The 114,043-nt window shown below is 58.2% G+C and carries 112 protein-coding genes and 3 pseudogenes (2 of these 115 running past the window's edge); 74 read left to right on the top strand and 41 right to left on the bottom strand.

Annotated elements, in window-relative coordinates; genetic code table 11:
• Window positions 1-525, top strand: partial view of a DUF3313 domain-containing protein gene (locus tag CKW16_RS15155; RefSeq protein ID WP_095129074.1) — the 3' portion only. Its footprint begins 153 nt before the window's first position; the window shows 525 of its 678 coding nt (coding positions 154-678); its start codon lies off the left edge, out of view; its stop codon occupies window positions 523-525.
• A 191-nt stretch (window positions 526-716) separates the two neighbouring features.
• Complete coding sequence (locus CKW16_RS15150) at window positions 717-1,175, top strand: glycine zipper 2TM domain-containing protein (RefSeq protein ID WP_095129073.1); 459 nt, start codon at window positions 717-719, stop codon at window positions 1,173-1,175.
• 14 nt (window positions 1,176-1,189) lie between these two features.
• Here the strand turns inward: CKW16_RS15150 and CKW16_RS32310 are convergent, their stop codons facing one another.
• Window positions 1,190-1,393 (bottom strand): hypothetical protein, encoded by a 204-nt coding sequence (locus tag CKW16_RS32310; RefSeq protein WP_176471558.1) that lies wholly within the window; start codon window positions 1,391-1,393, stop codon window positions 1,190-1,192.
• Between the two features lie 22 nt (window positions 1,394-1,415).
• On the bottom strand, window positions 1,416-2,384 hold the full coding sequence (locus tag CKW16_RS15140) for a DMT family transporter (protein WP_095129072.1): 969 nt from the start codon (window positions 2,382-2,384) through the stop codon (window positions 1,416-1,418).
• 150 nt (window positions 2,385-2,534) lie between these two features.
• Here CKW16_RS15140 and CKW16_RS15135 point away from each other — a divergent pair, with 150 nt between their 5' ends.
• Window positions 2,535-3,428 carry a LysR family transcriptional regulator gene (locus CKW16_RS15135; protein WP_176471557.1) on the top strand — a complete coding sequence of 298 codons (894 nt, stop codon included), beginning with the start codon at window positions 2,535-2,537 and terminating at the stop codon, window positions 3,426-3,428.
• Between the two features lie 154 nt (window positions 3,429-3,582).
• Window positions 3,583-4,092 (top strand): YkgB family protein, encoded by a 510-nt coding sequence (locus CKW16_RS15130; protein WP_095129070.1) that lies wholly within the window; start codon window positions 3,583-3,585, stop codon window positions 4,090-4,092.
• 45 nt (window positions 4,093-4,137) lie between these two features.
• Here the strand turns inward: CKW16_RS15130 and CKW16_RS15125 are convergent, their stop codons facing one another.
• Entirely contained in the window at window positions 4,138-4,983 is an 846-nt protein-coding gene (locus CKW16_RS15125; protein WP_095129069.1) for an AraC family transcriptional regulator, read from the bottom strand.
• A gap of 25 nt (window positions 4,984-5,008) precedes the next feature.
• On the bottom strand, window positions 5,009-6,682 hold the full coding sequence (locus CKW16_RS15120; protein ID WP_095129068.1) for a tetratricopeptide repeat protein: 1,674 nt from the start codon (window positions 6,680-6,682) through the stop codon (window positions 5,009-5,011).
• Between the two features lie 237 nt (window positions 6,683-6,919).
• On the opposite strand from CKW16_RS15120, the gene CKW16_RS15115 reads away from it, so the two are divergent.
• The 4 genes from CKW16_RS15115 (at window position 6,920) to CKW16_RS15100 (ending at window position 10,370) form a co-directional block, all read left to right on the top strand.
• Window positions 6,920-7,282, top strand: coding sequence for a hypothetical protein (locus CKW16_RS15115; RefSeq protein ID WP_095129067.1), 363 nt, complete (start codon window positions 6,920-6,922; stop codon window positions 7,280-7,282).
• A 153-nt stretch (window positions 7,283-7,435) separates the two neighbouring features.
• Window positions 7,436-8,008, top strand: a complete 573-nt coding sequence (locus CKW16_RS15110) for a chorismate mutase (RefSeq protein ID WP_095129066.1) — start codon at window positions 7,436-7,438, stop codon at window positions 8,006-8,008.
• Window positions 8,009-8,044: 36 nt separating this feature from the next.
• Window positions 8,045-8,473 carry a nuclear transport factor 2 family protein gene (locus tag CKW16_RS15105; RefSeq protein ID WP_095129065.1) on the top strand — a complete coding sequence of 143 codons (429 nt, stop codon included), beginning with the start codon at window positions 8,045-8,047 and terminating at the stop codon, window positions 8,471-8,473.
• Window positions 8,474-8,654: 181 nt separating this feature from the next.
• On the top strand, window positions 8,655-10,370 hold the full coding sequence (locus CKW16_RS15100; RefSeq protein WP_095129064.1) for an amidase: 1,716 nt from the start codon (window positions 8,655-8,657) through the stop codon (window positions 10,368-10,370).
• Window positions 10,371-10,434: 64 nt separating this feature from the next.
• On the opposite strand, the gene CKW16_RS15095 is transcribed toward CKW16_RS15100, so the two are convergent.
• The 3 genes and pseudogenes from CKW16_RS15095 to CKW16_RS15085 form a co-directional block, all read right to left on the bottom strand.
• Window positions 10,435-11,496: a sterol desaturase family protein gene (locus CKW16_RS15095; RefSeq protein WP_256580485.1), complete on the bottom strand. Its 1,062-nt coding sequence runs from the start codon at window positions 11,494-11,496 to the stop codon at window positions 10,435-10,437.
• Window positions 11,497-11,592: 96 nt separating this feature from the next.
• Complete coding sequence (locus CKW16_RS15090; protein ID WP_095129063.1) at window positions 11,593-11,982, bottom strand: cytochrome c family protein; 390 nt, start codon at window positions 11,980-11,982, stop codon at window positions 11,593-11,595.
• Window positions 11,983-12,068: 86 nt separating this feature from the next.
• A pseudogene (locus CKW16_RS15085) lies at window positions 12,069-12,206 on the bottom strand (GlxA family transcriptional regulator); the annotation flags it as partial.
• A gap of 105 nt (window positions 12,207-12,311) precedes the next feature.
• On the opposite strand from CKW16_RS15085, the gene CKW16_RS15080 reads away from it, so the two are divergent.
• Together CKW16_RS15080 and CKW16_RS15075 are read left to right on the top strand one after the other, a co-directional pair.
• Window positions 12,312-12,881 (top strand): acyl-CoA thioesterase, encoded by a 570-nt coding sequence (locus tag CKW16_RS15080; RefSeq protein WP_095129062.1) that lies wholly within the window; start codon window positions 12,312-12,314, stop codon window positions 12,879-12,881.
• Between the two features lie 66 nt (window positions 12,882-12,947).
• The gene (locus CKW16_RS15075) at window positions 12,948-13,262 is read left to right on the top strand and encodes a hypothetical protein (RefSeq protein ID WP_095129061.1); all 315 of its coding nucleotides are present in this window, start codon (window positions 12,948-12,950) and stop codon (window positions 13,260-13,262) included.
• Here the strand turns inward: CKW16_RS15075 and CKW16_RS15070 are convergent.
• Both CKW16_RS15070 and CKW16_RS15065 read right to left on the bottom strand, forming a co-directional pair.
• The gene (locus tag CKW16_RS15070; RefSeq protein WP_095129060.1) at window positions 13,246-14,520 is read right to left on the bottom strand and encodes a glucarate dehydratase family protein; all 1,275 of its coding nucleotides are present in this window, start codon (window positions 14,518-14,520) and stop codon (window positions 13,246-13,248) included. The genes CKW16_RS15075 and CKW16_RS15070 overlap by 17 nt on opposite strands.
• The gene (locus tag CKW16_RS15065; protein ID WP_095129059.1) at window positions 14,517-15,881 is read right to left on the bottom strand and encodes an MFS transporter; all 1,365 of its coding nucleotides are present in this window, start codon (window positions 15,879-15,881) and stop codon (window positions 14,517-14,519) included. The genes CKW16_RS15070 and CKW16_RS15065 overlap by 4 nt, the downstream gene beginning before the upstream one ends.
• A 106-nt stretch (window positions 15,882-15,987) precedes the next feature.
• On the opposite strand from CKW16_RS15065, the gene CKW16_RS15060 reads away from it, so the two are divergent.
• Window positions 15,988-16,890: a LysR substrate-binding domain-containing protein gene (locus tag CKW16_RS15060; protein ID WP_033060009.1), complete on the top strand. Its 903-nt coding sequence runs from the start codon at window positions 15,988-15,990 to the stop codon at window positions 16,888-16,890.
• Window positions 16,891-17,260: 370 nt separating this feature from the next.
• Window positions 17,261-18,394 (top strand): aminotransferase class V-fold PLP-dependent enzyme, encoded by a 1,134-nt coding sequence (locus CKW16_RS15055; protein ID WP_095129058.1) that lies wholly within the window; start codon window positions 17,261-17,263, stop codon window positions 18,392-18,394.
• A gap of 501 nt (window positions 18,395-18,895) precedes the next feature.
• Here CKW16_RS15055 and CKW16_RS15050 read toward each other — a convergent pair.
• Window positions 18,896-19,987 (bottom strand): DUF3616 domain-containing protein, encoded by a 1,092-nt coding sequence (locus CKW16_RS15050; protein WP_095129057.1) that lies wholly within the window; start codon window positions 19,985-19,987, stop codon window positions 18,896-18,898.
• 348 nt (window positions 19,988-20,335) lie between these two features.
• Between CKW16_RS15050 and CKW16_RS15045 the strand changes: the two genes are divergently transcribed.
• From CKW16_RS15045 to CKW16_RS15030, 4 genes and pseudogenes are all read left to right on the top strand, one after another.
• Window positions 20,336-21,004: a polysaccharide lyase family 7 protein gene (locus tag CKW16_RS15045; protein ID WP_095129056.1), complete on the top strand. Its 669-nt coding sequence runs from the start codon at window positions 20,336-20,338 to the stop codon at window positions 21,002-21,004.
• A gap of 511 nt (window positions 21,005-21,515) precedes the next feature.
• On the top strand, window positions 21,516-24,215 hold the full coding sequence (locus CKW16_RS15040) for a DUF5801 repeats-in-toxin domain-containing protein (protein ID WP_095129055.1): 2,700 nt from the start codon (window positions 21,516-21,518) through the stop codon (window positions 24,213-24,215).
• Between the two features lie 406 nt (window positions 24,216-24,621).
• Window positions 24,622-24,807: pseudogene (locus CKW16_RS32585) on the top strand (universal stress protein UspA); the annotation flags it as partial.
• 434 nt (window positions 24,808-25,241) lie between these two features.
• A complete protein-coding gene (locus tag CKW16_RS15030; RefSeq protein ID WP_256580484.1) occupies window positions 25,242-25,631 on the top strand; it encodes a hypothetical protein in 390 nt (129 codons plus the stop codon).
• A 128-nt stretch (window positions 25,632-25,759) separates the two neighbouring features.
• Here CKW16_RS15030 and yiaY read toward each other — a convergent pair whose 3' ends face one another.
• Window positions 25,760-26,908, bottom strand: a complete 1,149-nt coding sequence (gene yiaY, locus CKW16_RS15025) for an L-threonine dehydrogenase (protein ID WP_095129054.1) — start codon at window positions 26,906-26,908, stop codon at window positions 25,760-25,762.
• 701 nt (window positions 26,909-27,609) lie between these two features.
• Here yiaY and CKW16_RS15020 point away from each other — a divergent pair.
• Window positions 27,610-28,170 (top strand): YSC84-related protein, encoded by a 561-nt coding sequence (locus tag CKW16_RS15020; RefSeq protein WP_095129053.1) that lies wholly within the window; start codon window positions 27,610-27,612, stop codon window positions 28,168-28,170.
• Between the two features lie 274 nt (window positions 28,171-28,444).
• Window positions 28,445-29,740: a cardiolipin synthase gene (gene cls / locus CKW16_RS15015; protein ID WP_256580483.1), complete on the top strand. Its 1,296-nt coding sequence runs from the start codon at window positions 28,445-28,447 to the stop codon at window positions 29,738-29,740.
• Between the two features lie 295 nt (window positions 29,741-30,035).
• Here the strand turns inward: cls and CKW16_RS15010 are convergent, their stop codons facing one another.
• On the bottom strand, window positions 30,036-30,758 hold the full coding sequence (locus CKW16_RS15010; RefSeq protein WP_095129051.1) for a cysteine hydrolase: 723 nt from the start codon (window positions 30,756-30,758) through the stop codon (window positions 30,036-30,038).
• Window positions 30,759-30,910: 152 nt separating this feature from the next.
• On the opposite strand from CKW16_RS15010, the gene CKW16_RS15005 reads away from it, so the two are divergent.
• Window positions 30,911-31,780 (top strand): AraC family transcriptional regulator, encoded by an 870-nt coding sequence (locus tag CKW16_RS15005; protein ID WP_095129050.1) that lies wholly within the window; start codon window positions 30,911-30,913, stop codon window positions 31,778-31,780.
• Between the two features lie 108 nt (window positions 31,781-31,888).
• Window positions 31,889-32,749: an AarF/UbiB family protein gene (locus CKW16_RS15000; protein WP_095129049.1), complete on the top strand. Its 861-nt coding sequence runs from the start codon at window positions 31,889-31,891 to the stop codon at window positions 32,747-32,749.
• A gap of 15 nt (window positions 32,750-32,764) precedes the next feature.
• Here CKW16_RS15000 and CKW16_RS14995 read toward each other — a convergent pair whose 3' ends face one another.
• The 6 genes from CKW16_RS14995 to CKW16_RS14970 all read right to left on the bottom strand — a co-directional run bounded on the left by CKW16_RS14995 (window position 32,765) and on the right by CKW16_RS14970 (window position 40,631).
• Window positions 32,765-33,223 carry an N-acetyltransferase gene (locus CKW16_RS14995; protein WP_095129048.1) on the bottom strand — a complete coding sequence of 153 codons (459 nt, stop codon included), beginning with the start codon at window positions 33,221-33,223 and terminating at the stop codon, window positions 32,765-32,767.
• Between the two features lie 135 nt (window positions 33,224-33,358).
• Window positions 33,359-34,762, bottom strand: coding sequence for a cytosine permease (locus tag CKW16_RS14990; protein WP_095129047.1), 1,404 nt, complete (start codon window positions 34,760-34,762; stop codon window positions 33,359-33,361).
• Between the two features lie 50 nt (window positions 34,763-34,812).
• On the bottom strand, window positions 34,813-35,553 hold the full coding sequence (locus CKW16_RS14985) for a TorF family putative porin (protein WP_095129046.1): 741 nt from the start codon (window positions 35,551-35,553) through the stop codon (window positions 34,813-34,815).
• A 111-nt stretch (window positions 35,554-35,664) separates the two neighbouring features.
• Window positions 35,665-37,407, bottom strand: a complete 1,743-nt coding sequence (locus tag CKW16_RS14980) for an amidohydrolase (protein WP_095129045.1) — start codon at window positions 37,405-37,407, stop codon at window positions 35,665-35,667.
• 18 nt (window positions 37,408-37,425) lie between these two features.
• Window positions 37,426-39,294: an amidohydrolase gene (locus tag CKW16_RS14975; protein WP_095129044.1), complete on the bottom strand. Its 1,869-nt coding sequence runs from the start codon at window positions 39,292-39,294 to the stop codon at window positions 37,426-37,428.
• A 314-nt stretch (window positions 39,295-39,608) separates the two neighbouring features.
• Window positions 39,609-40,631 carry a helix-turn-helix transcriptional regulator gene (locus CKW16_RS14970; RefSeq protein WP_095129043.1) on the bottom strand — a complete coding sequence of 341 codons (1,023 nt, stop codon included), beginning with the start codon at window positions 40,629-40,631 and terminating at the stop codon, window positions 39,609-39,611.
• A gap of 205 nt (window positions 40,632-40,836) precedes the next feature.
• Between CKW16_RS14970 and CKW16_RS14965 the strand changes: the two genes are divergently transcribed.
• Window positions 40,837-41,136: a hypothetical protein gene (locus tag CKW16_RS14965; RefSeq protein ID WP_095129042.1), complete on the top strand. Its 300-nt coding sequence runs from the start codon at window positions 40,837-40,839 to the stop codon at window positions 41,134-41,136.
• Between the two features lie 88 nt (window positions 41,137-41,224).
• Here CKW16_RS14965 and CKW16_RS14960 read toward each other — a convergent pair whose 3' ends face one another.
• Entirely contained in the window at window positions 41,225-41,797 is a 573-nt protein-coding gene (locus CKW16_RS14960; protein WP_095129041.1) for a hypothetical protein, read from the bottom strand.
• A 231-nt stretch (window positions 41,798-42,028) separates the two neighbouring features.
• On the opposite strand from CKW16_RS14960, the gene CKW16_RS14955 reads away from it, so the two are divergent.
• The 10 genes from CKW16_RS14955 (at window position 42,029) to CKW16_RS14910 (ending at window position 49,852) form a co-directional block, all read left to right on the top strand.
• Window positions 42,029-42,376, top strand: coding sequence for a metalloregulator ArsR/SmtB family transcription factor (locus CKW16_RS14955; RefSeq protein WP_095129040.1), 348 nt, complete (start codon window positions 42,029-42,031; stop codon window positions 42,374-42,376).
• A gap of 23 nt (window positions 42,377-42,399) precedes the next feature.
• The gene (locus CKW16_RS14950; RefSeq protein WP_095129039.1) at window positions 42,400-43,683 is read left to right on the top strand and encodes an arsenic transporter; all 1,284 of its coding nucleotides are present in this window, start codon (window positions 42,400-42,402) and stop codon (window positions 43,681-43,683) included.
• 29 nt (window positions 43,684-43,712) lie between these two features.
• Complete coding sequence (locus CKW16_RS14945) at window positions 43,713-44,183, top strand: arsenate reductase ArsC (RefSeq protein ID WP_095129038.1); 471 nt, start codon at window positions 43,713-43,715, stop codon at window positions 44,181-44,183.
• Between the two features lie 11 nt (window positions 44,184-44,194).
• Window positions 44,195-44,887 carry an arsenical resistance protein ArsH gene (arsH, locus tag CKW16_RS14940; protein WP_095129037.1) on the top strand — a complete coding sequence of 231 codons (693 nt, stop codon included), beginning with the start codon at window positions 44,195-44,197 and terminating at the stop codon, window positions 44,885-44,887.
• A gap of 156 nt (window positions 44,888-45,043) precedes the next feature.
• Window positions 45,044-45,211, top strand: coding sequence for a periplasmic nitrate reductase, NapE protein (gene napE / locus CKW16_RS14935; protein WP_033059995.1), 168 nt, complete (start codon window positions 45,044-45,046; stop codon window positions 45,209-45,211).
• 37 nt (window positions 45,212-45,248) lie between these two features.
• A complete protein-coding gene (locus CKW16_RS14930; RefSeq protein WP_033059994.1) occupies window positions 45,249-45,509 on the top strand; it encodes a chaperone NapD in 261 nt (86 codons plus the stop codon).
• Window positions 45,506-48,010 (top strand): nitrate reductase catalytic subunit NapA, encoded by a 2,505-nt coding sequence (napA, locus tag CKW16_RS14925; RefSeq protein WP_095129036.1) that lies wholly within the window; start codon window positions 45,506-45,508, stop codon window positions 48,008-48,010. Before CKW16_RS14930 ends, napA begins: the two co-directional genes overlap by 4 nt.
• Before the next feature lie 11 nt (window positions 48,011-48,021).
• Window positions 48,022-48,507 carry a nitrate reductase cytochrome c-type subunit gene (locus CKW16_RS14920; RefSeq protein WP_095129035.1) on the top strand — a complete coding sequence of 162 codons (486 nt, stop codon included), beginning with the start codon at window positions 48,022-48,024 and terminating at the stop codon, window positions 48,505-48,507.
• 9 nt (window positions 48,508-48,516) lie between these two features.
• On the top strand, window positions 48,517-49,113 hold the full coding sequence (locus CKW16_RS14915; protein WP_033059988.1) for a cytochrome c3 family protein: 597 nt from the start codon (window positions 48,517-48,519) through the stop codon (window positions 49,111-49,113).
• Window positions 49,114-49,177: 64 nt separating this feature from the next.
• Window positions 49,178-49,852, top strand: coding sequence for a bifunctional 2-polyprenyl-6-hydroxyphenol methylase/3-demethylubiquinol 3-O-methyltransferase UbiG (locus tag CKW16_RS14910; protein ID WP_095129034.1), 675 nt, complete (start codon window positions 49,178-49,180; stop codon window positions 49,850-49,852).
• 4 nt (window positions 49,853-49,856) lie between these two features.
• Here the strand turns inward: CKW16_RS14910 and CKW16_RS14905 are convergent, their stop codons facing one another.
• On the bottom strand, window positions 49,857-50,429 hold the full coding sequence (locus tag CKW16_RS14905; RefSeq protein WP_095129033.1) for a DUF4157 domain-containing protein: 573 nt from the start codon (window positions 50,427-50,429) through the stop codon (window positions 49,857-49,859).
• A 96-nt stretch (window positions 50,430-50,525) separates the two neighbouring features.
• Window positions 50,526-50,855: a DHCW motif cupin fold protein gene (locus tag CKW16_RS14900; protein ID WP_056744797.1), complete on the bottom strand. Its 330-nt coding sequence runs from the start codon at window positions 50,853-50,855 to the stop codon at window positions 50,526-50,528.
• Between the two features lie 391 nt (window positions 50,856-51,246).
• On the opposite strand from CKW16_RS14900, the gene CKW16_RS14895 reads away from it, so the two are divergent.
• The 6 genes from CKW16_RS14895 (at window position 51,247) to CKW16_RS32580 (ending at window position 61,535) form a co-directional block, all read left to right on the top strand.
• The gene (locus CKW16_RS14895) at window positions 51,247-52,701 is read left to right on the top strand and encodes a TrkH family potassium uptake protein (RefSeq protein WP_095129032.1); all 1,455 of its coding nucleotides are present in this window, start codon (window positions 51,247-51,249) and stop codon (window positions 52,699-52,701) included.
• A 336-nt stretch (window positions 52,702-53,037) separates the two neighbouring features.
• Window positions 53,038-53,274 carry a hypothetical protein gene (locus tag CKW16_RS14890; RefSeq protein ID WP_095129031.1) on the top strand — a complete coding sequence of 79 codons (237 nt, stop codon included), beginning with the start codon at window positions 53,038-53,040 and terminating at the stop codon, window positions 53,272-53,274.
• A gap of 92 nt (window positions 53,275-53,366) precedes the next feature.
• The gene (locus CKW16_RS14885; protein WP_095129030.1) at window positions 53,367-55,103 is read left to right on the top strand and encodes an EAL domain-containing protein; all 1,737 of its coding nucleotides are present in this window, start codon (window positions 53,367-53,369) and stop codon (window positions 55,101-55,103) included.
• A 42-nt stretch (window positions 55,104-55,145) separates the two neighbouring features.
• On the top strand, window positions 55,146-59,696 hold the full coding sequence (locus CKW16_RS14880; protein ID WP_095129029.1) for a PAS domain S-box protein: 4,551 nt from the start codon (window positions 55,146-55,148) through the stop codon (window positions 59,694-59,696).
• Window positions 59,696-60,643 carry a diguanylate cyclase gene (locus CKW16_RS14875; protein WP_095129028.1) on the top strand — a complete coding sequence of 316 codons (948 nt, stop codon included), beginning with the start codon at window positions 59,696-59,698 and terminating at the stop codon, window positions 60,641-60,643. Before CKW16_RS14880 ends, CKW16_RS14875 begins: the two co-directional genes overlap by 1 nt.
• 493 nt (window positions 60,644-61,136) lie before the next feature.
• Complete coding sequence (locus tag CKW16_RS32580) at window positions 61,137-61,535, top strand: hypothetical protein (RefSeq protein WP_095129100.1); 399 nt, start codon at window positions 61,137-61,139, stop codon at window positions 61,533-61,535.
• A 67-nt stretch (window positions 61,536-61,602) separates the two neighbouring features.
• Here CKW16_RS32580 and CKW16_RS14865 read toward each other — a convergent pair whose 3' ends face one another.
• Both CKW16_RS14865 and CKW16_RS14860 read right to left on the bottom strand, forming a co-directional pair.
• Window positions 61,603-62,349, bottom strand: a complete 747-nt coding sequence (locus tag CKW16_RS14865; RefSeq protein ID WP_095129027.1) for a tetratricopeptide repeat protein — start codon at window positions 62,347-62,349, stop codon at window positions 61,603-61,605.
• Between the two features lie 195 nt (window positions 62,350-62,544).
• Window positions 62,545-63,003, bottom strand: coding sequence for a helix-turn-helix domain-containing protein (locus CKW16_RS14860; RefSeq protein ID WP_095129026.1), 459 nt, complete (start codon window positions 63,001-63,003; stop codon window positions 62,545-62,547).
• 138 nt (window positions 63,004-63,141) lie between these two features.
• Here CKW16_RS14860 and CKW16_RS14855 point away from each other — a divergent pair, with 138 nt between their 5' ends.
• A complete protein-coding gene (locus tag CKW16_RS14855; RefSeq protein ID WP_095129025.1) occupies window positions 63,142-64,425 on the top strand; it encodes an MFS transporter in 1,284 nt (427 codons plus the stop codon).
• Window positions 64,422-65,318, top strand: coding sequence for an EamA family transporter (locus CKW16_RS14850; protein WP_095129024.1), 897 nt, complete (start codon window positions 64,422-64,424; stop codon window positions 65,316-65,318). The genes CKW16_RS14855 and CKW16_RS14850 overlap by 4 nt, the downstream gene beginning before the upstream one ends.
• Before the next feature lie 228 nt (window positions 65,319-65,546).
• Here CKW16_RS14850 and CKW16_RS14845 read toward each other — a convergent pair whose 3' ends face one another.
• On the bottom strand, window positions 65,547-65,972 hold the full coding sequence (locus tag CKW16_RS14845; RefSeq protein ID WP_095129023.1) for an ester cyclase: 426 nt from the start codon (window positions 65,970-65,972) through the stop codon (window positions 65,547-65,549).
• A gap of 239 nt (window positions 65,973-66,211) precedes the next feature.
• On the opposite strand from CKW16_RS14845, the gene CKW16_RS14840 reads away from it, so the two are divergent.
• The gene (locus CKW16_RS14840) at window positions 66,212-67,141 is read left to right on the top strand and encodes a LysR family transcriptional regulator (RefSeq protein WP_095129022.1); all 930 of its coding nucleotides are present in this window, start codon (window positions 66,212-66,214) and stop codon (window positions 67,139-67,141) included.
• A 182-nt stretch (window positions 67,142-67,323) separates the two neighbouring features.
• Here CKW16_RS14840 and CKW16_RS14835 read toward each other — a convergent pair whose 3' ends face one another.
• Entirely contained in the window at window positions 67,324-68,280 is a 957-nt protein-coding gene (locus CKW16_RS14835) for an AraC family transcriptional regulator (protein ID WP_095129021.1), read from the bottom strand.
• 199 nt (window positions 68,281-68,479) lie between these two features.
• On the opposite strand from CKW16_RS14835, the gene CKW16_RS14830 reads away from it, so the two are divergent.
• Window positions 68,480-69,433, top strand: coding sequence for a diiron oxygenase (locus CKW16_RS14830; protein WP_095129020.1), 954 nt, complete (start codon window positions 68,480-68,482; stop codon window positions 69,431-69,433).
• An 81-nt stretch (window positions 69,434-69,514) separates the two neighbouring features.
• A complete protein-coding gene (locus CKW16_RS14825) occupies window positions 69,515-69,937 on the top strand; it encodes an MAPEG family protein (RefSeq protein ID WP_095129099.1) in 423 nt (140 codons plus the stop codon).
• 46 nt (window positions 69,938-69,983) lie between these two features.
• On the opposite strand, the gene CKW16_RS14820 is transcribed toward CKW16_RS14825, so the two are convergent.
• Window positions 69,984-70,679 carry a class I SAM-dependent methyltransferase gene (locus tag CKW16_RS14820; protein WP_305883231.1) on the bottom strand — a complete coding sequence of 232 codons (696 nt, stop codon included), beginning with the start codon at window positions 70,677-70,679 and terminating at the stop codon, window positions 69,984-69,986.
• Between the two features lie 111 nt (window positions 70,680-70,790).
• Between CKW16_RS14820 and CKW16_RS32575 the strand changes: the two are divergent.
• Window positions 70,791-70,913 (top strand): annotated as a pseudogene (locus CKW16_RS32575) (LysR family transcriptional regulator); the annotation flags it as partial.
• Between the two features lie 30 nt (window positions 70,914-70,943).
• Here the strand turns inward: CKW16_RS32575 and CKW16_RS14810 are convergent.
• Both CKW16_RS14810 and ggt read right to left on the bottom strand, forming a co-directional pair.
• Window positions 70,944-71,477: a cysteine hydrolase family protein gene (locus tag CKW16_RS14810; protein ID WP_095129018.1), complete on the bottom strand. Its 534-nt coding sequence runs from the start codon at window positions 71,475-71,477 to the stop codon at window positions 70,944-70,946.
• 68 nt (window positions 71,478-71,545) lie between these two features.
• The gene (gene ggt / locus CKW16_RS14805; protein ID WP_095129017.1) at window positions 71,546-73,273 is read right to left on the bottom strand and encodes a gamma-glutamyltransferase; all 1,728 of its coding nucleotides are present in this window, start codon (window positions 73,271-73,273) and stop codon (window positions 71,546-71,548) included.
• A gap of 135 nt (window positions 73,274-73,408) precedes the next feature.
• Here ggt and CKW16_RS14800 point away from each other — a divergent pair, with 135 nt between their 5' ends.
• The gene (locus tag CKW16_RS14800; RefSeq protein WP_095129016.1) at window positions 73,409-73,924 is read left to right on the top strand and encodes a methylated-DNA--[protein]-cysteine S-methyltransferase; all 516 of its coding nucleotides are present in this window, start codon (window positions 73,409-73,411) and stop codon (window positions 73,922-73,924) included.
• 67 nt (window positions 73,925-73,991) lie between these two features.
• On the opposite strand, the gene CKW16_RS14795 is transcribed toward CKW16_RS14800, so the two are convergent.
• Together CKW16_RS14795 and CKW16_RS14790 are read right to left on the bottom strand one after the other, a co-directional pair.
• Window positions 73,992-74,585 carry an NUDIX domain-containing protein gene (locus CKW16_RS14795; protein WP_095129015.1) on the bottom strand — a complete coding sequence of 198 codons (594 nt, stop codon included), beginning with the start codon at window positions 74,583-74,585 and terminating at the stop codon, window positions 73,992-73,994.
• A 61-nt stretch (window positions 74,586-74,646) separates the two neighbouring features.
• Complete coding sequence (locus CKW16_RS14790) at window positions 74,647-75,084, bottom strand: hemerythrin domain-containing protein (protein ID WP_095129014.1); 438 nt, start codon at window positions 75,082-75,084, stop codon at window positions 74,647-74,649.
• A 150-nt stretch (window positions 75,085-75,234) separates the two neighbouring features.
• On the opposite strand from CKW16_RS14790, the gene CKW16_RS14785 reads away from it, so the two are divergent.
• Window positions 75,235-75,663 (top strand): GNAT family N-acetyltransferase, encoded by a 429-nt coding sequence (locus tag CKW16_RS14785; RefSeq protein ID WP_095129013.1) that lies wholly within the window; start codon window positions 75,235-75,237, stop codon window positions 75,661-75,663.
• A 5-nt stretch (window positions 75,664-75,668) separates the two neighbouring features.
• Here the strand turns inward: CKW16_RS14785 and CKW16_RS14780 are convergent, their stop codons facing one another.
• Complete coding sequence (locus CKW16_RS14780) at window positions 75,669-76,019, bottom strand: hypothetical protein (RefSeq protein ID WP_008154821.1); 351 nt, start codon at window positions 76,017-76,019, stop codon at window positions 75,669-75,671.
• Window positions 76,020-76,179: 160 nt separating this feature from the next.
• Here CKW16_RS14780 and CKW16_RS14770 point away from each other — a divergent pair, with 160 nt between their 5' ends.
• The 9 genes from CKW16_RS14770 (at window position 76,180) to CKW16_RS14730 (ending at window position 81,207) form a co-directional block, all read left to right on the top strand.
• A complete protein-coding gene (locus CKW16_RS14770) occupies window positions 76,180-76,428 on the top strand; it encodes a hypothetical protein (RefSeq protein ID WP_008154823.1) in 249 nt (82 codons plus the stop codon).
• A 20-nt stretch (window positions 76,429-76,448) separates the two neighbouring features.
• The gene (locus CKW16_RS14765; protein ID WP_095129012.1) at window positions 76,449-76,778 is read left to right on the top strand and encodes a DUF6388 family protein; all 330 of its coding nucleotides are present in this window, start codon (window positions 76,449-76,451) and stop codon (window positions 76,776-76,778) included.
• Between the two features lie 35 nt (window positions 76,779-76,813).
• Entirely contained in the window at window positions 76,814-77,518 is a 705-nt protein-coding gene (locus CKW16_RS14760) for a YoaK family protein (RefSeq protein WP_095129011.1), read from the top strand.
• Between the two features lie 211 nt (window positions 77,519-77,729).
• The gene (gene tusD, locus CKW16_RS14755; RefSeq protein WP_008154829.1) at window positions 77,730-78,122 is read left to right on the top strand and encodes a sulfurtransferase complex subunit TusD; all 393 of its coding nucleotides are present in this window, start codon (window positions 77,730-77,732) and stop codon (window positions 78,120-78,122) included.
• Window position 78,123: 1 nt separating this feature from the next.
• Window positions 78,124-78,486 carry a sulfurtransferase complex subunit TusC gene (tusC, locus tag CKW16_RS14750; protein WP_095129010.1) on the top strand — a complete coding sequence of 121 codons (363 nt, stop codon included), beginning with the start codon at window positions 78,124-78,126 and terminating at the stop codon, window positions 78,484-78,486.
• On the top strand, window positions 78,486-78,779 hold the full coding sequence (gene tusB, locus CKW16_RS14745; protein WP_095129009.1) for a sulfurtransferase complex subunit TusB: 294 nt from the start codon (window positions 78,486-78,488) through the stop codon (window positions 78,777-78,779). Before tusC ends, tusB begins: the two co-directional genes overlap by 1 nt.
• The gene (locus CKW16_RS14740; RefSeq protein WP_095129008.1) at window positions 78,776-79,111 is read left to right on the top strand and encodes a TusE/DsrC/DsvC family sulfur relay protein; all 336 of its coding nucleotides are present in this window, start codon (window positions 78,776-78,778) and stop codon (window positions 79,109-79,111) included. The genes tusB and CKW16_RS14740 overlap by 4 nt, the downstream gene beginning before the upstream one ends.
• Entirely contained in the window at window positions 79,108-80,109 is a 1,002-nt protein-coding gene (locus CKW16_RS14735) for a glycosyl transferase family protein (RefSeq protein WP_095129007.1), read from the top strand. Before CKW16_RS14740 ends, CKW16_RS14735 begins: the two co-directional genes overlap by 4 nt.
• Window positions 80,110-80,199: 90 nt before the next feature.
• Window positions 80,200-81,207 carry a glutathione S-transferase family protein gene (locus CKW16_RS14730; protein WP_095129006.1) on the top strand — a complete coding sequence of 336 codons (1,008 nt, stop codon included), beginning with the start codon at window positions 80,200-80,202 and terminating at the stop codon, window positions 81,205-81,207.
• Between the two features lie 128 nt (window positions 81,208-81,335).
• On the opposite strand, the gene cysG is transcribed toward CKW16_RS14730, so the two are convergent.
• The 7 genes from cysG to CKW16_RS31865 all read right to left on the bottom strand — a co-directional run bounded on the left by cysG (window position 81,336) and on the right by CKW16_RS31865 (window position 89,261).
• Complete coding sequence (gene cysG, locus CKW16_RS14725; protein WP_095129005.1) at window positions 81,336-82,730, bottom strand: siroheme synthase CysG; 1,395 nt, start codon at window positions 82,728-82,730, stop codon at window positions 81,336-81,338.
• Complete coding sequence (serS, locus tag CKW16_RS14720) at window positions 82,731-84,011, bottom strand: serine--tRNA ligase (RefSeq protein WP_046049411.1); 1,281 nt, start codon at window positions 84,009-84,011, stop codon at window positions 82,731-82,733.
• 15 nt (window positions 84,012-84,026) lie between these two features.
• Window positions 84,027-84,401 carry a fluoride efflux transporter CrcB gene (gene crcB / locus CKW16_RS14715; RefSeq protein WP_046049410.1) on the bottom strand — a complete coding sequence of 125 codons (375 nt, stop codon included), beginning with the start codon at window positions 84,399-84,401 and terminating at the stop codon, window positions 84,027-84,029.
• Entirely contained in the window at window positions 84,401-85,723 is a 1,323-nt protein-coding gene (locus CKW16_RS14710; RefSeq protein ID WP_095129004.1) for a replication-associated recombination protein A, read from the bottom strand. Before CKW16_RS14710 ends, crcB begins: the two co-directional genes overlap by 1 nt.
• Before the next feature lie 177 nt (window positions 85,724-85,900).
• Window positions 85,901-86,524, bottom strand: coding sequence for an outer membrane lipoprotein chaperone LolA (gene lolA / locus CKW16_RS14705; protein ID WP_008154853.1), 624 nt, complete (start codon window positions 86,522-86,524; stop codon window positions 85,901-85,903).
• 65 nt (window positions 86,525-86,589) lie between these two features.
• Window positions 86,590-88,992 (bottom strand): DNA translocase FtsK, encoded by a 2,403-nt coding sequence (locus CKW16_RS14700; protein WP_095129003.1) that lies wholly within the window; start codon window positions 88,990-88,992, stop codon window positions 86,590-86,592.
• Window positions 88,989-89,261, bottom strand: a complete 273-nt coding sequence (locus tag CKW16_RS31865) for a hypothetical protein (RefSeq protein ID WP_141232737.1) — start codon at window positions 89,259-89,261, stop codon at window positions 88,989-88,991. Before CKW16_RS31865 ends, CKW16_RS14700 begins: the two co-directional genes overlap by 4 nt.
• A gap of 38 nt (window positions 89,262-89,299) precedes the next feature.
• On the opposite strand from CKW16_RS31865, the gene trxB reads away from it, so the two are divergent.
• From trxB to infA, 4 genes are all read left to right on the top strand, one after another.
• Window positions 89,300-90,259, top strand: coding sequence for a thioredoxin-disulfide reductase (gene trxB, locus CKW16_RS14695; protein ID WP_095129002.1), 960 nt, complete (start codon window positions 89,300-89,302; stop codon window positions 90,257-90,259).
• A gap of 65 nt (window positions 90,260-90,324) precedes the next feature.
• Complete coding sequence (aat, locus tag CKW16_RS14690; RefSeq protein ID WP_095129001.1) at window positions 90,325-91,005, top strand: leucyl/phenylalanyl-tRNA--protein transferase; 681 nt, start codon at window positions 90,325-90,327, stop codon at window positions 91,003-91,005.
• Window positions 91,006-91,062: 57 nt separating this feature from the next.
• A complete protein-coding gene (locus CKW16_RS14685; RefSeq protein WP_046049404.1) occupies window positions 91,063-91,770 on the top strand; it encodes an arginyltransferase in 708 nt (235 codons plus the stop codon).
• 111 nt (window positions 91,771-91,881) lie between these two features.
• Window positions 91,882-92,100: a translation initiation factor IF-1 gene (infA, locus tag CKW16_RS14680; protein WP_002553999.1), complete on the top strand. Its 219-nt coding sequence runs from the start codon at window positions 91,882-91,884 to the stop codon at window positions 92,098-92,100.
• 239 nt (window positions 92,101-92,339) lie between these two features.
• On the opposite strand, the gene clpA is transcribed toward infA, so the two are convergent.
• Window positions 92,340-94,610, bottom strand: a complete 2,271-nt coding sequence (gene clpA / locus CKW16_RS14675) for an ATP-dependent Clp protease ATP-binding subunit ClpA (RefSeq protein ID WP_095129000.1) — start codon at window positions 94,608-94,610, stop codon at window positions 92,340-92,342.
• 30 nt (window positions 94,611-94,640) lie between these two features.
• Window positions 94,641-95,003: an ATP-dependent Clp protease adapter ClpS gene (gene clpS / locus CKW16_RS14670; protein WP_027925124.1), complete on the bottom strand. Its 363-nt coding sequence runs from the start codon at window positions 95,001-95,003 to the stop codon at window positions 94,641-94,643.
• 225 nt (window positions 95,004-95,228) lie between these two features.
• Between clpS and CKW16_RS14665 the strand changes: the two genes are divergently transcribed.
• A complete protein-coding gene (locus CKW16_RS14665) occupies window positions 95,229-95,510 on the top strand; it encodes a cold shock domain-containing protein (protein ID WP_095129098.1) in 282 nt (93 codons plus the stop codon).
• Window positions 95,511-95,572: 62 nt separating this feature from the next.
• On the opposite strand, the gene icd is transcribed toward CKW16_RS14665, so the two are convergent.
• On the bottom strand, window positions 95,573-96,829 hold the full coding sequence (gene icd / locus CKW16_RS14660; RefSeq protein WP_010458895.1) for an NADP-dependent isocitrate dehydrogenase: 1,257 nt from the start codon (window positions 96,827-96,829) through the stop codon (window positions 95,573-95,575).
• Between the two features lie 496 nt (window positions 96,830-97,325).
• Here icd and CKW16_RS14650 point away from each other — a divergent pair, with 496 nt between their 5' ends.
• From CKW16_RS14650 to nuoG, 15 genes are all read left to right on the top strand, one after another.
• Window positions 97,326-99,551, top strand: a complete 2,226-nt coding sequence (locus CKW16_RS14650; protein ID WP_095128998.1) for an NADP-dependent isocitrate dehydrogenase — start codon at window positions 97,326-97,328, stop codon at window positions 99,549-99,551.
• Window positions 99,552-99,762: 211 nt separating this feature from the next.
• Complete coding sequence (locus CKW16_RS14640) at window positions 99,763-100,209, top strand: NUDIX hydrolase (protein ID WP_033057055.1); 447 nt, start codon at window positions 99,763-99,765, stop codon at window positions 100,207-100,209.
• Window positions 100,210-100,268: 59 nt separating this feature from the next.
• On the top strand, window positions 100,269-101,414 hold the full coding sequence (mnmA, locus tag CKW16_RS14635; protein ID WP_095128997.1) for a tRNA 2-thiouridine(34) synthase MnmA: 1,146 nt from the start codon (window positions 100,269-100,271) through the stop codon (window positions 101,412-101,414).
• Window positions 101,411-102,034 carry a high frequency lysogenization protein HflD gene (gene hflD, locus CKW16_RS14630; RefSeq protein WP_046047459.1) on the top strand — a complete coding sequence of 208 codons (624 nt, stop codon included), beginning with the start codon at window positions 101,411-101,413 and terminating at the stop codon, window positions 102,032-102,034. Before mnmA ends, hflD begins: the two co-directional genes overlap by 4 nt.
• Window positions 102,035-102,160: 126 nt before the next feature.
• Window positions 102,161-103,531 carry an adenylosuccinate lyase gene (gene purB / locus CKW16_RS14625; RefSeq protein ID WP_027925117.1) on the top strand — a complete coding sequence of 457 codons (1,371 nt, stop codon included), beginning with the start codon at window positions 102,161-102,163 and terminating at the stop codon, window positions 103,529-103,531.
• 86 nt (window positions 103,532-103,617) lie between these two features.
• A complete protein-coding gene (locus tag CKW16_RS14620; protein WP_095128996.1) occupies window positions 103,618-104,787 on the top strand; it encodes a cupin domain-containing protein in 1,170 nt (389 codons plus the stop codon).
• Entirely contained in the window at window positions 104,780-105,205 is a 426-nt protein-coding gene (locus CKW16_RS14615) for a GNAT family N-acetyltransferase (protein ID WP_017339601.1), read from the top strand. Before CKW16_RS14620 ends, CKW16_RS14615 begins: the two co-directional genes overlap by 8 nt.
• Window positions 105,206-105,421: 216 nt before the next feature.
• Window positions 105,422-106,183, top strand: a complete 762-nt coding sequence (locus tag CKW16_RS14610; protein WP_095128995.1) for a secretin N-terminal domain-containing protein — start codon at window positions 105,422-105,424, stop codon at window positions 106,181-106,183.
• Window positions 106,184-106,695: 512 nt separating this feature from the next.
• Entirely contained in the window at window positions 106,696-108,021 is a 1,326-nt protein-coding gene (gene aceA / locus CKW16_RS14605; protein WP_033057066.1) for an isocitrate lyase, read from the top strand.
• Window positions 108,022-108,662: 641 nt separating this feature from the next.
• The gene (locus CKW16_RS14600; RefSeq protein ID WP_008146033.1) at window positions 108,663-109,076 is read left to right on the top strand and encodes an NADH-quinone oxidoreductase subunit A; all 414 of its coding nucleotides are present in this window, start codon (window positions 108,663-108,665) and stop codon (window positions 109,074-109,076) included.
• A gap of 10 nt (window positions 109,077-109,086) precedes the next feature.
• Complete coding sequence (locus CKW16_RS14595) at window positions 109,087-109,761, top strand: NADH-quinone oxidoreductase subunit B family protein (RefSeq protein WP_008146035.1); 675 nt, start codon at window positions 109,087-109,089, stop codon at window positions 109,759-109,761.
• A gap of 72 nt (window positions 109,762-109,833) precedes the next feature.
• On the top strand, window positions 109,834-111,618 hold the full coding sequence (gene nuoC, locus CKW16_RS14590; protein WP_056740437.1) for an NADH-quinone oxidoreductase subunit C/D: 1,785 nt from the start codon (window positions 109,834-109,836) through the stop codon (window positions 111,616-111,618).
• Between the two features lie 2 nt (window positions 111,619-111,620).
• On the top strand, window positions 111,621-112,118 hold the full coding sequence (gene nuoE / locus CKW16_RS14585; protein WP_008146039.1) for an NADH-quinone oxidoreductase subunit NuoE: 498 nt from the start codon (window positions 111,621-111,623) through the stop codon (window positions 112,116-112,118).
• Window positions 112,115-113,470, top strand: coding sequence for an NADH-quinone oxidoreductase subunit NuoF (gene nuoF / locus CKW16_RS14580; protein ID WP_008146041.1), 1,356 nt, complete (start codon window positions 112,115-112,117; stop codon window positions 113,468-113,470). Before nuoE ends, nuoF begins: the two co-directional genes overlap by 4 nt.
• Window positions 113,471-113,606: 136 nt before the next feature.
• Window positions 113,607-114,043, top strand: the 5' portion of a protein-coding gene (gene nuoG / locus CKW16_RS14575) for an NADH-quinone oxidoreductase subunit NuoG (protein ID WP_095128994.1). 2,278 nt of this gene lie beyond the right edge of the window; 437 of the gene's 2,715 nt are visible here — the first part of the coding sequence; it begins with the start codon at window positions 113,607-113,609; its stop codon lies off the right edge, out of view.

Genomic DNA, 114,043 nt, shown 5'->3' with positions numbered 1-114,043 from the left:
GCCATGCGCTGGATCAGCCCGTCATGGAACCCGAATGCGTATGACACGGTAGCCTTCAACAAGCTGGAGCTGTATCCGGCGCCCAAGCCCGACGAGCGGGTCAACCAGCAGACGCTGGACGAATTGCAGGGCTACATGACCAGCAAGGCCAAAGGTGTACTGGGCCAGAAATACCGGGTGGTATCGAATGCGAGCGCAGCGCCGGCCGGGTCAAAACCCCTGATCCTGCGTGCAGCAATCACCGGAGTGAGTGCCTCCAATGAAGGCATGAAGTGGTACGAAGTGGTGCCGATCGCGGCCGTGGTCGGGGCGACGCAGGCCGCCACCGGTCACCGGGACCAGGACACCAACCTGTTCATCGAGGCCGAGTTCATCGACGCAAGAACCAATCAGACCGTGGCCAAAGTGGTGCGCAAGGTATTTGGCAGCCAACTGTCGAACGAGAGCCAGAAGATCACCACGCAAGACTTCAAGGCCGCAATCGACAAATTGAATGCTGATCTCTGGGCGTTTATCCGCAGTTGAGTGCTGTTGCACCCTCGCGCTGGGTGCCTGCGCGACGGTCGATGCGCAGACGCGGTAGTCGTGGGTTACGACCAGATCCAGCCCGTGGTCGCGTATGTGTCCGGACCACTGTGGAGCCGAGACATAAATACGATCCAGGGACGCAAACTCAAATGCATTGCCATCAAATACCAATAATGAGGTGCACAACAATGAAAGCTATTTTGTCCTGGCTGACGCTTACGTTGGCAACTGTACTGATCAGTGCCTGCTCCGCCGTGGGATCAACCGATGGCGGTGCCGGTGAAACCGAAATTCGCTCCGGCAAGATCGAGCAGATATCACTGACACAGATGCAGACCAATCACGACAGTGGCGTAGGCGCCGTACTCGGTGGCCTTGGCGGGCTCGGAATCGGCAGCCTGATCGGCAGCGGCACCGGGCGCGATGTCGCCATGGTAGCTGGCGCACTGGCCGGTGCCGTTGGCGGCAATTATGCAGAGAAGAAAAAGTACGACCAACCTGTCCAGGCACAGCAGATCATCGTGCGGGTCAAAAGTGGCGTACTCGTATCGGTGACCCAGCCTATCAATCCGTCTCTGGGTAAAGGCATGAACGTTTATATCGAGGGCTCAGGTAATGATGCTCGGGTGGTACCGCAAGGCAGTTAAAAGATGAACCGATTTCATTCGAGCAACTGACGACGCCTGGCGCCCGGGGACATGAAAAACCAGTGATAGGCGTCTCCCTGCGCGGCAGCGCGAAGATGGGCAAGGCATTGATTGACGATGTCCGGCATCGACGCGGTTCTTTCGTCAGCAACTTCGCCGAAGGCGGCGGCTTTCTGAAAACCGATGCCAGCCTTGCGCGTCCAGATATCCAACTGCATTCGTTCTCACCACCCAGCATCCTCAAAGAGCCACAACAGCCTTACCGGTATTGCCACGAAACGCACCAATAGCTTTAACGACCCCCACGACAATCAGTGTGATGCCCAACGCTTCAGGCGCTGTGGGCCACCGGTAGTAGAACAGCAGCCCCATGCAGGTAGCGAAGACCATTTCAAGTGACAGCAACTGGCTGGCCAGTGTCATGGGAAGGCGCTGGGACGCGATGGTCCAGGCCCATGCGCCGCCAATCGACGCAACGGCTGCCAGTACAAAAGCGGGAAGGTAAAGGTGGCTGATAGCGCTTTGCCCGAAACCGAGCATGGGAGCGTTGAACACATCCATGGCCGTACCTACCGGGATGAACAGGAGCGTTTGCACGCTGCCTCCAATCATCATCATGGCGGTCCAGACCCAGGCATTCATCCCGGGCCTTTTTATCAGTGCTTTTTGATTGGCCAGCCCAAACCAGACCCACAGTGCGACCGCCGAGAGTGACGCGCCGATCCCGAGCGCCAGGGTGGTGGTTGATTGCCCCTCGAACTGGGCGATGCTCTGGCCGTTGACCAGGAGCAAGCCGAGCACGGCCAGTGCAAAAGGCACTTGAAGGGAGCGCCATGAAATCGTGCCCTGAACATTTCCGCTGATGGCCAGCACGACGGGCACGAGCCCTAAAAAGGCCGGCGCGACGACGGGGCCAGCGTACGTCGCAGCGATGATGACGGCGATGAAATAGCCCACGTAGCCGATGAATCCCAGTCCGGCAGTAACGAGCCAATCGTTAAGGGTCAGATGACGCCAGGCTTTGAAATTGGCCATCAGGATCAGGGCGCCGATCAGCCCGGAAATGATGAACCGGCAGGCGGCAAGGTCAAATATCGAATACTCGCCAATGACCAGAGGGGCGACAAAGTTCATCGACCATGTCAGGGAGGCCAATACCGCGGCGCTGATACCTGTGATGGATAAACGATTGCTGTGTGAGTCTTTCATCACCGACCTCTGTAGAGGAATTCGATTAGGGGTGGGTTCTTGGGATCGAATTCTCGACGGTGACAAAACAAAAGGGAATTCATTGCTTTTGACCAGCACCTGTTCCATAACGGAACAAAAGAAGGGGTGCATATGGACAGGTATAGCGATATGGCGATCTTGATCGCCGTCGTTGATGCGCGTGGTTTTTCGCCCGCCGCCCGCAAGCTCAAGATGACTCACTCGGCGATCAGCAAAAGAGTTCAGCGTCTGGAGGATCGGCTCGGCACGCAGTTACTGTCGCGCACGACGCGGACAATGACACTGACGCAAGCAGGCGAAAGGTATGTGCAACTGGCTCGGCCAATCCTGGAGGACATACAGGCGCTGGAGGCCGCCGTCGTGCATGATTCCGATGCGCCGAGGGGGACGTTGAAGGTGTCTGCGCCCAATGCGCTCGGCCAGTACCATGTGGTGCCTGCCCTGATCGACTTTATGCGGCTCTATCCCGCCATAAAGATCGATTTGACCCTGACCGACGCCCTTATCGATATCAGACATGAGCGCATTGACGTCGCGATACGAAGCGGTGTGCTGTCCGACCCAAGCCTTGTCGCTCATAAACTGAGTGCCAACGAGCGCCTTGTTTGCGCTTCTCCGGCTTATCTCGAAGCCCATGGGGTGCCTGCGGAACCTTGTGAACTCGCTGACCATCCCTGCTTGAAACTCAATTTTGAAAGCCGGTTCAACGACTGGGAGTTTCGGACGTCCACCAGCAGGGCGATTCCGATCGAAGGAGGTTTTACCTGCAACAGCCTGGACGCTATTCGCACGCTGTGCCTGGCGGGCACGGGAATCGCTCGCCTGCCCAAATACATGGTGAACGAGGATGTGCAAGCCGGGCGCCTGATACCGCTGCTGCAGGCGTTTTCAAGTCCAACCACCTCCGCCATTTATGCGCTCAGGGCGGCTGACGATTATGTTCCGGCCAGAACTCGCGTGTTCATCGCCTTTCTCGCAGAGCGCCTCACGGCAGCCTGCCTGAATGAACACCGTTTCTCATAAAAGACCCTGCAGTGAGTCAAGACGATCTGCACTGAACGCAATACGTTCAGAAGCCACGAGCGTGGAATCAAAGGCAACACTGTCTTCACTCCCAACGTAAACCGCGTTGGGCTCCTGAACAGCGTTCGTCACCACACTCTTGGAAGCCTTGATCATGAAAACCTTAAGCATTGAGAACCACAGAACCAACAACGCACATAACAATTCAACGCTCGGGATTAAAACCATGGCGTTCGGAACCTACGGTGCTTACTTTGCGCTCGCCGTCATTTACTTCTGGTTCGGCGGCATGAAGTTCACGCACTACGAGGCACAGGGACTGGTTCCGCTGGTGAGCAACAGCCCTTTCCTGGGGTGGGTTTATGACATTTTCAGCGTCGATACCTTCTCCAGTTTGCTCGGCGTTCTGGAGGTCTCGATCGGTGTTCTGATTGCAGGTCGCCTGCTCTCACCCAAGCTTTCATTGATCGGTGGCGCGTTGTCTGCCGGATTGTTTTTCACCACCTTGAGCTTTATGTTTTCGACGCCCGGCGTGATTGAACCCGGCCTCGGTTTTCCAGCCATTACGGTTGCGCCGGGCCAGTTTCTCCTTAAAGACATCGGGTTGCTTGCCGCTTCTATATTTGTGGCTGGCCACTCTCTGACTGAGTTGGAAAACCGTTAAACCGATGACTCTCCTCCCGGAATGGCCTGAAGCAGTTCGATGCTTTCAGGCCATTGCCCCATCATCCTCTCCTGCCAAATCCTTCATCCAGTCCCGAGGGCTGTAGCCCGTTTTGCGACGAAACGCGCGGGCCAGTGCCGAAGGGCTTTCATAACCGACCTCGGCCGCGATGAGCGTAATCGGGCGCCCTTCACGCAGGCGCTTCTGCGCCAGGCTGATACGCCAACTCAACAGATAATCTGCGGGTGTCTGCCCTATCACGGCCCGAAAATGCACGGCGTAGGCAGCACGCGACATGTTCGATTCGCTCGCAAGCTCTGCAACCGACCAGGCACGATCCGGTGCGTTGTGCATCTGTACCAGCGAGCGCGCCAGCCGCATATCGGCCAGTCCAGCCATCATTCCGGTCCGCAACTGGTGGCGGTCGAGCAGATGCCGAAACAACAAGATGATCAGTAGTTCGAACAAGCGATCCAGCGCTGCCTCCCGGCCACAATGTCCGCCTGCCGCCTCACTGAACATCCATTTCAGTGTATCGGCCAGCAGCGGTAGCTCATCCAGGGACAGCACCAGACAATCGGGTAACGAAGAGGACAACGGGTTATCGACTCCGCCCTCAAACTTCATCGACGCACACAAGAGTTGAGCCCCCTCGGGCTCACCGGCGAACAGTTGATGCCGGCTAGGGCGTGGCAGAAAAATCAGACTGGGCCGGGTGAGCAGCAAGTCCTTGCGACCAGCCCCCTGCAAAGTGACGCTACCTGCCTGCAGCAGGTGAATATGACCGCGCTGGTCAGCGCCATCGTATGACGCCATGCCGCAAAGATTGCCGTTGTAAAACAGGCTTGCGCGCACGCCGAACTGCGACAACAACGTAGACAAGCGATCCATAGGCAATCTCCGGCGCTTTCGAGCATCACTGACAACACCCTGCCCCAACACGGCAAAAACACGAGGCCTTAATCTCCACATCCGCCCGGGCCATGGCCAGATCAAGGCGCGTCTGCGCAGCAGCAGCTTCGGCATCCAGACCCAGTCGTCGCAGGCATTCAACATAGCCGTGCAGGCTCCACACATTGTCCAGATGCCAGGACGCACGGCTGAGGGTGTTGTCCAGTCCCAGATCAGCACGATAGGCCTGCAACGCTTCTTCTACCCTACCCTGCTCCAAAAGCAACGCGCCCAACGCATGCCTGACCGGTTGCATCCAGCCCCATGGTTCGTCGTAAGGCAGGTTGTCGTCCAGAGACAGTGCCTGGCGCAAGTGGGCGAAGGCTTCGTCGTAATTGCCCTTACGGTACTCGATTTCCCCGCGCAGCATGCCTGCGGCAACCGCCAGAATGTCGGTGCATTTATTGTTGAAGAGATAGCGGGTGTCCGGCACTCGGGTCCAGGCTTCGAGGAATAGACGCTGCTCGGCTTCTGCGGCAGCGATATACCCGGTGGCCGCGTGCGCCACGCCTCTGGCGTAATGCAGCATCGCCGTGGTCACGCAGTACAGCGCCTGGTCGTTTGGCAGCGGCGTGGCGAGGATGTCCTGCCATTTGCCGAAGCGAATCTGCACGTGGACCTTCATCGACACGAAGCCTTCCAGCCAGTCGGCCATGGGCGGCTGCTCCACGCGCAACAGTTCTTCCCTGATGGTCGACATCAGCTGATCGGCGGCTTCCAGGGCCGGCTGGTACTGCCCGAGGAACATCGCTGAATAGAGTTTGAAGTGGTAGTTGTGGCATCGATACAAAGTGTAAAAGTTGAGCGGCCCTTCCTGTTCCAGGTATTTGCCGTCAGCCAGGATTGCCCGGCTATTGGTGACCATGGCCCCACGGTAATCACCGCAGAGCACGTCGATGTGCGACGGCATATGGCGCAAATGTCCCGCATCCGGCACCAGGTCACGCAGGACATCGCCGGCGCGCAATGCCCGCTCCGGGTAGGGCGACATTTCCAGGGTGTGGACGTACATGTGCAGTACGCCGGGGTGCGGCGCATCGCCGTGCTGCTCCATCCGCCGTAGCGCCCGTTCCAGTACGTCTACCGTTTCAAGCGTGTCGGCACACGGTGCCGGTTTACCGGTTTTCAGGTCCCACAATTGCCAGGGTGTGCGGTCGATCAGCGCTTCGGCAAACAGCGCAACGACGTCGGGATCTTCGGGAAAGGCTTTGTAGACATCGCGCATGGACGCCGCATAGGCATCGTTCCAGGCGAAGAGTTGGTCGAGGCTGGTGGCCTGATCGGCCTGGTAGCGTTGCTCCAGCGTGCGGATCAGCGCCTGCTCCACCGATGTTGCGCCATCGATATGCGCCAGCGCGGTTTGCGTCGCCCGCCGGGCCTGGGCCACGGCCTCTTTCAACTCCTGTTCGATGAAGGCATCCCAACGCTTGTTGTAGTTGGGGCCCGAAGCGTAAGCGATGCCCCAGTAGGCCATCGCGCAATCACGATCATGTTCGATCGCCTTGTGGAAACAGCGTATGGATTCGTCGTGGTTGTAGCCGTAGCACCATAACAAGCCACGATCGAACCAACGCTGGGCCTGGGACGAGTGGGTCGTCACCGGGCGGCTGTAGGTGCCCAAATCGTAATAGTCGTGCATCGATTTATCCTCTCGACCAGAGCAGGGAACCTCGCAGGAAGTCCTTGCGGACCTGCAAGGCCTCGACAGTTCAAGAGGTCCAGCATACCCCTGCGGTTCTGGCTGAGCGGCAGAGCCGACGACAGGAGGATCATTGCCGGCGTCGATAGTCACCATCAACTCAATGAAGTTCTCATAAAAAATCCGCGGCGTAACATCAGCGCCATACCCAACAACTACACCCCGGAGCACACCATCATGAAACGCCAAATCCTTCTCAGCATCGCTTTCTCGGTTTTTGCAGTTAACGCTTTCGCCGCTACCTCTGCTCACCCGGCTGTCGCTGAAGGCGGCTCGGATCGTCTGATTGAAAGTCGTGTGGCTGAAGGTGGTTCGGATCGCCTGATCGAAAACCGCGTCGCTGAAGGTGGTTCGGACCGTCTGATCGAAAACCGCGTTGCCGAAGGTGGTTCCGACCGTCTGATCGAAAACCGCGTCGCTGAAGGTGGTTCGGATCGTCTGATCGAAAACCGCGTTGCTGAAGGTGGTTCCGACCGTCTGATCGAAAACCGCGTTGCTGAAGGTGGTTCCGACCGTCTGATCGAAAACCGCGCTGCATAAATGAATGGCTTTACCGAAGCACTCAACGAAAAGCCCGGCCTGACAAGCCGGGCTTTTTCGTGCACAAAATAAATCGATCCCTGCTTAATGCCTCCGCCGCACCTGTGATACATAACACCTGATTGTGAGTCCCGTACCCAATGAGGTTTGCCCATGCTCCACTCCCCACGCTTACCGCAACTGCTGACCTGCGCCGTCCTCGGTTTACTCGCCTGCAGCGCGCAGGCCGGTGCGCCCTCCCCGGCACCCGATAGCTTGCAACCGCTGCTGGTAACGTTGAACGAGCGCCTGAGCATTGCTGATCTTGTGGCGCTGACCAAGTGGGACAGTGGCAAACCGATCCAGGACAGTGCCCGGGAAGCACAAGTCATCGCCAACGCCAGGAAACTGGCCGTTGAGCGCAAACTGGACCCGGACGAAATAGCCGATTTGATCGCCGCACAGATTGAAGCCAACAAGCTGGTGCAGTACGGGCTGGTGGCCCAGTGGCGAGCGGCAGGCAAGGCGCCTGACACGCCGCGGCCAGACCTCGCCAATCAAATCCGGCCACAGCTCGATGAGCTGCAAAACCGCCTGTTGCAGCAATACGCCGCCTTCGCGCCCTACCGCAAAGACCCGCAATGCGCGGACTGGCTAGCCAAAGAACGATCCAGCCTGATCAAGGACGGTCTGCATGGTCAGGCACTGATACGCGCCACCGGGGAACTGTGCGTCGCTGATCGATGACAGGGTAACCAAACAACAAAAATACAGGAGTTGAAAATGTCTGAACTGAAACTGCATCCCAAAGCCGCAGAATCCCTGAACCACTGGCACGACATGATCAGCAAGAGAGACTTGAGCGCCTTGCCCGGTTTGTTGGACCCACAGGCGATATTCCGCTCCCCGATGGCTCACACGCCTTACCCGGGTGCAGCCGTGGTATCGATGATTCTCAACACGGTCATCGAGGTATTTGAGGACTTTGTCTACCACCGGGAACTGTCGACCGCAGACGGGTTGAGCGTCGTCCTGGAGTTCAGCGCCAACGTCGGCGGGAAAGCGTTAAAGGGCATCGACATGATCCGGTTCAATGAACAAGGAAAAATCGTCGAGTTTGAGGTGATGGTCCGTCCCTTGAGTGGCCTGCAAGCCTTGGGCGAGCAAATGGGACAACGCCTTGGCGCTTACCTGGCGGCCAGCAAAGCCTGAAGACGTTGCATCGCCTTGGGCGATGCCTCTGCTCCCGGCTTGGTGTTAAATAGAGCGCGTAAAGCAGCGCAACGAGAACACCGATGAATACCCATTTTGAGATTAGTGATGTCCCTGAGCCCAACATTCAGCGCGATGGCAACATTCATTGCGTCGCCCATCAGCAGACGGTGGTAACAGCATGATCGAGGTCACCGAGGTTTCCATTGCCGAACTGCGTGCTGCGCTCGAGTCAGGTCGAACCACTGCGGTTGAGCTGGTTCAGGCCTATCTCGCCAGGATTGATGCCTACGACGGTCCCGACACGCCCACCGCCCTCAACGCGGTGGTGGTTCGAAACCCCGAGGCGCTGAACGAGGCGCAGGCGTCCGATGCTCGTCGGGCCAAGGGCGAGACGCTGGGTCTGCTCGATGGCATTCCCTATACGGCCAAGGACAGTTATCTGGTGAAAGGGCTCACTGCCGCCTCCGGCAGTCCCGCCTTCGCGAACCTGATTGCTTATCGCGATGCGTTCACGATCGAACGGCTTCGCGCTGCTGGTGCGATTTGCCTGGGCAAAACCAATATGCCGCCGATGGCAAACGGCGGCATGCAGCGCGGGGTCTACGGCCGCGCGGAGAGCCCGTACAACGCTGACTATCTCACCGCTCCCTTCGCCTCGGGCTCATCGAACGGCGCCGGTACCGCAACTGCCGCCAGTTTCGCGGCATTCGGCCTCGCGGAAGAAACCTGGTCGAGCGGACGCGGCCCTGCATCGAACAATGGTCTGTGCGCCTATACGCCTTCGCGCGGGGTGATTTCGGTGCGCGGCAACTGGCCGTTGACGCCGACGATGGACGTTGTCGTGCCGTTTGCCAGAACCATGGCCGACCTCCTTGAGGTCCTTGACGTGGTGGTGGCGGAAGATCCCGACACCCGTGGCGATCTGTGGCGGATGCAACCCTGGGTGCCGATTCCGAGTGTCGCTTCGGTGCGTCCCGCTTCCTATGCCGAGTTGGCCGTGAAGTCCGATGCACTGGCAGGAAAGCGCTTCGGCGTGCCGCGCATGTACATCAACGCGGATCCCGAAGCGGGCACGAGCGATGCGCCTGGCATCGGTGGTCCGACGGGGCAGCGAATCATCACCCGTCCTTCTGTGATCGGGCTCTGGGAAGAGGCTCGCAAGGCACTAGAAGCTGCCGGTGCGGAAGTGATCGAAGTCGATTTCCCGCTGGTCTCCAATTGCGAGGGTGATCGCCCGGGTGCACCGACGGTGTTTACGCGAGGCCTGGTGTCCAAAGAGTTCCTGCATCATGAGTTGTGGGACCTGTCGGCCTGGGCGTTCGATGATTTTCTGCGGGCCAATGGCGACCCCAAGTTGAACCGCCTGGCCGATGTCGACGGACCGCTGATTTTCCCGCACGACCCGGGCACGCTCCCCAACCGGGAGGACGACCTGGCCGCAGGCATGGACGAGTACGTGAAGATGGCCGAGCGCGGCATCACACCGTGGGACCAGATCACCACCGTTCCTGACGGACTGCGCGGACTTGAACAGACGCGTCGAATCGATCTTGAGGACTGGATGGATCGGCTGGGGCTCGATGCGGTGCTGTTCCCGACGGTGGCCGACGTGGGTCCGGCGAATGCCGATGTCGATCCGAAGTCTGCGGATATCGCGTGGAGCAACGGCGTCTGGGTCGCCAACGGCAACCTCGCCATCCGGCACCTGGGCGTCCCCACGGTCACGGTACCGATGGGCGTCATGCCGGACATCGGCATGCCCGTCGGGCTGACATTCGCTGGTCGTGCCTATGACGATTCGACGCTGCTGCGCCTGGCTTCGGCGTTCGAGTCGATCGGAACAAAACGATTGATCCCGCCTCGCACCCCACCCTTGCCGGTTGGCCAACAATAGAAAGGGCGGGATTGGGGCGTTATACGCTCCAATCCCGTCCACTGGTTGAACGTCAACCCGGTATTCAGCGCCAACGTCGGCGCAAGAGTGTCGACGAGCGTTTTTCGGCGAAACGCGACGGCCATTCCATGGCACGCCTGGCGGGGAACTTGCGGGCGATGTCCACAAAGGGCGTGACGATCAGGCTATAGAGCGTCAGGTAACGGTCGTGATCCTGTTTGCCGGTGCCGAACTGAATGGGCTCGGGCGTCGAGTGTGTGACGTAGAGCGTACCGAACATCCAGTCCCAGAGTGACAGGTTGGTACCGAAATTCTTGTTGAAGTGTCGGGGCGCGTCACTGTGGTGAATCTGGTGCTGCGCCGGGCTGTTCAGCACATGCTCGACCACGGGCCCGAAAGACAGCCAGACATGGCTGTGACGCAGGTTGGCCGCCAAGGCATTGAGGATCAGGACCATGTAGGTCACGCCGAACAAGCTGTACCGGCTGATCTCCCCGCCACAGGCGTACCAGAAGACACCGGCAAAAGCGCCGAGGAAGACGGTGTCAGTCAGTTTTTCGACCATTTTTTCCACAAAGTGAATCCGGCTTGCCGTCGCCGGCACTAGGACGGGCGCGGAATGATGGACTTTGTGGAACGCCCACAGATACCGGGAATGAAAGGCGCGATGGCCCCAGTAATGGATGAAGTCTTGCACCAGAAACACGCCCAGCCCGTAGAGCAAGGATAGTAAGAGGTTCTCCCCCACCTGCACGCGTGCGCCCCAAAGATTGTTGAAAAACGAGATGTAGTCGCCGGAGCGCAGGACGTACGGGTCGACCAGGCCAACAATGGGCAGCACCAGCGCGACCTTCAGGATGGCCCGCACGAAGTAGTACCGGTAATCCAGCAACGCCGAGGGATGAAAATGAACCCGGTGTCCGCCGATGAACTGCCAGAAAGAACGTGCGTCGGTCAGCCCGCGATATTTTCTGAAGCGGTACAGGCTGTAGGCGATGCTGTAGGACACGCAGAGAAACACGATGCTGAAGCGGCCGTTCAGATCGAAAATGCCAAGAAACTGATCCGTGACAGGCTCGATCACCCACTTGATCAGGTAGTCATACAGAAACGCGAGTACATCCATGAACGGCTGCCCCTCCGTCAAAAAGGGGGAATTGTAAATCAGATCAGAACCACCGGGTGTTCCGCACTAGCGAATGCCCTCGAAAGTCGCAAAGTCCTACTGCGGCTGAAACGTCTGAAGGTACGCCAACAGGTTGTCGATCTTTTCCGGGTCGCTGAGCCCCCAGAAAATCATGCGGGTGCCGGGCACCACTTCTTTTGGATCTTCGAGGTACGCGGTCAGCGTTTCGCGGGTCCAGACAATGCCGGCGGATTTCATCGCATCGGAATACTGGTAATCCGTGGTGCTGCCCGAAGGGCGTCCAAAAATGCCATTGAGCTGCGGCCCGAATGAACCGCGCGCCGACTCCCCGACCTGATGGCAGCCGCCGCATATCCGCTTGAACAGTGTCGCACCCGCTTCAGCATCGCCGGCCGCGTGTGCTTGCGCGCCGAGTAATCCGGCATTGAGCACCAAGGCCAAGGTGAGTACGGCGGTTTTCTGCATGTTCTGCTCCCAATCATTTGTGGCTTGGCGCAAGTGAATCAACTCGCACCCGGATGAAACTTCTTCCTGTACGCCGCTGGCAGCAAACCCTCAAGCAAGGCGATGACCACGTCAAAAGGCGCACCGGCCGTGTCGGCGAACAGGTTGGCGGCGCTGAGCACTTCCACGGCCATCGTGGCGCTGGCGGCGGAACATTGATCCGCCAGTAAAAGCGTGACGTGCATAAATGATCCTATTGCGCTTTTCGCATGAAAAAAGTCATTTGCGCACCTACCTTATCCGATCCTTCCTCCCTAAAGTGCACGCGTCATTCAATCATCGGCGTACTTATGAATCTCTGGTTCCGACTTTTCCTCATGCTGTTTCGTCGTCCATGGCGCAAGCCCGTTGACGCCTTGGCCACCACCATCGTCCACATGCGCGTTTGGCCGCTTGATCTCGACCTCAACCGGCACGTTACCAATGGCCGGTATTTCACCCTGGCCGATATCGGACGCATGGACTATGTGCTGCGCAGCGGCGCATTCCGGGTGGCGCTGCGTAATAAGGCCGTGCCTATCGTCGGGGACACCTGGGGCAAGTTTCGTCGTGAGCTGAAACTGTTCGAAGCGTTCGAGATTCACACTAGGATGCTCGGCTGGGACAACAAGTGGAGCTTTATGGAGCACCGCTTCGTGAGCAAGGGACGCGTGGTCGGTGTCGTGGTGATGCGGGGTCTGTTCCGCTCTGCCAAAGGCACGGTTCCACCTGGCGAGTACGCCCGGGAGCTGGGCTTGGCTGAACACTCGCCGCCGATGCCGGAGTGGCTGACAGACTGGTCGCAAAGCTGCAATGACATGAGCCGTGAGCTTCGAGAGGAAGAAGGTCAGCCTGCACGGCGCCCGCAGACCGTCGAATAAATTCGACGTGCCCGCTATCCTGTGCCCCCCGAATCTACGCCTGCCACGATTTCACCGGAGACATCAGTGCCGCCCCTGACCGCCCGCGAGGTTTACCAGCAATTGCGCGACGCCGCGCTGGAAGTTCGGCTTTTAAAGCGCCTCGACGAACAACCCGAGCCGGGCCAGGTACAAGTCGATATCGAGGGCTGGCGCCTGACCCTCGCCTTCGACGGCAATCACCTGCGCCACTGCCAACGTTGCCAAAGCCCGGACGGTCGCGAGGGCGTGCTCGACAGTTGGCAACGTTACGGCACCGATCCGGTCAGTTTGCTCAGCGCCTGGGAGCTAGCGCAGATCGAGCGCCTGAGCACAGCTCACGTGATCAAAAACGCGGTTTGACCGCCTTCCACTCCGGCTTGTAACGCTGCATCTGTTTCACGTCATCGCGCTGACGAATGCCGCAAGTCAGGTACTGGTCGTGCAGCTTGCCCAGTTGATCGTGATCCAGCTCCAGGCCCAACCCGGGCGCACGGGTGATTTTCACGCAGCCATCGACGATGGGTATTTTGCCGCCCTTGATCACTTCTTCATCCGGTTCCTGCCACGGGTAATGCGTGTCGCAGGCGTAATCCAGATTGGGCACCGCGGCGGCGACATGGGCCATCGCCATCAGGCTGATGCCCAAGTGCGAATTGGAATGCATCGACACGCCAAGGCCAAAGGTGTCACACATTTTCGCCAGCGCCTGGGTGTCGCGCAGGCCGCCCCAGTAATGGTGGTCGGCGAGGACGATCTGCACGCTGTTCAACGCGACGCTGCGGCGAAACTCATCGAAGTCGGTAACCACCATATTGGTCGCCAGCGGCAGGCCGGTGCGCTTGTGCAGTTCGGACATGCCGTCGAGGCCCGGTGTCGGGTCTTCGTAATATTGCAGGTCATCGCCCAGCAGTTCGGCCATGCGAATCGAAGTTTCCAGCGACCAGTTGCCGTTCGGGTCGATGCGCAACGGGTAACCGGGGAAAGCCTTTTTCAGCGCCTTGATGCACGACACTTCGTGCTCTGGCGGCAGCGTGCCGGCCTTGAGCTTGATGCTCTTGAAACCGTTGGCCTCGATCATGCGTCGCGCCTGGGCGACGATCTGTTCTTCGCTCAGGGCTTCGCCCCAACTGTCGGGTTTGTAGGGTGAGTCGACATGCTGGGCGTACTTGAAGAACAGGTAGGCACTGAACGGAATCTCGTCGCGAATCGCCCCGCCCAGCAAGTCCACCAATGGCACGTTCAACGAGTGTGCCTGCAAATCCAGGAATGCCACTTCGAACGCCGAATACGCATTGCTCACCGCTTTGCTGGCATGGGAGCCCGGCGCCAGTTCCGCACCGGCAATGCTCGCGGGTTTGTTCGCCGCCACCGTGGCCTGCACGATGCGGCGCAGTTGATTGAGGTTGAACGGGTCGAGGCCGATCAACTGGTCTTGCAGTTGCTGCTGGATCAGCAGCGCCGGGGCATCGCCGTAGCTTTCACCCAGGCCAATGTAGCCGTTGTCGCTTTCAATCTCGATGATCGAGCGCAGCGCAAAGGGTTCGTGGATACCACTGGCGTTGAGCAGCGGCGGATCACGGAAGGCGATTGGGGTGACGGTGACTCGTTTGATTTTCAAGAGGCTGCTCCCTTTGAACCTGAACTCAAGGCTTGATGACTGATGGATTTTTCAGGAGTTGTGACGTCGCAACGCGGTGCCGTGCGGGCGAAAAAGATCACCACGGCCGCGACCAGTGACGTGGCCGCCAAACCGTAGAGGCCGCCTTCGATGGAGCCGGTTTTTTGCTCCAGGAAACCGAACGCCGTCGGGGCGACGAAACCGCCGAGGTTGCCGATGGAGTTGATCAAGGCAATCACCGCGGCGGCGATGCGAGCGTCCAGATAGCCTTGCGGAATCGGCCAGAACAATGCCGAGGCGGCCTTGAAACCAATGGCGGCAAAACAGATGGCGACGAAGGCAAAGATCGGCCCGCCGGTGGTGGACATGAACATGCCGAACGCGGCGATTACCAGGGTCAAGGCCACCCAGGCTTGCTGGTGTTTCCATTTGCTCGCCATGGCGGCGAAGCCATACATCGCGATGATCGAAATGATCCACGGAATCGAGTTGAACAGGCCCACCTGGAAGTCGCCGAGGTTGCCCATTTTCTTGATCATGCTTGGCAGCCAGAACGTGGCGCCGTAGATGGTCAGGGCGATGGAAAAGTAGATGAAGCAGAACAGTGCGATCTGCTTGTCGGCCAGTAGCTTGAACATCGACGGCTTGACTGTCTGTGTGGCTTCGCGGGCCTGTTGTTCCAGCGCGATGGCGTCAACCAGTGCGTCCTTTTCTTCGGCGCTCAGCCATTTCGCCTCGCGCGGATGGGATTGCAGCCAGAACCACACGAACCCACAGAGCACGATCGAGGCAAAGCCTTCGATCAAGAACATCCACTGCCAGCCATGCAGGCTGAAACCGCTGACATTCAGCAGTGCGCCAGAGACAGGACCGGAGATCACCGAGGCAATGGCCGAACCGCTGAGGAAAATCGCCATGGCTTTGCCGCGTTCAGTCGACGGCAGCCATTGGGTGAAGTAATAAATGATGCCGGGAAAGAAGCCTGCTTCGGCTGCACCGAGGACAAAACGCAGCACATAGAAGCTGGTTTCGCCGCGTACAAACGCCATGGCCATCGCCGCCGCGCCCCAGGTGAACATGATGCGCGTCAGCCAGGCGCGAGCACCGTAGCGTTGCAGCAGCATGTTGGAGGGGACTTCGAAGATCGCGTAACCGATGAAGAACAACCCGGCGCCCAGGCCGTAGGCTGCTGCGCCAATGCCAAGGTCGGTTTCCATGTGGCTGCGCACGAAGCCGATGTTGACCCGGTCGATGTAGTTGACGATGAACATCACCACGAACAGCGGCAGCACATGGCGCTTCACCTTGGCCGCTGCGCGGGCGAGCACATTCGGGTCCGGCGGACTCTGGAGGGTATTCAAGGGGCGACTCCCGATCATTGTTTTTTTAGGGACAGGCCGATGATGGACGCAGGTATTGATCCCGTCTAATCTAACTTGGCATTCGATTGATACCTGGATTAGATCAATGTTCGAACTGACTCAACTGCGCTGTTTCACCACGGTGGCGACCGAACTGAATTTCCGCCGTGCCGCCGAACGGTTGAACATGACTCAACCGCCCCTCAGTCGACAGATTCAACTGCTGGAACATCACCTGGGCGTCGAGCTGTTCACCCGCACCACCCGCAGCGTCGCCCTGACCGCCGCCGGCCGCGCCTTCTTCATCGAAGCGCAGAACCTGCTGGAGCGCGCCCAACAAGCCGCCGTCACCGCCCGCCGTTTTGCCGAGGGCGACATCGGCTCGGTCAACATCAGTTTCGTCGGCAGCGCGGTGTATGAATTCCTGCCCAAGGTCATCGCTGAAGCACGGCTCAAACAGCCGCATGTGAAAATCGACCTGACGGAGATGAACACCTACCAGCAACATGAAGCCCTGCGCGCCCGTCGTATCGATCTGGGCATCGTTCGAGCGCCGTTGCTGGAGCCGGGATACGCCACCGAATGCCTGGTGCGCGAGCCGTTTGTATTGGCGGTGCCGAGCCGTCATCGGCTGGCGAGCGCAGAAACCGTCTCGGTCAAAGACCTCGATGCGCAACCGTTCCTGATGTACTCCCACGCCGCTTACCCGCCGTTCAACGAACTGCTGACCGGCATGCTCCGCTCTGCCCGCGTCGCCCCGGAATACGTGCAATGGCTCGGTTCATCGTTGACCATCCTTGCGTTGGTCAACGCCGGCATGGGCCTGGCCCTGGTGCCTCGCTGCGCCACCAGCGTGGTGTTCAAGAACGTGGTGTTTCGCGATATCGATCTGGGCGAAGGTGTGCAGAGCGAGCTGCATTTGATCTGGCGCGAGAACAATGACAACCCGGCGTTTGCAATGTTGCTGGAAGGCATTCGGAGGGCTGTGCGGGAGGGATGGGGCGTTTGAGTTTGGCGTTGCCTGGCGTTTCTTTAGGGTCATCGACCACGTTGGTCAGTAGCGGCCCTTCGTGGCCTACAACTATCGGCCATAAGCAGTCAGTGGACAGACTAGGTGTAACCGGATTGCCGCGTTGCGCCATCGTTGTCGACCAACCGGACTGGGGGCAGTTGCACCATTTTACTCGTGCATAGGTAATTACCTGCTTTTTACCGTTGCATTTCTTGTGCGCAATCTGCGCAGTTAGAGCCAGTTGCCGCCCACAGGTGATGCCAGCCGCTCGACAGAAGTCGCAATTCAATCCCGAGCAATCTTGTCATTTGCCAAGGCTTAGGGCAGGGTCGATACCACTGACATCTCTGCCAAAGGAGTCACCCCCATGTCAAAGCTATATCCCAGTATCGATCCTGAGGGGCTGGTCGAGTACTCAGTGGTCTACACCGACCGCTCGCTCAATCACATGTCGCAGTCATTTCAAGCCGTGATGAAGAACATTTCCAGGACCCTGAAACAGGTCTACAACGCCCAGGCTGTTGCGGTGGTCCCGGGCAGCGGCACATTCGGCATGGAAGCGGTGGCGCGACAGTTTGCCACCGACCAGCAATGCCTGGTGATACGCAACGGCTGGTTCAGTTATCGCTGGAGCCAGATCCTTGAGATGGGCAACATCCCGGCGGCCACCACGGTGCTGAAAGCCCGACCGGTCGACACTGGTCGCCAGGCTGCCTACGCCCCACCCCCTCTGGACGAAGTGCTGGCAGCCATTCAGGCGCAGAAGCCGCAGATTGTCTTCGCCCCCCACGTTGAAACCTCATCAGGGATTATCCTGCCCAACGACTACCTGCGGGCCGTCGGCGACGCCGTGCATGCGGTGGGTGGCCTGTTCGTGCTGGACTGCATCGCCTCAGGGACGCTTTGGGTTGATATGCAGAAATGCGCAGTCGACCTGCTGATCAGCGCACCGCAGAAAGGCTGGAGCGCCTCCCCTTGCTGCGCCCTGGTGATGCTCAGTTCTTTGGCCCTCGAGCGCATCGAGCAGACGCATAGCAGCAGCTTCGCCTGCGACCTGAAAAAGTGGCTTCAGATCATGCAGGCCTACGAACAGGGCGGACATGCCTACCATGCGACCATGCCCAGCGATTCCCTCGCGCGGTTTAACGAAGTGATGAAAGAGACGCAAGCCTACGGTTTCGACAAGGTCCGCGGGGAACAACAGGCTCTGGGCGATCGGGTGCGCGCAATGTTGACCGGCAAAGGCATCAAAAGCGTGGCCGCAGCCGGTTTTCAGGCCCCTGGCGTAGTGGTGAGCTACACCGATGATGCCGACATCAAGAGCGGCAAGAAATTTGCCGACCACGGCCTACAGATCGCCGCCGGAGTACCGTTGCAATGCGACGAGCCGGCCGATTTCCAGACCTTCCGCATCGGTCTGTTCGGACTCGAAAAGCTGCACAATATCGAGCGCACGGTCAGCACCCTCGAGCAGGCACTGGACGAGGTGATGGTTAACTAAGCCCTCATCGTGCCCGCAGCAGATACCGAACTTGTGAATTCCAGGAAGGCATCCTGCCTTGGGCACTGCCGGCCCATGGCGCTGATCTTCGACGAATATGACGCTGGTCGTCGGGACGTCATTTTAGAACCACAAGGGAAAGCTCGTGCACGCGTCTTACTGACACGTGCGCCCTTCAGCGCTATCAAAAAAGGGTTTCAACGAAGCCTTTCACGGGGCGTGATGATTGGCGGCTGTTTGACTTGGAACGACCCAAAGCTGACTGTGGCGACAGGCAGAAATCGGCTGTGGATTCAACCGGTCGACGCAACACAACTAAATTCTGTGTAAGCAGAAGGAGTGTTGCAGATGAAGCAGAGACCTCGGATCTATTACACCGAAAGCCATTTCACCGCGATGAAGACCGACTCAAACTGCAGGGCCAGTGCTGCAAGTCCGAGGGTGGCGACCAGCAGCCCAGGCAAACTGATCTACAGACCGCGTTGACGTCGAGGTGCGTGGCTAATTCAGGATGAACAGGTCCCCTTCCACATCCGTATCGCCGTGTTTACGACTCTGCGCCGCAGAGTCGTAGAGGATCAGCAGGACCTCCCCAAGCTGCTCGCCCGATTCGAACAAACACATGCCCTCAGCGTGATCATTGCCTTGCCCAAAAGGCACCTCCAGCACCTTCTCCAATTGATCCGTAAAGACCACGCTTTCCTCGTCGGACGCGAAACCGCCGCGCCAGCGGAAGACCGTTACCGGACCATCCTGGTCCATGGTGGGACCCGCCAGGATCAGCAGATCGTCACCGCTAGTGCACAGGTCACGCAAGCCCAGACCATTTAGCGCGAAGAAGTGCTTGCGATAGCGGCGCCCATCCGGACCGATCTTCTTAAGCACCAGCGTGTCAGTCGAGGCGTCGTTCAGCTCAGGTTCTATCTCCAGCAACACCGCCCAGCCGCGAAGGACCGGTCCACGTAGCCCTAGCAGAAGACGCGAGCCAATCACCACCAACCCTTCGATATCGAAGCCGTTGTCTTTACCCGGGATACTCAGGAAGTCGCGTAGTTGAGGATCTTCAGCAATGGCCGTGGTCAGGTCGTTACTGACCTCGTTGCCATGTAGCTGCGCCGCCGTACGTCCATCGGCGTCCACCTTCCTGGCGAGTGCATAGCCGTCGTTCTGCCGGACCACAGGTATGCGGGCCAGCAGAAAGCGATTGCCCTGCGCCTCTACCGTCGATAGGCGCTTGATATTCTTCTGTGCAGGAGTGCCGGCCTCGGCCTTCTTTCGCTTCAGGCTATGGGAGCCCACCAACCAGAGGTAACCACTGTCATGGGTATAGGCCAACCCCTCGATATCGATCTCGGCGTCTTGCTTCGGTAGGGGCAGATCCAAATACTCCAGGAGCTGAAACGATTGGTGCTCATCGCACGTTACGACGTCGCCGGGCGTAGCATCCTGGATTTGCAGGCGTTCCAGGCTCGTGGTTTCGTCGTTCGCCACCCAGAGTGTGTCGTCAATCTGCTGAGCGACCGAAAGGCCATTGCGCAACGACGCAAACGCCGGATCAAAGCTCAACAGCGCAAAATTGCTTCGGTGACTCATGAGCGGTCTCCTGTCTTTATGGCGCGGCGCGCCGGTTATTCAGTACCGGCTTCTGAGCGTGTTCTTCGTCCAGTGCCTGCACTCATCCTAGCCGACCCGTCCACCGCTGATGGCTTAGGTCCCTTCGCTGCTGCTAAGCAATCCGGATTAGTTCCATCAACTCCCAAAATAGCCGACTAACGGTGACCCCCGTAGGCACAAAGCCTGCACTAACCACCTCGACGAACATTTGACGTCAATCTATCGCCATACGGGTTTTCTAATCAGCAGACCCAATTGACACAGCTCAATAGCGTCGGTTCGAGCGCAACTGTGGCCGCAACATTCCCCGCATACAGGATTATTGACATGATCGACCTCGCCACCTGGAATTTAAGCATCCCTGAAGGCAGCCCACCGGCTACCATAGAAACGCCTCGACTGGCGCAAGGCTTCAAGGACCAGTATTTCAGTTCTGAAGCCGATACCCTTTCCTTCTGGGCACCTGTGACCGGTTCCAGGACGGCCAACGCTATTTACCCGCGCAGCGAGTTGCGGGAAACCTATAGCGATGGAACGCTGCGCAACTGGCAGTATTCAGCGGCGGATAACATTCTGCGGGCGAGTCTGACCGTCAATCAGGTGCCCAGCACCGGCAAGATCGTGATTGGTCAGATTCACAACAAGGACAGCAACAGCCCCATGGTGAAGCTGGAATACCAATACAAAACGTCGGCTTCGACGGGAAACATTGTCGTCAAGGTGCGCATGCGCCCCGACGATGAAGTGGGCCAGGTCATTACCATTGCGACGGGTGTGCCGCTCGACCGCAACTTTTCCTACCAGATCCACCTCAGCCCGAAGGGCGCGCTGGGCATCAGCGCAGCAGGATACAACTGGAGAACCACCATCGACCCGAGCTGGAAGACCAAACCACTGTATTTCAAAGCGGGTGCGTATGTGCAGGACAACACCGGCTATCCCACCGAGGGCGGAAAAGTGACGTTCAGGATGCTGGAGATCCAACACAACATTTAGTCGCTTCTTTAGGTCACTACCATTGGCACGCCGATCCGAAGGGTGAAGACTTTAGTGGATTTCCTCGTCGATCGGCTACCAAGTGGCTAGCTGTCAGTGAACTCAACCGCGCGGGCGGCAGATGCCCTCGAAAAACACTAAATTACGAAACACCTGCTGAACGATTTAGCCAATCTGTTGCATCGACCGGTTGAGTCCACAGTCGATTTCGGTCAGTGGTGACAGGCAGAAATCGGCTGTGCAGTCATTCGCTGACATGTACAAAGGGGATTGCTATGCGCCGTGCATAGGTCATTCTCGGCCTTGAGCACCAGCGCCAGTCCTCATTCAGAAACGGAATATGCGTCGCCGCTCATTAGCGCTCTGATCCCGTTCCCCCCTCCCAAGTAGTCTGAAACTCCCATCCCGCTTGGGAGGATCGGCCGATGCGCAATCCTCGACCTATACCCATAGTTCTGGGCAATGGTCAACGGTCAGGCCTCGATGACCGCAATTGCTCGGGAGAAAAATCATGGCTATCGGAATCACGGGCGTGGACGTTTCGCTGGACGAAACGGCCGGATTGCAGAACGCCACCGCCACTCCAAGCCCAGCGGGAGACGCTGACGACAACGACATTCTGGTGGCGTCCCTGCCCTCGGCCTTCTCTACCCGTTTGACCGCACTTGGCGCGGGTACCGCAACGGGTGCAGCCTTGAGTGGCTATACCGGTGCCGTGGGCGACACGGGCAGCGATGCGTTCACCATTACCGACGGAGCAAGCATTACCGATATCAGCTTCGTCGACAGCGCTGGCGCACCGCTTAATGGCGTGGACAGCGGACTGTTTACCCTCGATGGCACCAGCATTCTTCTCTACACAGATACGAACAACAACAACATCCTTGTGGGCCGCGCCGGGGCCGCAGATGGCGCGATCGTGTTCGCTGCCTATATCGAAGAAACCGGATCGCCGGTCACGGGCGGCAAGATCTGGACCGTGGAGTACCAACCGCTCAAGCATCCGGATGCCACGGACGCCGATGATTCGCTCAATCTGCTGGATAAGGTATTCGTCGGAACCAGTGAGGACCTGGAATTCAGTCTGGCCAATGCGCCCTCCGGTCAGAACCTCTTCCTGATGTTCACGACGGCGGACCCGACAGTTGTCGACGTCGGTGGTGTCTTGCGGATCACGGATCCCACCATCATCGCCACCGGCAAGAATCCGGCGAATCAGTCAACTGGCGTCAATATAACGACTGGCGACACGATCAATACCAGCCAGGCGGCTGGCCCGACCACCTTTGGCACCAACAGCCAGATGATTACGGAACAGGAGGGCATTCGTTATTCGTTCGTCACCGGTGCCAGGCAGGATATGACCATTCCCAACCTGGATCAGAACGAAGCAGATGTTGAAGCCAACATCGACTTTACCGACGTCGTCAATGCGAAGAAGGCCAATTTCGACATCGTGCAGTTGCAAAGCGGCAAGAGTGCTGTCGTAAAAATCAGCGCATTCAGCACCGCTGCTGAACCTGACGTGAACTTCATCGACGGCTATGCAAATGATTCGCCGGTTGCCATCACCAATGTTCGCGTCATCAACATCAGCACCGGGCTGGTGGTGAATGATCCGGCCCTTGTCATCAGCTTTGATGCTAATGGGGTTGCAACAATCACCGGCGTTAAAGCCGGCTACCAGATTGAATACACCACAACGTTGGATCACAACCGCGTGCTCATCGAGAACGGAGCGGCCCTCGACGCCAGGGGCAATACCCACGCCGATTTTGATATCGGTGGTTTCACACTGCTCCAAACTGCTGTTACGACCGCCGAAATCGGCTCCAAGATCATCTTCGAAGATGACGGCCCAGCACTCGCCTTCGGCAACCTGATCGGGACCGGTAGCGTCCTGCCGCAAACTGGCTTCTGGAGTAATTCAGCCGGCGCCGACGGGCTGGATACGAACGGTCTGGATATCTCGTTGGTGAATAACCAATTCACCCTCGTCAGGCCAGACAACACGACCACCACCGGGACCGGCACGCTCGTCGAGCAGTCGCCCTCACCGGACGGTAATGGCGCGTACCAATTTGCAGGGACGTTGACCGGCGATTTCGACAACAACGCCACCACGGCGGATACCAGCGTCGACTACACGCTAACCGCCTTTGCCAATGGCAGCTATGTGCTGGATCTGGTGCAAGGCTTCAGTTCGACGGTCGTGCTCAGCACTGCCGACGGCTCGCTCGGTGCCGGCGGTCCGGACCCGGTGCGCACATTGTTAATTCCGAAGACGAATGACCCGACTATCCCTTCGGCATCTGAGGAAGTTGTGTTCTTTTCCGCGAAGGCGCTTGCGTCGACTTCGGACATCCTGGACGGTATCGGGCTTGGAGCACCCGACCCCACCGAAGCCGAGCTACAGACCAACCCCCTGCCCTCGTACATCGACCCGAGGGCCATGAACGTCAGCACGTCCGGCATCGGCGTCGCCAATAACGTCCTTCAGGGAGATAACCTGGTGGCAATCGGCGCTACCGATGAAAGTTTCGTCGTCAATCCGGAGACCCTGCTGACGGCCATGAAAGTCTTCATCGACAACTCTGTAGCGGGTTACAACACCGCGACCGAGGACCTGTACTACAGGATCTACTACGAGGATGGCACGACTTCGAACCTCATCGAGGTGAATGCCCTGACTCCAGAGCCCCGTGGACAGGTGTCCTTCCTCATTGAGCAGGAGGGCACGGTGCTGATCGACGCTGTTCAGCTCACGATGGGCCGAGGCGAGATCAAGATCCCGGTGATCCAGTTCATTCAGGAGACCGAGAGTCTGGCCAGTGATATCCAACTGACGTTCAACGCGACGGTGACGGACAGGGATGGGGACTCGGCATCAAGTACGTTTGACGCCAACCTGTTCGCCAACGACCTGGCCGGCGCCTTCGACTACACGCTGGTGGGCACGGGCGGTGAACGTGATGCCTTCAACGTCGACTTGGCATTCGATGAGAACCTGTACCAGATTACCGGCTTCGATGCGGACGCAAACCTGCGAGACACCCTGGTGCTCAACGGCGACCAGAGCGCCGTTGTCCAGATCGACAACAGCGGCACGGACAGCATCGTGACGGTTGCCGAAACTGGTGGAGACGTCACGACCATCACCTTGGTCGGGGTTGATCTTCTGTCTAGCGACATTGTTCTTGGCAGCGTCTGAGGCGTCGCGCGCGTGAAAGGATGCAAGGGTGGCGGAAACCACCCTTGCATTGTTTTTTGCAGTTCCAGTATGAGATCCGCACGGATCGTATCCGTGGAGAGTTCTCGAGCACCACAAGGATTAAAGAACGCGGCGGGGCATCAAAGAGGACATCACCATCAACCTCGGCACCCTGTGGCAGGCCACCGACAAGGATGGCGACACGGTGACGGCCCAGGCGCGCCAACGGGTGTCAGAGCGTCTTGTTTTGACGTGAGATCGCATCCAGTTCCAAGGATTCGATTTTAGCTGTCGCGTGCATGATGCCGGTAAGTGAGCTTCCGGTTGACGGGCGGACAAGGGTTGGCCTAACGCGTACAACCCACCCGAAAGGGCATAGGCCAAGAACGCCCGTGCCGCCCCACATAAAAACTGTACTCACAAGACCATCATCGCCGCCCAACAGGCGGAGGGCTGTGGCCTGGTGATCAAGCAGCACCTGCCCGACACCCCGCTGATGAAGGCCCTTCTCACCCCCGAGGACTGGAAGCTACTGCGATACTGCCCCTGCCCGGTTCTTATAGTAAAAACTGCAAGACCCTGGACCGGTGGCACCAGTGACGTACTGGTGCTCAAACCGGATGACATCATTACCCACCTGGAGGAACTGGCCGCCCCATCACCCAGTACATCGGCAGATACTGCGGCATCCTCTTGGCCGTATAACCACCATAACCATCGGCCACATACTTAGGAGCTAGTCAACTGCACCGGCCAACCAACTGCCTTGGCATAGCACCTCAGGCCAACCATGCAGATTCACTCAGTAAGCAAGACCTGCTGCCCTGCTAGTCAGCGCCAAGAAAAAGGCGAGGCCAGCCCGCACCGGAGTCTGCTAGCAAACATGTCTGCAGGATGAATTACCACGTGTTTCGCTGGCACTTGTGATCGTCGGCTTTGGGTCGTTTACTGCGTTTGGCGACAGGCAACAATCGGCCAGAAACGGACATTCGAACCCAAGGTAATGCGATGAAGAGAAAAGCAAGCATGACTGCACTTCTGGCCAGTAAAGCAGCCTCCCAGCCTGCGCCTGACGGGACGTTTGATTCTGATCGCATGATCCGAATACTCGGTTGTAATTCGATCATCGAAGTACTTCGCCGCATCAAAAACGGTGGGCCAGAATGGGCGCATCGTAACGTCACCATTTGGTTTTCCGGGCCATCAAATGCCTGGGCTCTGGTGTACTCGCTTCAGGATGCCAGTGCCCGGTACTTTGACTTCATGTACGCCCGCAAAGAGCCACCTCAGAAAGCCCTGTCCGCACTGCTAGGGAAGTACCCACAGTGCACCGTTATCGATTGGTCGCCCGGACGCTTGGCCTGCATCAGGGCCAAGGGTGTGGATGTTGAGACGCTAGCGGACGGTCGACATTAGTTCCAAGGAATGGCGAGCTACCAGGGCTTGCCGGGGTTCAAAGTCGAGTACCCCGTGAAGAACCAAAAAAGCCCCGCACTTCAACCGAAGGCGGGGCTTTTGATCTGGCTGGCGTCACTTCACATCGGTTACATCGCGGTATGGAAAATCTGCTCGATCTCGTCCTGATTGGCAGGACGAGGATTGGTGAAGCCGCAAGCATCCTTCATGGCATTGGTTGCCAGGATCGGGATATCGTCGGCCTTGGCGCCCAGTTCGGCGAGACCGCTCGGAATACCGACATCCGAAGACAGTTTACGGATGGCGGTGATGGCCGCTGCGGCACCTTTTTCCGCATCCAGATGCTGGGTGTCGACCCCCATTGCGTTGGCGATGTCTTTAAACCGGGCCGGGCATACGCTGGCGTTGAAGCTGGCGACATGGGGCAGCAGGATCGCATTACAGACGCCGTGAGGCAGGTCGTAGAACCCACCCAGTTGGTGCGCCATGGCGTGGACATAACCCAGCGAAGCATTATTGAAGGCCATGCCGGCAAGAAATTGCGCGTAGGCCATATTTTCCCGGGCGGTCATATCGCCCCCCTGGGCAACGGCAGTGCGCAGGTTCGCCGAGATCAATTCCACGGCCTTGAGTGCACAGGCATCGGTGATCGGCGTTGCCGCAGTCGACACGTAAGCTTCGATAGCGTGGGTCAGCGCGTCCATGCCGGTGGCGGCGGTCAGGCCTTTGGGCATGCCTGCCATCAGTGAAGGATCGTTGACCGACAACAGCGGGGTGACGTTACGGTCGACGATGGCCATTTTCACGTGCCGGACTTCGTCGGTAATGATGCAGAAACGGGTCATTTCACTCGCCGTGCCGGCGGTGGTATTGATCGCGATCAACGGCATCTGTGGCTTGGCGGATTGATCCACGCCTTCGTAATCACTGATGTGCCCGCCGTTGGCGGCGCACAGGGCAATGCCCTTGGCGCAGTCATGGGGTGAACCGCCGCCCAGGGAAATAATGAAATCACAGTCGCTGCGACCAAGCAGCTCAAGGCCTTTCTCGACATTGCTGACTGTCGGATTCGGTTTGGCACCGTCAAACAGGGTGGAATTGATGTCCTGCTGGGCCAGAAGGCTGGCTACCTTGGCGGCCACGCCGGCTTTGGCCAGACCTGCATCAGTGACGATCAAGGCTTTACGGAAACCATATTTGCGGATTGCGAGCATCGCTTCGTCGAGACTGCCAATGCCCATCATGTTCACGGATGGAATGAAGAAGGTGCTGCTCATGATAAATCCTCTTTTATTCTGGAAACCCGGAAATCAGGTGAGGTCTTCTACTCATATCGCAGGCTGTGAGGCGGGTCTGATTGTCGTCATTGACGAAGTTCAGCGGGAGACGGTGCTGCATCAAGTGTTCAGGCGAACAGAATTTTAAGATGCAGAGGTGGATAGGCCATCGCAGCCGGTTTTGATCATGGGATTGAGCCTAAACCTATGACGCCAGACTGGAATGGTCCTTTAGCTTTCATTGGCACCTCCTTTAGTACTGGGAGGTAATGCGCCCCGACAAGGCCGGCGCGAGACCTGTGGCGAGGGAGCTTGCTCCCGCTGGGGCGCGCAGCGGCCTTAAAAAAACCCACTCAATGATTATTCCCCCCAATGAGGAATACATAGTTCGGGGTTTCTGAGTTGATTCTGCCTAAAAGGGACTGGGTAGATGACTTGGCCGAACGCATACGGATCAATCGACCGATTGAATCCACAGCCAAAAGCAGCTTCTGACGACGAACCCGGCCGTTGCACAGTGGTCCAAACTTCTGATGGCGTCGCGACTGATCAAAGGCCCTTGGGCCTGCTTCATTCAAAAGCGACGCTTTGCAATTCACACACATCAGGGTGCGCCGGATAACGTTCAGTAGGTTCGGATCCTGTCTGGTGCAGGTGCTGACTGCTGCTCCCATCCCCTGCTCCCTCACCGGAGTACGAAAATGACTCAGTCAATGCGCTTCCTCCTATCGATCTTCCTCGCGACAGCATCATTGGCATCAGCGAGCCTCCTGAACAATGCAGGTGCGGCAACCGCCGAGGACCTGGATGCCGACTCCTGGCAAGCGTTGCAAACGCTTTACAAGACCACCCCATTTGCCAAAACCATTTCGCAGAATGCCAAAGCGGTGCTGGTCTTCCCGAAAATCATCAAGGCTGGCCTTGTGTTTGGTGGCAGCTATGGCGAAGGCGTGCTGATGAAGGGCTCGCAAGTAGAGAATTATTACAACTCCGTAACCGGGTCCTGGGGACTGCAGGCAGGCGCCCAATCGTACGGTTATGCGGTGTTCCTGATGACTGACAAAGCCGTGAATTATGTTCGTGAGACCAAGGGCTGGGAAGTCGGCGTAGGGCCCACCGTTGTATTGGTTGATGAAGGGGTCGCGAAGAATCTGTCCAGCACGACAGTGAAGGACGATGCCTACGCGTTCATCTTCGACCAGCAAGGGTTAATGGCCGGGGTCAGCATCGAGGGAACGAAAATCTCACTGATCAAGCGCTGAAAGCCTGCCCTTCAAGGGGGCTGTCTTTTAAAGCGTGCCGCGTGGCTGCCCCCCTCCACCAAGGCGTCTTGTGTACCAGACAAGACGCCCCTTTGGGACAGGATGCACGGCGAAATCCCTGGATTGTCGAGCGCTATCACCGTCCTCACCAAGAGGGGGCCTGATGAATTTTCTAACCCGTTGTAAGGGTGCATGTATTGCTCTGATGCTAGGCGTGGTTGTGCTCCTGACATTTGTGATTGGCTCCAGTGCTTTGCCAAGGATAGTGCCGGACATGGCTCAAGCGCCCTCTGCGCCAGTGCAACTCGACGGGATACACGGACCTCTGTCAGCCGAGCGCAGCAAAGCCATTCTCGACCGACTCAAGTCCACCGACGCAGAGACCAACATCTTCGATGTGCACCTCGCCATCGAAGAATCCATCTCCGGTAGCCCGCTAACGGAAGGAAACAAGGTCGACTTGCTGCAGGACGGTCCCAGCACCTACCAGTCGATGATCAAAGCCATTGAAGCTGCGCGCGACCACATCAACATGGAGACCTACATCCTCGACGATGATGAAGTCGGCCAGCGTTTCGCCGCCGCATTGATCGCTCAGCAAAAGAAAGGCGTACAGGTCAATCTGATCCGTGACAGCGTCGGAACCATTGGAACACCCTCAGAGTTTTTCTCTCGATTGACCGACGCGGGCATCAAAGTACTGGAGTACAACCCAGTCAACCCGGCGACGGCCAAAGTGGGTTGGGACGTGAATCAGCGCGATCACCGAAAGCTGTTGATAGTGGACGGCCGTATTGCCTTTCTCGGCGGGATCAACATCAGCAGCGTCTATTCGGGGGGCTCGTTCAGCTCACACTCGAAGACTCGCCCAACGGGTGATCTACCCTGGCGCGATACCGACTTGCGCATCGAGGGGCCCGTGGTTGCCGACCTGCAGAAGCTGTTCATCGGAACCTGGACTGCCCAGAAAGGTGAACCACTCGCGCCTCGCCACTACTTTCCGCCACAGGAGCGCAAAGGCACCGAAGTGATTCGCGCCATCGGCAGCTCGCCAGACGAGCCGTTCAGCCAGATCTATGCCACGCTGATTTCGGCGCTGCAGAGCGCGCAGACCGAGATATGGCTGGCTAACGCCTACTTTGTGCCCGATCCGCAGTTGTTGGCGGCACTCAAGGAGGCGGCAGCACGTGGCGTCGACGTCAAACTGGTGCTGCCCGGCAGCACCGATTCGTGGCTGGTGTTCCATGCCGGACGCGCCTACTACAGCGAACTGCTGGAGGCCAACGTCAAGCTTTATGAACGCCGTGACGCGCTACTCCACGTCAAGACTGCCGTCATCGATGGCGTGTGGTCGACTGTCGGCTCCACCAACCTCGACTGGCGCAGCTTCCTGCATAACGATGAAGTCAACGTCGTTGTGCTGGGCACCGAATTTGGAAAAAAGATGCAGGCGGCATTCATGGCTGACCTGGCCAAGTCGAACGAAATCAAGCTGGAAACGTGGCAGCGCCGCTCGCTCGCTTTGAGAGCCAAGGAACAGATGGGGCGACTCTGGGAATACTGGCTGTAAGTCGAGTGGCGCGGTAGCGAATGAGCAACGGAGCTCTGTGTGTTGCGCAATGGAATTGCCAGTAAAGGTGCAGTACCTTGTGGTTGTAACTCCCACGTTTCGCAATCCATTCAGGTTGAGAGGTGGACTTCATGAACAACATCATCTACATCGTCGGGGTAGTTGTGATTGTCGTGGTTATCCTGTCGTTTCTCGGGTTTGCATAGAGTCGAAGAGCGTCTCGATTCGTCGTTTGCGATCTCGTATTGGCAAGGCTGTACCCCGCATCGCGAGGCACAGCCTGGTCGCGCCTGACCTATTTGGCCTTTAGCAACTCAACCGTTTGCGCCGTGCTCCACAGGGCATTGGCGATGTAGCGATAGTTGATCAGTGCGGCAAGGTAGCCATCACCTTCGGGGGTCGTCGGGCCGGCGGTCGCGTCCCGAACCACGGCCACTTCAAAGCCAAGCTCCAACAGTTCGCGCAGATGCGACTCGACGCACAGGTTCGCCGCCATGCCCGCCAATATGATTTGCGACACACCGTGCTTGCGCAGCTGCAGCGCCAGGTCATTGGTTTCCGGGCCGTACACCTTGTGCGGTGAAGCAATGATGGTTTTGCCGTCGAGGATGTAGGGCTTGTACTCGGGCATGAAGTCGGCACCGGAGTTCTCGAAACCGTCGAGGGTCAACGGCCCCTTGCGATCAAACATGCAGATGCTGTGCATGACCTTCTCGAGCGGCCCGCCGAAATGCCATTCGTGATCACACGGATAGTAGTAGTGCGGCGAAACGGCGACGGTGATGCCGGCGGCCTTGGCGGCGGCAAACAACTCGCCGATGTGTTTGACGGTATCGTGCTCGACGATGCTCTTGCCAAATACACTCCAGCTCACGCCCTCGGGGCTGAGGAAGTCGATCTGTGGGTCGATGACCACCAGCGCGGCCCGTGAAAGATCAAGCTGCATGCCGGGATCTGGCAGCGCAGGCTCTGCCGGGTCTGCATACTGAGGGGCGATGGTCGTTGAATGGTTGCTCATGACAATGGACTCCGGTCGACGATAAGAAAAACACGCTGCGCCATGGCGCCCGGAAGGGGCGTTGTCTACCATCGGCGAGAACTTCATCCTATTGCCGCGCCCTGCCCCCCTTTTGCCAGGACGTGCAGAGTCTTTACCCGGTCGTCTCTATCATGGATATCCTGTCCGAATTCTTCGAGCGCACCCACCTTCAGGGCCGACTGTTCTTCTCCGGGCAGGTGGATGGCACGCTGGTCCTTGATAAGCCGCCGGGCATGGCGTTCATCCATGTCATCAGTCAGGGCGGGATCGACATGGTTCAGCCCGGGCTACCGAAGCTGTCGATCACCGAGCCCAGCGTGCTGTTTTGTCCGAGCAGTTGCCGTTACCAGTTACGCTCCAGTTCGGCACAGGGCGCGGAGCTGATCTGTGCCTCGTTCCAGTTCGGGCGCAACACCCTGCATCCCTTCCCCCTCGGCCTGAAGGAAACACTGGTTTTCCCGTTCAAGGAACTGGCGAACCTCACCCCTGTGATCGGCGCCCTGCTCGCCGAATTCCAGGATCAGGCCCCCGGCAGAGTCAAGGCGCTCAATCTGCTGCTCGAATACATGTTCGTGGTGTTGGTGCGGCACTCAGTCATCGAGCAAAAGATCTCCAGCGGTCTGCTGTATGCCCTTCAGGACGGGCGCCTGAGCGCAGTGTTCAACCGGATCCACCAGGAACCTGAGGCACTCTGGACAGTGGAGAAGCTTGCAGGCCTGGCGAACATGTCCCGGTCGAAGTTCTCGGCCTGCTTCACCCGGATCATGGACATTTCACCGATGGGCTACGTCACCGCCTGGCGAATGAAAGTGGCCCAGGACATGCTCCGCGACGGGGTGCAGATCAAAGTAATCGCCGCCTCGGTCGGCTATAGCTCGCAGGCCTCATTCTCCAGAACCTTTCTCAACGTGGTGGGCTGGCCCCCGGCCGAATGGCTGAAACGCGATGCGGGTAGGGATATGCCGCAGGTGACGGCGTACGTGCAGCCAACCCAACGGTAAAAAATCAACTCTGTGAGTAAGGGTCTGCAGCGTCCTGCCGATAACGACAAAGCGTCGCGCTCGATTGCCGGCGTTTTATGGACCGCAAAGCATTAGCAGGGACTTTACATGCGTCACCTCAGACACCTTACTTCGCCTCTGAATCAGCAAAAGATTGCTGGCGTCACCTTCCATTTTGATCCATCTGATCAGAACGAACTGGTGACGGTGCTTCAGCGTTTTTTTGCCGAGCCGGATCAACATGCGTTGCTGGATATTCCCGAGGAAACCCGCCGCGTGTTCCTGCTTGAAGGTGAGCGCAAATGGGTGTTGAAACACAACCGCCTGACCCACTGGAAAAAGCAGCTGCAGAATTTCCTGGGCCTCAAGCGTGTGTTCGGACTGCATGACCTGACCAACGAATTCATCAACCTGTCCGTTGTGTCCGCCAAGTCGGAGTCATCGCCCAGAGTGGCTGCATTCGGCCACGTCGGACGTTTTCCTTTTCTCAAGGAAGAGTATTTGCTGGTCAATTTTTTCGACAATCATTGCAGCGTCGATGAACGACTGATCGCCCAACCCGAGCAGGCGCAAACGCTGCTATTGGACATTTTCCATCTGTTTGGGCAGACGCTGGTCGAGGGGTTTGTGCACATGGACCCGCACCCCAAGAACATCCTGATTGGCCCCGATGGCAGGCTGCGCCTGATCGATTTCGAATGCTGCGCGCATTCGGTGCTGGATCACGACTTCAGCCTGGGTTTTCTGCTGGGTTACTTCTATCGCTTCTGGTTCAACAAGTTCATATCGGTTGAACACTACAATACGTGCTGTGAACGCTACCTGAAGCATCAGCACCCGCAATTGAACCGTGAGGTTTTCCAGGCGGTGTATGAACGCTTTCGGGACCGTGGTGTTTCCCGGAGCACCCGTTACCGCATCCTCACCTGCCCCAAGGCTCAAGCTGCATTTCTGCACGAGTTGAGGTAACCGGCAGCGGTTGGCTCAGCCTTGTTTCAAATCGAGGCAGTAGGTGTAGTAACCCGTATCGCGTACATAGCCCAGGGATTCATACAACCGTTGCGCGCCGACATTGTCCGTGGCGGTTTCCAGCAACAGGCCTTTGGCGCCGGTCAACAATGCGAAGGCTCGCGCAGTGTTCATCAGCAACGTGCCGACCCCTTGCCCTCGGGCGGCGGGTGTTGTGAAGAGGTCGCCCAGCAGCCAGGTGCGGTGCGCGTCGATGGAAGAGAACGTCGGGAACAACTGCACGAAACCCAGCGCCTCGCCGCTGGGGGCCTGGGCGAAGAAGATCGCGGATTCGTCCCGGGCAATGCGCTCGGCGATGAATTCGCGAGACTGCGACAGGTTCGATGGTTGACCGTAGAAGCCTCGATAGGCGTCGAACAGTCCGGCGATTTTATCGAGGTGGGATGCGTCGGCGCGCAGGGCCTGGATGTCCATGTTGATCGTCTCCTTGGGGATTGATGTGGTGATCGGGAAAAGGGAAATGTAGATCAAAAGATCGCAGCCTGCGGCAGCTCCTACAAGGGACGGCGTACGCAGGCTGCGATCTTTTTGCTTTCCTCCTTAGGACTTTCAGTTCCGCGCAGGGACCACCGCCGGCATTGATGTCCTGGCCAGCCCGTAATACAAAATCCCCGGCACCACCAGACCGACGATCCAGGAAATATCGACGCCGCCGAGCTGCGCCACCATCGGCCCGGAGTAGAAGTGAGTATCGACGAAGGGCAACTGGATCAATACACCGATGACATACACGCTTATCCCGCGCATGTTCCAACGGCCATAACGACCCGCCGGGTCGGACAGCGCCGGGATGTCATAGCGCTCTTTGTTGATGAAGTAGTAATCCACCAGATTGATCGCGCTCCACGGTGTGAAGAAGGTCAGCAAAAACAGGATGAAGTACTTGAAGGTGTTGAGAAACGAGTACTGGCCCAGCAGCGCGAGCGTGGTGGACGCCGCGACAATCAACAACACAAACACCATGCGCTGCCGGGCGGATATCTCCAGACGACTGCGGAAACCACTGATGATGGTGGCCACGCACATGAAGCTGCCATACGCGTTGAGCGTGGACACCGTGACCTTGCCGAACACCACGCTCAGGTACAGCAGGGACGCCATCACACCGGTACTGCCCAACCCGACGATGGTCGCCACCTCGTGACCGCGGAAGTTCGCACCGGCCAACGCCGCGGCGAACACCCCCAGGACCATGGACGCCTGAGCGCCCAGCACCGTTCCAAGTCCGACGGCAGCGAACGTCTTCCAGGACGAAGTCTTGCTCGGCAGGTAGCGTGAGTAGTCAGCCACATAAGGGCCAAAGGCGATCTGCCAGGAGGCGGACAACGACACCGCCAGCAGGAAAGTACTCCAGCCGAAGTGACGGTTTTCCAGCAGCAGACCGATATCGTTGAGGGTCATCAACCGGGTAAACAGATAGACGAAGGCGATGATGCCCAGCACGCTGGCCACCCGGCCGACCAGGTGGATGACCCGGTAACCGAAGATCGTCAGAAACGCGATGCAGGAGGCGAAAATCAGGATGCCGGCGCTGTCGCTGACATGAATCAACTGGGCAATCGCCTGCCCCGACAACACCGCACCGGTGGCGCTGAAACCGAGGTACATCAGGCACACCAGCACAATCGGGATGGCCGCCCCATAGACCCCGAACTGCACGCGACTGGAGATCATCTGCGGCAGGCCGAGCTTCGGCCCTTGCGCCGCGTGCAGAGCCACCACCGCACCGCCGAGCACCTGGCCGATCAGCAAGCCGATGAGTGACCAGAACACATCACCGCCCAGCACCACGGCCAGGGCGCCGGTAACGATCGCGGTGATTTGCAGGTTGGCGCCGAGCCATAGGGTGAACTGGCTGTAGAGGCTGCCATGCCGCTCAGCCTCGGGGATGAAATCGATCGAACGGGTCTCGATCAGGGGACTTCGCTGCTGACTATCGCTGACCTTGGTCATTACGCTGTTTTCCTTTGAGGCGCTTGTTTTTAGGGTGTGGGCTCGAACGCTTAGAACGCCTTGCTGGCACTGGCAACCACAGTGGCGGAGCACAAATCACCATAGCCATACCAGCTCGTGCATTCGCTTTTCGACAGGTCGGTATCGATGTAGCTAAGGCCCCAGGTCACGCCCACGAAGTCACGGGTCAACTTGGCTTCCCACTCGGTGTAGGCATCACGGCTTTCGCCGCTGGCGGACCAGAACGCCGGGTCTTTGACATCGTTGCGACCCACGCGCAGGTCCAGACCGATTTCGGCCGGCAATTCGATTTTGTAGCTGAGGTAGGTGTAAAGGGTGTCCTGGTCCTCACCAAAGAAGTTCGGCGTATCGTTTGAGTAGTTGGCGCCGAGCTTCACGCCATAAACGTCAAGGACGGCGTAGACCTCACTCATGTTGAATTGGCCTTCCTTTGGATAGTCGTACTTGATGTACCCCAGATCGAGGCTGATGGCCTCGGTCGCCTGCCAGTAGTAACCCGCGTAATACTCGAGTTCCTGCCGCGTCTTGAACTCGCCGCCGAAATCGACATTCGAGGTCCAGGCGCCCACGTACAGGCCGCTGCTGTGCACCAGCGTGGCGCTGGCCTGGGCCGCAGGATCCCCCAGGGTTTGCGAAATGCCACGGGTGCGGTAGTCGCTGAAGACTCCCAGGGTCATGTCCAGGCTGAAGTCATCGTTGAGTGTCAGTGCCTGGGTGGTCAGGGGTGCCAATACAAGAGTGGCAAGGGTCAATACTGAGCGTACGTTCATACAAGTCTCTTATTTTTATGGAGGTGCGGGTTATTTCGGACATGGCGATGCCGAGCCCCTCGTCATACGAGGAGCCAGGCAGTCTTTTGCGTGGTGCGGGTGAACGGAGGGTCAGGACGCGGGCGCGTACACCTCTTTGCCGGCGAAGAAGGTCTTCAGGACCTTGGTGTCGAACAGTTCGTCATCGCTGACCTTGAAGACATCGCGGTCGAGGATGATCAGATCGGCCTGTTTGCCGGGTGTCAGCGAACCAATCTGCTGCTCCAGGCGCAGGGCCTTGGCGGCATTGAGCGTGTAGGCGTAGAACATGGTCTGGCGATCGATGCTTTCCTTGGCATTCAACACACCCAGCGGCCCTTTGCGCGTGCTGGCCTGAGCGATGGCATTCCATGGATTGGGGCTGGACACCGGCCAGTCACTGCCACCGGCGATGACCGCACCGGCGTTATACAGGGACTTGGCGGGATACTGATAACCGTAAGCAAACGCGCTGATATAGGGTTTGACGAGCTCAACGGTGTAACTCTCGCCGGTGGCCCACAGCAATTGCATGGAAGCGATCACCCCAAGTTGCTTGAAGCGCGGAAACTCTTTGGGGTTGACCAGTTGCAGGTGGCTGATGCTGTGAGCCACCGGTGTCGGGTTGAGTTTGCGCGCGTAGGCAAAACCATTGAGTGACTCACGCACCGCACGGTCGCCGACCGCATGCATGTGCAAAATCCAGTCGCGCTTCTCCGCTGCCACGACCAACTCACCGAAGTGCTTGGGGTCGATCAGCAGTTGACCGTTTTTATGGCTGTTCTTGAAGGGAACGATGACCGCGGCGGTCTGCCCCGGAAACTCCAGAACGCCGTCAGCGAATACCTTGATACCAGGAAAACTCAGGTTGGGCACACCCTCGAATTTCTTCATGACCTTGGCCAGCACTTCCAGGTCGGCCGGCCGACTTTTCGGGTTGGCCAACAGCAGCGCGGCGACGTGGGCATTGAGCTCGCCCTTCTCTGCGAGTTCGCGGTAAAGCGGCAGCACGCCGTAACTCTGCTCGGTTGCCTTGAAATCGAACAACGAATCGCCACTGCCGGCATTCGCCGCCGCGTCCATCCAGGCGGTGACGCCGTATTGATTATTGACCTTCACCGCCTCGCGGGCGGCTTTCAACATGATCTCGCCGCTGGGCGCGGGGATCTGGCTGCGTACCTGGTCCCAGCGCGACTCGGCAAAATAGCCATTGGGGGTGAAATCCCCGTCGTGCCCCACAAAGCTGCGGTCCTGTTCCGAGAGTCCTTTTACCAATGTCGCGTCGATTTTCAGGCGCTTGAGCATGGCGTTGTTGGCCCAGCCGGTGTGCCCGTCGATCCCGCTGAGGACCACCGGTTGCTCCGCCCAGCGTCCCTGATTGAAGCGCTGGCCCAGCTCACGGCTCTTGTCCCAATAGGCCGAACTGACCCCGGCGATGCTGATCACGTCACCGGCCCGCGCAATGCCCGCCTGATCCTGTTCGATAATCCACTGTTCAAGCTCTGGCAACGGCTTGACTTCATCCAGCAGGTTGGCCCCCATGCTGTTGAAGGCCGCAACCACCGGGTGACTGTGGGTATCAATCATTCCTGGCATCAGCACCTTGCCCGCCAGATCGATCCGTTGCGTGCCGGTGTCGGCCAGGGCGTTGATCTCGGCATTGCTGCCCACCTTGAGAATCTTGCCATCTTGCACGGCCACTGCCTGGACCAGTCCCTGACCGGGTTCGGCGGTGAATACCTTGCCGTTGTACAAAACAAGGTCAGCGGCGGCCAGGGCTTGCACCGAAGAAAAGGCCAGGGCTGCGGCCAACAGGTTTGGAATAAATCGCTGCATCGGAACACTCTCTTGTTTTTATTGGGCAGGACGGGAGGCTGATGCCTGGGACAATGCCTTCGGATCAAGGCCAACGAACGGCGCCTTGGCCCACACGACCTGGCCGCCCACGACCGTCAGCAGCACGTTGTTTCGAGCCAACTCCTCCTCGGGCACCTGCATGAAGTTCTTGTCCAGAACGATCAGGTCCGCAAACTTGCCCACCTCGACCGAGCCGACAACAGCGTCCAGTTTCAGCTGCTCGGCGGCGTTCATGGTGATGGTGCGCAGCACTTCAGTGCGCGACAGCGCCGGGTCGGTATTCAGCCTGCCCGCATACTTGGGGCCGTAGCTGTGCGGGTTCAGCGGATCGCCTGAGCGGGTGACACCGATCTTCAGCGCCAGGAACTCGTCGAGCGGGTCGACCGGCCAGTCGCTGCCATACGCCACACGGCCGCCGGCACGAGCGATGCTGCCGGAGGGTTCCATGCGGGCAAATCGCGCCGCCCCCAGATGCTCGTTGGTGCCGTCAACCGTAGACGGTGCCTGCTGAGCCCACTGGAAGGACATGTTGGCGGTCACGTCGAGCGCCTTGAAGCGCGCATAGTCGGCAGGGTCCACCGACTCGTTGTGAGTAATGGCCGGGCGGAAGCCATTGCCGGGCAGTTGCTGGCGCACGTATTCGATGCCGTTCAGTGAGTCGCGCACCGCGCGGTCTCCGGTGGCGTGAAGGTGCGGATCGAGGCCGACCTGAACGGCTTTCAGCAGCAGTGGGTTGAGTACTTGCGGCGGGAAGTAAAGCTCACCTGTGTTTTTACCGGGAGTCCACTTCGGCGCCGTATCGGTGCCGGCATTGCGCAGGTACGGCGTCAACATGGCACCCGTGTCCGCCGGCGCGTTGATGATGCCGTCCATGAACAATTTGACGTGGCGCATGCTCACGCCCGGCGCTACTTTTGCTTCGCCCTGATCGTAGGTATCAGCCAGCGCCTTGGCTTCGGCGATGGTCTTCGCCGGGTCCGCCGTGGCAGCCGCAGGGTCGAGTTTGATCGCCAACAAGGCCCGGGCCGTCAGCTCACCCGACTGCTGCAGGGTGGTAAACGCTTTGCCGTTTTCCGGCCCCGACAAGGCATCGAAGAAACTGGTGATGCCTTGCTGGCGCATGGCGTCGAGCGCCGCGCGGGTCTGATTGAGTTTCTCTGCGTCGGTGGCGGGCGGCACCACGGCGGCCATGGCTTCGGCGGCTCCGTCTTCGCAGATGCCGTTCGGGTTGCCGGCGCTGTCGCGCATGTACTTGCCGTCACCGGGATTGGCCGTGTGCTTGTTGATACCGGCAACCGCCAAGCCGCGGGAGTTGGTCAGCACCGTATGGAAGTCGGTGGAGCGGACTTGAATCGGACGGTTGGTCTTGAGTGCGTCCAGCGTCGACTTATCGGGGTCGCCGTCGAGTCCGGTCATGCCAATGCGATCCCAGCTGCCCACTTCGAGCCAGACATCGGGGCCTTTGTCCTTGTCGGCATCCAGGCACGCCTGAATGGTTTCCTGGAAAGCCTTGCGGGTCATCGTCTGGTATTTCAGGTCGCACAAGGTCATGGCGCGGCCGCCATCCCCCGGATGCATGTGCGCATCAACGAAGCCCGGCATCAGCATGCGGCCGGCCAGATCGATCAGCTGCGTCTGCGTGCCGATGTACGAGGCAACCCCTGCATCGCTGCCGACATAAACGATCTTCCCGCCCGTGACGGCGATCGCCTGCTGCACGGAATTCTTGCCGTCGACGGTGTAGACATAGCCGTTGCGCATGACCATGTCGGCGCCTGTCGAAGCGTGTGTCTGACACCCCACCAGCGCCACGCAGGAAAATGCCGTTGTCGCGGCAACGGCGATAAATAGCCTGGAAAATTTCAACTGCCTCACCTCTATTTTTATAGTTTTGGAAGTGGCCCGAACGGACGGCCGCAAGCCCCTGATATGCAGGGCATACCCTATAGAGCGCGGCGGTCGGATGGACCTCCACAAATGAGGAGGGGTAAGGCAAATATCGGTCAGTTGAGCAGCAACGCATACTTTGTAGCAGCTGCCGAAGGCTGCGTAGCAGTCGTGAAGTCAGACTATGCGGTGCACCAGACTCACCGCGCACTCAGGGTTTACGACTGCTGCGCAGCCGGACGCAGGCTTCGCCAGCTGCTACAAGGACTGCGTGGTGGCTTAAGGTGCTGCGCTTAATTACGACGTGCAGTTTCCGCAAGCGAAGTCGGCGAACGCAGGGCTGAACCCAGCTCCACTTTGCTCTTCACGCCGAGCTGCAAGTAGCAGTTGCGCAGATAGGTACGCACTGTGGCCGGACTCAGTGCAAGGATTTTGGCAATTTCCTTATAGGAATGGCCGGCGGCGAACAGCATCGCGGCCGTGCGCTCGCGTGGCGCCAGCACCGCCCCGCGTGACTGTGATTCGAGTGACAGGATGACGTGCTCGGCGTTGGGGCTAAGTGTCATTGCAGTGCGACCCAGGCGAATCACACACGGCGCTTTTTGCAGTTGCGCGATGACATCAACGGGAAGCATTGAGCCACTCCAGCCGGGCAACTCGCGCTGAATGGCGGCGCACAGACTTGCGCCGACATACAGCAGACTGCCGTCCATCCGCGCGACCCCGAAGTCACTCGCCCCGTTGCCCGTGTCGCAGCGAATCATGTCCTGCACCTGAAAGCGCCACAACTGCAACAGATGGTCGCAGAACGCCGAGAACAACCCGTCCTCGCTGTCATTGAAAGCCGGTGCATGAAGGCCACGGTAGAGACAGACGAAGAACATCAAGCCGCTTTCAGGGAGCTCGAACGTGATGCACATCAGGTGGTAGAGGTCGTGACGCCGTGCGAAGTCGTTCACCTCCTCACAGGGGTCGGTGAACCCACTGTCGCGCACCACTTCCCCGGGTTGACTTAAGGTTTCCTGGGAAAATCTGTCGCTGACCGCCACTTTGTGCCATTCGACGGCAAACGACTCGGGCAGATCGATCCGCCCGTGCATCCAGCTTTGAGGGGGAGTACTGGCGTCTGACGTCGACATCTCGCCCCACCATGCCGAAGCGAAGGGCACCAGTTGGCGGAAGGCCTGCAGGCCGTCGGCGATGAATTGGGAGGCGCCGCGGTCTCGAGCAAGCCGCCCCAGGTGCAACACGCAACGATTGAACGCTGTCAGCGTGGCCATCGACGCCTTGGCGCCGACCTCATCACCCTCCTCCATTGTTTTTATCCTGTTTACTACATGGCGTATTTTTTCGACGATGCCATAGGCGCGGTTATGGCGTCCAGCGAGCGCTGTTGTTGCGGGAGAATTCTGGTGACTGGCAGCACAGCAAGAATGCCCCAAGGGCAGGCGCAACACCGTCTAATCTGAATAGTGAACGACCACAAACATGCCTCCAGCCTCTTGATACAGGGGAAACGGGATGACCGGAAAAACAGCGCGCCAGTGCTCGTCATGGATCCTGCTCTCCCTGCTCGCCATCAACCTGGCGCTGGCAGCGGGATGTGCAGGCAAAGCTGCGACGGCTAGCTATTCGGCTTCAAGCCTAGGCGACAGCTGCTATGCAAAAGCGCTACCCACTGTCGGCGAGGGCGGCCTGGCTTGGGGCTCCACCTTGAACATGGCCCGCAAAAAATCCCTGAATAATTGCATACGCTATGCCGGCCGATCCGGTGGCACGCCCAATACCTGCAAAGTGGTGTTGGCGGAGTGCAAAAATTAAAAGGGCGGCAGTGAAGCGGACCGTTCGATTCACGGTCAACCACAATGGCTCGACAAACTCCAGGCTACCGGCTGCCCATTATTGATAGCTACCCCGGTACGGAGGATTTTTGCGCACCGACACTGCCCGCCCTACCGGCGACTGCAAGTGCCACGCAACAAGCCAGTAACGAGAATGCGGCGAATGCGCCCATCACATGTAGATAAGGCAACACGTGGTTCCAGGCTCGAGCCACCCCCAGGAAAGCGGCGAATAGCCAACCGCTCATGGAAAGCGCACCCAACAAGGCGAGCCGTGTGCGGCCTGCACTGCGCAGTGCGACGAATGGAGCCTTTTGCAGCAACGGGAAGCCGACTCGATGCAACAATGCACCGTTGAAGCTAAGCAGCGCGACGACCGTTACCTTGGCCCAGAGTTTCTGATTGAGCAGATAGGCGTCGCCTTCATTGAGATACCCCTCAAGCACCAGCAACAGTCCGCTTGCCCAAAGGGCCAGCAGTGCGAGGCTGACGATCCTCTGAGTTTCATCAAGGTACTCAAGCCTCGCCTGGTCCAGTATTTCCTTGCGCCAACTCCAAAGTTTGTGATCCGCCTGCAACACCCTCCCCAGGGCAATACACGTAGCGAGCAGATGACCGTACACGAGAAGCATTTTGAGCATTGCCTTGACCTTATTATTGTTTTGGCGCGGCGTTCCCTGCTTCGCTGAATTGAAAACGAATGATACAAATTTGCAATTGCATTTTCAAGATGAGCAGCCATTCACTGATTCAATCCCCTGTGCAAAGTCACGTCCGACAGGTCGTCTTATCGACGTCGATCTGATTTTGACTTGCTCGACACATATGGATAACCGTATATTCGGATAACCACATGTATTGAAGACGCCTCCATGCTGAACCCTTCTGCCGTATTCAAATGCCTGTCCGACGAAACTCGCACACGGGCCACCTTACTGATCACCCGTGAGGGAGAGTTATGCGTCTGCGAACTGGTCTGCGCCCTAAACGACAGTCAGCCGAAAATCTCCCGCCACCTCGCGCAACTTCGGGCATGTGGCCTGCTGCTGGACCGCCGCCAGGGTCAGTGGGTGTACTACCGGCTCAACCCTGAACTGCCAAAGTGGGTTCGCACCATTCTTGAGACAACCCTGGACGCCAACGCCGACTGGCTTGAGGAAAACAACACTCGACTCAAAACGATGGGTGACCGCCCTATCAACACTGCCGCCTGCTGCTGACCCATCACCCGTCGAGACTGCTCATGTTTACTGCGTTCGCCATTTTTCTCGTCACCATTGTGTTGGTCATTTGGCAGCCCAAGGGATTGGGTGTCGGCTGGAGCGCCTCCTTGGGGGCTGTTCTGGCACTGATTGCAGGTGTCGTGACGCTGGACGATATTCCACTGGTGTGGGGCATTGTCTGGAACGCCACCGCTACGTTTATCGCGGTCATCATCATTAGCTTGTTGCTTGATGAGGCAGGCTTCTTTCAGTGGGCCGCCCTGCATGTGGCACGCTGGGCCAAGGGCGATGGTCGTCGCCTGTTCGCTTTCACGGTGTTACTGGGCGCAGCCGTTTCCGCCCTGTTTGCCAATGACGGTGCGGCGCTGATACTGACCCCCATCGTTATTTCAATACTGCTCGCATTACGCTTTTCGCCAGCGTCCACCCTGGCGTTTGTCATGGCGGCGGGCTTCATTGCCGACACCGCCAGCCTGCCCCTGGTGGTGTCGAATCTCGTCAATATCGTTTCAGCCGACTACTTCGGCCTGGGTTTCAGCGAGTACGCTTCGGTCATGGTCCCGGTCAATTTCGTTGCCGTGGGCTCCACTCTCGGGGTGCTGTATTGGTTTTTCCGTCGTGACATACCCGAACGCTATTCACTGGATGATCTACAAGATCCACGACGTGCCGTGCGAGACCCGCTGACGTTTCGCGTCGGCTGGATTGTCCTGGGTTTGCTGCTGATTGGGCTGTTTGCGCTGGAGCCACTGGGCATTCCGATCAGTGTCATTGCGGCTGTCTGCGCCGCGATGCTGTTCGCCGTTGCGGCGCGTGGGCATGTGATTTCAACCCGACGTGTGTTGCGCGAAGCGCCATGGCAGGTCGTGACCTTTTCGCTGGGCATGTACCTGGTGGTTTATGGGCTGAAAAACGCTGGCCTGACAACCTATCTGACAGTGGCCCTGAACTACTTTGCCGAATTCGGCATCTGGGGCGCCGCGTTGGGGACCGGTTTTCTCACGGCGTTGCTGTCATCCGGCATGAACAACATGCCGACGGTGTTGGTGGGTGCGCTGTCGATCCAGGCCAGTGACGCCACCGGCGTGGTGCGTGAGGCCATGATCTACGCCAATGTCATCGGCTCTGATCTGGGCCCGAAAATCACGCCTATCGGTAGCCTGGCAACACTGCTCTGGCTGCATGTTCTGGAGCGCAAGGGCATCCGCATCACCTGGGGTTACTACTTCAAGGTGGGTGTCGTTCTGACGCTGCCGATTCTGTTCATCACCTTATCTGCCCTGGCCTTGCGCCTGGGCGTTTAGCCCCTGCCCGTCTGGAAAGAGGAGTCGCCATGCGCGTTCTGTTCATGTGTACCGCCAATAGCTGTCGCAGCATTCTGTCCGAAGCGATGTTCAATCATCTCGCACCGCAAGGCTTCCAGGCGATCAGCGCCGGCAGCTTCCCCAAAGGACAGGTTCTGCCGCGCAGCCTGACCACGTTGCAAGAGGCCGGGATTGCGATCGACGGGTTAAGCAGCAAAGGCAACGACGCCTTCGAGGCCAACCCGCCGGACATTGTCATCACCGTCTGCGACAAGGCCGCCGGTGAGGCGTGCCCGGTCTACTTCGGACCGGCCCTCAAGGCCCACTGGGGGCTGGAAGATCCATCAGAGGTGAAGGGTGATGAGACGGTCGCCGCCGCTGCATTCCACTCGACGCTTGCGCGCATCGAAACACGCTGCCGGGCGTTCCTCGCCCTGCCCTTCGCCCAACTTGATCGCGATGCTCTGAAGCGCGAACTCGACCGCATCAGCACGCTGTAACGGGAGCCCCCATGACCAACCCACTGCCTAATCTCGACGCGTCATTGATTCAGCCCATTGCCAGTGACGACGGCCAACACAAGCCACGAATCCTGCTGCTGTACGGGTCGACCCGAGCACGGTCGTTCAGCCGTCTGCTGGTCGAAGAAGCAGCCCGTCTGCTCGAACACTTCGGTGCAGAGACGCGGATCTTCAATCCATCGGGACTACCGCTACCGGATGACGCACCCGGCGATCACCCGAAAGTTCAGGAGTTGCTTGAGCTGATGCAATGGTCTGAAGGACAGGTCTGGTGCTCACCCGAGCGCCACGGCTCCATGTCTGCCGTATTCAAGGCGCAGATTGACTGGGTGCCGCTGGCCCTGGGCGCCGTTCGCCCGACCCAAGGGAAAACGCTCGCCGTCATGCAGGTCAGTGGCGGTTCCCAATCCTTTAACGTGGTGAATCAGCTTCGCGTGCTGGGGCGCTGGATGCGGATGTTCACGATCCCTAATCAATCGTCCGTGCCGAAGGCTTATCTGGAGTTTGACGAAGGCAACCGCATGAAACCGTCCTCGCTCTATGACCGGGTGGTCGACGTCATGGAAGAACTGGTGAAGTTCACGTTGCTGCTGCGCGAGCGCCCGGATCTGGTTGACCGCTACTCCGAACGCAAAGAGTCAGCGGAAGAACTGACCCAGCGTGTGAATCAACGGTCGATTTGAAAGTTTGGTAACTAAACGAAGTAATGATTGAAATCGTTATAACCCGTTGCGACACCGGAGCACGGGTTAACAACCGTCGGTCTGTAAAACCCCCGCCAGAAAACCTGCGAAAACTTCGTGATCTAGTCTGACTGCACGTTCGGCAGGAGATTACTCATGTCATTGGCTGAAGAACGAAAACCTCAGCGCCGCAAGGAAACCCGGCTGTTTCTCTTTCTTGTCGTCTGCCTCTTTCCGCTGCTGTCGGTCGCTATCGTCGGCGGTTACGGTTTTATCGTCTGGTTTTTCCAGATGCTGTACGGCCCACCGGGACCACCCAACTAACTAATAGCCTTTTCTGAAAGCCTATTGGAGCCAGCGCATGGACGAAGCTTTGCATATTGCCAGTCTTGTCGTACTTGCCCGACCTGAGTTGTTCGATGCCGTTAAAGCCAACTTGCGTCTGTTGGACGGCTTGGAACTGCATCAGGAAAGTGCGGCGGGAAAACTGGTGGTGGTCCTTGAGGCCGTACACGAAAGCCAGATCCTTCAACGCATCGAACAGATCAACAACTTGCCCGGCGTACTTAACGCGGCGTTGATCTATCACGAACTCCTCGAACCCGAAGGAGATATCGAATGAGCATGTCGCGCCGAGCGTTCGTCAAGGCCCAGGCCGCCGCCATTGCAGCCGCCGCTGCTGGCCTGCCGATTATTACCGACGCCAGTAATCTGGTGACCGAAGCGGACATGGTCACCCTGGACTGGAACAAGGCGCCCTGCCGTTTCTGCGGCACCGGGTGCAGCGTGATGGTCGCGACCAAGGACAACCGGGTGGTCGCCACCCACGGCGACGTCAAGGCCGAGGTCAACCGGGGACTGAACTGCGTGAAGGGCTATTTCCTTTCGAAGATCATGTACGGCGTTGATCGCCTGACCCAACCGCTTTTGCGCATGACGAATGGCCAGTACGACAAGCAAGGCGAATTCCAGCCGATCAGTTGGGAGAAGGCCTTCGACATCATGGAGCTGAAATTCAAGGAGGCCTTGAAGAGCAAAGGTCCCGGGTCGGTCGGCATGTTCGGCTCCGGGCAATGGACCGTGTGGGAAGGCTATGCCGCCAACAAGCTGATGAAGGCAGGCTTTCGCAGCAATAACATCGACCCCAACGCCCGCCATTGCATGGCCTCGGCGGTGATGGGTTTTATGCGCACCTTTGGCATGGATGAGCCGATGGGGTGCTACGACGACATCGAAGCCACCGACGCTTTCGTGCTCTGGGGCTCGAACATGGCGGAGATGCACCCGGTGCTCTGGAGCCGGGTCACCGACCGCCGCCTGAGCCAGCCTCACGTGAAAGTGGCCGTACTGTCGACCTTCGAACATCGCAGTTTCGAGCTCGCCGACATCCCCATGGTGTTCAAGCCGCAAACCGACCTGATGATCCTTAACTACATTGCCAACCACATCATTGAAAGCGGCGCGGTGAACCAGGATTTCATTACTAAACACACCCGATTTGCCAAAGGTGCCGACGACATCGGATACGGCCTGCGCCCTGACGATCCTCGGGAAATGAAGGCAAAAAATGCCGGCAAGGCCAACACCTGGACCGACATTTCCTTCGAACAATACGCAGCGTTCGTCAAACCTTACACGCTGGAACAAACTGCCAAGGAGACAGGCGTTCCGACTGAAAGGCTCAAGGCTTTGGCCGAGTTGTATGCCGACCCCAAGCGCAAGGTCGTGTCGTTCTGGACCATGGGTTTCAACCAGCACACTCGCGGTGTCTGGGCCAACAACCTGATCTACAACATCCATTTGCTCACCGGCAAAATCAGCGAGCCGGGCAACAGCCCCTTCTCGTTGACCGGTCAGCCGTCGGCCTGTGGTACGGCGCGCGAAGTGGGGACCTTCTCCCACCGCTTGCCCGCCGATCTGGTCGTCACCAACCCCAAGCATCGTGCCATCGCCGAAAAAATCTGGAAGCTGCCTGCCGGCACCATTCAGGAGAAGCCTGGTTTTCACGCGGTGGAACAGAGCCGCATGCTCAAGGACGGCGTACTCAACGTTTACTGGACCCAGGCCAGCAACAACATGCACGCCGGGCCGAACATCATGCAGGAAGTCCTGCCGGGCTGGCGCAACCCGGAAAACTTCGTGATTGTCTCCGATGTCTACCCCACCGTTTCCGCGCAAGCCGCCGATCTGATCCTGCCCAGCGCCATGTGGGTGGAAAAGGAAGGCGCCTTTGGCAACGCTGAACGACGTACGCAATTCTGGCATCAGTTGGTGACCGCGCCGGGGGACGCCAAGTCGGACCTGTGGCAGTTGCTGGAGTTTTCCAAGCGCTTCACCACCGATGAAACCTGGCCCGCCGAGTTACTGGCCAAGTCTCCTGAGCACAAGGGCAAAACCCTGTTTGAAGTGCTTTACAAGAACGGCCAGGTTGACCAGTTCCCGGTCGAGCAAATGGAAGCCGGATACAAAAATGATGAAGCCAAAGCGTTTGGCTTCTACCTGCAAAAAGGTTTGTTCGAGGAGTACGCCCAGTTCGGTCGCGGCCACGGGCATGACCTTGCCACGTTCGACCGCTACCACAGCGAACGAGGACTGCGCTGGCCGGTGGTGGACGGCAAGGAAACCCGCTGGCGTTACCGCGAGGGGCTCGACCCCTACGTGGAAAAAGGCAGCGAGGTGCAGTTCTACGGTTACCCGGACAAGAAGGCGATCATCTTCGCCCTCCCCTACGAACCGCCAGCCGAAGCCCCGGATGCCGATTACCCGTTCTGGCTGAGCACCGGACGCGTCCTCGAACACTGGCACACCGGCACCATGACCCAACGCGTCGAGGAACTGTACAAAGCGGTGCCGGACGCGTTGGTCTACATGCACCCCGAAGATGCAAAGGCCTTGAAGGCGCGGCGTGGCAGTGAGGTGAAGTTGATCAGCCGACGCGGTGAAATCCGTGCACGCATCGAGACCCGCGGGCGTAACAAACCGCCTCAAGGACTGGTGTTCGTGCCGTTTTTCGATGCCAACAAGCTGATCAACAAAGTCACGCTCGATGCCACCGACCCGATCTCCAAGCAGACCGACTACAAAAAATGCGCGATACGAATCGAGTTGATCAGCGTGGCCTGAGGAGAACCGTCATGCCTTTGCGAATCCTGCCGTTGCTCCTGCTCGCTGCGATTGGCGTGGTGATGGCTGCAGAAGTCAATTACCCCCTCGATGCACCGGGGCCAGATGGGCGCCGGCCCGGTGGTACCTTGACCCAGAACATGCCGGCCCCGCCCATTGCCAATGAAGAAAACAAGGACCTGAAGCGCGAACGCAATTACCCGGACCAGCCTCCCACCATCCCCCATACCATTCGCGGTTATCAGATCGACCAAAACGGCAACAAGTGCCTGTCCTGTCACAGCCGTGCCAACAGCGCGCGGACCCAGGCAACGATGATCAGCATCACCCACTACATGGACCGCGACGGCCAGGCGCTGGCGGCGGTGTCACCGCGCCGGTACTTCTGTAACCAATGCCACGTGCCGCAAACAGAAGTGCAACCCCTGGTGGGCAACAGTTTCGAGACGATCGACAAGATATTGCAAGACGACGCCAACGCCGCGCAGAAACCCTGAGGAGGCAAGATGAAAGCACTGTTCGCCCTGCTTAAGGATTACTGGGGCATTCTGCGTCGTCCGAGCCTCTACTACAGCCTGGGCTTTCTGACACTGGGGGGCTTTATCGCCGGGATCATTTTCTGGGGTGGCTTCAACACCGCGCTGGAGCTGAGCAATACCGAAAAATTCTGCATCTCCTGTCATGAGATGCGGGACAACGTTTTCGTCGAGCTCAAGGACACGATCCACTACACCAACCGATCCGGCGTGCGCGCCAGTTGCCCGGACTGCCACGTGCCCCACGAATGGACCCACAAGATCGCGCGTAAGATGCAGGCTTCAAAAGAGGTGTGGGGCAAGATTTTCGGCACCATCGATACGCGCGACAAATTCCTCACTCTGCGTCGCGAATTGGCCGAACATGAGTGGGCAAGGCTCAAGGCCAACGACTCTCGCGAATGCCGTAATTGCCACAACTTCGAGTTCATGGATTTTACCCGCCAGAGCAAGCGCGCTTCTGCCATGCACTCAACTTCTCTGGCCAACGGTGAGGCCACCTGTATCGACTGCCACAAGGGCATCGCTCACAAACTGCCCGATATGAGCGGAGTGAAAGGCTGGTAAGGATTTTTCGATCCACCCGCACTTGTCCTATCCTTTTATCCAACCAACAACGCCGGTCACCGACATGCCCGCCCCTGAATCCACCCTCCTCGACAGCTGGCACCACAACGCCCAATCCTGGATCGAAGCCATCCGCACCGGCGCCATCGAAAGTCGCCTCAAGGTCACCGACCAGGCAATCCTGCTGGCGGTGCTGGGTCGCCAGCCCGAGCGCGTGCTCGACCTGGGCTGCGGCGAGGGCTGGCTGTTGCGCACGTTGGGTGAACGGGGCATCAAGGCGGTCGGTGTGGATGGTGATGCGACGCTGGTTGAGGCGGCGCGGGCGGCGGGCTCTTCGCCGGTGCATCTGGCGAGCTATGAAGCGTTGGTGGAGGCAAAGGTGGACATCGGCCGCGACTACGACTTGATCTGCGCCAACTTCGCCCTGCTGCACCAGGACATCATTCCGCTGCTCGCCGCCATGAACGCCCTGCTCGTCCCTGGCGGCGCGCTGGTGATCCAGACGCTGCATCCGTGGACCGCGGCGGCGGGCGACTATCAGGATGGTTGGCGGGAAGAGACCTTCACTGGATTCAAGGGGCAATGGCAACCCATGCCGTGGTATTTCCGCTCCTTGTCCAGTTGGCTCAATGCGCTGGACATGACCGGTTTTCAGCTGGCCGTCCTGCAGGAACCGCAGCACCCGCAAAGTCCTGTGCCGCAGTCGTTGCTGTTGGTGGCCGAGCAGCGGGGGTCGTGACTCTTCAGTAAGTCCCTTCCCGCACCAACCGCCTGACCTCAGCCTGTATGGCATAAGCCGGCGCCTCCACGGCATTGAAATCCTGTGTATACCGCTGGGCAAATCCTTCTACCCCCCATTCCTGATATTGCTGCACATGCTTTAATTCGTGAGCCCAGAGCGCGATGTCCTGTTCTGCGGTTTGAGCGTCCCGAAAGAGGATGATGTCGATCAGCGTTACGGCACCGACATCGGGGTTTTGCAGCATGGCAGTGGCCGCGTTGAATTGGCCGTTGTCGCTCACTTTGTAGCGCGCACTATCGAGAACGCCGGGGTCGTACCAGCGCAGCAGTTGTTCCCGGATATGCGGTGGAATGGGTTGGATGCCGGCGATGGCTGCGTCAGCGCGGGCTTGGGTCAGCCACAGCGCCAGGGCAGGTCCCGCGACCTGGTAGATGCCATCAGGCACTGGCAGGCAGATGCAGCCGTCAAGGCACACTTGTGTCTCGCCAGCTGGGCAGACGCTGGTCTGGGCTGGCACGTCAAGCGTCAGGCAAAGAACAAACAGCGCCACCAGGCGCGTGGTGATGGGCGGCATTGGACGCTCCAGGGACGGACGCAGCGCGAACAGTGGGTCACCATTGATCGACGATCCGCATGGCTTTAGCGTAGTCCCGAACCAAGCACCCCAGCGTTAATCCACGACGAACAACTTGGCACCGGTGGTGCTGAAAGATCGATGCCCCTCAGCGTTGCTGCCCACCTGATAGCTCATCCCGGCGGTGAGCGTGAACTGACGACCATCCTCCAGCTCCGTGTGCAACTCACCTTCCAGACACAGCAGGATATGACCTCTCCAGCACCAGTGATCGGCCAGATACCCGGGACTGTACTCAACCATCCGCACACGCGTTGAACCAAACTGGCAGGTTCGCCAATAGGCGGTACCCGTCTGTCCAGCATACTGAACAGGTTCGACAGTCGACCAATCGGTCGTACCAAAGGGAACAGCCGTTAGATCCATCGTTGCCTCATCAATGAAGGAGTGTCAGTGGACCGTAACCATCCACTACTACTTTCGATAGACACAGATGCCCCGTATTTATGAGATACAGGCGACCCACTCAAGCATGATAGTCAGAGGCAGCTTTCGGCCGAGGCGGTGTAAAAACATTTTTCAGCGCGACAGGTACTCAAAACCGGGCTGGAAATCGCGCGTCTACGCAAAATCCACATCTGCTGATGTGCCGATAAATTTCAGATTTAACGTAGACGCGCACACTGCAATTTTGGCGAAACGTTTTTACACCCCGATCAGATTGACTCAGCTCCACCGGGGAATTTTACGCAAACTTTACGGGTAGCCATGTTGAGTCAATTGATACTGTGCGGTGCTCATCAGCCAGGCGTTTTTTATGTCCATTGCAGTGCTGCGGCTTATCGGATTTATCCTGGGTATTTTTTTGATCACGTTGGCCGTGAGCATGGTGATTCCCATGTTTACACTGGTGGTTTATGACCGCAGTGATGATCTGTCGGCGTTTCTCTGGTCGAGCCTGATCACGTTCGTCTGTGGGCTGGCGCTGATTATTCGCGGGCGTCCAGAGGTTGCCCAACTTCGTCCACGAGATATGTACCTGTTGACCACGGCCAGTTGGGTTGTCGTCTGCGCCTTTGCGGCTTTGCCGATGGTGCTCATCCATCACATCAGCTATACCGATGCATTTTTTGAAACGATGTCCGGCATCACCACCACCGGCTCGACGATTTTGACGGGGCTGGATAACGCGTCACCAGGATTACTGATTTGGCGCTCGATGCTGCACTGGCTCGGGGGAATTGGTTTTATCGGCATGGCTGTGGCGATTTTGCCTTTGTTGCGAGTCGGCGGCATGCGTTTGTTTCAGACAGAATCTTCAGACTGGTCAGAGAAAGTGACACCACGCTCTCACGTCGCGGCGAAATATATTCTGGTGCTTTACCTCGGGCTGACCGGGGTGTCCGCTCTGGCGCTATGGGTAGCGGGCATGACGCCTTTCGAAGCGATCAATCATGCGATGTCATTTATTTCAACGGGCGGCTTTTCAACCTCGGATGCCTCCCTGGCGCACTGGCCTCAACCGGCTATTCATTGGGTATCCGTGGTCGTCATGATACTCGGCAGCCTGCCTTTCACCTTGTATGTCGCCACACTACGGGGCAACAGACGTGCATTATTAAAAGACCATCAGGTGCGAGGGTTCATTGGGTTTCTGGTGATTACCTGGCTGCTATTTGGTACGTGGTTGTGCTTTAACAGTGATTACAGCTGGTGGGAAGCGTTTCGTATCGTGGCTGTCAATGTAACCTCGGTGGTCACGACCACGGGTTTAGCCCTCGGGGATTACACCTTATGGGGCAGCTTTTCTGTTTTGCTGTTTTTCTATTTGACCTTCGTCGGCGGCTGCTCTGGGTCTACGGCGGGAGGGCTTAAAATATTCCGCTTTCAGGTCGCCTCCTCATTGCTGATGGGCAGCCTCAATCAACTGATTCATCCTCGTGCGGTGATTCGAAAAAAATACAACGGCCATCCCATCGACGAAGACATCGCGCGCTCGCTCTTGACCTTTTCATTCTTTTTCACCATCACCATCGGTGGCATTGCCCTGGGGTTGGCGCTGATCGGTCTTGATTGGACGACGGCCTTAAGCGGTGCAGCCACCGCAGTATGCAACGTGGGTCCCGGACTGGGGACGATCATTGGTCCAGCAGGCAACTTCTCGACCTTGCCGGATGCGGCAAAATGGCTGCTGACGGTCGGCATGCTCTTGGGAAGGCTGGAAATTTTGACCGTGCTGGTGCTGCTCACACCAGTCTTTTGGAGGTACTAATTGGGTTGGTAGGAGCGCGTTTTTTATACCCGCCCGCCGTGGGCGGAAAGCTGACATCCCGGCGCACCTTAATTTGGCGACCTGTCCACACGAGTCAGTACCATTTGCATGACAAGGAAATAGCGATTTCAAACCTTGCGCAGACCCTGGCATCGCAAACGCCAACGCAAGCGTCGATATCTGGATGATGCTGAGGGCCTGGCTGAACAGGTTGTTTTCCTGGCTGGACAATGCAAGCTGGATCCGACGCCACTACAGAGTGCTGCGTTGCTGCACTGAATAGGTGAGCTTTGTGTGCTTTACTAAATCCAGAAGTGGGAGGGCCAGGGGCATAAGGTGGATGAAGAAGTGCTCACCCATGCCCTGCGTGATTTCGCTGGCCCCTTTGCCATCAAGTTGAAAACCTCCTGGGGACTCCCTCAAGCACTGCGTGAGTTGATAGGCGCGATCTATGCGTTGCCTTCCATGCAGGTGCGCCGCGAGCAAGTGGTCATGCGCCTTGGGGCCGCCATGAAAAATGGCGAGCCTCAAGCGGACCTCGAAAGACTTCAACGATTGGCGGGCCTGGCCTGAGCGCATTCGGGAACGCAGACAGGGCATCCCACCGCAGAAAAGCTCTAGGATTGCTTGTTACTAAATGCAAGGGATTTGCGAGGAGCAATGGAATGCGCGACAAGACGTTTAGCCTCAAACCAGTCCTCCTGATAGTCGATGACCAAGTCACTGACCTAAAAATTCTGGGCACCGCAGTGCGAGATTTAGCCGAAGTCTATGTCGCCAAAAGTGGTCAGGAGGCGCTAGAGATTGCTCGTCAATGCAGGCCCGATGTAGTTTTGCTCGACATAGAAATGCCAGGAATGAACGGCTTCGAGGTCTGCCGGGCGCTGAAATCCGATCCGGAGCTTTTGGACGCAGCGGTCATTTTTGTAAGCTCTCATACGCATACAGACAATGAGCTTCGCGCTCTTGAGTGCGGCGGAGTGGACTTCATTCAAAAGCCGCTGAATATTCCAGTTGCCAGAGCCCATATCAAGGCTCATATCGCCTTGCGAAATGAGGCCAAGAGGCTCGCCAATCACGATGCATTAACTGGACTACCCAATCGAATACTGTTGCAGGATCGTACCGAGCAGGCTTTACAAAAGGCCCGTCGCAACCATAGCCGTGTGGCGATGCTACTGCTTGATCTGGACAACTTCAAAGTGATCAACGATTCGATGGGCCACTCTGTCGGCGACTTGGTGTTGCAAGAGGTTGCATTGCGATTATCGCGATCTTTGCGCGTAGTGGATACCGTCAGCAGGCAAGGAGGAGACGAGTTCATCCTCCTCCTGCCAGAGGTGATAGGTTTCGACGCAGTGGGCGACTTCGCTGAAAGGGTACTCGCAACAATCTCCAGTCCATTTTCAATCCAGGCGAACCGATACGACCTTTCCGCAAGCATCGGCATTAGTGTGTTCCCTGAGGATAGCGACGATCTGGAGTCACTTTACCGGCATGCCGACTCGGCCATGTACCAGGCGAAACTTTCAGGTCGCAATCGCTATTGTTTTTTTTCTCTGCATATCGAGAGCAGCATGCGTGCCAGGCACCTGCTTGAGCGCCATATGCGCTCTGCTTTGGAAGATGGCGTTTTTGAGGTTTTTTACCAGGCGAAGGTCGATGCCCGGCAGAACCAGATTATTGGGATGGAGGCGCTCATCCGGTGGCGCAATCATGACGGTATTTTGGTTTCGCCTGCCGATTTCATTCCACTGGCGGAAGAAACAGGGCTGATCATCCCCATTGGCAAGTACGTTCTGCTCCAGGCCTGCCAGGACGCGAAAGCGCTTCGTGAACTGGGCCATGACATTTCCATTAGCGTGAACATCTCCGTCGTGCAATTTCGCGAGGAGTCCTTCCTGGACATGGTGAAAGGCATCCTGGTCGAATCTGGACTAGAAGCAGAATTCCTGGAGTTGGAGATTACCGAAGGGGTGCTGGCAAGAGACATTGATAACGCCCGCGAAACCCTCTTTCATCTCAAGGTGTTAGGGGTCCGCATTTCGATCGACGATTTCGGCACAGGTTATTCGAGCCTGGCTTACCTCAAGCGTTTCCCAATTGATGTTCTGAAAATAGATCAGAGCTTTGTACGAGATATGCTCACCGACAAAAGCGATTCGGCGATCATTGAGGCGATCATAAAGTTAGGCCAGGCGCTAAACCTTGAATTGGTGGCCGAAGGTGTAGAAACCCAGGAGCAGGCGGATGCGCTTCTGGGGCAAGGCTGCCAGATCATGCAAGGTTATCTTTATTGCCGTCCTGTTCCTTTTGCTCAAATATGCTCATTTTTATCCTCGGGGCTGAAGGTTAATGTTATGCATGCGGATAAGTTGCAGACGGTCCCCCAACAGGGTTAGAGCTTTTATAGTGAAGGCTTGAAGGCCTTCTGTAATGGGGCAATGCGGGTGAGAAAACAAAGGTTTTTTGCATTGAGCTGGGGAGCAGCGATCACTCTGGTGGTGGGGGTAGGGGCAAGCATTCTAGGCGCCTGGATCCTTGAACGCATCAACGAGCAGCAGGCACAAGAAAGGGTCGCAGCGGCTACCGAGGAAGCCGCAGAGTTGGTTTTAACTCGCCTCAATCTTTACCAATACGGATTGCGAGGCGCTCGTGGAGCGGTGCTGACAGCGGGTGAACATGGCATCAGTCGCGAAGTTTTTGACCAATATCACCAAACGCGCGACCTTGCTGCCGAGTTCCCCGGCGCAAGTGCCTTGGGCTTTATCAGGCGTGTACCGGAGCAGGATGAAAGCGAGTTTCTCAAGCACGCTCGGGCCGATGGCAAAGCTGATTTCTCCATTCGTCAATTCTCACCCCATTCAGGCGAGCGTTACGTTGTCCAGTATGTCGAACCGGTTGAGGGTAACCAGCCTGCAATTGGCTTGGACATAGCTTCGGAAACATCGCGGCGGGAGGCTGCCCAATCCTCGATGCAGAGCGGTGTGGCACGGATAACCGGGCCCATCACTTTGATACAGGACACAGCGAAACCGCAGCAGTCTTTCCTGGTTTTGATGCCCATCTTTCGCGGCGGAGAGACTCCGCCGACCGCTGTTGAACGCGACACAGCAGCGTTTGGCTGGATCTATGTCGTGTTGCAGACAGAGCAGGTACTCAGAGGTCTGCGCATAGAAAATGAGACGGTGCATCTGCGATTAAGGGATATCACTGTCCCTGGGCAAGAGAAGCTGTTTTATGAAAGCACCGACGACTCGGCCAGCCATGAAACGCTAATGACCCACCAGGTGGAGCGCGAGGTATACGGGAGGCGATGGCAAGTTGAACTCGGCGCGCATCCGTTGTTCATCCAGCGCCTGCATCAGGTTTCACCAACGGTGGTTCTGTTGATGGGTGGTTTGCTCACTCTACTTCTGGCTACTCTGGCGGGTGTTGTGAGTGTCAGCCGTCAACGCCGGCGGCAGATATTCGCCGAGCAGGCAAGGCTGGCCGCCATCGTTGAAAGTTCGGCCGATGGCATTATCGGAAAAACACTCGATGGCATCGTGACCAACTGGAACAAGGGAGCCGAACACCTTTTTGGCTATACCGCCGAGGAGGCTGTGGGCCAGACGCTGGTCAGTCTGGTTGTTCCTGAGGAGTTTGTAGCTGAAGAAACCCATATCCTTGCGCGCATAAGGGCGGGGGAGCGTATCACCGGCTTTGATACCCAACGTCGCTGCAAAGATAGTCGGCTGATCGATGTCTCCGCCAGCATCTCACCCATTTATGGCGAGGGTGGTCGCGTCGTTGGAGCCTCCAAGACATTAAGGGATATCTCGGCGAAAAAAGCAGCAGAGGCCCGAATTCTCGAACTCAATTCCAACCTGGAAGAGCAGGTTGCGCAGCGAACGTCCGAGTTGCGGCATCTCAATCTGTTGTTGGGTACTGTGCTGCGCTCGGCCACTGAGGTCTCGATCATTGCGACAGATCTCGATGGTGTAATCCGTGTGTTCAACAAAGGCGCCGAGCATTTGTTGGGTTATGACGCCGATGAGTTACTGGGAAAAAACACACCAGCGCTGATCCATGTACCCGAAGAAGTCGCTGCTCGTGGCGTAGAACTGAGCGAGGAGTACGCTCAGGCAATCGATGGCTTCCGCGTTTTCACCCATAAACCTGAGCTTGAAGGTGCAGAGACCCGGGAGTGGACTTACATGCGTAAGGACGGCTCGCGGTTCCCTGTTACGCTGGTAGTCACCTCCATGCGCGATGACGATGGGAAATTGAGCGGCTACCTGGGCATCGCTGTAGACATCACCGAACGTAAAGCGGCAGAAAAGGAGCTGGCTGCGAGCCTGGAGACGACGCAGAAACAACGTAGTGAACTGATGGCGGTGCACGACCAGTTAGTGATGGCTGCTGAGGTAGCCGAACTGGGCATTTGGTCCTGGACGTTGGCGGACAATAACTTACAGTGGAATGACCGCATGTTCGAGTTCTACGGTCAGCCACTGACGTTGCGCAATAGTGGTCTGAGTTATAAACACTGGTACGCGCGTATTCACCCCAAGGATGCTGTGGCTACGGCTGCAAAGCTGAATGCCGCCGTCGAGGGGAATGGTGTGTACGACACAGTTTTCCGTGTCGTTCGCCCGGACGGCCAGATCCGCTTCATACAGGCAGGTGCGCAGGTCGAACGCAGTCCCAATGGTACGCCGCTGCGCGTGACGGGTATCAATCGGGACATCACCTCCCAGCGCGAGCTGGAATCACATCTGCTGTACGCCAAGGAACAGGCCGATACCGCAAGTGCGGCCAAATCGTCGTTCCTGGCCAACATGAGCCATGAAATACGAACGCCGATGAACGCCGTGCTGGGCATGTTGCAGTTGGTGCAGAACACTGACCTGAATGGTCGTCAACTCGACTATGTGACCAAAGCACAGACCGCTGCGAAATCACTGCTGGGTTTGCTCAATGACATCCTTGATTACTCCAAGATTGAGGCCGGCAAGCTGCAACTCGATGTGCACCCATTTGAACTCGAATCGCTCATGCGTGACCTCTCCGTTGTGCTGGCCGGCAACCAGGGCCAGAAAGAAGTCGAGGTCATGTTCGACCTGGACTCCAATCTACCCAACGACCTGATAGGCGATAGCCTGCGGCTGCAACAGGTGCTGATCAACCTGGCGGGTAACGCCCTCAAGTTCACCATGGAAGGCCAGATCGTGGTCAGCGTCGAGCAACTGATGCGCACGGAAAACTCTGTGAGCTTGCGCATCGCCGTTTCTGATACCGGTATCGGTATCAGCCCGGAGCAACTTCAGCGTATTTTTGAAGGATTCACTCAGGCCGAGGCTTCAACCACCCGCCGCTTTGGCGGTACCGGTCTGGGCTTGGTGATCTGCAAGCGGTTGGTCAGCTTGATGGGCGGTGAACTTCAGGTGGAGAGCCAGCAGGGTGTGGGAAGTCGCTTCTGGTTCGATATCAACCTGGATGTAGCGCCGAATTCGCTGGTGAGATCTACCTGTCCTGAAGTCGATGTGTCCATTCGGATACTGGTAGTCGACGACAACGCCATGGCGGGTGAATTGCTGTTACGAACCGTTCATGCATTGGGGTGGGAGGCTGACCACGTCAGTGGTGGCACGCAAGCAGTGGAATGGGTGAAAAACGCCCAGGCGAGAGGCGAATCCTACGACGTGGTACTGATGGACTGGCGGATGTCTGATATGGATGGGCTGAGCGCTGCGCAATTGATCCATCAGCAGGGCAACGGCGTACCTCCTCCAATGGTCATTATGATTACCGCTTACGGCCGTGAAGTGCTGGCCGACGCAAACGAGATGGGAGACGCTCCCTTCGTGGGGTTTCTCACCAAGCCTGTCACTCCCAAGCAGTTAGTCGATGCTGTTCAGCGAGCACTCAACGGCAAAGGCCTTCCGCAGTCACTCCCGTCCAAGTCAACTGTTGACAGGCCGCAGCGCCTGGCCGGGCTGCGGCTATTGGTGGTAGAAGACAACATGCTTAATCGGCAGGTTGCCGATGAGTTACTGACAGGAGAAGGCGCTCAAGTGACGTTGGCTGAAGGCGGTCTGGAAGGTGTGAGCAGGGTGATGGCTGAGATGGTGCCCTTCGACGCGGTGTTGATGGATATCCAGATGCCGGATATTGATGGCTTGGAGGCGACCCGTCGCATTCGATCGAATCCACGTTTTGCAGCGCTGCCAATAGTGGCGATGACCGCAAATGCCTCCAATACCGACCGTGAGGCCTGTCTTGCTGCTGGGATGAATGAGCATGTCGGCAAGCCCATAGATCTGGAACAACTCGTCGCAACATTGCTTTTTCAAGCGGGCCGTGAGGATCGCCAAGCATCTCCAGCCCTGGGCCAAGCCAATACAGGAGAAGGCGTCATCGAGCCTCGTGCATCGATCATTAGCCGCTTTGGTGGTGACCTCGATTTGATCCGCAACGTGCTGCGTAACTTTGGCCCCGAGCTAGAAAAACAGCTTGTCCGGTTGCACGATCAGATCCAGCGGCAAGACGGATCGGGGGCAGCCTTCGTGCTTCATACAATTAAAGGCAGCAGCGGGACCATGGGTGCCAAGGCGCTCTCGCTGCTGGCCGGTGACCTGGAGCACACACTAAAACACGGCGATGCAGAGTCTGTAGCGAGCATCTTTGCTGACGCAACATGGTTTGACGAATTGAGCAGGTTACTGCAACAAAGCCTTGGGCAGATGAATGTCGACTTTGGTCAGAGCCCGAGCACACAGGTCTGTGTTGACTCCGAATTGATGGCGCTCGCGCAATGGCGAGAATCCCTTGAGGAAATTTTGCTCTTGCTGGAAGCGGGCAACCTTCAAGCCATAGAGCTGGCAGACGCATTGGCGTCAAAAACGCCGCAATCCCTGCGCCCACAGTTCGACGAACTGGTTGTCATGGTGCAGTCACTAGACTTTTCCGCTGCGATGCCGATTGGTCGTGAACTGTTGAGATCTGCTTGATGGAACAATCGATGGAAACCTGGTTACCACATCCCCATAACCGTCCAAAACTACTCATTGTCGACGACCAACCGATTAATATCCGGGTACTCCATGAGTTGTTTCGTGAGGACTGTGATGTGTTCATGGCCACCAGCGGTGAGCAGGCGATCACGGTGTGCCAGACCCAACTACCCGATCTGATTCTGCTGGACGTGGTCATGGAGGGCATGGACGGGCATGAAGTATGCCGTCGATTCAAGGCTGACCCTGCGACCCAGGACATCCCCATCATATTCATTACCGCACAGCAGCAGGAGTCGGATGAGGTACTAGGTCTGGAACTTGGCGCGGTGGACTTCATCAGCAAGCCCATCAATCCCACCATTGTCAGGGCACGTGTGCGAACACACCTGACCCTGAAACTACAGAACGATCTGCTGCGCTCCATGGCGTTGATGGATGGCCTTACGGGAGTGGCCAATCGACGCAAATTCGATGAGGATATCTCGGCGGATTGGCGCCAGTGCTTTCGAGAGCAAAAGCCGCTGTCGCTCATTATGGTGGATGTCGACTTTTTTAAACGCTACAACGACCGATACGGGCACCAGGCTGGAGATGGCTGCTTGAAATCCGTTGCCCAAGTGTTATTTGAAACGGTTAGACGCCCCTACGACCTGGTCGCTCGGTATGGTGGCGAAGAGTTTGCCTGCGTTCTGCCCAATACAGGTCTTTCTGGAGCGGTCGAAATTGCAGAAAAAATGCAAGAGCGTGTCCGGGCGCTGGGCATTGAACATTCGGCTTCTGATGTAGATCGTGTGGTGACTATTTCTCTGGGCGTCGCAACATTGACGCCCTCTTGCGATCTTGAATTCCAGGCTTTGATAGAGGCTGCGGACAAGCAACTTTATGAAGCGAAGAAAGCTGGTAGGGCTCGGGCATGTTCATCTGCAATGTCGTCCAGTTAAGGGTTTTTCCCTTTGCAGACTGCATTTTCGAATGGATCTCATGGGCAAGCATTGAATCAAGAACTTGCGCCAATCGAGAGCGCCCAGTAACTATCCGCAGTTTCCGAAAGCCCCCTAGGGGCACGCGACTGCCTAGCCCCCCGTGCTGACTTTCCCTCCTCGCGGGCTAGCGATTTGAAATGTGAGCTTTTGCCCTACGGGGGACCGGATGGTTACTGTCCAGTGACCTTTTGGCCGTTTTCTGCCTGTCGCGAATGACCGGTCTGGGTTGTGGATTCAACCGGTCGATGCAACAGATTGGCTAAATCGTTCAGCGGGCGTTTCGTAGTTTAGTGTTTTCCGAGGGCGGCTATTTAAGCAGCGGCTCCCTAGAACTTTTCCTTATTTATCTGTCTATGTGGATAGGCACATCCGCTCGGTAAGCGCGAACCCGCAGGATTCCCGCAGCCAGATGGCCACACGTCCACTTGTCAATCAGAGGTTGTCTTCGCTCATGAAATTCCATGACCCACGAATGATGCTCTTCGGCCTGTTCGCGTTCGCGGCAGTGGGCTCGGCATCAGCAACACAAATGAAGACCTCAACCCCTGTTTTCGCAACTGAAGTCACAGCCGTTCAGGCTCCTGTTCAGGCCGCCGGCAACCCTTGGCCGACCTTGGCCAGTATGGCCGACAAGCAGCCAGGGCCGTTGCTTGCCCATGACGACCGATACTGGCATGACGACCGTTCGCACGATCGTAGACGCGATTGGCGCCGAGACGACTGGCGTAGAGATCAGTGGCGTAGAGAGCAAGCCCGCCGAGAAGCTGAACGCCATCGTTATTGGGAGCGCCACCACGATCGGGCCATGCGCCACCGCTACGAGGACGATCGCCGCTACTATCGTCGCTAGTGCGAAGCCACGGGATTATCCGCCTGCAACACCTGCGACTTAACCGGCCAGAAGGACACTCAGAAACTCAACCGCGCACCAGGTAGGCTCCTGACGGAACCCGATGTCGCAGCTTCTTGCACTTGCCGGGTGCGGGCTGATGCCCGGGCGGGCGATCAGGAAACCAGATTCGGCATTTACCCGGTGGCGGCCAATGGCCGCGGGGGATCTCAACCTCATCGTACGCGGGCTCTGGCTCTACGGAAGCCACTGGCAATTCTCCTTCGGGCCGTGGCCTGCCAGCCGTCGGCGAATCCGATACGGTCTCTGCGTTTGCGCTAGCAAAGTTGCCAGCGTTGGATTGTTCAGCAGCGGCCATTTCTGCTTCGCGGCGCTTTTGGACCTCTTCTTCGAGCCCTTTCTGTACGGCGACCAGGTCCTCTTTGGCGTTGGGTGAGGTACTCGAAGCCTTGGCCTGCTGCGCCGCCTGGATCAATTGGAAGTTGCGGTTGCGTAACTCGACGTTGCGGCCAACCCGCATGTTCGAGCGCGCCGCCAACGTTTCAGCCTGCTGGTACTGCCCCTGCTGAAGACGCAACACACCGAGGTAATGCAGCGTCGCGGGATTGTTCGGCTGGATATGCAGGGCACGCTCCAGCGTGGCAGCGGCTTGGTCCAACTGACCACTTTCATACTGCCGCGAGGCAGTTTCGATTAGCGTGGTTGATGCGCTGTTACTTTGCGAGGGCGCTCTACGCTCGGCAGCAACCGAGCAAAGCGACGCAACGGCGCAGAACGCCAGGAGGAGACCCGGCAGAAAACTCTTGGTTGGCATCAGGGGGCGAACTCGGATGATCTCGGACGGCACTGCCGTAAAACAGGCCACCTGCGCTGCTCGGCATCGCCGATACAGGGCCCCTGTTGACCTGGCCAGTACCCTGAAGTTCCCGCTGCAACGGCCACTGCGGATGGCGTGGAATTCGCAGGCCACCGCAACCCGTCTGATTTTTTACCACCCCACCCTGTCGATTCACGAATCGCCGTCAACAAGTCTCACTCTGTGGCAGTCAGACGGTCCAAGTTTTTGACCGCTTGATGAGCGAACATCAATCGGCATCAGGGGCTGGCCGGACTCGTTGTCTATCAGCACAGAACGCGTCTCCTGCGGCTCGAACAGGAACCGTTCGCCCCACTGCCTCATGCTGACCACAACCGGAAAGATCTCCCGTCCTTTGTCCGTAAGGACGTACTCCTTGTAGGCGCTTCCATCTGACGCCGGCCGAACGTCGAATACCCCGACCTCGACCAACGTTTTCAGCCGCGATGCCAGAATATTTTTGGCCACGCCCAAGCTCTTTTGAAATTCGCTAAATCGGCGAATGTCATCGAAAGCGTCGCGGATGATCATGAGCGACCATCGATCCCCAATGGCCTCCAGTGTCCTTGCGACCGGGCATTCGCTGCGTTGCGGTGAAGCGTCTTCGACCATCTTTTTTGACCTTCCGGAGTGTGGATTTGCCAAGTATGTCCACCAGCCTGGTGCGATGTGGTTGCAATTTAAAACCTGATTCGACAACAATTGAATCTAGTTCTTAATTGAAACCAGTTTAACGCCATGGAGGTGTACATGACAGCAGATGCCGACTCAGCCACTAAACAGTTCTCCGGGCAGCCTCCGGGATTGCTGCATTCGGATACCGGAGAAAGCAGCAGGACCGACCGGTCTCCGGGGCTTTCCCCGTCGCTCACGTTATTGTTTTCTGTCACCTGCGCGCTGGCTGTAGCCAACGTTTACTTCGCACAACCGTTACTCGATTCAATGGCTCAGAGCCTGGGCGTGGCCTCATCAATGATCGGAATTGTCGTGACTGCTACTCAGGTTGGTTACGCGCTGGGGTTGCTGTTCATCGTCCCACTGGGCGATTTGGTAAACCATAAGCGGCTGATTCTGACTCAGGTAGTGCTGTCTGCGGTTGCACTCGCGGCGGTCGGTGCAGCTCAGCAATGGCTGGCCCTGCTGGGTGCCATGATCGTGATGGGCTTACTGGCAGTGGTTGTTCAAGTACTTGTGGCATACGCCGCCGTGTTGGCAACGCCATCACAACGGGGGCATGCAGTGGGGACAGTAACAAGTGGAATTGTCCTGGGCATTCTTCTGGCGCGGTTTACTTCTGGCCTGATTGCGGACATCGCGGGCTGGCGCGCCGTTTATTTCGTTTCCTCAGGATTGATGCTGACCATCGCGGCGGTGCTGTGGAAAGTGGTTCCTGTCACGGCGCCGCCAAGGCACCAAGACTCCTACCTGGCGCTCATAAAGTCGGTATTCAAACTCTTCATCACCGAACGCACTTTACGCGCCAGGGGCCTTCTTGCCTTACTGATCTTTGCCGATTTTTCCGTGCTGTGGACAGCCATGGTGCTGCCGTTGAGCGCCCCGCCGCTGTCGCTTTCACACACTGCCATCGGCATGTTTGGATTGGCCGGCGTCGCCGGTGCCCTTGCTGCCAGAAGAGCCGGTCGCTGGGCCGATCAAGGTTTGGGACAACGAGTTACCGGCATTTCGCTGGGGCTCCTGACGCTTTCCTGGCTGCCCATCACTTTTGCCGAAACGTCACTGATAGCGCTGGTCTGCGGTGTAGTACTGCTCGACTTCGCGGTGCAAGCAGTACACGTCACCAACCAGAGCCTCATTTTTGCTGCACGACCCGACGCCCAAAGTCGCATGGTCGGCGCATACATGTGCTTCTACTCGGCCGGGAGCGCGCTGGGAGCCGCAGCCGCGACCCAGGTTTATGCGCTTTGGGGCTGGATAGCAGTAAGCCTGCTGGGCGCCTTGATCAGCGCTACTGCCTTGGTTCTGTGGTTTCTCACGTCTCATTTTTCAACGACCCATCAAGGAAGATCAGCATGAAAGCCAGGCACCTGCTACTCGCCATCTCGATTACTGCCATTTGGGGCGCGAATTTCTCGGTTATCAAACTGGGGCTCACCACCGTTGACCCATTCATTCTTGCCGGCATTCGCTTCACGCTATGCGCGCTCCCGGCGATCTTTTTCATTCCGAAACCTGATGTGCAGTGGCGCTACATCATTGGTTACGGCCTGGTCTTCGGTATCGGACTTTGGGGCGTCGTTAACCTTGGCATCAAGTCTGGTCTTTCCGCAGGCATCGCTTCGCTGGTGCTTCAGTTCAGCGCGTTTTTCACCATCCTGCTGGGTTCATGGATATTCAAGGAAACCATTTCCCGCTTTCAGTACGCGGGCATGGGTCTCGCTCTGTGTGGTTTGTTGAGCATCGTCTCCATCGTTGATGGGACAGTAACGACGGCCGGACTGATCCTGGTGCTGCTGGGAGCGGTCGCCTGGAGTGCGGCCAACGTGATCAACAAAAAAGCCAAGACCACGCAGGTCTTCGCTTTCCTGGTGTGGTCGAGCGCGTTTTCGCCCATCCCTCTTTTCGCTCTTGATTACGTTGTCAACGGCTCGACGGGGTACAGCGCATTGGTGAATCAACTCGACTACCGCGCCGTCCTGTCGATCCTGTTCCAGGTATACCCCAATACACTGTTCGGCTACTGGGTGTGGAATTCACTTATGAAACGATATCCCGTGTCTACCGTCGCGCCATTGTCGTTGTTGGTGCCGGTATTCGGTCTGCTCGGTTCAGTCATGATTTTCAATGAGACCCTGTCACTTAACAAAATCGTTGCAGTCGTTCTCATCGTGTCGGGTCTTGGCGTCGGTTTATATGGACAGCGCGTTCTCAGTGCGTTGCTCAAGCGATCTGACCGATGCCCATCGTGATGTAACAGCATGAGCTGGAGACATTCTGAACACTGCTGAAGCCCGGGGTGGCTTTCGTGCTCAAGCTTGAGCAAGAAGACACCATAGATTCAGTCAATATGGATGACTGGCTAAGGGGTCGATAGTTGTCCTTCGCGACAGGCAACTATCGGCCAACAGCGGCCTCTAACCACCGCGGAGAACATAATTTCACCACGGTGGACTTAGCTCCCTTGGGATTTAACTAAGTTACTCGTAACTGATGATTCCGAGTTGTTTCGCCATGAACAGTTCGTTCCGTTCAACGATCTCCTCGATCACTTTACCCTCGTCGTTAAACCGGAAGTACGTCAGAGCCGTCCAGGTCAGGCTTTTACCTTCTACGTTAAAGCCGTGCCATGTATTTGAGCCGGTTGCACAGTGTGTCAACGCGACGACAACAACGTCATCCGTGACAACTTCTTTGCTGAACGTAGTTTTAATCGCCTTATATCGTTCGAGAACATTTGTACTCAAGGCTCGCTTGAAGTTTTCCAAACCAACTATCGGAGCATCGCAGTCCGGTCGATGCACAACCACATCGACATCGAAATACTCGGAAACTCGCTCAACATCCTTACCATCCACACAGTATTTAAAGTAGTTCTTCACCACCTCTAGATTTTTGACGCTCATACGACACTTGCTCCTCACATTGATAACAAACAATAAATTCAATAGCTTTTTCTAGAAGGCCGCCCCACTAAAAAAGGAGTTGTATCCCAGCGGCGTTACATCAATTCGCCTAAGACCTTTTGCACACTTCACAAGTGTTTAACTGGAACGACCCTGCCAGCCAGGTACATTCTAGGAGGGGTTATGATATTCGTAAATCTAGAATATATTAGACGTGATATCGACTATCGGAATACCACATGAGTCTGGAACGGTTGGAAAAATGGGCGACAGTCAGGCATTTCCGCTTGGCGATTGCATTGTTTGAATATGGCAGTGTTTTGCACGCTGCACGCTCGCTGAACCTCTCACAACCCACGGCGAGCAAGCTACTACAGGATCTGGAAGAGGCTGTAGGAGCTCAGCTCTACACCCGAAATCGTAGGGGGGTTACGCCTACAGAACTTGGTCGGGACTTTGTGCAGCGCAGCCGGATGATCCTTGCCCAGCTGGATCATGTATCCCAAGCAATCGACGCTCTTGGAAAAGGGCATGCCGGACGTGTTGCTATAGGCAGCGTGTTAACGGGGTCAAGTTATCTTGTGCCTGCAGCCATCGCGCGACTCTGGGCAAGCCGACCAAGCATCCGCATCAAAATCGTCGATGGTGTAAGCGGCGAATTGATACCTCGGCTTATCTCGGGCGAATTGGACTTCTTGATTGGGAGACTTTCCGATGTCAGCTCAAGCGTCGTTGTCGCTCAGGAGGCGCTTTTTAGCGAAAACGCCATCATCGTTGCGCGCCGTGACCACCCTCTTGCTCGGCAACCAGAGGTCAAACTGGAAGAGCTCGCGCGCGAAGCATGGATTCTGCCTCCAATAGAAACTACTTTACGAAAGCAGTTCGATAATATTTTTCATCGAAAGGACATCAACCCACCGCATGCAACTATAGAAACAGCATCATTCTTCAATATACTTTGGTTATTAAAACAGACCGATTTTCTTGGAGTATTACCACAATCGGTTATTTCTGACCCAGCACACAGTAAAGAGCTAATTCGCCTCCCAGCTTTCGAACCTCTAATTCTGGAGCAAATTGGTGTTTCCCGACTAACAGGCGCTACATTGTCACCTGCCGCTTCCGCTTTATTGGACGCACTAAGAGAGGTTATGCACAGTACCCCATAAATGGGGGAATACCTTCTGTGAGAGAAGGAGTTCTAATCTTTGCAATAGCCCATCGTATTGATGGACAGCCTTGAGGACAGGCAGCAATCGACCCAAACTGCCGTTGACCAAAGGCAGATATCGGCCATGAGGAGACACTTGCTGCCTGGCTTGATCAGCGTGTCCATCGGCACCGGACCTTCTCATGCTGATTGTCTGCGCCAGGTGCCGGGTGATGTGCCGAACTGGCGTTTGAATGCGCGACTGAATGCAGCTTCGGATTCGTAGCCAACTGCAAAGCCGATTTGCGCCACATTACCGCGACCTTCGCGCAGGTGTTGAGCCGCCACGTGCATGCGCCAGAGCGTCAGGTATTGCATCGGTGGCTGTCCGACCAATGCCGTGAATCGCTCCGCGAATACCGAACGCGACATGCCCACTTCAAGCGCCAGGGCTTCTGCCGTCCAGCCCTCGGTTGGACGAGCATGGAGCAGCGCCAGTGCGCGCCCGATATGCGGATCCCGCAAACCCGCCAGCCACCCGCGCCGTTCAGCGGGGAGGTTCGCGACATACTGGCTGACGGCTTCGACGAACAGCAATTCAGATAGCTTGGCGATGACCGTTGTTGAGCCGACACGCCCCGCCGCGATCTCACTGACAGCGAAACGGAATGAGCTTTCAATCCAGGCTCCCGAAGCCGTCGCGCGCACGTCTAACTTCAATAAGGATGGCAGCGACGAAAGCAACGGACTGAACGGTGTTTCAGAGCCGAGGAATCCGCACAATAACTGTGTGACCTCGCCGCCCCCGCCGTACTTGATTCGTGAAATGCCGCCGACTTCCGGCGGCTGAATAACGTCGCGCGCCGACATGGGCGCAATACTTAGATCACTGCCAAAAGTATGAACGTCATTGCGAGGAAGCAGAATGAGTTCGCCTGCCCGTACGTCGAGGGTGGCGCCATCGTCGATTCGCAAATGCATGTGCCCCGCCGCGACAAAATGCGACGCAATAATATGTCGAGGTGCCGCCAGGAACGGTTTGCAATCGTCTGCAGAGATTCTTCCGCTGATGCACCAGGGCGCAGTGAACTCCGCCTCGAGGAAGACCCCTCCAGACAGCCGAATCACACGCAAGACATCAGAAAGCGCATCCAACAATTGCCAGCCCTCCTTTCCGGAGTCCGGAGCATGTAATCAGGCGCACTGGTCATTCACCGCCTGAACTGCGAGGCCCAGATTAGCACCAACGCGGACACTGTGATCGAGGCGATCCCCAGATGCTTCACCAGTGGTCATTGACTCCCGCGTTAACCGTAATTGGCCCACTCCAACTCGACCACGGAAGCCGGAGATCAATATGAACACCGCAGCGACCCTACCCAGCTCAGATTCGGGCAACGCCGCCCGTTATGCTCAAATCGTCAGATCATCGAAGAAAGCGGAATGGCAGATCGATCGCGATTTGCTACAGGACCGCAGCTTCGACTTCTCGCGCAAATTCTTGCCCGACGGACTATCGAGGATCGACCGCCTGACCTTTCTCGCCGCAGACGAGGCGCGCCTGCTCAGCCAGATTCAGGGCCGAACCTATGCGTATATCTTTGGCCTGGTCGAGCGTTTTATCAGTGCCAAAATGCTCGATCAAGGTCGGGCCCATGTCTTTGACGATCAACTCGCACTCGAAGCGCTGGTGCGCTTTTCCAACGACGAGATCAAGCACCAGGAGCTGTTCCGGCGCATTGAGACGATGATTGGTACGCAATTGCCAGCAGGATATCGTCAAGTTGCCGATCCAAACGATGTGGCGCGCGCGGTACTGGCGGCCAGCACCTGGTCGGTGTTGGCGCTGACCTGTCATATCGAGCTGTTTGTTCAGACGCACTACGTGCAAAGCATCGCCCCGCGCGAGGAGTTGTGCCCACTCTTCAAGGATGTCTTCAAATTTCACTGGAAGGATGAAAGCCGGCACGTCGTACTCGATGAACTCGAGTGGGAGGCGGAGCACGCGAAACTCTCGCCAACCGAGCGCGACCAGGCAGTGAACGATCTGATTGCGCTGGTGGCGGCCGTCGACGCAATCCTGCAGGCACAATCGGCATCCGATGCCGACTACTTCATTCGAAATGTTTCACCATCGTTCAGTGTCGATGAGACAGCGCAAATCAAAGCCTCCGTGCTGAGCGCCTACCGCTGGCAATACATTATCTCGGGCGTGCAGCATCCACACTTTGGCCGGCTGCTGACGCGCATGACAACGCCAGCACAGATGTCCAGGATTCAGACCGCACTGGCACCCATCATGAGCAATTGATCGACAGGGGCCGGCCGACCGCGCGTCGGCCGCGCGGCTGTGGGATGACGTGCTGAAAATGATTGATTGAGGATGGCAGCCATGACGATTCCGATGTGGATGCTGCTTGGATTTGCGACCTGGACTTTACTGCTGTTGATGGCAACCGTCGGGGTGTATCGCTGGGTCGGTATCTTGTTCTCAAATGTTCCGATTGCCTCTTTCCGAAGCGATCAGCTCGAAGGCGAGGATTGGTATCGGCGTGGGACAAGAGCACACGCGAACTGTGTGGAAAATCTGCCTGTCTTTGGCGCCATCGTGTGGGTGATTTCAGCCCTTGGTGTCGACGGCCCCGCAGTGAGCTACTTGTCGACAATCGTCCTGATCGCTCGCGTGTGCCAGTCTCTGGTTCATGTATGCCATGTGCAAACCGATACGTTCGTGGCGGTTCGGTTTACCTTCTTTTGCGTGCAGTTGGTCTGTTTTCTCGCACTCATTGTTATAGCCGCTTGTTACGGCGTATGAAGACTCAAACCAGGGGCGATTTTTTCGTACAAACCCTGGACCGTGCTCACGCCAGCAGCTCGGTGATCCACCGGGCCTGCCGGACGACGTCTTGCACCTTCTCCTCGGGAACGGCCTGCCGCGCACGGGCGAACTGGGTCAGGGTCTTCTGCTTCTCGCGCAGTATGCGCTGCCACTTGATCAGGAACGCCGGGCTGCGTGCCTGCATCTGCAGCGGGCCGAAGTACAACTCCTCGGCGGTGTACATCACCGGCCCGGCGCGCTCGGCGACGATGATCTCGTAGTCGAAGCGATTTTCCCGCAGCAGTTCCTCGCAGAGGATGCAGTAGCCATTTTCCATCAGCCATTGGCGCAGTGGCTGCTCGCCGCCGTTGGGCTGCAGAATCAGGCGCTCCTGGCCGCTCAGGCGCGCCTTGCCGCTGTCGAGGATGTCGCGGATCGTCTCGCCGCCCATGCCGCAGATGGTGATCGCCGTGACCCCGTCTCCCGGCTCGATCGCCGCCAGACCATTGGCCAGGCGCACGATGATCCGCTGGTCCAGGCCGTTTTCGCGCACGGTGCGTTCGGCCGAGTGGAACGGCGTCAATGCCACCTCGCCGGCCACCGCCGCCGCGATAGCGCCACGGCGCATCAACGCCACCGGCAGGTAGCCGTGATCCGAGCCGATATCGGCCAGGCGAGCACCTGCTGGCACATGCGCCGCCACGCGCTCCAGGCGCTGGGACAATGTCTGTTCGTTCAACTGCAGTTCCTTTTCACCACGAATGTCCGGCACCTTTGGCCGGATCGGGGCGCGATTCTGTCGGGTAACGCCGTGCATTTCAAATTCCTGCGACCAGGGCCATGGCTCGACCTGAATCCTGAGCTGTTGCGCTATGAGGTCGGCTTTCATGCGGCCGTCAGGCATTCAGCACGTCAGCGCGATTTGGTCAGTGCTTTTCTGACTGAGTTGATCGACATTTTCGGGGCCGTGTAAGCGTCAACGGGGGCAAGCGCCTCGCCAGTTTCAGATCCGGATTTCGCTGGTCGGCAGGACGTCGATCCGCGCCACGGGTCCCGTCAAGTGCGCCAGGTCTGCGTTGTGCTCGGCGATGATCTCTTCGGCGGCGAGGTTGCCGTTGTCGACAGTCGAATGCGCATCGGCGGCGAGCACTACGTCATAGCCCAGGTTCAGGGCCTGGCGGACAGTGGCGTTGACGCAATAGTCGGTTTGCAGCCCGCAGATGATCAGGCGGTCGGTGCCCAAATCCTGCAATTGGGCTTGCAAGTGGGTCCGGTAGAACGAGTCTCTATTGGTTTTTCGCACGCGAAGGTCTTGCGGCGAAGTCTTCAGGCCTTCGGCCAGTTGCCAGCCTTCGGAACCGTGTTGCAGCATGTCGCCCTTTTCTTCGTGCTGGATGAGGATGACCGGGATGCCTGCTTCGCGAGCCTTGACACTGAGGTCGTTGATGTTCTCGATAACGCGCTTGATCTCAAAACATGCGTACTCGCCAGTGCACAGGGCTTGCTGGACATCGATGATCAGCAGTGCGGTAGCCATGGTCCCGTCCTTGAAAAGTCAGTGGATCAGGGGACGAAAATAGATCCGTCCCCTTTTAAAAACAACCCTCAATAACCGAGCGATAACCCGGTATTACGACGCGGATCGTTCGCCCCATAGAAGCGGTTTTTGCCCACCGGTTTGCCTTCCAGGGAAGGCGCGCCGACCAGAATCGCCGCCAAATGGTTGGCGTCCTGTGGCCCGGCAAACTTGTGCCCCCAACTTTCGAGCATCTTCACCGTATCGGGGCTGGTAGTGAAGGTCTCAAGGTTGGTCTCTTCCGGCAACCATTGCTGGTGGAAACGCGGTGCATCGACCGCTTCCTGGATGTTCATGCCGTAGTCGATCACGTTGAGCATAGTCAGTAAGGTCGCAGTGATGATGCGACTGCCACCGGGGGTGCCGACGACCATCACCACTTTGCCGTCCTTGGTGACAATGGTCGGGCTCATGGACGACAGCGGTGCCTTGCCGGGAGCGATGGCGTTGGCCTCCCCTTGCACCAGACCGTACAAGTTCGGTACGCCGATTTTCGAGGTGAAGTCATCCATTTCGTCGTTGAGGATGACCCCGGTTTTGCTGGCCATGACGCCGGCGCCGAACCAGTCGTTCAAGGTGTAGGTCACCGACACCGCGTTGCCCCATTTGTCGACGATGGAGTAATGAGTTGTGTTGCTGCCTTCATGGGGCGCTACGCCGGGTTTGAGCTCGCGGGACACACCGGCCTTCTGCGGGTCGATGGCGGTGCGAATTTTGGTGGCGTAGTTTTTATCCAGCAGATGGGCAATCGGGTTCTTCACGAAATCCGGGTCGCCCAGGTAGCTGTTGCGGTCCACGTAGGCATGACGCATCGCTTCGATCTGGTAGTGCATGCTCTGGGCCGAATGATAGCCCAGGTCTTTCATCGGATAGCCTTCGAGAATGTTCATGATCTCGCAAATCACCACGCCGCCGGAGCTGGGCGGAGGTGCCGAGACCACATGGTAGCCGCGGTAATCGCATTCAATCGGGGCCAGTTCGCGGGTCTTGTATTTGTCGAGGTCGGCCTGGGTGATGATGCCTTTGTTGGCCTGGCTGGCGGTGACGATGGCATCGGCCACCCAGCCTTTATAGAAGCCGTCGGCGCCGTTCTGGGAGATTTCCCGCAGGGTCTTGCCGAGGTCTTTTTGCACCAGTTTCTGGCCGACCTGCATCGGCTCGCCGTTGCTCAGGAAGATCGCACCGGAATCCTTGATGTCCTTCTTGAACACGTCAGTGGCGATTTCCAGCAACTCGACATCGCCCTGCTCCAGCACAAAGCCGTCTTCGGCGAGCTTGATGGCCGGGGTGATCACTTCCTTGCGCGGTTTGGTGCCGTATTTCTTCAGCGCCAGTTCCATGCCGGACACGGTGCCCGGTACGCCAACGGCCAGATGGCCACGGGTGCTCAGGTCAGGGACGACGTTGCCCTCCTTGTCGAGGTACATGTCGGCGGTGGCGGCCAGCGGTGCTTTTTCACGGAAGTCGAGGAAGGTCTTGCGCCCGTCCGCCAACTGAATGGTCATGAAACCGCCGCCACCCAGGTTGCCCGCTGCGGGATAAACCACCGCCAGCGCGTAACCGACCGCTACCGCGGCATCGACGGCATTGCCGCCGTTCTTGAGTACATCGACGCCCACATGACTGGCCAGATGCTGCGCGGTGACGACCATGCCGTTTTCGGCCGCGACCGGCGCCACGGAGGCCGCGTAAGCACTGAGGCAGCTGAGCGCCAATGAGGTCGCAATCAGCGATTTGGCAAAAGGTTCGAACTTCATGAGTCGGTCTCTTCTTTTTTTAAGTAGGAAAACGCTTCAAGAGCAGTACGCAGTATGGCTGGGATTGCGTATTGCGCCTCCCCGTCGAGGCAGTATGCTTGCCCTCAGTTCAGCACTTTTGCGGAGTCCGCCAGCATGACTTACACCTGCACCACCCTGGCGTCCCCGGTCGGCGAGCTGAAGCTGGTCGCGAATGGCTCACGACTGACCGCCATCCTCTGGGAAAACGACAAACCGGGGCGGGTGCGACTTGGACCGATGAGCGAGGCGCCGGATAATCCGATCCTGATGCGCACCGTTCAGCAACTGCGGGAATACTTTGCTGGCACGCGCACTCGTTTTGAACTGGACCTGGATTTTGTCGGCACGGAATTTCAGAAGCAGGTCTGGGCGGCGTTGCTGACCATTCCGTTTGGCGAGACCCGCAGCTATAGCGAGATTGCCCGACAGATCGGCAATCCCAATGCAGTGAGGGCGGTGGGCGCGGCCAACGGCAAAAACCCGATATCGATTGTTGCGCCGTGTCATCGGGTGATTGGCGCTTCGGGTAAACTCACCGGGTTTGCCGGTGGTCTTGAGGCGAAGGAGCAGCTGCTGACGCTGGAAGGATGCGAATGGTCAGGTGCCGGCAGGACGGGCGATTTGTTCTGATCAGCCGCAACGCGATCTGTAGCAGCTGTCGGACGCAGCCTCGCAGGCTCGACAGCTGCTACATGGATTAGCCCGCGACGAAGATGTTTTTCATCGCCGCATACTGCAGCAGCATGATGGTCTTCGCATCGCAGATCTCCCCGCGATAAAACGCCTCGAGCGCGTCATCGAACTTCCACTCCAGCACCTCCAGCTCCTCGGTCTCCTCCTCCAGCCCGCCGCCCTCGCTGACCTTCGAAGCGGCATCGTACTCAGCGATGAAGAAGTGCAGCTTTTCGGTCACTGAGCCGGGGCTCATGTAGGCCTCGAACACCTTGTGCACGTGGTGCACGCGATAACCGGTTTCTTCCTCGGCTTCTTCGCGGATGCGCTCTTCAGGCGCGGCACCTTCGAGCAGCCCCGCCGCCACTTCGATCAGCAACCCATCGTGGCCGTTGACGAACACTGGCAACCGGAATTGCCGGGTCAGCACGACGGTTTTCTTTTCACGGTTGAACAGCAGAATCGCTGCGCCGTTGCCACGGTCATAGACCTCGCGGGTCTGGCGTTGCCATTCGCCGTTGTTGCGCTGGTAATCGAAGGTGATTTTCTTGAGCAGGTACCAGTCGTGGGACAACACCTGGGACTCGATGAGGTTGACCCGCTCGGCTGTGTTCGACATGACAATGCATCCCTTTTTTCGTCAGAAGGTTCACATGTTAGGCGAAAACGAAAGCCTGGCGCTAAGAAAGCTGAGCCTTGTATTCCTTCACATATTGCCCCGCCAGCGTCTCTTTCTGTTTGTCGTCGAGCAACTTGCCGGCCATCTGGAAAAACTTCTGCTCTTCCTCTTCCAGGTGGTGATTGACCTTCTCGGCGAGCTTCTTCGCGACCGCCAGCCAGGCCGGGCTGGACATCTCGGTCTCGTCCAGCTCCTCCATCATTTCGTCCATCTCATGATGTTCGGCAATCGCATGACGGCTGAGGTCGACGCCGTTATCGAACTCCATCAGCGGGATGTAGAAGTGGCGCTCTTCAGCGGTTTCGTGGGCCTGAAGTTCGGACTTGAGTTGCTTGTAAGCCTCGACCCGCTCGGGGGTGTCGCCGCTGGTCTGGATCAGCGCATCGGCGTAGGTGCGTTGGCGGTCGTGGCTTTCGCGCAAGGCTTCGAAAATATTCACGGATAGTCCTCATAGGCCGCGTTCTGGAATGACGCTGTTTAGGCTAGACATCTGCGCGCGAACGACGGTTCCACCTGAGAGCTGGAACAACGACCCGTTGCCGCGATAGGCTTGGAAATGTTTTCCACCCTGGCCATAAGGAAATAGCTGATGACCCTGCGAATCGAACGGTCGCAAAACCCCACGGATGAAGAGCGCCAGGCGATCCTGCTGCCATTGCGCGCCTATAACGCCGCAAAAGCCGGCGTATCGACTCAGGAGCCCGTTGCCTTGCTGGTGCGTGACGAAAGCGGCGAGATTCTCGGTGGGCTTCACGGTCGAGTGTTTTACCAATGGATGTACATCGACTTGCTGTCGGTACCGGAGCAAGCCCGGGGACAGGGCATGGGCACGAAGCTGATGCAGATGGCTGAAGACCTGGCACGGGAAAAGGAATGCATCGGAATCTGGCTCGACACCTTCGACTTCCAGGCGCCGGAGTTCTACAGGAAGCTCGGCTACAGCGAGTTAGGCCAGATCGCTGACTACCCGCCTGGCCACAAGCGCTTCTTTTTCCAGAAGCGCCTGATCAATAGCTGAACGACTTACAAACAGGTCGCCAACGCCGCCAGTCGGCGCTTGGCGACAAAGTCGTCATGCTGCGCGTAATAATTCAGCACGGTGGCGGAAGCGTCAGTTTTCACGTCCACAAAGGACTCCGCCGAGCGCGTGTAAACGGTAGTGCCGCCCTTCTCGCCAGGCTGCAAATACGCGCCCGCATCGACACCGAACACCGCCTCATCCTGCCAGGAAAACTGCACACACTGGGCGACGACTTTTTCCGGTTTGTCCGACGTCAGGGTTTTGTACGGGGTTCCAGTGCGGGCGTCGTTCATCGCCGAGCCCGCGCATCCCGCCAGCAACGTTACGGCCAGCGCCACCATCAGAATTCGCATTGCGTTCGCTCATCAAGAAAAAGCGGACTGTATCACCGCGGCACGGCGTATCGTTCTGCTTTACTTCATTTATACCGCGACACCGAGTGACGATTCGCGCACCCTGTCGCGCCATTAACTCCGCATCGCCCGTTTTCCGGGCTTATTTTCTGGAAAGGTCATGACACCCAACGCCGAATATTACAAACCAACCGCTGAATATGCCGACAAGCTGATCAGCCAGATCGGTCAGACGCCGTCCTGGATTGCCAAGCGAATTGGCGTTACCGACAAGCGGATTCGTTACATCCTCGACGGCGAAAGAACCGTCAAAGGTGAAACCACGCCGATTCAAATGACGTATCCCGAGCAGTTTGCCCTCGAATGCCTGGCAGCAGCGGCCAAGGCCAGCAAGAAGCAGTCTTCGTAACCCAGCCTCAAGGAGCGACCATGGCGGCAACCGAACAGCAACACGAGCAAGCTCTGAAGAAGTTTCTCGATGAGCGCCCTGAACTGCGCGTCGAACTCGACAACCTCAACCCGCTGTTGGCTCAGGCCAAGGGCGAGACCGCGGCGCAGTACCGCGAGGAGCGCTTGCATGAAGCCTTCGAAGCCGAGGCCGAGCGCCTGGGATTGTTTGCTTGGGAGCTGACGCTGCAACTGACCGCCGCGACGCCCGAGGACTATCAGGCACAGCGCCTGGAGGTGCACAAGGAAGTGGCCGAGATGGCCGGCATGGACTGGCTGGAGTATTGCGAGTTATATGGATTAAGTAAGTGACCATAACGGTCGCTGCCTGAGGACGACCTTCGCTGATGTTGCCATCCCTCTCAACTGATCGCGCCAGTCCAGGCCATCTGCATACCCGCAAATGGCGCGGACGCATTGGCATGTCGCTGGTGGCCAGCCTGTCGGTACTCGCGGGCATGACCGACGCCATCGGCTTCATGGCCAGCGGTGATTTCGTCTCGTTCATGAGCGGCAACACCACCCGCCTCGCCGTCGCCATCAGCGATGGCGATCTGGGCCTGACCTTGCGCCTGGTGATCCTCGTCGGCACCTTCATCGTCGGCAACGCCTTGGGGATTGTCGTCAGCCGCCTCGGCGGTCGCCGGGCGCTGCCCTTGCTCCTGTGCATCGCCACGCTGCTCTGCGGCGCCGCTGCCTGGCCCTATGATGAACAACTACCAGCGCTGCTGGCCGCGATCATCGCCATGGGCATGCTCAATGCCGCCGTAGAAGAAGTGAACGGTCTCCCGGTCGGCCTGACCTACGTCACCGGCGCCCTGTCGCGCTTCGGCCGGGGGCTGGGACGCTGGATGCTCGGCGAACGGCGCGACGGTTGGCGGGTGCAACTGATCCCCTGGACCGGAATGTTTGCCGGCGCGGTACTCGGCGCCGTACTGGAACATCATTTGGGGCTCAGGGCGTTATTTGTCAGCGGACTGCTGGCCGGCGCGGTCGGGTTGCTGTCGCTGAAAATCCCGCGGCGCTGGCAGTTGGGGTATATGCCACGCTGATCTCGACTGATCGTTCCCACGCTCTGCGTGGTAATGCCTCACCGGACGCTCTGCGTCCGCTTGGGACGCGGAGCGTCCCGGGCTGCATTCCCACGCGGAGCGTGGGAACGATCGAACTGGGTGCACCTGACACATCACCTCGCGGCAAAGCCCTTCGCCGCCCCGGCGATAAAGCTTTATCATGGCCGCAGTTTTACTGATCGAGTCCGTTATGAAGTTCGCCATCGCGCTGTTTTCCGCTGCCCATGCGCCCTCCTCGCGCCGCGCCCTGCTGTTCGCCCAGGCTGCGCTGGCCGGTGGGCATGAGATTGTCCGGCTGTTTTTCTATCAGGACGGCGTCTACAACGCCTCCGGCAGCGTGGTCACGCCGCAGGATGAGCAGGACTTGCCCAAGCAATGGCGCAATTTCGTCACCGAGCATCAACTAGACGGCGTCGTATGCATCGCCGCCGCCCTGCGTCGTGGCGTGTTGAACGAAGAAGAAGCCGGGCGCTATCAACGTGAAGCCGTTGCGGTGGGCGCGCCGTGGGAACTGTCTGGTCTGGGCCAGCTGCATGACGCGGTGCAGGATGCTGACCGCCTGATCTGTTTCGGAGGCGCGTGAGATGGCTAAATCCTTGCTGATTATCAGCCGTCAGGCGCCTTGGTCCGGGCCGAGTGCGCGGGAAGCGCTGGACATCGTGCTGGCCGGCGGTGCTTTCGACCTACCGATCGGCCTTCTGTTTCTCGATGACGGGGTGTTCCAGCTCGCCGCGAAACAGGATGCCAAGGCCCTCCAGCAGAAAGACCTGAGCGCCAACCTGCAAGCCTTGCCGATGTTCGGTGTCGACGACCTGTTCGTCTGTGGCGAAAGCGTTGCGGAACGGGGTCTGAACCCGGCCGGCTTGTCGCTGGAAGAAGCTCAAGTGCTGGCAGCCCACGAAATCACCGCACTTATTGACCGTTACGACCAGGTGATCACCCTCTGATGTCGACTTTGCATGTGTTGTCTCATTCCCCGTTCGGCGACGATCGCCTGACCAGTTGCCTGCGCTTGATGGGCGCTGACGATGCGTTGCTGCTGACTGGCGACGCGGTTTATGCGTTGCAACCAGGCACCGCGCCGTTCAATGCGCTGAACGCCCGCACTCTGAAACTGTTCGTACTGGCCGAAGACGCCCAGGCCCGCGCGCTGGAGATTCCTGTCACGGTCAAGGCCATCGATTACCCGGCCTTTGTCGAGCTGTCGATTCACTACGACAAGGTCAACAGTTGGCTATGAACTCCCTGACGGTCGGCGCACGCGCCATCGAGTTGGACAAGGACGGTTTCCTGGTAGAACTGAGCGACTGGTCCTGCGACGTGGCCAGCGCCCTGGCCGCCGCCGAAGACATCGAGTTGAGCCCCGAACACTGGGAAATCCTCGAACTGCTGCGCAGTTTCTATGCCGAATTCCACTTATCGCCGGCCACTCGTCCGCTGATCAAGTACACCGCGCTGAAGCTGGGCCCGGACAAGGGCAACAGCCTGCACCTGAACCGACTGTTCAAAGGCACCCCTGCCAAACTCGCCGCGAAACTGGCGGGCCTGCCCAAACCGACGAATTGCTTATGACCGACTACCCAGCGCTGACCCTCGAAACACCCGCCGAACACCCATTCGCCCAGTTCGTGCGCATCCTAGGCAAAGGCAAACGCGGCGCCCGCGACCTGACCCGCGAAGAAGCCCGCGAAGCGATGGGCATGGTGCTCGACCACAAGGTCGAAGACACCCAACTCGGCGCATTCCTGATGCTGCTGCGGCACAAGGAAGAAAGCGCTGAGGAAATGGCGGGGTTCACCGAAGCCTTGCGCGAACGTTTGCAGACACCGGCATTAAAGGCGGATCTGGACTGGCCAACCTACGCCGGCAAGAAACGTCATCTGCCTTGGTATCTGCTGGCGGCCAAGTGCCTGGCGCAGAACGGCGTGCGCATTTTCATGCACGGCGGCGGCGCGCACACGGCGGGTCGGCTCTACAGCGAACAATTGCTGGATGAGTTGAAGATTCCGTTGTGCCGCGACTGGCAGCAGGTGGGTGTGGCGCTCGATAACGGCGGTCTGGCCTTCATGCCGCTGGTGGATTGGGCGCCGCAGCTGCAACGAATGATCGACCTGCGCAATACATTGGGCCTGCGCTCGCCGATCCATTCCCTGACGCGGATTCTCAATCCGTTGGGCGCTCGCTGTGGCCTGCAAAGCATTTTCCATCCCGGTTACCAGGCTGTGCATCGCGATGCCAGCGGTTTGCTCGGCGATACCGCGATCGTGGTGAAAGGCGATGGCGGCGAGATCGAGATCAACCCGGACGCCGACAGTCACTTGTACGGCACCACTGGCGGCGAAAGCTGGGACGAGGAATGGCCGCAGCTGTCGGCTCAACGGCACGTCAAACCGGCCACCCTCGATCCCGAGCATTTAAAAGCCGTGTGGCGTGGCGACGTGGTCGACAGCTACCCGCAAATGGCACTGATTTCGACCATGGCCCTGGCCTTGCGCGGCCTCGGCCAAACCCGCGAACACGCCTTCGAAACCGCCCAGCAGTATTGGGACGCTCGGGACAAATCGATTTAACCGATCATAAGCGCCCAACCTTTGCGCTTTTTTATCGAACCGATGCGAATAGACTCCTCTCCAACGCTTATTGGTTGAGGAGTCTTGAACATGGGTTTGTTAGTTGAAGGTCGCTGGCATGACCAGTGGTACGAAAGCGGCAAGGACGGCGCGTTCCAGCGTGAACAGGCGCAGCGTCGTAACTGGCTGACCGCCGACGGCAAGCCTGGTCCGACCGGTGTCGGTGGCTTTGCGGCCGAGGCCGGTCGTTATCACCTCTACGTGTCCCTCGCCTGCCCATGGGCTCACCGCACGCTGATCCTGCGCAAACTCAAAGGCCTCGAAAGCCTCATCGACGTGTCGGTGGTCAGTTGGCTGATGCTGGAAAACGGCTGGACCTTCGATCAGAACCTCGGATCGACCGGGGACAAGCTCGACCACTTCAATTTCATGCACCAGCGCTACACCGCCGATACCGCCGACTACACCGGCCGCGTCACCGTGCCGGTGCTCTGGGACAAACAGCAAAAACGCATCGTCAACAATGAATCGGCGGAGATCATCCGCATGTTCAATGGCGCCTTCGATGACTTGACGGGTAATGACCTGGATTTCTACCCGGCGCCGCTGCGGGGTGAGATCGACGCGCTGAACGAACGGATTTATCCGGCGGTGAACAATGGCGTGTACCGCGCAGGGTTTGCCACGTCGCAGAAGGCTTATGAAGAGGCGTTCGACGGGTTGTTCGAGGAGCTTGATCGGCTGGAACAGCTGTTGGGCGCCAATCGTTACCTGACCGGCGAATACCTGACTGAAGCTGATATTCGGCTGTTCACCACGTTGATTCGCTTTGACGCGGTGTATTACGGGCACTTCAAGTGCAACCTGCGGCGGATCGCCGATTATCCGAACCTGTCGAACTGGCTACGAGAGATTTATCAGTGGCCGGGGATTGCCGAGACGGTGGATTTCGAGCACATCAAGAATCACTACTATGGCAGCCACAAAACCATCAATCCGACGGGGGTTGTGCCTAAAGGGCCTGCGCAGGAATTCACAGCGCCGCATGATCGCGAGCGGTTGAGCGGGAAAGGGGTATGGCGCAAGAACCAGGTTTGACCCTAAGCATTTGGTGGTTTTGAAGGCCCCTTCGCGAGCAAGCCCGCTCCCACCTTTAACCGTATTTCTCAGATAGAACACGGTCAAATGTGGGAGCGGGCTTGCTCGCGAAGGAGGCGACGCGGTCCCTAGACTTGCGCCTGAGCGCCCTCGAACCACGCCAGTTTCTCGCGCAATTGCACCACTTCCCCAACGATCACCAGCGTCGGCGCATGCACCTCATGCTCCGCCACCAGACTTGGCAAATCCGCCAAGGTGCCGGTAAACACCCGCTGATTGACGGTGGTGCCCTGCTGGATCAACGCCGCTGGCGTATCCGCTGCGCGACCATGCTTGATCAACTGCTCGCAGATGATCGGCAAGCCCACCAGCCCCATATAGAACACCAGGGTTTGCGCCGGCGCGACCAGGTCGGCCCACGGCAAATCGGTGGAACCGTCCTTGAGGTGCCCGGTGACAAAACGCACAGACTGCGCGTAATCACGGTGAGTCAGCGGAATCCCGGCATACGCCGCGCAACCGCTGGCCGCGGTGATACCCGGCACGACCTGGAACGGGATTCCATGGGCTGCCAGTTCTTCGATCTCTTCACCGCCGCGACCGAAGATAAACGGATCACCGCCCTTCAACCGTACGACCCGCTTGCCTTGCTTGGCCAAATCCACCAATTGCTGGTTGATCTGATCTTGTGGCACGGCGTGATCGGCGCGACGCTTGCCGACGTAAACCCGCTCGGCATCGCGACGGCACAAATCCAGAATCGCAGGCGCCACCAAGCGGTCATACAGCACCACATCGGCTTGCTGCATCAGACGCAAGGCACGGAAGGTCAGCAGGTCGGGATCACCCGGGCCGGCGCCCACCAAATAGACTTCGCCCGTTGCCGTCGGTGCTTCACCGGCAATTTTCGCCAGCATCAAGCGCTCGGCTTCGGCGCCCTGCCCGGCCAGTTGCCGGTCGGCAATCGGGCCCTGGAACACATCTTCCCAGAACGCCCGACGCTGCTGAACATCCGGGAACAGGTGTTTGACCTGGCTGCGAAAACGCGCGGCCAGGCCGGCCAGTTGACCGTAGGTGGAAGGAATCCAGGTTTCCAGTTTGGCGCGGATCAACCGCGCCAGCACCGGCGCGTCGCCGCCGCTGGAGACCGCTACGATCAAAGGAGAACGGTCGACGATCGCCGGGAAGATCACGCTGCACAAGGCTGGCGCGTCCACCACATTGACCGGCACACAACGCCGATGGGCATCGGCGGAGACTTGTGCGTTCAGCGGTTCGTCGTCGGTGGCGGCAATGATCAGCCCGCAACCGTCCAGGTCTGCTTCAACGTAGCCTCGCACCAGACACTCGCCACCGCTGCCGGCAACCAGTTCGCGCAGTTGCGGTTCGATTTCAGGTGCGACCACCCGCAGCAGCGCACCGGCTTCGGCCAGCAGGCGGGATTTGCGCAAGGCAATCTCCCCCCCGCCGACGACCAAGACACGACTGCCGCGAAGGTTATGGAACAGCGGCAGATAGTCCATTTAGCCGATGACCTCTAGGCCACCCATGTACGGTTTCAGCACGTCCGGCACACGGATCGAACCGTCGGCCTGCTGGTAGTTTTCCAGCACCGCCACCAGGGTACGACCGACTGCCAGGCCGGAACCGTTCAGGGTATGCACCAGTTCAGGTTTGCCGGTTTCCGGGTTGCGGAAACGCGCTTGCATGCGACGGGCCTGGAAATCGCCGCAGTTGGAGCACGACGAAATCTCGCGGTATTTGTCCTGGCTCGGGATCCACACCTCCAGGTCGTAGGTCTTGACCGCGCTGAAGCCCATGTCGCCGGTGCACAGCGCTATAGTGCGATAAGGCAGCTCGAGCAATTGCAGGACTTTTTCGGCGTTGGCAGTCAGGCCTTCCAGCGCTTCCATCGAAGTCGACGGTTCAACGATCTGGACCATTTCAACCTTGTCGAACTGGTGCTGACGGATCATGCCGCGCGTATCGCGACCCGACGCACCGGCTTCACTGCGGAAGCACGGAGTGTGGGCGACGAACTTGATCGGCAACAGTTTCGAATCGACGATTTCGCCAGCGACGATATTGGTCAGCGACACTTCAGCGGTCGGGATCAAGTACAGATCGGCTTCGCCTTCGCGAGTGATCTTGAACAGGTCTTCTTCGAACTTCGGCAGCTGACCCGTGCCTTGCAGCGCCGGCGCTTGAACCAGATAAGGCGTGTAGGCCTCTTCGTAACCGTGTTCGCTGGTGTGCAGGTTGATCATGAACTGCGCCAGGGCGCGGTGCATACGAGCGATCGGGCCACGCAACAGGGCGAAACGGGCACCGGACAGCTTGGCGGCGGTTTCGAAGTCCAGCCAGCCGAACTTCTCGCCCAGGGCGACGTGGTCCTGAACCGGGAAATCGAACGCGGTCGGGGTGCCCCAGCGGCGCACTTCGACGTTGCCGTCTTCGTCATCACCGATCGGCACGGATTCGTGCGGCAGGTTCGGGATGCCGAGCAGGATCGAATCCAGATCAGTCTGGATCCCGTCCAGCTCGACTTTACCGGCGCTCAATTCGTTCGCCATGCGCTCGACGTCAGCCATCAGCGGTGCGATGTCTTCGCCGCGCTGCTTGGCCTGGCCGATGGATTTGGAGCGCGCATTACGGTCAGCCTGCAGTGCTTCGGTGCGGGTCTGGACGGTCTTGCGCTGTTCTTCCAGCGCTTCGATGCGCGCGACATCCAGCGTGTAGCCACGGGATGCCAGGCGGTCCGCTACGTCCTGAAGGTTGCTACGTAACAGTTTGGAATCGAGCATGTCGGTCTCTCGTTATCAAAGTTTGGTCAAGGACAGGCCAGCCCAGGTAGCGAGCAGCCCACCGAATACGCTGATGGCAGCATAGACAAAGGCCAGCGGCATTTGCCCGGTTTCCAGCAGACGCACCGTATCCAGTGAAAAAGATGAAAAAGTCGTCAGCCCCCCGAGGAAGCCGACCATCAACCCGGCGCGCACCTCAATCGGCACCTCCGGGCGTACTAAAAACAGACCGTATAGAACGCCGATCAGCAAACAGCCGACGATATTAACGGCCAGCGTCGCGGTATAGAAGTGCCGCGGCCAATTAGCGTTGATCCAGTTACCGGTGGCAAAGCGCAAAAGCGTTCCGGCGATACCGCCCACAGAAACGGCAACGATCAAAGGAATCACTATTTTCTCCGCTGCCGAGGGCTGAGACGGTCAAGTTGCGCGAGGTGATTGAGCTTCTCGCCGATCTTCAGCTCCAGGCCGCGTGGCACCGGCTGATAGAACGGTTGTGGCTCGAGTTCTTCCGGGAAATAGTCTTCGCCAGCGGCGTAAGCGTCCGGTTCATCGTGGGCGTAACGGTATTCATCGCCGTAACCCAGTTGTTTCATCAATTTGGTCGGCGCGTTGCGCAGGTGCAGCGGCACTTCCAGCGAACCGTGTTCGGTGGCGCTGCGCATGGCGGCTTTGAAACCCATGTACACCGCATTGCTTTTCGGCGCGCAGGCCAGATAGGTGATGGCCTGAGCCACCGCCAATTCGCCTTCCGGGCTGCCGAGGCGCTCCTGCACTTCCCACGCCGCCAGGCACAGGCTCAAAGCGCGCGGGTCGGCGTTGCCGATGTCTTCGCTGGCCATACGCACCACGCGCCGGGCCAGGTACAACGGATCGCAACCGCCGTCGATCATCCGTGCAAACCAATACAGCGCACCATCGGGGTTGGAGCCGCGCACGGATTTATGCAGCGCAGAGATCTGGTCGTAAAACGCTTCACCGCCCTTGTCGAAACGCCGGCGGGTATCACCGAGCAGGCTTTGCAGCAGGTCGACGCCGATCTCGCTGCTGTCTTCAGCCAGGTCCGAGGCGTTTTCCAGCAGGTTGAGCAGACGCCGGCCATCGCCATCGGCGGCCGACAGCAGCATCTGGAAGCCTTCATCGCTGAGGGTCAGTTGCCGCGTCCCCAGCCCGCGTTCTTCGGTGAGTGCGCGATGCACCAACTTGCGCAGGGCCGCTTCGTCGAGGCTTTTGAGCACGTAGACGCGGGCCCGGGAGAGCAGCGCGTTGTTGAGTTCAAACGAAGGGTTTTCAGTGGTTGCGCCGATGAAAATCAGCGTGCCGTCTTCGACGTACGGCAGGAACGCATCCTGCTGGGACTTGTTGAAGCGATGCACTTCATCGACGAACAGGATGGTCCGCTTGCCGTACTGCCCGGCCTGCTGCTTGGCGATTTCCACCGCCTGACGGATTTCCTTTACGCCGGCCAGTACCGCCGAAACCGTTTCGAAGTGCGCATCCGAGACTTCCGCCAGCAGCCGCGCCAGGGTGGTTTTGCCCACACCCGGCGGGCCCCAGAAAATCATCGAGTGCAGGGCACCCTGCTCCAGCGCTTCGCGCAAAGGCTTGCCGCGAGCGAGCACGTGTTCCTGACCGACGTACTCGTCCAGATTGGCCGCACGCAGGCGTGCTGCCAAAGGTTGAGCGATCGGGGCACTGCGAAACAGGTCCATCACTACTTATGAAACCTCACTGGTCCTGATGCCGATCAATAAAGTATGAACACATCGGTTCCTGTGGGAGCGGGCTTGCTCCGGGCGGCGTTCCGACGAATGCCGTGTGTCAGACAACATTGATGGCGACTGACACGCCCTCTTCGCGAGCAAGCCCGCTCCCACAGGTACGGCGTTTTATTCCTGGATCACGTCGGCACCCTTAGGGATGTCGAACTTGAACTTGGACGCCGGGATCGGTTCGTTGGCTTTCACGCCGGTGAACAGGATGTTGGTGCGCTGACCGACGCTGTCGATCATCTGCATGTCATTGACCAGGCCGTTACGGAACGACAGACGCAGGCTGTCGAACAGGGTGTCCTTGGTTTTCGGCTTCAAGGTGAAGTCGATCACGCCACCGGCTTCCTTGGCGCTGATGTCGAAGCTCTGGCTGATCTTGGACACGTCACCGGACAGCAGCAACGCCGGGGTCTGGGTCAGGCGCTGATCGAGGTTCTTGATGGTGGCCTGCTCCAGGTCCGGATCCCACAACGTCACCTTTTTGCCGTCGGAGACCATCGTTTGTTCGGCCGGCGCGTTGGTGTGCCAGTAAAACAAGCCCGGACGCTGCAAGGACATTTCACCCGCGGTTTCCTGCAATTGGGTGCCGCTGCCGTCGAGGGTCAGCTGGGAGAAACGCGCGGTCAGGGTCTGGGATTTTTCCAGCAGTTGGGTCAGACGTGCCACGTCCTTGTCATCGGCGTGGGCCGAGAGCGTGGTCAAAGCCAAAACCGGCAGCAACAGCATGCGGATAAGACGCATGGGAGTCCTCATAACATTCGTGGGGGTGCGATGGCGCGTCATTACGCCACCGCGTTTCAATCAATTCAGTCGCGTACCGGCCCCGGAGCCAGGACTTCACGCGAACCGTTGGTGTTCATGGACGTCACGACCCCGGCCATTTCCATGGCCTCGATCATGCGTGCGGCGCGGTTGTAGCCGATTTTCAGCTTACGCTGAACCGCAGAGATGGACGCACGACGGCTTTCCAGTACGAACTGCACCGCTTCGTCGTAGAGCGCATCGGATTCACTGTCTTCGTCGCCACCACTGCCGCCTTCAAAGCCACTACCCGGCTCTTCGACACCGGCGAGAATCTCGTCGTTGTATTCCGGCGCACCGCGCAGTTTCCAGGCTTCGACCACCCGGTGAACCTCATCATCGGACACAAAAGCACCGTGGACACGAATCGGCAGACTGGTGCCCGGCGGCATGTAAAGCATGTCACCGTGACCCAGCAGTTGTTCGGCACCGCCCTGGTCGATGATGGTCCGGGAGTCGATCTTGCTCGACACCTGGAACGCCATACGCGTTGGAATGTTCGCCTTGATCAGACCGGTGATCACATCAACCGACGGCCGCTGGGTCGCGAGGATCAAGTGGATACCGGCCGCACGCGCCTTCTGGGCGATACGGGCGATCAGTTCTTCAACCTTCTTGCCGACGATCATCATCATGTCGGCGAATTCGTCCACCACCACGACAATCGTCGGCAGCTTGGTCAGCAGCGGCGCTTCGTCGTGAATGCTTTCGCGCTTGTACAACGGATCGGTCAACGGCGTACCGGCGTCCTGGGCTTCCTTGACCTTGGCATTGAAGCCCGACAGGTTACGCACGCCCATTTTCGCCATCAGTTTGTAACGACGCTCCATCTCCGCCACGCTCCAGCGCAGGGCGTTGGCGGCGTCCTTCATGTCGGTCACGACCGGGCACAACAGGTGCGGAATGCCTTCGTAGATCGACAGCTCAAGCATTTTCGGGTCGATCATGATCAGCTTGGCGTCTTCCGGGCCGGACTTGAACAGGATCGACAGGATCATCGCGTTCACGCCCACCGATTTACCGGAACCGGTCGTACCGGCTACCAGCAAGTGAGGCATTTTCGCCAGATCGGTGATGACCGGCTTGCCACCAATGTCGTGACCCAGGGCCAAGGTAACCGGCGACTTGAAGTTGTCGTACTCGGGGGTCGACAGCACTTCGGAGAAACGCACGATCTGGCGGTCTTCGTTAGGAATCTCGATACCGACGGTGGTCTTGCCGGGAATCACTTCCACCACGCGCACGCTGGTCACGGCCAGGGAACGTGCCAGGTCTTTCGCCAGATTGGAGATGCGGCTGACCTTGACGCCGGCCGCTGGCTGGATTTCGTAACGGGTAATCACCGGGCCCGGGTGAATCGAATCCACCGAGACTTCGACGCCGAATTCCTTGAGCTTGATTTCCAGCAAGTGGCCGACCGCAGCCAGCGACTCTGGGGAATAATTGAGTTGTTTCTTCTCTGCCGGGTCGAGAATCGAGATTGGCGGCAAGGTGCCTTCAACGGCGCTGTCGACGAACAACGGCGCCTGCTTCTCTTTTTCCACGCGCTTGCTGGGCGCCGATGGCTTGGGCGGCGCTGGGGCAATCACCGGCGGCACCTGCTTCTCACGCTCGGACATGTGTTTGCTCAGGGCCTGCTCACGCTCGATCAGGCGTTCCTTGACCTTGGCCTGCTCGCGTTTGTCGGTGACGGTCGGTGCCACCACGTGATGGACGCGGTCGTCGACTTCACGCAATTGGGCGACCAGTTGTTTGCGTTCGGTACGGGCGGCCCACCAGCGGTTGGCCGCGCCCTGGAACAATTCGAACAGGTCGAGGGTGATCTTGCCGGTGAGGTCCATCACTTTGAACCACGACAGGTCGGTGAACACCGTCAGGCCAAACAGGAACAACGCGATGAGCAACAGTGTACTGCCCTGGATATTCAGGGCGTTCCTGGCCAGATCACCGAGGCTTTCGCCCAAGGCGCCGCCAGCGCCGGCCGGCAGGCCGGTCGCGGCGTGGAAATGAATATGGGCCAGGGCCGCGCCCGAGAGCACCAGGAATACCAGGCCAATCAGGCGCCAGGAGAACAGCCAGCCGCTCCACTCCCACTGCTCGTGGCGTTGACGGAAGATTTGATAAGCCTTGATCGCCAGCAACAGCGGGAAGATGTAGGCGAAGTAACCCAACACCATGAACAGGATATCGGCGCTGTAGGAGCCGACCGGCCCGCCGAAGTTCTGCACATCGTCGATCTTGCTGTTATGGCTCCAGCCCGGATCGTCCTTGCCGTAGGTCAACAAGGCCATCATCAGGAACAGGCACAAGCCGCCGATGGCGATCAATGCACCTTCCTTGAGCCGGTAGTGCAATTGCTGGCGCCAGAGCGGAACGACTGTTTTTGGTGCTGCGGTGGATTTCTTCAAAACGCTTCTTTTCCTGCGCCTGTGGCGCGTCCATCTGTTGATTGACTATAAAAAACTGCCCAATCCAGGCAGGTAAAAAAGTTAACAGGCGTAACTGAGACTACTTTTAACACTACGCTCCGGTTTTTATAAACACGGCGCACGGCGCTTATTTTATTACAAACACTGTAACAGGCAGGCATTGTACGGGTTTGTTCGTCCGATGCCATGCTTGAAACCCAAGGTGTAGCATAGCCAACAGCACATAACGTGCGGTTCAATTTGAGCATGCATTCTCTTTTGTGACAAAGGCTTATGAGGTGTTTTTATGAGCGAAGCGAAGCATTCCCGCCTGATCATTCTGGGTTCCGGCCCTGCCGGTTACAGCGCAGCCGTTTATGCCGCTCGCGCCAACCTCAATCCCGTTGTCATCACCGGCATACAGGCAGGTGGCCAGCTCACCACCACCGTCGAAGTCGACAACTGGCCCGGTGATGTCGAAGGCCTCACCGGCCCGGTGCTGATGGAACGCATGCAAAAACACGCCGAGCGCTTTCATACAGAGATCGTTTACGACCACATCCACACCGCCAAGTTGCAGCAGCGCCCGTTCGAACTTATCGGCGACAGCGGCACTTACACCTGTGATGCGTTGATTATCGCCACCGGCGCCTCGGCGCAATACCTGGGACTGCCATCGGAAGAAACATTTGCTGGCAAAGGGGTGTCGGCCTGCGCGACGTGCGACGGTTTCTTCTACCGCAATCAGGTGGTCGCAGTCGTGGGTGGCGGCAACACCGCAGTTGAAGAAGCGTTGTACCTGTCGAACATCGCCAAGGAAGTTCACCTGATTCACCGGCGCGACAAGTTGCGCTCGGAGAAGATTCTTCAAGACAAGCTCTTCGAAAAAGCCGCCAAAGGTAATATCCGCCTGCACTGGAACCAGAATCTGGATGAAGTGCTGGGCGATGCCAGCGGTGTGACCGGTGCGCGCCTGCGGGACAGCCACACCGACGAAACCAGTGAATTGCCGCTGACCGGCGTGTTCATCGCCATCGGCCATAAACCCAACACCGACCTGTTCGAGGGTCAGCTGAAAATGCGTGACGGCTATCTGCTGGTCAAGGGCGGCAGCGAAGGCGACGCTACCAGCACCGAAATCCCGGGTGTGTTTGCCGCCGGTGACGTGGCCGATCACGTTTACCGCCAGGCCGTGACCTCTGCCGGGGCCGGCTGCATGGCCGCGCTGGACGCCGAGAAGTATCTCGACGACATTCCAGTCGTTTGACGGCACACTTCACGGTGGGCCCACCCGCCCGCCACCGCCCTCCCCCTTCTGCAAGCCCGGATGCCATGCTGACTTGGTTACAACGCAACACCCTGACCTTCCCGCCCCTGGAAAAAGCCATGCGCGATCCCAACGGGCTGTTGGCCGCGGGCGGGGATCTGTCCGCCGATCGTCTGATTCAGGCCTATCGCCACGGCTGTTTTCCGTGGTTCTCGGAAGGCCAACCGATTCTCTGGTGGTCGCCGAATCCGCGCACCGTACTGTTTCCCGACGAACTGCATGTCTCGCGCAGCCTGAACAAATTGCTGCGCCAACAACGTTATCAAGTGACCTTTGATCAGGATTTTGCCGCGGTCATCCGCGCTTGCGCCGCGCCTCGGGATTACGCCGACGGCACCTGGATTACAGAAGCCATGCAGAACGCCTATCTCGAGCTGCACAGGCGTGGCTACGCCCATTCGGTGGAAGTCTGGGACCAGGGAGAGCTGGTCGGCGGGCTCTATGGCCTGGCGATGGGTCAGCTGTTTTTCGGCGAATCCATGTTCAGCCGCGCCGACAACGCCTCGAAATATGGTTTTGCCACACTGGTCCGACATCTGAAAGACTCAGGCTTTGTGCTGATCGACTGCCAGATGCCTACCGACCATCTGCACAGCCTCGGCGCCCGAGCAATTCCTCGCCGCGAGTTTGCCGACTACCTTGCGCAGCATCTGGACCAACCCAGCCGCGCGACCTGGGTTTGCTGAGCGACTTTTGCGCGCGTGGCTTACACTTAATTCAAAAGCTTATCCCGAGGGTTGATCATGACCGAGTTGGCGCGTTTGAAGTTTTATGCCACTCAGCCCCACTCTTGCAGTTATCTGCCCGAGGAGCAGGCCACGACCTTGTTCCTCGACCCTAGTCAGCCCATGGATGTGCATGTCTATGCAGACCTGTCTGAAATGGGTTTCCGTCGTAGCGGCGATCATCTTTACCGGCCTCATTGCCAGAATTGCAATGCGTGCGTACCGGCGCGCATCCCTGTGGCGCAATTTTCGCCCAACCGCCAGCAGAAACGCATTTTCAAACGCAACGTCGACCTGCAGGTGCGCCCTTCCAGGCCGCAATTCAGCGAAGAGTATTTCGACCTTTATCAGCGGTATATCGAACAGCGTCACGCCGATGGTGATATGTACCCGCCGAGTCGCGATCAGTTTGCGACGTTCCTGGTACGTGACCTGCCGTTTTCCCGATTCTACGAATTCCGCCTCGAAGGACGACTGGTAGCGGTGGCCGTCACCGACTTGCTGCCGAACGGTCTGTCGGCCGTTTACACCTTCTACGAGCCCGCTGAAGAACGCCGCAGCCTGGGGCGTTATGCGATTCTCTGGCAAATCGCCGAGGCGCAGCGTCTGGGGCTGGAAGCCGTCTATCTGGGCTATTGGATCAAAAACTGCAAAAAGATGAGCTACAAGACTCAATATCGCCCTATCGAACTGCTGATTAATCAGCGCTGGGTCATCCTGAACTAGAGCAAGCCGTAAACCCCTTGGCTTAAACCCCATTTTTCGGGCACAATGCACGCCGCTTTTGCCTGGCGCAGTTGCACCGGGCCATTCATTGGACACCGAGGGCTTTACTGCATGTCGAAAGAAGACAGCTTCGAAATGGAAGGCACTGTCGTCGACACCCTGCCCAACACCATGTTTCGTGTGGAGTTGGAAAATGGGCACGTCGTAACCGCGCATATCTCCGGCAAGATGCGCAAGAACTACATTCGTATTCTTACCGGCGACAAAGTGCGCGTCGAGCTGACGCCCTATGACTTGAGCAAAGGGCGCATCACTTACCGCGCTCGCTAATCAAGTCAATACAAAACGCCCGGTTTATGCCGGGCGTTTTTGTGTGCGCGGGATTTACCAGCCGCAACAATGATCACCTGTGGGAGCGAGCTTGCTCGCGATAGCGGTGGATCAGCTTCCATCGATGTCGAATGTGCTGCCGTCATCGCGAGCAAGCTCGCTCCCACAGGGGATCGGTGTAGATCCGGCGGACAGCAAAAAGGCGCCTTTCGGCGCCTTTTGCTTTACAGCATCAACCGTCAGGCCATTTCAGCCGTGGTCTCGAAGTCGAAGGTCAGCTCGCCGTCCTTGAGATCGATGTGAACCACACCGCCATGGTCGGCCAGTTCGCCAAAGAGGATCTCTTCCGCCAGCGGACGCTTGATCTTGTCCTGAATCAAACGCGCCATTGGTCGAGCACCCATTGCCGTATCGTAGCCACCCGCTGCCAGCCAGCTGCGCGCCGCGTCCGTCACTTCCAGCTGCACGCGCTTGTCTTCCAGCTGCGCCTGAAGCTCGGTAAGGAATTTGTCCACCACGCTTTTGATGACCTCATGGCTGAGGCGACCAAACTGGATAATGGTGTCCAGACGGTTGCGGAACTCTGGCGTGAAGCTCTTCTTGATCACTTCCATCGCATCGGACGAGTGGTCCTGATGGGTGAAACCGATCGAAGCGCGAGCTGCCGTTTCGGCACCGGCGTTGGTCGTCATGATGACGATCACGTTACGGAAATCCGCCTTGCGCCCGTTGTTATCGGTCAGCGTACCGTGGTCCATCACCTGCAGCAGCAGGTTGAAGACTTCCGGATGCGCCTTCTCGATCTCATCGAGCAACAGCACGCAGTGAGGCTGCTTGGTGATGGCTTCGGTCAGCAGACCGCCCTGGTCGAACCCGACATAGCCTGGAGGCGCACCGATCAGACGCGATACGGTGTGGCGCTCCATGTACTCGGACATGTCGAAGCGAACCAGTTCGATGCCCAACGCCTTGGCCAGCTGACGCGCCGCTTCGGTTTTACCGACACCGGTAGGCCCCGCGAACAGGAACGAACCGACTGGCTTGTCAGGCGACTTGAGGCCGGCACGGGACAGTTTGATCGCAGTCGACAGTGAGTCGATCGCGGCATCCTGGCCAAATACCGTCAGCTTCAGGTCACGCTCAAGGTTACGCAGCAGCTCTTTGTCGGAGCTGGTGACATGCTTAGGCGGAATCCGCGCGATTTTCGCGACGATGTCCTCGACTTGAGGCACTTCGATGCGTTTCACGCGCTTCTCGATTGGCTGCAGACGCTGATAGGCGCCCGCCTCGTCGATGACGTCGATGGCTTTGTCCGGCATGTGCCGGTCATTGATGTAGCGCGAGGCCAGTTCAGCCGCCGCACGCAACGCTTCATCGCTGTATTCGATGTTGTGGTGCGCTTCGAAACGACCTTTCAGGCCGCGCAGGATGCCAATGGTGTCTTCCACCGAAGGCTCCGACACGTCGACCTTCTGGAAGCGCCGGGCCAATGCACGGTCCTTCTCGAAGATCCCGCGGAATTCCTGGAACGTGGTCGAACCGATGCAACGGATATCACCCGACGACAGCAGCGGCTTGAGCAGGTTCGAGGCGTCCATGACCCCACCGGACGCGGCACCCGCACCTATGATGGTGTGGATTTCGTCGATGAACAGGATCGCTTGCGGACGTTTTTTCAGCTCATTGAGCAACGCCTTGAAGCGCTTCTCGAAATCGCCGCGGTATTTGGTCCCGGCCAGCAAGGCCCCCAGATCGAGGGAATACACCACGCTGTTGGCCAGCAGGTCCGGCACCTGGTTGTCGACAATGCGTTTGGCCAGGCCTTCGGCAATCGCGGTTTTACCCACGCCCGCCTCGCCCACCAGCAACGGATTATTTTTGCGACGTCGCGCAAGGATCTGCGCAACGCGCTCGACTTCCAGCTCACGGCCTACCAATGGATCGATTCGACCCTGGCGCGCGAGTTCGTTGAGGTTGCTGGCATAAGCATCCAGAGGATTGCCTGAAGAAGAAGACTCACCGCCCTCGTCGTCCTGCATATCTTGTTCACCTTCAGAGTGATCGCCATGCCCCGGCACTTTGGAAATGCCGTGTGCGATGTAGTTGACGACATCGATGCGCGCAACGCTCTGCTGTTTCAGCAGGAACACTGCCTGACTCTCTTGCTCACTGAAGATCGCGACCAGTACGTTGGCGCCAGTCACTTCGCGTTTGCCCGAGCTCTGTACGTGAAAGACAGCACGTTGCAGAACACGCTGGAAGCCCAGGGTTGGCTGGGTCTCACGATCCTCGTCATGAACGGGGATCAATGGCGTGGTGGAGTCGATGAACTCCTGCAGATCGTGCTTGAGTTTGTCGAGGTTTGCGCCGCAGGCACGCAAAACGGTGGCGGCAGCCTCATTGTCCAATAGGGCCAGCAGGAGGTGCTCGACGGTCATGAATTCATGACGCTTCGAACGGGCCTCCTTGAAGGCAAGATTGAGGGTGACTTCGAGCTCGCGGTTTAACATAGCTTCACCTCATACCCAAGTGGTCGGCGATTAACCGTCCTTCTCGATTTCACAGAGTAGCGGATGCTGGCTTTCCCTGGCGTACTGGTTGACCTGCATGGCCTTAGTCTCGGCGATGTCGCGGGTAAACACTCCACATACTGCCCGTCCTTCTGTATGGACGGCCAACATGACCTTGGTCGCCAGCTCGCGATTCAGGTTAAAAAACACCTCGAGCACTTCGACGACGAAATCCATCGGTGTGTAGTCATCATTGAACAAAACCACCTTGTACATCGGCGGCGCCTGTAAAGCAGGCTTTGCCTCCTGAACAGCAATGCCTGCGGAATCGTCGTCGTGTGAATCAGGGTGGTCCTGATTGAATGTTAGTCGAATCTGGCTGATTGCATGCATGGAAAGAAAGGTTCGTCAGTTGTGCAAATACAGTGGTGGGGGCGGCTATGGACGATTTCAACTCCGACTGCCCGGTCACCTTGACTATCGGGAAAACGGTGTTACAACCAATAGAGCCCACAGTGGGTAAAAAAGGTCCGCGGAGTCAATCTTATTTCCAGGAAATGACTGCGGATGAACTGGATGATACTCCAGTGATGGAGTCTGTTGCAGAGGGATATGGGTATGTCAGTCGGTAAGGTGAAATGGTTCAACAATGCCAAGGGATTCGGTTTCATTAACACCGACGCCAGAGAAGGCCGTGACGAAGACGGTCATCTTATTGATTTCTTTGCACACTATTCGGCCATTGAAATGGAAGGATACAAGACTCTCAAGGCCGGGCAACTCGTAAGCTTCGAGATCGTCCAGGGACCCAAAGGGCTGCACGCAGTCAAGATTGGGACTGCCACGACCGAGAACGAACAGGCCACACCTACCACCCAACAGGAAACAGCGTCGAGTTGACGCAACCCGTCATCCAGTCATAAAAAAACCGCCCGAAGGCGGTTTTTTTAATGCCTATTCGCTTACATATGCGAAATCAGCGCATCACCAAACGCAGACGAAGACAGCAGTTTCGCGCCTTCCATCAAACGGTGGAAGTCATAGGTCACGGTCTTGGCGGAAATCGCGCCGTTGGTGCCCTTGATGATCAGATCAGCCGCTTCGGTCCAGCCCATGTGGCGCAGCATCATCTCTGCGGACAGAATCAGGGAACCCGGGTTGACCTGATCCTTGCCAGCGTACTTCGGCGCAGTACCGTGGGTCGCTTCGAACATCGCAATGGTGTCAGACAGGTTGGCACCCGGCGCGATACCGATACCGCCCACTTCCGCCGCCAGGGCGTCGGAGAGGTAGTCGCCATTCAGGTTCAAGGTCGCGATCACATCGTATTCGGCCGGGCGCAGCAGGATCTGCTGGAGCATGGCGTCGGCGATGGCATCTTTGACGATAACGTTCTTGCCGGTTTTCGGGTTTTTGAACTGCATCCACGGACCGCCATCAAGCAGGGTCGCGCCGAACTCTTCAGCTGCCACTTCGTAGGCCCATTCCTTGAAGGCACCTTCGGTGAACTTCATGATGTTGCCTTTGTGCACGATGGTCAGCGAGTCACGGTCGTTGTCGACCACATACTGCAGCGCTTTTCGCGCCAGACGCTTGGTGCCTTGCAGCGAAACCGGCTTGATGCCGATACCGCAGTTTTCGTCGAAACGGATCTTGGTGACGCCCATTTCATCTTTAAGAAACTTGATGACCTTGGTCGCTTCCGGCGAACCGGCTTTCCACTCGATACCGGCGTAGATGTCTTCCGAGTTCTCACGGAAGATCGTCATGTCGACGTCGCCTGGCTTCTTGACCGGGCTAGGCACGCCTTCGAACCAACGCACAGGGCGCAGGCAGACATAAAGGTCGAGTTGCTGACGCAGGGCCACGTTCAGGGAACGGATGCCGCCACCGACCGGAGTGGTCAGAGGGCCCTTGATGGAAACCACGTAATCTTTAACTGCGTCCAGGGTTTCCTGGGGTAGCCAGGTGTCCTGATCGTAAACCTGAGTCGCTTTCTCCCCGGCGTAGACTTCCATCCAGGAAATTTTGCGCTCGCCGCCGTAAGCCTTCTTAACAGCAGCATCGACAACCTTGATCATGACCGGGCTGATATCAACGCCAATACCATCACCTTCGATGAAGGGGATGATCGGGTTGTTAGGAACATTGAGAGAATGGTCCGCGTTGACGGTGATTTTGTCGCCGACTGCTGGAACCTGAATCTTCTTGTATCCCATGCTGAACTCCATTGTTTGGATTGAACATCTGGCTTCGTTCGAGCGTACCCCAGTTAAATCGGCACGCAAACCCTATGTTCCATCCATCTGCCGCAAAGCTGCACAGTTCGCGACGTACAAGCCTGAAAGCAAAGGGAAAAGCGCCAAACTCAAGCACGGTGCAAGACTCTACGCCCCACTCGCCCCTGCGACCTTTAGACCAATGGACGACAATCGTTGCATATGAACCATCGGCAGATTGCCAGCTACCTATGTATAATGCCGCCCGCTGACCACAGAGTCACGACGGCCGACCTCTCTATTACGAGGCTTTTGGCCCGAAAAAGCCGGGCTGTTACCGCAGCCCACCCGCTTGACGCTCGACTGATGCACCCAACATCACCGCGAAGAAATCTCGACATTCGGCTCATGGATGACTTTGAACGAACGCGCTTACCCGGCGCCCCTCGAGTTTTTCTGCGCACGCTTTAGCAAAGAAGAGAGAGTTAATCCGAATATGCCCACCCGCTCGAAGATCATCTATACCTTCACCGACGAAGCTCCCGCCCTCGCCACCTATTCACTGTTGCCTATCGTAGAGGCCTTCACCGCCTCCGCTGATATCGCCGTGGAAACCCGCGATATCTCTCTTGCAGGGCGCATCCTGGCCAGCTTCCCCGAGCAACTGGGTGACAAAGCCGTAGCCGACCACCTCGCCGAACTGGGCGACCTGGCCGTTACGCCTGAAGCCAACATCATCAAGTTGCCGAACATCAGCGCTTCGGTTCCGCAACTGCAAGCCGCGATCAAGGAACTGCAAGCCCAGGGCTTCGCACTGCCTGACTACCCGGAAACCGTGACCAGCGACGCCGACAAGCTCGCCAAGTCGCGTTACGACAAGATCAAGGGCAGCGCCGTGAACCCGGTTCTGCGCGAAGGCAACTCCGATCGCCGTGCACCGCTGTCGGTCAAGAACTACGCGCGCAAGCACCCGCACAAAATGGGCGCCTGGGCTGCGGACTCCAAGTCCCACGTAGCGCACATGAGCACCGGCGATTTCTACGGTAGCGAAAAAGCTGCCCTGATCGACGCCGCTGACGCCGTCAAAATCGAACTGATCGCTCAAGACGGCACCACCACCGTCCTGAAAGAAAAAACCACCGTGCAAGCCGGTGAGATCCTCGATTGCGCAGTCATGAGCAAAAACGCTCTGCGCAGCTTCATTGCTGCCGAGATCGAAGACGCTAAAGCCAAAGGCGTGCTGCTGTCGGTTCACCTCAAAGCCACCATGATGAAGGTCTCCGACCCGATCATGTTCGGCCAGATCGTTGCCGAGTTCTATAAAGACGCCCTGGCCAAGCACGCTGACGTGCTGGCGCAGATCGGCTTCAACCTGAACAACGGCATCGGCGACCTGTACGCTCGCATCAAAGCCCTGCCGGCTGAGCAGCAAGCGCAGATCGAAGCGGACATCCAGGCGGTCTACGCCGATCGTCCGTCGTTGGCCATGGTCAACTCCGACAAAGGCATCACCAACCTGCACGTGCCGAGCGACGTTATCGTCGACGCCTCGATGCCGGCGATGATCCGTGACTCCGGCAAAATGTGGGGCACTGACGGTCAGCTGCACGACACCAAGGCTGTGATCCCGGATCGCTGCTACGCCACCATCTACCAGGCGGTAATCGAAGACTGCAAGCTGCACGGCGCTTTCGATCCAACCACCATGGGCAGCGTGCCAAACGTTGGCCTGATGGCGAAAAAAGCCGAAGAGTACGGCTCGCACGACAAGACTTTCCAGATCAAGGCCAACGGCGTAGTTCGGGTTTCCGACGGTGCCGGTCGCACTCTGCTGGAGCAGTCGGTTGAAGCCGGCGACATCTTCCGCATGTGCCAGACCAAAGACGCGCCGATCCAGGATTGGGTCAAACTGGCCGTCAACCGTGCTCGCGCAAGCGCCACTCCAGCGATTTTCTGGCTGGACCCAATGCGCGCCCACGACGGTGTAGTGATCGAGAAAGTTCAGGCTTACCTGAAGGATCACGATACTTCCGGCCTGGACATCCGCATCATGTCGCCAGTCGACGCGATGGCCTTCACTCTGGGCCGTACCCGCGAAGGCAAGGACACCATCTCGGTGACCGGCAACGTACTGCGCGACTACCTGACCGACCTGTTCCCGATCATGGAACTGGGCACCAGCGCCAAGATGCTGTCGATCGTTCCGCTGATGAACGGCGGCGGTCTGTTCGAAACCGGCGCCGGCGGTTCGGCACCGAAGCACGTTCAGCAGCTGCTGGAAGAGAACTTCCTGCGCTGGGATTCCCTGGGCGAGTTCCTGGCCCTGGCCGCTTCCCTTGAGCACTTGGGTGTGACGTACAACAACCCTAAGGCGCTGGTTCTGGCCAAGACCCTGGATCAGGCCACTGGCCAGTTCCTGGACAACAACAAGTCGCCATCGCGCAAAGTCGGCAACATCGACAACCGCGGCAGCCACTTCTACCTGGCGCTGTACTGGGCTCAAGCCCTGGCTGCCCAGACCGAAGACGCTGCACTGCAAGCGCAGTTCGGCGAACTGGCCAAGACCCTGACCGAGAACGAAGCAACCATCGTTGCCGAGCTCAACGCCGTTCAGGGCAAGCCAGTGGACATCGGCGGTTACTACCACGCCAATGCCGAGCTGATCAGCAAGGCCATGCGCCCAAGCAACACTTTCAACGCCGCGATCGCTGCGCTGGTTTAAGGTTGTAAGGATGCAAAGAAGCCCCGGCCCCGTGCCGGGGTTTCTGTTTCCGGACTCACCACAGATCCAATGTGGGAGCGGGCTTGCTCGCGAATGCGGTTTATCATTCAACATCTCTATTGACTGACCCACCGCATTCGCGAGCAAGTCGAATCGTCGCACCGCCGCTCCCACATTAAAATTTCGCAACACCTGAAATCGAGGAAGTCCTATGGACTGGAAACCCCACATCACCGTCGCGACCATCGTCGAAGACAACGGCCGTTTCCTGATGGTCGAAGAGTCCAAGGGCGGGCGGACGGTGCTCAACCAACCCGCCGGCCATCTGGACCCGGACGAAACCCTGATCGAGGCCGCCGTGCGTGAAACCCTCGAAGAAACCGGCTGGGATGTCGAGCCGACTGGCGTGGTGGGCATTTACCTCTACACCGCCCCGAGTAACGGCGTGACTTACCAGCGGGTCTGCTTCACCGCAAAACCGCTCAAACATCACCCCGACTATCAGCTGGACGACGGCATCGTCGGCGCAAAATGGCTGACGCGTGACGAACTGCTGGCACAGCGCGCAAACTGGCGCAGTGAGCTGATCATCCGCTGTATCGATGATTATCTGGACGGTCAACACTTCGGTCTCGAACTGATCCGCCCTTCTCTTTAGCCTTGCGGGCTTCGGCCTGTTAGAATCGCGTCCTTTTTCAAGACACTCATTGAATCCCTATGCGTGATCCAGCCCCTTCTGACACACAAAAGAAGCGCGTCATTGTCGGCATGTCCGGCGGCGTGGACTCTTCCGTTTCCGCTCTCCTGCTGATCGAGCAGGGTTATGAAGTGGAAGGCCTGTTCATGAAGAACTGGGAAGAAGACGATGGAACGGAATACTGCACCGCCATGGATGACCTGGCGGACGCCCAGGCCGTGTGCGACAGGATTGGCATCAAGCTGCACACCGCCAACTTCGCCGCCGAGTACTGGGACAACGTGTTCGAGCACTTCCTGGCCGAATACAAGGCCGGTCGCACGCCGAACCCGGACATCCTCTGCAACCGCGAGATCAAGTTCAAGGCGTTCCTCGACTACGCCATGATGCTCGGCGCCGACCTGATCGCCACCGGTCACTACGTGCGCCGCCGCGACATCGATGGCCGCACCGAACTGCTCAAGGGCCTGGACCCGAACAAGGACCAGAGCTACTTCCTGCACGCCGTCGGCGGTGAACAGATCGCCAAGACCCTGTTCCCGGTCGGCGAGCTGGAAAAACCCGAAGTGCGCGCGATTGCCGAGAAACACGAACTCGCCACCGCGAAGAAAAAGGATTCCACCGGGATCTGCTTTATCGGCGAACGCCGCTTCAGCGACTTCCTCAAGCAATACCTCCCGGCCCAGCCAGGCGAGATCAAGACCACCGAAGGTGAAGTCATCGGCCGTCACCACGGCTTGATGTATCACACCATTGGCCAGCGTCAGGGCCTGGGCATCGGCGGCTTGAAAGACGCTAGCGACGAGCCTTGGTACGTGCTGATCAAGGACCTGGAACACAACGAGCTGATCGTTGGCCAGGGCAATGACCACCCGTATCTGTTCTCCCGCGCCCTGCTCGCTTCAGACATCTATTGGGTCAACCCGATCGATCTGAGCGAACCACGCCGGCTGACCGCCAAAGTCCGCTATCGCCAAAGCGACCAGCCGTGCACGCTGGAAAAAACCGCCACCGGCTACCGCGCGACCTTCGATGACCCGCAACGCGCGGTCACCCCGGGCCAGTCCGTGGTGTTCTACGACGGTGAAATCTGCCTCGGCGGCGGCGTGATTGAAGTCGCGGAGCCGTGGACCAGCAAAGGCACGGCTCAAGGCGAGCAGCAATGAACCCGACTCAGGAGCAACTGACGGCCCTGGGCGGTGTGTTTCTCGCCGCCGTGCTGGTCGACAAGATCGCCAAGACCGGCCAGACCACCGAAGCCGGCCTGACGTGCATGCTCGGCAGCCTGCTGATTCGCGACCCAAAGGACACCCTGGAAGTCTACGGCGGCGACGACATCAATCTGCGTGAAGGTTACCGCGCATTGATCGGCGCCCTGGAGCGCGACCCGAGCACCCTTCAGCGCGAACCGCTTCGCTATGCGCTGGCGATGCTCGGTCTGGAGCGTCAATTGGCCAAGCGCAACGACATGCTGGACGTAATCGGCAAGCGTCTGCCGCAGATTCAGTCCCAGGTCGAGCACTTCGGCCCGGCGCACGAAAACGTGATTGCCGCCTGCGGTGCGCTGTACCAGGACACCCTGAGCACCCTGCGCCAACGAATTCAGGTCCATGGCGACATGCGCAACCTGCAGCAACCGAGCAACGCTTCGAAGATCCGCGCCCTGTTGCTGGCCGGAATTCGTTCGGCACGCCTGTGGCGGCAGTTGGGCGGACATCGCTGGCAGCTGGTGATCAGCCGTCGCAAGCTGCTGAAAGAGCTTTACCCGCTGATGCGCAGCAGCTGAACCGCGCCCGCAAGACCGTTTGTTGTTTGTAACGCGTAAGACGCTGGTCAGTTGGCAACGGACCGGCGGATTTTTTCATGTATGATACGCGCCCCATTTCGTTGCCCGACTGTCCGAGAACACCCCATGCAGCTTTCTTCGCTCACTGCGGTTTCCCCTGTTGACGGCCGCTACGCCGGCAAAACCCAGGCCCTGCGCCCAATTTTCAGCGAATACGGCCTGATCCGTGCTCGCGTTCTGGTTGAAGTGCGCTGGCTCCAGCGCCTGGCCGCTCACCCAGGCATCAGCGAAGTGCCGGCGTTCTCCGCCGAAGCCAACGCTGTGCTGAACACCCTGGCGGAAAACTTCGCTCTGGAGCACGCCGAGCGTGTCAAAGAGATCGAGCGCACCACCAACCACGACGTCAAAGCCATCGAATACCTGCTCAAAGAGCAAGCGGCCAAGCTGCCGGAACTGGCCGCCGTCAGCGAATTCATCCACTTTGCCTGCACCAGCGAGGACATCAACAACCTGTCCCACGCCCTGATGCTGCGCGAAGGCCGTGATGACGTGATGCTGCCGCTGATGCGCCAAACCGCTGAAGCCATCCGCGAACTGGCCATCCGTTTCGCTGACGTGCCGATGCTGTCGCGCACCCACGGTCAACCGGCCTCGCCGACTACCCTGGGCAAAGAACTGGCGAACGTGGTTTACCGTCTGGAGCGTCAAATCGCTCAAGTCGCGGCCGTTCCGCTGCTGGGCAAGATCAACGGCGCTGTCGGCAACTACAACGCTCACCTGTCGGCCTACCCTGAGATCGATTGGGAAGAGAACGCCCGCGCCTTCATCGAAGACGAGCTGGGCCTTGGCTTCAACCCATACACCACGCAGATCGAACCGCACGACTATATCGCCGAGCTGTTCGACGCGATCGCGCGCTTCAACACCATCCTGATCGACTTCGACCGCGACATCTGGGGCTACATCTCCCTGGGTTATTTCAAGCAGCGCACCATCGCTGGCGAAATCGGTTCGTCGACCATGCCGCACAAGGTCAACCCGATCGACTTCGAGAACTCCGAAGGCAACCTGGGCATCGCCAACGCACTGTTCCAGCACCTGGCGAGCAAGCTGCCGATCTCCCGCTGGCAGCGCGACCTGACCGACTCCACCGTACTGCGCAACCTCGGTGTCGGCTTCGCCCACAGCGTGATCGCGTACGAAGCCAGTCTGAAAGGCATCAGCAAACTGGAGCTCAACGCTCAGAAGATTGCTGCCGACCTGGACGCGTGCTGGGAAGTATTGGCCGAGCCAATCCAGACCGTTATGCGTCGCTACAACATCGAAAACCCGTACGAAAAACTGAAAGAGTTGACCCGTGGCAAGGGCATCAGCCCTGAAGCACTGCAAACTTTCATCGACGGCCTGGACATGCCAGCCGCCGCCAAGGCCGAGCTGAAATTGCTCACCCCGGCGAACTACATCGGTAACGCTGTAGAGCAAGCCAAACGCATCTGATCGACCGCTTTACCCTTTTGAGACGCCCGGCAGCGCCGGGCGTTTTTATTCCCGTCTGAAAAGTGCATTTTTTCAATAGGTTACACATGAATCCTGATATTCCTCTTCAACTTCTGGGCGGCATCACGGCGCGCGAATTCCTGCGTGACTACTGGCAGAAAAAACCGCTGCTGATCCGCCAGGCGATCCCTGATTTCGAAAGCCCGATCGACCCAGACGAACTGGCCGGCCTGGCGCTGGAAGAAGAAGTTGAATCGCGCCTGGTGATCGAACACGGCGAGCGTCCTTGGGAAATGCGTCGCGGCCCGTTTGCCGAAGACGAATTCAGCAAGTTGCCGGAAACCGAGTGGACCCTGCTGGTGCAAGCGGTCGACCAATTCGTGCCAGAAGTCAGCGAGTTGCTGGAAAACTTTCGCTTCCTGCCGAGCTGGCGCGTCGACGACGTGATGATCAGCTTCGCCGCCCCGGGTGGCAGCGTCGGTCCGCATTTCGATAACTACGACGTGTTCCTGCTGCAAGGTCACGGCAAGCGCAACTGGAAGATCGGCCAGATGTGCGACTCCGAGAGCAAGCTGCTGCCACACGCGGACCTGCGCATCCTCGCCGACTTCGAAGCCACCGATGAGTGGGTTCTGGAGCCGGGCGACATGCTCTACCTGCCGCCACGCCTGGCCCATTGCGGCGTTGCGGTGGATGACTGCATGACCTACTCGGTCGGCTTCCGCGCCCCGAGCGCCTCTGAAGTGCTGACTCACTTCACCGACTTCCTCAGCCAGTTCCTGACTGACGAAGAGCGTTACACCGACGCCGACGCCCTGCCGGCGGTCGATCCACACCAGATTCAGCACGACGCCCTTGATCGCCTGAAAGCTTTGCTGGCCGAGCACATGAGCGACGAGCGCCTGCTGCTGACCTGGTTCGGCCAGTACATGACCGAGCCGCGCTACCCGGAACTGGTCGTCGGCCCGGAAGAAGTCGAAGAAGAAGACTTTCTCGCCAGCCTGGAACAAGGCGCTGTGCTGATCCGCAACCCGAGCGCGCGCATGGCCTGGTCCGAAGTCGATGACGACCTGCTGCTGTTCGCCAGCGGCCAGAGCCGTTACCTGCCGGGCAAACTGCGCGAGCTGCTGAAATTGATCTGCGCTGCCGACGCCCTGCACACCGATAACCTCGGTGACTGGCTGAACGACGAAGACGGCCGCGGCCTGCTGTGCGAGCTGGTCAAGCAAGGAAGCCTGGGGTTTGCTGATGAATAAAATTCACGTACGTGTCGCAGACTGGCAAAAGGACAACGCCGAGATCCGGCGCATTCGTGAGACGGTGTTCATCGCCGAGCAATCCGTTCCGCCTGAGCTGGAATGGGATGCTGATGACGCAACGGCGGTGCATTTTCTAGCCTTCGAAGGCGACTTTCCGATTGGCACCGCCCGCCTGCTGCCCGATGGCCACGTCGGCCGGGTATCGGTACTGAAAGACTGGCGCGGCTTGAAAGTCGGCGATGCGCTGATGCAAGCGGTGATCGGTGAAGCCGAGAAGCGCGGACTGAAGCAGCAGATGTTGAGCGCACAGGTACAAGCCACTGCGTTCTATGAGCGCCTGGGCTTCAGCCTGGTCAGTGAGGAATTCCTGGAAGCAGGCATTCCGCATGTGGACATGGTGCGGCATTCGGCTTAATACCGAGTCGCCCCCTTCGCGAGCAAGCCCGCTCCCACAATTGGAATGCATTTCCCTGTGGGAGCGGGCTTGCTCGCGAAGAGGCCCGAAAGAACACCACAAAACGCCCTGCCGTCTTCGGATGCCGGGGCGTTTTGCTGTCTACGATTCAACTTGCCCCACGCCGGGCCGACAAACTGGCAATATCAACACTTCAAGATGTCGGAGATAACGGATATGTCCCTACGCACCCTGCTCACCACGCTGCTGCTGAGCTGCAGTTTTTCGGCCATGGCAGCCACCGAGATCGTGCCACTGAACTACCGCACCAGTGCCGACATGCTGCCGATGGCCCAGGATTTTATCGGCAAGGATGGCCAGGTCAGCGCCTACGGAAACCAACTGATCGTTAATGCCGATCAGCGCAAGATCGACGAACTTAAAGCCTTGATCACGCAACTCGATGTGGCCGCCAAACGTCTGCTGATCACTGTCGACACCAACGAAAACAACTTCCAGGGCGATCAGGGCTACTCGGTAAACGGCGCGAAACCGAGTCAGACCCGCATCATCAATCGCAGCACCGACAGCCGTGACGGCGGGATTCAGCAGGTCCAGGCCAGCGAAGGGACGCCAGCACTGATCCAGGTCGGCCAGAGCGTCCCGCTCACCAGCTCTCAGACCGATTCCTACGGCGACCTGCGCAGCCAGACCGAATACCGCAACGTCACCCAGGGTTTCTACGTCACCGCCAGCGTCACCGGCGACATCGTTCATCTGGCGATCAGTACCAATCGTGACCGAATGAGCCAGGAACGTCCCGATGTAGTGAATGTGCAAAGTACCGACACAACTGTCACGGGACGCCTGGGTGAATGGATCACCCTGGCCGGCGTAAACCGCCAGACTCAGGCCGACAAACAGGGCCAGACCCGCAGCTACTCGACTCAGGGTCGCGATGACATGACCCTGCGGGTGAAAGTCGATACTTTGGACTAAACCACCGAAAACTGACTGATTAGTCGTATTAGACCAAAGATGTAGTGCCATAAAAAAAGCACTACAAAACGTTTGACGATACAAAAAAGCGAAGGCATGATGGCCTCGCTCCCGCTAATCAGGGGCCCTGGCAAGGGCCTTCGAGGCGCCGTTCGCACCTACCCCGCGAGCCGCTTCGTGTCTGTACCGCCCACAAGGTGTGTTTGACGAGGTTGCCGACTGGAACGAAGTTGTCCCGAGGGACGGAAGCGTAATTAGGTAACCCGGCTCCACACTGAAGTTCGTACCAAGGCCCACGACGCCCGAATGCGCTCGACAGTTCGCCTTTACCTGCTCACTTCCCCTCGAGCCCATCGTTCATCCCGTCGCCATCCCCGCCGAATCCAACTTGACCACCTAAGCTTCTGGTCAGCGAGCAGCCTTTTACGCCCACCTTTGAAAAGCGTACTTGGCACGCAGGAATTGTCCACCCAGAACCACTTTCGATTAAAGACGCGACGAGGTTTATCCCCATGGCACTGACACGCGAACAGCAAATTGCAGCCCTCGAAAAAGATTGGGCTGAAAACCCACGCTGGAAAGGCGTGACACGCGCTTACTCCGCTGCTGACGTCGTCCGCCTGCGTGGCTCGGTTCAACCTGAGCACACCTTTGCAAAATTGGGCGCCGAGAAGCTTTGGAACCTGGTAACCCAGGGCGCCAAGCCGTCCTTCCGTCCTGATAAAGATTTCGTCAACTGCATGGGCGCCCTGACTGGCGGCCAGGCTGTACAACAAGTTAAAGCCGGTATCCAGGCGATCTACCTGTCGGGCTGGCAAGTCGCTGCGGACAACAACTCCGCCGAATCGATGTACCCGGACCAGTCGCTGTACCCGGTGGATTCGGTTCCAACCGTGGTCAAGCGCATCAACAACTCGTTCCGTCGTGCTGACCAGATCCAGTGGAAAGCCGGCAAAGGCCCGGGCGACGAAGGCTACATCGACTACTTCGCGCCAATCGTGGCGGACGCCGAAGCCGGTTTCGGCGGCGTACTGAACGCTTACGAGCTGATGAAAAGCATGATCGAAGCAGGCGCCGCCGGCGTTCACTTCGAAGACCAACTGGCTTCCGTGAAAAAATGCGGCCACATGGGCGGCAAGGTACTGGTTCCTACCCAGGAAGCTGTACAGAAGCTGACCGCTGCTCGTCTGGCAGCTGACGTTGCCGGTACGCCGACCATCATCCTGGCTCGTACCGACGCTAACGCGGCTGACCTGCTGACTTCCGATTGCGACCCGTACGACCAGCCGTTCGTGACTGGCGAACGCACCCAGGAAGGCTTCTACAAAGTGCGCGCCGGCCTGGACCAGGCGATCGCTCGCGGCCTGGCTTATGCTCCGTACGCCGACCTGATCTGGTGCGAAACCGCCAAGCCGGATCTGGACGAGGCTCGTCGCTTCGCTGAAGCGATCAAAAAGGAATACCCGGACCAACTGCTGTCGTACAACTGCTCGCCTTCCTTCAACTGGAAGAAAAACCTGGACGACGCGACCATCGCCAAGTTCCAGCGCGAACTGTCCGCCATGGGTTACAAGCACCAGTTCATCACCCTGGCCGGCATTCACAACATGTGGCACAGCATGTTCAACCTGGCGCACGACTACGCCCGCAACGACATGACTGCCTACGTGAAGCTGCAAGAGCAAGAGTTCGCTGACGCTTCGAAGGGCTACACCTTCGTGGCTCACCAGCAGGAAGTGGGCACCGGCTACTTCGACGACATGACCACCGTGATTCAAGGTGGTTCGTCTTCGGTAACCGCACTGACCGGTTCGACTGAAGAAGAACAGTTCCACTGATCTGCTTCACCTGAGCAAACGGCCGTTGCGGACCGAGTAGAAAGCTAACCGCAACGCCGCACATCTGACGCCCCGACTGGTTCGGGGCGTTTTTTTGCCTGCGATTTCATCGGCTCTTGTAGGAGCGAGCGGTGCGGCGATCCGACTTGCCCGCGAAGAATACGCCACGGCCTTCCAGGCATACCGCGTCATCGTTCTTCGCGGGCAAGCCTCGCTCCTACAGGGGCAAAATCACGGAAAAATCATTGATCCAGAGCAGTTTCTCGATCAGGAAAAGAAGGTAAAACGACCCCGCCAATTTCTTGCAGTAATGCGCATATAAGACAACTTCCCGGTTCTTATCCCATTAAACAGTTTAAAAACCACCGCAAACAATATTGATTATCATTTAGCTGAAACTATGTTCGTTACATTCCCAACAAAACAATATTGATGAAATCCCGGCTAATGCCCGAACCGCATGGGCTGCGGGGTTTTGGAGGTGCGCTATGTCCTTAATCCTATAAATAATTTCGCTATAGGAATTTTACTTGCACGGTGTTGTGCCATAAAATCAGCGGGATTGATTGCTGCGACATATCGTCACTGCTTTGTTTCTTTTCAAGCTCAGAGACCTTTGCTCTCTGTTAAGGATTACCAGCATGCCCGAAGCGACAGGACTCATGGCCCACAACTGGGGCTTTGCCATTTTCCTTCTGGGCGTCGTCGGCCTTTGTGCCTTCATGCTCGGCGTCTCCAGCCTCCTCGGGTCAAAAGCCTGGGGCCGCAGCAAAAACGAACCGTTCGAATCCGGCATGCTGCCTACAGGTGGCGCCCGTCTGCGGCTCTCTGCAAAATTCTATCTGGTCGCGATGCTCTTCGTGATCTTCGACATCGAAGCCCTTTTTCTCTTTGCCTGGTCTGTGTCCGTCCGCGAAAGCGGCTGGACCGGATTCGTCGAAGCTCTCGTTTTCATAGCAATTCTGTTGGCAGGCCTTGTCTACCTATTTCGAGTGGGCGCCCTTGACTGGGCTCCGGCAGCTCGTCTTAAGCGGCAAGCGAAGCTGAAACAATGAGGCTTTGGCAATGCAATACAATCTCACCAGGATCGACCCCGATGCTCCTAACGAGCAGTATCCGATTGGCGAACGGGAAACCGTTTCCGATCCGTTAGAAGATCAAGTCCACAAAAACATTTTCATGGGCAAGCTCGAAGACGTGCTTAACGGCACGATCAACTGGGGGCGCAAGAACTCCCTGTGGCCGTACAACTTCGGTCTTTCGTGCTGCTACGTGGAAATGACCACCGCCTTCACGGCGCCCCACGACATCGCGCGCTTTGGCGCCGAGGTTATCCGGGCATCGCCGCGTCAGGCGGATTTCATGGTTATCGCCGGTACCTGCTTCATCAAGATGGCGCCGATCATTCAGCGTCTCTACGAGCAAATGCTCGAACCTAAATGGGTTATCTCCATGGGTTCGTGCGCCAACTCCGGTGGCATGTACGACATCTACTCAGTCGTTCAAGGGGTGGACAAGTTCCTGCCCGTGGACGTCTACGTGCCTGGCTGCCCGCCCCGCCCTGAAGCTTTTCTGCAAGGCTTGATGCTCTTGCAAGAGTCGATTGGACAGGAGCGTCGCCCACTTTCCTGGGTCGTCGGCGATCAAGGCGTGTACCGCGCCGAGATGCCTTCGCAAAAGGAACAGCGCCGCGAACAGCGAATCGCAGTCACCAACCTGCGCAGCCCCGACGAAGTCTGATCCAGATCTGCTTCTTTTATAGAACGAGAAACTGGCTTCATTCTTTACGTTGACCGAAAGCGATAAATAACCATGACTACAGGCAGTGCTCTGTACATCCCGCCTTATAAGGCAGACGACCAGGATGTGGTCGTCGAACTGAACAACCGTTTTGGCCCTGAGGCGTTCACCGCCCAGCCTACCCGCACCGGCATGCCGGTGCTTTGGGTTGCCCGTGCCAAACTCGTCGAAGTCCTGACCTTCCTGCGTAACCTGCCCAAGCCGTACGTCATGCTCTATGACCTGCACGGCGTGGACGAGCGTCTGCGCACCAAGCGTCAAGGGCTGCCTAACGGCGCCGACTTCACTGTGTTCTATCACTTGATGTCGATCGAACGTAATAGTGACGTAATGATCAAGGTCGCCTTGTCCGAGAGCGACCTCAGCGTGCCGACCGTGACCGGCATCTGGCCGAACGCCAACTGGTACGAGCGTGAAGTGTGGGACATGTACGGCATCAACTTTGCCGGTCACCCGCACCTGACCCGCATCATGATGCCGCCGACCTGGGAAGGTCACCCGCTGCGCAAGGACTTCCCGGCCCGTGCCACCGAGTTCGACCCGTTCAGCCTGACCCTGGCCAAGCAGCAGCTTGAGGAAGAAGCCGCGCGCTTCAAGCCTGAAGACTGGGGCATGAAGCGTTCCGGTGCGAACGAGGACTACATGTTCCTCAACCTCGGTCCTAACCACCCTTCCGCGCACGGTGCGTTCCGCATCATTCTGCAGCTGGACGGTGAAGAGATCGTCGATTGCGTACCGGACGTCGGTTACCACCACCGTGGTGCCGAGAAGATGGCCGAGCGTCAGTCCTGGCACAGCTTCATTCCGTACACCGACCGTATCGACTACCTCGGCGGCGTGATGAACAACCTGCCGTACGTGCTCTCGGTCGAGAAGCTGGCCGGCATCAAGGTACCTGAGAAGGTCGACGTCATCCGCATCATGATGGCCGAGTTCTTCCGGATCACCAGCCACCTGCTGTTCCTGGGGACTTACATCCAGGACGTCGGCGCCATGACCCCGGTGTTCTTCACGTTCACCGACCGTCAGAAGGCGTACACGGTGATCGAAGCCATTACCGGCTTCCGTCTGCACCCGGCCTGGTACCGCATCGGTGGCGTCGCTCACGACCTGCCGCGCGGCTGGGAAAAACTGGTGAAAGACTTCATCGAGTGGATGCCAAAGCGTCTGGACGAATACCAGAAAGCCGCACTGGACAACAGCATCCTGCGTGGCCGGACCATCGGCGTCGCCGCCTACAACACCAAAGAAGCCCTGGAATGGGGCGTCACCGGTTCCGGCCTGCGTTCGACCGGTTGCGATTTCGACCTGCGTAAAGCTCGCCCGTACTCCGGTTACGAGAACTTCGAATTCGAAGTGCCGCTGGCGGCCAATGGCGATGCCTACGACCGTTGCATCGTGCGTGTCGAAGAAATGCGCCAGAGCCTGAAGATCATCGAGCAGTGCATGCGCAACATGCCGGAAGGCCCGTACAAGGCGGATCACCCGCTGACCACGCCGCCACCGAAAGAGCGCACCCTGCAGCACATCGAGACCTTGATCACGCACTTCCTGCAAGTTTCGTGGGGCCCGGTCATGCCGGCCAACGAATCCTTCCAGATGATCGAAGCGACCAAGGGCATCAATAGTTATTACCTGACGAGCGATGGCGGCACCATGAGCTACCGCACCCGGATTCGCACCCCAAGCTTCCCGCACCTGCAGCAGATCCCTTCGGTGATCAAAGGCAGCATGGTCGCGGACTTGATCGCGTACCTGGGTAGTATCGATTTCGTTATGGCCGACGTGGACCGCTAAGCATGAACAGCACGCTTATCCAGACAGACCGTTTCGCCTTGAGCGAAACCGAGCGCTCGGCCATCGAGCACGAGCTGCATCACTACGAAGACCCGCGCGCGGCGTCGATCGAAGCCCTGAAGATCGTCCAGAAGGAACGTGGCTGGGTGCCGGATGGCGCGCTCTACGCCATCGGCGAAATCCTCGGCATCCCGGCGAGCGACGTTGAAGGCGTGGCGACGTTCTATAGCCAGATCTTCCGTCAGCCGGTCGGCCGTCACATCATTCGCGTCTGCGACAGCATGGTCTGCTACATCGGCGGCCATGAATCGGTAGTCAGCGAAATCCAGAGCAATCTGGGCATCGGCCTGGGTCAGACCACCGCCGACGGTCGTTTCACCCTGCTGCCGGTCTGCTGCCTCGGCAACTGCGACAAGGCGCCGGCGTTGATGATCGACGACGACACTTTCGGTGATGTGCAGCCTGCCGGCGTTGCCAAATTGCTCGAGGGCTACGTATGACCCTGACTTCCTTCGGTCCCGCCAACCGCATCAAGCGTTCGGCCGAGACTCACCCGCTGACCTGGCGTCTGCGTGACGACGGCGAAGCCGTATGGCTCGACGAGTACCAGGCCAAGAACGGCTACGCGGCTGCGCGCAAGGCTTTCGCCGACATGGCTCAGGACGACATCGTCCAGACCGTGAAAGACTCGGGCCTTAAAGGTCGCGGCGGTGCAGGCTTCCCCACGGGTGTTAAGTGGGGCCTGATGCCCAAAGACGAATCCATCAACATCCGCTACCTGCTGTGCAACGCGGATGAGATGGAACCGAACACCTGGAAAGACCGCATGCTGATGGAGCAACTGCCCCATCTGCTGATCGAAGGCATGCTGATCAGTGCTCGCGCGCTGAAAACCTACCGTGGCTACATCTTCCTGCGTGGCGAATACACCACCGCCGCCAAGCACCTGAACCGTGCCGTGGAAGAAGCCAAGGCAGCGGGCCTTTTGGGTAAAAACATCCTGGGCAGCGGCTTCGATTTCGAGCTGTTCGTCCACACCGGCGCCGGGCGTTACATCTGCGGTGAAGAAACCGCACTGATCAACTCCCTCGAAGGCCGCCGCGCCAACCCGCGCTCCAAGCCGCCCTTCCCTGCCGCCGTTGGCGTGTGGGGCAAGCCGACTTGCGTGAACAACGTTGAAACCCTGTGCAACGTGCCGGCGATCATTGCCGACGGCGTGGACTGGTACAAATCGTTGGCCCGCGAAGGCAGTGAAGACATGGGCACCAAGCTCATGGGCTTCTCCGGCAAGGTCAAGAACCCCGGCCTGTGGGAATTGCCGTTCGGCGTCACCGGTCGTGAGTTGTTCGAAGACTACGCCGGCGGCATGCGCGACGGTTACAAGCTCAAGTGCTGGCAGCCAGGCGGCGCCGGTACCGGTTTCCTGTTGCCGGAACACCTGGACGCACAAATGTACGCCGGCGGCATCGCCAAAGTGGGCACCCGTATGGGTACCGGCCTGGCCATGGCGGTGGACGACAGCGTCAACATGGTTTCCCTGCTGCGCAACATGGAAGAGTTCTTCTCCCGCGAATCCTGCGGCTTCTGCACCCCGTGCCGTGACGGTTTGCCGTGGAGCGTCAAGCTTCTGCGCGCGATTGAGAACGGTGAAGGGCAAGCCGGCGATATCGAGACCCTGCTGGGTCTGGTCGGTTTCCTCGGCCCGGGCAAGACCTTCTGTGCTCACGCACCGGGCGCCGTGGAGCCGTTGGGCAGCGCAATCAAATACTTCCGCCATGAGTTCGAAGCCGGCATCGCGCCTACCAGCGCCGTCGTCCCGCCTCTGGCAAGGCCGATCGTAGTCGGCGCGTAAACGCTTAAAAAAGCGAAGGGTCCGTGCCCGCAGCTTTTCGTGTGATGACGCCGCAAGCGGCTGTGTTGATTCACGCGAATAACAAGATTCCATTAGCCACGCCCGCTGACACCGGGCCAACGAAGAACTTTGAACCATGGCCACTATCCACGTAGACGGCAAAGAGCTCGAAGTCGATGGGGCAGACAACCTGTTACAGGCATGTCTGTCGCTAGGCCTCGATATCCCTTATTTCTGCTGGCACCCAGCCCTAGGCAGCGTTGGCGCTTGCCGCCAGTGCGCGGTCAAGCAGTACACCGACGAAAACGACAAGCGTGGTCGGATCGTCATGTCCTGCATGACCCCCGCCACCGACGGCAGCTGGATCTCCATCGACGACGAAGAAGCGAAAGTGTTTCGCGCCAGCGTCGTTGAATGGCTGATGACCAACCACCCTCACGACTGCCCGGTCTGTGAAGAAGGCGGTCACTGCCACCTGCAAGACATGACGGTGATGACCGGCCACAACGAGCGCCGTTATCGCTTCACCAAGCGTACTCACCAGAACCAGCAACTGGGCCCGTTCATCTCCCA

The organism is Pseudomonas sp. Irchel s3h14 (assembly GCF_900187425.1).
Taxonomy (GTDB): domain Bacteria; phylum Pseudomonadota; class Gammaproteobacteria; order Pseudomonadales; family Pseudomonadaceae; genus Aquipseudomonas.
Note: the sequence above shows the minus strand (reverse complement) of the source record. Positions and strands in the feature narration are given on the sequence as shown.

Coding starts and splice junctions, on each gene's coding strand:
- CKW16_RS15150 (WP_095129073.1), top strand. CDS start 717: ATGAAAGCTATTTTGTCCTGGCTGACGCTTACGTTGGCAACTGTACTG.
- CKW16_RS32310 (WP_176471558.1), bottom strand. CDS start 1,393: ATGCAGTTGGATATCTGGACGCGCAAGGCTGGCATCGGTTTTCAGAAA.
- CKW16_RS15140 (WP_095129072.1), bottom strand. CDS start 2,384: ATGAAAGACTCACACAGCAATCGTTTATCCATCACAGGTATCAGCGCC.
- CKW16_RS15135 (WP_176471557.1), top strand. CDS start 2,535: ATGGCGATCTTGATCGCCGTCGTTGATGCGCGTGGTTTTTCGCCCGCC.
- CKW16_RS15130 (WP_095129070.1), top strand. CDS start 3,583: ATGAAAACCTTAAGCATTGAGAACCACAGAACCAACAACGCACATAAC.
- CKW16_RS15125 (WP_095129069.1), bottom strand. CDS start 4,983: ATGGATCGCTTGTCTACGTTGTTGTCGCAGTTCGGCGTGCGCGCAAGC.
- CKW16_RS15120 (WP_095129068.1), bottom strand. CDS start 6,682: ATGCACGACTATTACGATTTGGGCACCTACAGCCGCCCGGTGACGACC.
- CKW16_RS15115 (WP_095129067.1), top strand. CDS start 6,920: ATGAAACGCCAAATCCTTCTCAGCATCGCTTTCTCGGTTTTTGCAGTT.
- CKW16_RS15110 (WP_095129066.1), top strand. CDS start 7,436: ATGCTCCACTCCCCACGCTTACCGCAACTGCTGACCTGCGCCGTCCTC.
- CKW16_RS15105 (WP_095129065.1), top strand. CDS start 8,045: ATGTCTGAACTGAAACTGCATCCCAAAGCCGCAGAATCCCTGAACCAC.
- CKW16_RS15100 (WP_095129064.1), top strand. CDS start 8,655: ATGATCGAGGTCACCGAGGTTTCCATTGCCGAACTGCGTGCTGCGCTC.
- CKW16_RS15095 (WP_256580485.1), bottom strand. CDS start 11,496: ATGGATGTACTCGCGTTTCTGTATGACTACCTGATCAAGTGGGTGATC.
- CKW16_RS15090 (WP_095129063.1), bottom strand. CDS start 11,982: ATGCAGAAAACCGCCGTACTCACCTTGGCCTTGGTGCTCAATGCCGGA.
- CKW16_RS15080 (WP_095129062.1), top strand. CDS start 12,312: ATGAATCTCTGGTTCCGACTTTTCCTCATGCTGTTTCGTCGTCCATGG.
- CKW16_RS15060 (WP_033060009.1), top strand. CDS start 15,988: ATGTTCGAACTGACTCAACTGCGCTGTTTCACCACGGTGGCGACCGAA.
- CKW16_RS15055 (WP_095129058.1), top strand. CDS start 17,261: ATGTCAAAGCTATATCCCAGTATCGATCCTGAGGGGCTGGTCGAGTAC.
- CKW16_RS15050 (WP_095129057.1), bottom strand. CDS start 19,987: ATGAGTCACCGAAGCAATTTTGCGCTGTTGAGCTTTGATCCGGCGTTT.
- CKW16_RS15045 (WP_095129056.1), top strand. CDS start 20,336: ATGATCGACCTCGCCACCTGGAATTTAAGCATCCCTGAAGGCAGCCCA.
- CKW16_RS15040 (WP_095129055.1), top strand. CDS start 21,516: ATGGCTATCGGAATCACGGGCGTGGACGTTTCGCTGGACGAAACGGCC.
- CKW16_RS15030 (WP_256580484.1), top strand. CDS start 25,242: ATGACTGCACTTCTGGCCAGTAAAGCAGCCTCCCAGCCTGCGCCTGAC.
- yiaY (WP_095129054.1), bottom strand. CDS start 26,908: ATGAGCAGCACCTTCTTCATTCCATCCGTGAACATGATGGGCATTGGC.
- CKW16_RS15020 (WP_095129053.1), top strand. CDS start 27,610: ATGACTCAGTCAATGCGCTTCCTCCTATCGATCTTCCTCGCGACAGCA.
- cls (WP_256580483.1), top strand. CDS start 28,445: ATGGCTCAAGCGCCCTCTGCGCCAGTGCAACTCGACGGGATACACGGA.
- CKW16_RS15010 (WP_095129051.1), bottom strand. CDS start 30,758: ATGAGCAACCATTCAACGACCATCGCCCCTCAGTATGCAGACCCGGCA.
- CKW16_RS15005 (WP_095129050.1), top strand. CDS start 30,911: ATGGATATCCTGTCCGAATTCTTCGAGCGCACCCACCTTCAGGGCCGA.
- CKW16_RS15000 (WP_095129049.1), top strand. CDS start 31,889: ATGCGTCACCTCAGACACCTTACTTCGCCTCTGAATCAGCAAAAGATT.
- CKW16_RS14995 (WP_095129048.1), bottom strand. CDS start 33,223: ATGGACATCCAGGCCCTGCGCGCCGACGCATCCCACCTCGATAAAATC.
- CKW16_RS14990 (WP_095129047.1), bottom strand. CDS start 34,762: ATGACCAAGGTCAGCGATAGTCAGCAGCGAAGTCCCCTGATCGAGACC.
- CKW16_RS14985 (WP_095129046.1), bottom strand. CDS start 35,553: ATGAACGTACGCTCAGTATTGACCCTTGCCACTCTTGTATTGGCACCC.
- CKW16_RS14980 (WP_095129045.1), bottom strand. CDS start 37,407: ATGCAGCGATTTATTCCAAACCTGTTGGCCGCAGCCCTGGCCTTTTCT.
- CKW16_RS14970 (WP_095129043.1), bottom strand. CDS start 40,631: ATGGAGGAGGGTGATGAGGTCGGCGCCAAGGCGTCGATGGCCACGCTG.
- CKW16_RS14965 (WP_095129042.1), top strand. CDS start 40,837: ATGACCGGAAAAACAGCGCGCCAGTGCTCGTCATGGATCCTGCTCTCC.
- CKW16_RS14960 (WP_095129041.1), bottom strand. CDS start 41,797: ATGCTCAAAATGCTTCTCGTGTACGGTCATCTGCTCGCTACGTGTATT.
- CKW16_RS14955 (WP_095129040.1), top strand. CDS start 42,029: ATGCTGAACCCTTCTGCCGTATTCAAATGCCTGTCCGACGAAACTCGC.
- CKW16_RS14950 (WP_095129039.1), top strand. CDS start 42,400: ATGTTTACTGCGTTCGCCATTTTTCTCGTCACCATTGTGTTGGTCATT.
- CKW16_RS14945 (WP_095129038.1), top strand. CDS start 43,713: ATGCGCGTTCTGTTCATGTGTACCGCCAATAGCTGTCGCAGCATTCTG.
- arsH (WP_095129037.1), top strand. CDS start 44,195: ATGACCAACCCACTGCCTAATCTCGACGCGTCATTGATTCAGCCCATT.
- napE (WP_033059995.1), top strand. CDS start 45,044: ATGTCATTGGCTGAAGAACGAAAACCTCAGCGCCGCAAGGAAACCCGG.
- CKW16_RS14930 (WP_033059994.1), top strand. CDS start 45,249: ATGGACGAAGCTTTGCATATTGCCAGTCTTGTCGTACTTGCCCGACCT.
- napA (WP_095129036.1), top strand. CDS start 45,506: ATGAGCATGTCGCGCCGAGCGTTCGTCAAGGCCCAGGCCGCCGCCATT.
- CKW16_RS14920 (WP_095129035.1), top strand. CDS start 48,022: ATGCCTTTGCGAATCCTGCCGTTGCTCCTGCTCGCTGCGATTGGCGTG.
- CKW16_RS14915 (WP_033059988.1), top strand. CDS start 48,517: ATGAAAGCACTGTTCGCCCTGCTTAAGGATTACTGGGGCATTCTGCGT.
- CKW16_RS14910 (WP_095129034.1), top strand. CDS start 49,178: ATGCCCGCCCCTGAATCCACCCTCCTCGACAGCTGGCACCACAACGCC.
- CKW16_RS14905 (WP_095129033.1), bottom strand. CDS start 50,429: ATGCCGCCCATCACCACGCGCCTGGTGGCGCTGTTTGTTCTTTGCCTG.
- CKW16_RS14900 (WP_056744797.1), bottom strand. CDS start 50,855: ATGGATCTAACGGCTGTTCCCTTTGGTACGACCGATTGGTCGACTGTC.
- CKW16_RS14895 (WP_095129032.1), top strand. CDS start 51,247: ATGTCCATTGCAGTGCTGCGGCTTATCGGATTTATCCTGGGTATTTTT.
- CKW16_RS14885 (WP_095129030.1), top strand. CDS start 53,367: ATGCGCGACAAGACGTTTAGCCTCAAACCAGTCCTCCTGATAGTCGAT.
- CKW16_RS14880 (WP_095129029.1), top strand. CDS start 55,146: ATGCGGGTGAGAAAACAAAGGTTTTTTGCATTGAGCTGGGGAGCAGCG.
- CKW16_RS14875 (WP_095129028.1), top strand. CDS start 59,696: ATGGAACAATCGATGGAAACCTGGTTACCACATCCCCATAACCGTCCA.
- CKW16_RS32580 (WP_095129100.1), top strand. CDS start 61,137: ATGAAATTCCATGACCCACGAATGATGCTCTTCGGCCTGTTCGCGTTC.
- CKW16_RS14865 (WP_095129027.1), bottom strand. CDS start 62,349: ATGCCAACCAAGAGTTTTCTGCCGGGTCTCCTCCTGGCGTTCTGCGCC.
- CKW16_RS14860 (WP_095129026.1), bottom strand. CDS start 63,003: ATGGTCGAAGACGCTTCACCGCAACGCAGCGAATGCCCGGTCGCAAGG.
- CKW16_RS14855 (WP_095129025.1), top strand. CDS start 63,142: ATGACAGCAGATGCCGACTCAGCCACTAAACAGTTCTCCGGGCAGCCT.
- CKW16_RS14850 (WP_095129024.1), top strand. CDS start 64,422: ATGAAAGCCAGGCACCTGCTACTCGCCATCTCGATTACTGCCATTTGG.
- CKW16_RS14845 (WP_095129023.1), bottom strand. CDS start 65,972: ATGAGCGTCAAAAATCTAGAGGTGGTGAAGAACTACTTTAAATACTGT.
- CKW16_RS14840 (WP_095129022.1), top strand. CDS start 66,212: ATGAGTCTGGAACGGTTGGAAAAATGGGCGACAGTCAGGCATTTCCGC.
- CKW16_RS14830 (WP_095129020.1), top strand. CDS start 68,480: ATGAACACCGCAGCGACCCTACCCAGCTCAGATTCGGGCAACGCCGCC.
- CKW16_RS14825 (WP_095129099.1), top strand. CDS start 69,515: ATGACGATTCCGATGTGGATGCTGCTTGGATTTGCGACCTGGACTTTA.
- CKW16_RS14810 (WP_095129018.1), bottom strand. CDS start 71,477: ATGGCTACCGCACTGCTGATCATCGATGTCCAGCAAGCCCTGTGCACT.
- ggt (WP_095129017.1), bottom strand. CDS start 73,273: ATGAAGTTCGAACCTTTTGCCAAATCGCTGATTGCGACCTCATTGGCG.
- CKW16_RS14800 (WP_095129016.1), top strand. CDS start 73,409: ATGACTTACACCTGCACCACCCTGGCGTCCCCGGTCGGCGAGCTGAAG.
- CKW16_RS14795 (WP_095129015.1), bottom strand. CDS start 74,585: ATGTCGAACACAGCCGAGCGGGTCAACCTCATCGAGTCCCAGGTGTTG.
- CKW16_RS14785 (WP_095129013.1), top strand. CDS start 75,235: ATGACCCTGCGAATCGAACGGTCGCAAAACCCCACGGATGAAGAGCGC.
- CKW16_RS14780 (WP_008154821.1), bottom strand. CDS start 76,019: ATGCGAATTCTGATGGTGGCGCTGGCCGTAACGTTGCTGGCGGGATGC.
- CKW16_RS14770 (WP_008154823.1), top strand. CDS start 76,180: ATGACACCCAACGCCGAATATTACAAACCAACCGCTGAATATGCCGAC.
- CKW16_RS14765 (WP_095129012.1), top strand. CDS start 76,449: ATGGCGGCAACCGAACAGCAACACGAGCAAGCTCTGAAGAAGTTTCTC.
- CKW16_RS14760 (WP_095129011.1), top strand. CDS start 76,814: ATGTTGCCATCCCTCTCAACTGATCGCGCCAGTCCAGGCCATCTGCAT.
- tusD (WP_008154829.1), top strand. CDS start 77,730: ATGAAGTTCGCCATCGCGCTGTTTTCCGCTGCCCATGCGCCCTCCTCG.
- tusC (WP_095129010.1), top strand. CDS start 78,124: ATGGCTAAATCCTTGCTGATTATCAGCCGTCAGGCGCCTTGGTCCGGG.
- tusB (WP_095129009.1), top strand. CDS start 78,486: ATGTCGACTTTGCATGTGTTGTCTCATTCCCCGTTCGGCGACGATCGC.
- CKW16_RS14740 (WP_095129008.1), top strand. CDS start 78,776: ATGAACTCCCTGACGGTCGGCGCACGCGCCATCGAGTTGGACAAGGAC.
- CKW16_RS14735 (WP_095129007.1), top strand. CDS start 79,108: ATGACCGACTACCCAGCGCTGACCCTCGAAACACCCGCCGAACACCCA.
- CKW16_RS14730 (WP_095129006.1), top strand. CDS start 80,200: ATGGGTTTGTTAGTTGAAGGTCGCTGGCATGACCAGTGGTACGAAAGC.
- cysG (WP_095129005.1), bottom strand. CDS start 82,730: ATGGACTATCTGCCGCTGTTCCATAACCTTCGCGGCAGTCGTGTCTTG.
- serS (WP_046049411.1), bottom strand. CDS start 84,011: ATGCTCGATTCCAAACTGTTACGTAGCAACCTTCAGGACGTAGCGGAC.
- CKW16_RS14710 (WP_095129004.1), bottom strand. CDS start 85,723: ATGGACCTGTTTCGCAGTGCCCCGATCGCTCAACCTTTGGCAGCACGC.
- lolA (WP_008154853.1), bottom strand. CDS start 86,524: ATGCGTCTTATCCGCATGCTGTTGCTGCCGGTTTTGGCTTTGACCACG.
- CKW16_RS31865 (WP_141232737.1), bottom strand. CDS start 89,261: ATGCTCAAATTGAACCGCACGTTATGTGCTGTTGGCTATGCTACACCT.
- trxB (WP_095129002.1), top strand. CDS start 89,300: ATGAGCGAAGCGAAGCATTCCCGCCTGATCATTCTGGGTTCCGGCCCT.
- aat (WP_095129001.1), top strand. CDS start 90,325: ATGCTGACTTGGTTACAACGCAACACCCTGACCTTCCCGCCCCTGGAA.
- CKW16_RS14685 (WP_046049404.1), top strand. CDS start 91,063: ATGACCGAGTTGGCGCGTTTGAAGTTTTATGCCACTCAGCCCCACTCT.
- infA (WP_002553999.1), top strand. CDS start 91,882: ATGTCGAAAGAAGACAGCTTCGAAATGGAAGGCACTGTCGTCGACACC.
- clpA (WP_095129000.1), bottom strand. CDS start 94,610: ATGTTAAACCGCGAGCTCGAAGTCACCCTCAATCTTGCCTTCAAGGAG.
- clpS (WP_027925124.1), bottom strand. CDS start 95,003: ATGCATGCAATCAGCCAGATTCGACTAACATTCAATCAGGACCACCCT.
- CKW16_RS14665 (WP_095129098.1), top strand. CDS start 95,229: ATGTCAGTCGGTAAGGTGAAATGGTTCAACAATGCCAAGGGATTCGGT.
- icd (WP_010458895.1), bottom strand. CDS start 96,829: ATGGGATACAAGAAGATTCAGGTTCCAGCAGTCGGCGACAAAATCACC.
- CKW16_RS14650 (WP_095128998.1), top strand. CDS start 97,326: ATGCCCACCCGCTCGAAGATCATCTATACCTTCACCGACGAAGCTCCC.
- CKW16_RS14640 (WP_033057055.1), top strand. CDS start 99,763: ATGGACTGGAAACCCCACATCACCGTCGCGACCATCGTCGAAGACAAC.
- mnmA (WP_095128997.1), top strand. CDS start 100,269: ATGCGTGATCCAGCCCCTTCTGACACACAAAAGAAGCGCGTCATTGTC.
- hflD (WP_046047459.1), top strand. CDS start 101,411: ATGAACCCGACTCAGGAGCAACTGACGGCCCTGGGCGGTGTGTTTCTC.
- purB (WP_027925117.1), top strand. CDS start 102,161: ATGCAGCTTTCTTCGCTCACTGCGGTTTCCCCTGTTGACGGCCGCTAC.
- CKW16_RS14620 (WP_095128996.1), top strand. CDS start 103,618: ATGAATCCTGATATTCCTCTTCAACTTCTGGGCGGCATCACGGCGCGC.
- CKW16_RS14615 (WP_017339601.1), top strand. CDS start 104,780: ATGAATAAAATTCACGTACGTGTCGCAGACTGGCAAAAGGACAACGCC.
- CKW16_RS14610 (WP_095128995.1), top strand. CDS start 105,422: ATGTCCCTACGCACCCTGCTCACCACGCTGCTGCTGAGCTGCAGTTTT.
- aceA (WP_033057066.1), top strand. CDS start 106,696: ATGGCACTGACACGCGAACAGCAAATTGCAGCCCTCGAAAAAGATTGG.
- CKW16_RS14600 (WP_008146033.1), top strand. CDS start 108,663: ATGCCCGAAGCGACAGGACTCATGGCCCACAACTGGGGCTTTGCCATT.
- CKW16_RS14595 (WP_008146035.1), top strand. CDS start 109,087: ATGCAATACAATCTCACCAGGATCGACCCCGATGCTCCTAACGAGCAG.
- nuoC (WP_056740437.1), top strand. CDS start 109,834: ATGACTACAGGCAGTGCTCTGTACATCCCGCCTTATAAGGCAGACGAC.
- nuoE (WP_008146039.1), top strand. CDS start 111,621: ATGAACAGCACGCTTATCCAGACAGACCGTTTCGCCTTGAGCGAAACC.
- nuoF (WP_008146041.1), top strand. CDS start 112,115: ATGACCCTGACTTCCTTCGGTCCCGCCAACCGCATCAAGCGTTCGGCC.